General features: G+C 56.8%; 84 protein-coding genes and 7 tRNA genes (2 of these 91 running past the window's edge). 66 read left to right on the top strand and 25 right to left on the bottom strand.

Annotated features, from left to right (window positions below; translation table 11 throughout):
* Window positions 1-576: the 3' portion of a helix-turn-helix domain-containing protein gene (locus HWX74_RS08310; protein ID WP_176013097.1), read on the top strand. 555 nt of this gene lie to the left of the window's left edge; the window shows 576 of its 1131 coding nt (coding positions 556-1131); the start codon falls outside the window, past its left edge; its stop codon occupies window positions 574-576.
* A gap of 125 nt (window positions 577-701) precedes the next feature.
* On the opposite strand, the gene HWX74_RS08315 is transcribed toward HWX74_RS08310, so the two are convergent.
* From HWX74_RS08315 to HWX74_RS08340, 6 genes are all read right to left on the bottom strand, one after another.
* Entirely contained in the window at window positions 702-3002 is a 2301-nt protein-coding gene (locus tag HWX74_RS08315; protein ID WP_176013098.1) for a DUF4091 domain-containing protein, read from the bottom strand.
* 30 nt (window positions 3003-3032) lie between these two features.
* A complete protein-coding gene (locus HWX74_RS08320) occupies window positions 3033-3773 on the bottom strand; it encodes a type II secretion system protein (protein ID WP_176013099.1) in 741 nt (246 codons plus the stop codon).
* 252 nt (window positions 3774-4025) lie between these two features.
* Window positions 4026-6350, bottom strand: a complete 2325-nt coding sequence (locus HWX74_RS08325) for a DUF4838 domain-containing protein (RefSeq protein ID WP_176013100.1) — start codon at window positions 6348-6350, stop codon at window positions 4026-4028.
* Window positions 6351-6362: 12 nt separating this feature from the next.
* Complete coding sequence (locus HWX74_RS08330) at window positions 6363-7049, bottom strand: type II secretion system protein (protein WP_176013101.1); 687 nt, start codon at window positions 7047-7049, stop codon at window positions 6363-6365.
* A 79-nt stretch (window positions 7050-7128) separates the two neighbouring features.
* Window positions 7129-8472 carry a GntR family transcriptional regulator gene (locus tag HWX74_RS08335; protein WP_176013102.1) on the bottom strand — a complete coding sequence of 448 codons (1344 nt, stop codon included), beginning with the start codon at window positions 8470-8472 and terminating at the stop codon, window positions 7129-7131.
* A gap of 231 nt (window positions 8473-8703) precedes the next feature.
* A tRNA-Arg gene (locus HWX74_RS08340) sits at window positions 8704-8780 on the bottom strand.
* A gap of 207 nt (window positions 8781-8987) precedes the next feature.
* On the opposite strand from HWX74_RS08340, the gene HWX74_RS08345 reads away from it, so the two are divergent.
* The 6 genes from HWX74_RS08345 to HWX74_RS08370 all read left to right on the top strand — a co-directional run bounded on the left by HWX74_RS08345 (window position 8988) and on the right by HWX74_RS08370 (window position 17973).
* On the top strand, window positions 8988-9296 hold the full coding sequence (locus HWX74_RS08345) for a hypothetical protein (protein WP_176013103.1): 309 nt from the start codon (window positions 8988-8990) through the stop codon (window positions 9294-9296).
* Window positions 9297-9437: 141 nt separating this feature from the next.
* The gene (locus tag HWX74_RS08350; RefSeq protein WP_176013104.1) at window positions 9438-11111 is read left to right on the top strand and encodes a glutamine--tRNA ligase/YqeY domain fusion protein; all 1674 of its coding nucleotides are present in this window, start codon (window positions 9438-9440) and stop codon (window positions 11109-11111) included.
* Between the two features lie 102 nt (window positions 11112-11213).
* The gene (locus HWX74_RS08355; RefSeq protein WP_176013105.1) at window positions 11214-13352 is read left to right on the top strand and encodes a glutamine synthetase III; all 2139 of its coding nucleotides are present in this window, start codon (window positions 11214-11216) and stop codon (window positions 13350-13352) included.
* Between the two features lie 270 nt (window positions 13353-13622).
* Entirely contained in the window at window positions 13623-14909 is a 1287-nt protein-coding gene (locus HWX74_RS08360) for an ATP-dependent 6-phosphofructokinase (RefSeq protein WP_176013106.1), read from the top strand.
* 203 nt (window positions 14910-15112) lie between these two features.
* A complete protein-coding gene (locus tag HWX74_RS08365; RefSeq protein WP_176013107.1) occupies window positions 15113-15895 on the top strand; it encodes an IclR family transcriptional regulator in 783 nt (260 codons plus the stop codon).
* 29 nt (window positions 15896-15924) lie between these two features.
* A complete protein-coding gene (locus HWX74_RS08370; RefSeq protein WP_176013108.1) occupies window positions 15925-17973 on the top strand; it encodes a pyruvate formate lyase family protein in 2049 nt (682 codons plus the stop codon).
* Between the two features lie 126 nt (window positions 17974-18099).
* Here HWX74_RS08370 and HWX74_RS08375 read toward each other — a convergent pair whose 3' ends face one another.
* Both HWX74_RS08375 and HWX74_RS08380 read right to left on the bottom strand, forming a co-directional pair.
* The gene (locus tag HWX74_RS08375; protein ID WP_176013109.1) at window positions 18100-20544 is read right to left on the bottom strand and encodes a DUF4091 domain-containing protein; all 2445 of its coding nucleotides are present in this window, start codon (window positions 20542-20544) and stop codon (window positions 18100-18102) included.
* Window positions 20545-20697: 153 nt separating this feature from the next.
* A complete protein-coding gene (locus HWX74_RS08380) occupies window positions 20698-21408 on the bottom strand; it encodes a prepilin-type N-terminal cleavage/methylation domain-containing protein (protein ID WP_176013110.1) in 711 nt (236 codons plus the stop codon).
* Window positions 21409-21458: 50 nt separating this feature from the next.
* Between HWX74_RS08380 and HWX74_RS08385 the strand changes: the two genes are divergently transcribed.
* Window positions 21459-21839 carry a hypothetical protein gene (locus HWX74_RS08385; RefSeq protein WP_176013111.1) on the top strand — a complete coding sequence of 127 codons (381 nt, stop codon included), beginning with the start codon at window positions 21459-21461 and terminating at the stop codon, window positions 21837-21839.
* Here the strand turns inward: HWX74_RS08385 and HWX74_RS08390 are convergent.
* The 3 genes from HWX74_RS08390 to HWX74_RS08400 are packed head-to-tail and all read right to left on the bottom strand — an operon-like array spanning window position 21834 to window position 25248.
* Window positions 21834-23504: a hypothetical protein gene (locus HWX74_RS08390; RefSeq protein WP_176013112.1), complete on the bottom strand. Its 1671-nt coding sequence runs from the start codon at window positions 23502-23504 to the stop codon at window positions 21834-21836. The genes HWX74_RS08385 and HWX74_RS08390 overlap by 6 nt on opposite strands.
* A 23-nt stretch (window positions 23505-23527) precedes the next feature.
* The gene (locus HWX74_RS08395; RefSeq protein WP_176013113.1) at window positions 23528-24232 is read right to left on the bottom strand and encodes a prepilin-type N-terminal cleavage/methylation domain-containing protein; all 705 of its coding nucleotides are present in this window, start codon (window positions 24230-24232) and stop codon (window positions 23528-23530) included.
* 11 nt (window positions 24233-24243) lie between these two features.
* Entirely contained in the window at window positions 24244-25248 is a 1005-nt protein-coding gene (locus HWX74_RS08400) for a LacI family DNA-binding transcriptional regulator (protein ID WP_176013114.1), read from the bottom strand.
* 320 nt (window positions 25249-25568) lie between these two features.
* Between HWX74_RS08400 and HWX74_RS08405 the strand changes: the two genes are divergently transcribed.
* Window positions 25569-27881: a hypothetical protein gene (locus HWX74_RS08405; RefSeq protein WP_176013115.1), complete on the top strand. Its 2313-nt coding sequence runs from the start codon at window positions 25569-25571 to the stop codon at window positions 27879-27881.
* A gap of 578 nt (window positions 27882-28459) precedes the next feature.
* A complete protein-coding gene (locus HWX74_RS08410) occupies window positions 28460-29770 on the top strand; it encodes an MFS transporter (RefSeq protein ID WP_176013116.1) in 1311 nt (436 codons plus the stop codon).
* 13 nt (window positions 29771-29783) lie between these two features.
* Here HWX74_RS08410 and HWX74_RS08415 read toward each other — a convergent pair whose 3' ends face one another.
* The 7 genes from HWX74_RS08415 to HWX74_RS08445 form a co-directional block, all read right to left on the bottom strand.
* Window positions 29784-30317, bottom strand: coding sequence for a ParB/RepB/Spo0J family partition protein (locus tag HWX74_RS08415; RefSeq protein WP_176013117.1), 534 nt, complete (start codon window positions 30315-30317; stop codon window positions 29784-29786).
* Entirely contained in the window at window positions 30302-31483 is a 1182-nt protein-coding gene (locus HWX74_RS08420; RefSeq protein ID WP_217704895.1) for a phosphoadenosine phosphosulfate reductase, read from the bottom strand. The genes HWX74_RS08415 and HWX74_RS08420 overlap by 16 nt, the downstream gene beginning before the upstream one ends.
* Window positions 31484-31895: 412 nt before the next feature.
* A complete protein-coding gene (locus tag HWX74_RS08425) occupies window positions 31896-32720 on the bottom strand; it encodes a DNA-formamidopyrimidine glycosylase family protein (RefSeq protein WP_176013119.1) in 825 nt (274 codons plus the stop codon).
* Window positions 32721-32902: 182 nt separating this feature from the next.
* The gene (locus HWX74_RS08430; protein WP_176013120.1) at window positions 32903-35479 is read right to left on the bottom strand and encodes a DUF4091 domain-containing protein; all 2577 of its coding nucleotides are present in this window, start codon (window positions 35477-35479) and stop codon (window positions 32903-32905) included.
* Complete coding sequence (locus HWX74_RS08435; protein WP_176013121.1) at window positions 35476-37911, bottom strand: DUF4091 domain-containing protein; 2436 nt, start codon at window positions 37909-37911, stop codon at window positions 35476-35478. Before HWX74_RS08435 ends, HWX74_RS08430 begins: the two co-directional genes overlap by 4 nt.
* 98 nt (window positions 37912-38009) lie before the next feature.
* On the bottom strand, window positions 38010-38789 hold the full coding sequence (locus HWX74_RS08440; RefSeq protein ID WP_176013122.1) for a type II secretion system protein: 780 nt from the start codon (window positions 38787-38789) through the stop codon (window positions 38010-38012).
* Window positions 38790-38882: 93 nt separating this feature from the next.
* Window positions 38883-39950, bottom strand: coding sequence for a LacI family DNA-binding transcriptional regulator (locus HWX74_RS08445; RefSeq protein WP_176013123.1), 1068 nt, complete (start codon window positions 39948-39950; stop codon window positions 38883-38885).
* 393 nt (window positions 39951-40343) lie between these two features.
* On the opposite strand from HWX74_RS08445, the gene HWX74_RS08450 reads away from it, so the two are divergent.
* The 6 genes from HWX74_RS08450 to HWX74_RS08475 all read left to right on the top strand — a co-directional run bounded on the left by HWX74_RS08450 (window position 40344) and on the right by HWX74_RS08475 (window position 48432).
* The gene (locus tag HWX74_RS08450; protein WP_176013124.1) at window positions 40344-41570 is read left to right on the top strand and encodes an exo-beta-N-acetylmuramidase NamZ domain-containing protein; all 1227 of its coding nucleotides are present in this window, start codon (window positions 40344-40346) and stop codon (window positions 41568-41570) included.
* 300 nt (window positions 41571-41870) lie between these two features.
* Window positions 41871-42962, top strand: a complete 1092-nt coding sequence (locus HWX74_RS08455) for a substrate-binding domain-containing protein (RefSeq protein ID WP_176013125.1) — start codon at window positions 41871-41873, stop codon at window positions 42960-42962.
* A gap of 207 nt (window positions 42963-43169) precedes the next feature.
* Window positions 43170-43919, top strand: coding sequence for a type II secretion system protein (locus HWX74_RS08460; RefSeq protein WP_176013126.1), 750 nt, complete (start codon window positions 43170-43172; stop codon window positions 43917-43919).
* Between the two features lie 293 nt (window positions 43920-44212).
* Window positions 44213-45256 (top strand): LacI family DNA-binding transcriptional regulator, encoded by a 1044-nt coding sequence (locus tag HWX74_RS08465; protein WP_176013127.1) that lies wholly within the window; start codon window positions 44213-44215, stop codon window positions 45254-45256.
* 36 nt (window positions 45257-45292) lie between these two features.
* Complete coding sequence (locus HWX74_RS08470; RefSeq protein WP_176013128.1) at window positions 45293-45979, top strand: type II secretion system protein; 687 nt, start codon at window positions 45293-45295, stop codon at window positions 45977-45979.
* A gap of 5 nt (window positions 45980-45984) precedes the next feature.
* Window positions 45985-48432, top strand: coding sequence for a DUF4838 domain-containing protein (locus tag HWX74_RS08475; RefSeq protein WP_176013129.1), 2448 nt, complete (start codon window positions 45985-45987; stop codon window positions 48430-48432).
* Window positions 48433-48443: 11 nt separating this feature from the next.
* On the opposite strand, the gene HWX74_RS08480 is transcribed toward HWX74_RS08475, so the two are convergent.
* A complete protein-coding gene (locus HWX74_RS08480; RefSeq protein ID WP_176013130.1) occupies window positions 48444-49307 on the bottom strand; it encodes an AraC family transcriptional regulator in 864 nt (287 codons plus the stop codon).
* Between the two features lie 264 nt (window positions 49308-49571).
* Here HWX74_RS08480 and HWX74_RS08485 point away from each other — a divergent pair, with 264 nt between their 5' ends.
* From HWX74_RS08485 to HWX74_RS08495, 3 genes are all read left to right on the top strand, one after another.
* Window positions 49572-50231, top strand: coding sequence for a type II secretion system protein (locus tag HWX74_RS08485; RefSeq protein WP_176013131.1), 660 nt, complete (start codon window positions 49572-49574; stop codon window positions 50229-50231).
* 51 nt (window positions 50232-50282) lie between these two features.
* A complete protein-coding gene (locus tag HWX74_RS08490) occupies window positions 50283-52412 on the top strand; it encodes a DUF6259 domain-containing protein (protein WP_176013132.1) in 2130 nt (709 codons plus the stop codon).
* Window positions 52413-52629: 217 nt separating this feature from the next.
* Complete coding sequence (locus HWX74_RS08495) at window positions 52630-57153, top strand: glycoside hydrolase family 2 TIM barrel-domain containing protein (protein ID WP_176013133.1); 4524 nt, start codon at window positions 52630-52632, stop codon at window positions 57151-57153.
* Window positions 57154-57213: 60 nt separating this feature from the next.
* On the opposite strand, the gene HWX74_RS08500 is transcribed toward HWX74_RS08495, so the two are convergent.
* Complete coding sequence (locus HWX74_RS08500; RefSeq protein ID WP_176013134.1) at window positions 57214-58689, bottom strand: glycoside hydrolase family 5 protein; 1476 nt, start codon at window positions 58687-58689, stop codon at window positions 57214-57216.
* 409 nt (window positions 58690-59098) lie between these two features.
* On the opposite strand from HWX74_RS08500, the gene HWX74_RS08505 reads away from it, so the two are divergent.
* Window positions 59099-60262, top strand: a complete 1164-nt coding sequence (locus HWX74_RS08505) for a LacI family DNA-binding transcriptional regulator (protein WP_176013135.1) — start codon at window positions 59099-59101, stop codon at window positions 60260-60262.
* Between the two features lie 37 nt (window positions 60263-60299).
* A complete protein-coding gene (locus HWX74_RS08510) occupies window positions 60300-60527 on the top strand; it encodes a hypothetical protein (RefSeq protein WP_176013136.1) in 228 nt (75 codons plus the stop codon).
* 45 nt (window positions 60528-60572) lie between these two features.
* Here the strand turns inward: HWX74_RS08510 and HWX74_RS08515 are convergent, their stop codons facing one another.
* Window positions 60573-62576 carry a hypothetical protein gene (locus HWX74_RS08515; protein WP_176013137.1) on the bottom strand — a complete coding sequence of 668 codons (2004 nt, stop codon included), beginning with the start codon at window positions 62574-62576 and terminating at the stop codon, window positions 60573-60575.
* Between the two features lie 180 nt (window positions 62577-62756).
* On the opposite strand from HWX74_RS08515, the gene HWX74_RS08520 reads away from it, so the two are divergent.
* Together HWX74_RS08520 and HWX74_RS08525 are read left to right on the top strand one after the other, a co-directional pair.
* The gene (locus HWX74_RS08520) at window positions 62757-62957 is read left to right on the top strand and encodes a hypothetical protein (protein ID WP_176013138.1); all 201 of its coding nucleotides are present in this window, start codon (window positions 62757-62759) and stop codon (window positions 62955-62957) included.
* A 451-nt stretch (window positions 62958-63408) separates the two neighbouring features.
* On the top strand, window positions 63409-67146 hold the full coding sequence (locus HWX74_RS08525; protein ID WP_176013139.1) for a PAS domain-containing protein: 3738 nt from the start codon (window positions 63409-63411) through the stop codon (window positions 67144-67146).
* Between the two features lie 114 nt (window positions 67147-67260).
* Here HWX74_RS08525 and HWX74_RS08530 read toward each other — a convergent pair whose 3' ends face one another.
* Window positions 67261-68538 (bottom strand): sedoheptulokinase, encoded by a 1278-nt coding sequence (locus HWX74_RS08530; protein WP_176013140.1) that lies wholly within the window; start codon window positions 68536-68538, stop codon window positions 67261-67263.
* A gap of 159 nt (window positions 68539-68697) precedes the next feature.
* Window positions 68698-69588: a D-hexose-6-phosphate mutarotase gene (locus HWX74_RS08535; protein WP_176013141.1), complete on the bottom strand. Its 891-nt coding sequence runs from the start codon at window positions 69586-69588 to the stop codon at window positions 68698-68700.
* 215 nt (window positions 69589-69803) lie between these two features.
* Here HWX74_RS08535 and HWX74_RS08540 point away from each other — a divergent pair.
* The 7 genes from HWX74_RS08540 to HWX74_RS08570 all read left to right on the top strand — a co-directional run bounded on the left by HWX74_RS08540 (window position 69804) and on the right by HWX74_RS08570 (window position 75534).
* Window positions 69804-69880 (top strand) — tRNA-Asp (locus tag HWX74_RS08540).
* 36 nt (window positions 69881-69916) lie between these two features.
* Window positions 69917-69993 (top strand) — tRNA-Asp (locus HWX74_RS08545).
* Window positions 69994-70025: 32 nt separating this feature from the next.
* Window positions 70026-70102: transfer RNA gene (locus HWX74_RS08550), tRNA-Asp, on the top strand.
* Window positions 70103-70286: 184 nt separating this feature from the next.
* Complete coding sequence (locus HWX74_RS08555; RefSeq protein WP_217704896.1) at window positions 70287-71351, top strand: LacI family DNA-binding transcriptional regulator; 1065 nt, start codon at window positions 70287-70289, stop codon at window positions 71349-71351.
* A 122-nt stretch (window positions 71352-71473) separates the two neighbouring features.
* The gene (locus HWX74_RS08560) at window positions 71474-72139 is read left to right on the top strand and encodes a type II secretion system protein (RefSeq protein WP_217704897.1); all 666 of its coding nucleotides are present in this window, start codon (window positions 71474-71476) and stop codon (window positions 72137-72139) included.
* A 79-nt stretch (window positions 72140-72218) separates the two neighbouring features.
* Window positions 72219-74426: a beta-N-acetylglucosaminidase domain-containing protein gene (locus HWX74_RS08565; protein ID WP_176013144.1), complete on the top strand. Its 2208-nt coding sequence runs from the start codon at window positions 72219-72221 to the stop codon at window positions 74424-74426.
* An 82-nt stretch (window positions 74427-74508) separates the two neighbouring features.
* Window positions 74509-75534 carry a CorA family divalent cation transporter gene (locus tag HWX74_RS08570; RefSeq protein WP_176013145.1) on the top strand — a complete coding sequence of 342 codons (1026 nt, stop codon included), beginning with the start codon at window positions 74509-74511 and terminating at the stop codon, window positions 75532-75534.
* Window positions 75535-75745: 211 nt separating this feature from the next.
* On the opposite strand, the gene HWX74_RS08575 is transcribed toward HWX74_RS08570, so the two are convergent.
* Window positions 75746-76042 carry a hypothetical protein gene (locus tag HWX74_RS08575; RefSeq protein ID WP_176013146.1) on the bottom strand — a complete coding sequence of 99 codons (297 nt, stop codon included), beginning with the start codon at window positions 76040-76042 and terminating at the stop codon, window positions 75746-75748.
* 214 nt (window positions 76043-76256) lie between these two features.
* On the opposite strand from HWX74_RS08575, the gene HWX74_RS08580 reads away from it, so the two are divergent.
* The 23 genes from HWX74_RS08580 to rpsS all read left to right on the top strand — a co-directional run bounded on the left by HWX74_RS08580 (window position 76257) and on the right by rpsS (window position 96446).
* Window positions 76257-76919: a hypothetical protein gene (locus HWX74_RS08580; RefSeq protein WP_176013147.1), complete on the top strand. Its 663-nt coding sequence runs from the start codon at window positions 76257-76259 to the stop codon at window positions 76917-76919.
* Window positions 76920-77003: 84 nt separating this feature from the next.
* Window positions 77004-77088: transfer RNA gene (locus HWX74_RS08585), tRNA-Leu, on the top strand.
* A gap of 78 nt (window positions 77089-77166) precedes the next feature.
* A tRNA-Thr gene (locus HWX74_RS08590) sits at window positions 77167-77242 on the top strand.
* An 83-nt stretch (window positions 77243-77325) separates the two neighbouring features.
* Window positions 77326-78525 carry an elongation factor Tu gene (gene tuf, locus HWX74_RS08595; protein ID WP_176013148.1) on the top strand — a complete coding sequence of 400 codons (1200 nt, stop codon included), beginning with the start codon at window positions 77326-77328 and terminating at the stop codon, window positions 78523-78525.
* 80 nt (window positions 78526-78605) lie between these two features.
* The gene (gene rpmG, locus HWX74_RS08600; protein ID WP_176013149.1) at window positions 78606-78755 is read left to right on the top strand and encodes a 50S ribosomal protein L33; all 150 of its coding nucleotides are present in this window, start codon (window positions 78606-78608) and stop codon (window positions 78753-78755) included.
* Between the two features lie 24 nt (window positions 78756-78779).
* Window positions 78780-78856: transfer RNA gene (locus HWX74_RS08605), tRNA-Trp, on the top strand.
* A gap of 32 nt (window positions 78857-78888) precedes the next feature.
* Window positions 78889-79086, top strand: a complete 198-nt coding sequence (gene secE, locus HWX74_RS08610) for a preprotein translocase subunit SecE (RefSeq protein ID WP_176013150.1) — start codon at window positions 78889-78891, stop codon at window positions 79084-79086.
* 11 nt (window positions 79087-79097) lie between these two features.
* Entirely contained in the window at window positions 79098-79664 is a 567-nt protein-coding gene (gene nusG / locus HWX74_RS08615) for a transcription termination/antitermination protein NusG (RefSeq protein ID WP_176013151.1), read from the top strand.
* Window positions 79665-79766: 102 nt separating this feature from the next.
* Window positions 79767-80195, top strand: coding sequence for a 50S ribosomal protein L11 (gene rplK, locus HWX74_RS08620; RefSeq protein WP_176013152.1), 429 nt, complete (start codon window positions 79767-79769; stop codon window positions 80193-80195).
* On the top strand, window positions 80188-80889 hold the full coding sequence (gene rplA / locus HWX74_RS08625; protein ID WP_176013153.1) for a 50S ribosomal protein L1: 702 nt from the start codon (window positions 80188-80190) through the stop codon (window positions 80887-80889). The genes rplK and rplA overlap by 8 nt, the downstream gene beginning before the upstream one ends.
* Window positions 80886-81404, top strand: a complete 519-nt coding sequence (gene rplJ, locus HWX74_RS08630; RefSeq protein ID WP_176013154.1) for a 50S ribosomal protein L10 — start codon at window positions 80886-80888, stop codon at window positions 81402-81404. Before rplA ends, rplJ begins: the two co-directional genes overlap by 4 nt.
* 74 nt (window positions 81405-81478) lie before the next feature.
* Entirely contained in the window at window positions 81479-81847 is a 369-nt protein-coding gene (gene rplL, locus HWX74_RS08635) for a 50S ribosomal protein L7/L12 (protein WP_176014567.1), read from the top strand.
* Window positions 81848-81995: 148 nt separating this feature from the next.
* The gene (rpoB, locus tag HWX74_RS08640) at window positions 81996-85820 is read left to right on the top strand and encodes a DNA-directed RNA polymerase subunit beta (protein WP_176013155.1); all 3825 of its coding nucleotides are present in this window, start codon (window positions 81996-81998) and stop codon (window positions 85818-85820) included.
* 47 nt (window positions 85821-85867) lie between these two features.
* Window positions 85868-90076 carry a DNA-directed RNA polymerase subunit beta' gene (gene rpoC / locus HWX74_RS08645; protein WP_368506822.1) on the top strand — a complete coding sequence of 1403 codons (4209 nt, stop codon included), beginning with the start codon at window positions 85868-85870 and terminating at the stop codon, window positions 90074-90076.
* 176 nt (window positions 90077-90252) lie between these two features.
* Window positions 90253-90654 (top strand): 30S ribosomal protein S12, encoded by a 402-nt coding sequence (rpsL, locus tag HWX74_RS08650; protein ID WP_176013157.1) that lies wholly within the window; start codon window positions 90253-90255, stop codon window positions 90652-90654.
* 97 nt (window positions 90655-90751) lie between these two features.
* The gene (gene rpsG, locus HWX74_RS08655; protein WP_176013158.1) at window positions 90752-91222 is read left to right on the top strand and encodes a 30S ribosomal protein S7; all 471 of its coding nucleotides are present in this window, start codon (window positions 90752-90754) and stop codon (window positions 91220-91222) included.
* An 11-nt stretch (window positions 91223-91233) separates the two neighbouring features.
* Window positions 91234-93351, top strand: coding sequence for an elongation factor G (gene fusA, locus HWX74_RS08660; RefSeq protein WP_176013159.1), 2118 nt, complete (start codon window positions 91234-91236; stop codon window positions 93349-93351).
* 3 nt (window positions 93352-93354) lie between these two features.
* Window positions 93355-93678, top strand: coding sequence for a 30S ribosomal protein S10 (gene rpsJ, locus HWX74_RS08665; protein ID WP_176013160.1), 324 nt, complete (start codon window positions 93355-93357; stop codon window positions 93676-93678).
* Between the two features lie 71 nt (window positions 93679-93749).
* Window positions 93750-94391 (top strand): 50S ribosomal protein L3, encoded by a 642-nt coding sequence (gene rplC, locus HWX74_RS08670; RefSeq protein WP_176013161.1) that lies wholly within the window; start codon window positions 93750-93752, stop codon window positions 94389-94391.
* Window positions 94392-94402: 11 nt separating this feature from the next.
* A complete protein-coding gene (gene rplD, locus HWX74_RS08675; protein WP_176013162.1) occupies window positions 94403-95035 on the top strand; it encodes a 50S ribosomal protein L4 in 633 nt (210 codons plus the stop codon).
* Between the two features lie 12 nt (window positions 95036-95047).
* Window positions 95048-95329, top strand: a complete 282-nt coding sequence (rplW, locus tag HWX74_RS08680; RefSeq protein ID WP_217704899.1) for a 50S ribosomal protein L23 — start codon at window positions 95048-95050, stop codon at window positions 95327-95329.
* A gap of 20 nt (window positions 95330-95349) precedes the next feature.
* Window positions 95350-96177, top strand: a complete 828-nt coding sequence (gene rplB, locus HWX74_RS08685) for a 50S ribosomal protein L2 (RefSeq protein WP_176013164.1) — start codon at window positions 95350-95352, stop codon at window positions 96175-96177.
* Window positions 96177-96446 (top strand): 30S ribosomal protein S19, encoded by a 270-nt coding sequence (rpsS, locus tag HWX74_RS08690; protein WP_176013165.1) that lies wholly within the window; start codon window positions 96177-96179, stop codon window positions 96444-96446. The genes rplB and rpsS overlap by 1 nt, the downstream gene beginning before the upstream one ends.
* A gap of 122 nt (window positions 96447-96568) precedes the next feature.
* Here the strand turns inward: rpsS and HWX74_RS08695 are convergent, their stop codons facing one another.
* Window positions 96569-97573: a hypothetical protein gene (locus tag HWX74_RS08695; protein WP_176013166.1), complete on the bottom strand. Its 1005-nt coding sequence runs from the start codon at window positions 97571-97573 to the stop codon at window positions 96569-96571.
* A gap of 311 nt (window positions 97574-97884) precedes the next feature.
* On the opposite strand from HWX74_RS08695, the gene HWX74_RS08700 reads away from it, so the two are divergent.
* The 13 genes from HWX74_RS08700 to HWX74_RS08760 form a co-directional block, all read left to right on the top strand.
* Complete coding sequence (locus HWX74_RS08700; RefSeq protein WP_176013167.1) at window positions 97885-98916, top strand: GntR family transcriptional regulator; 1032 nt, start codon at window positions 97885-97887, stop codon at window positions 98914-98916.
* Window positions 98917-99022: 106 nt separating this feature from the next.
* Entirely contained in the window at window positions 99023-101791 is a 2769-nt protein-coding gene (locus HWX74_RS08705; RefSeq protein ID WP_176013168.1) for a hypothetical protein, read from the top strand.
* Window positions 101792-101822: 31 nt separating this feature from the next.
* Window positions 101823-102563, top strand: coding sequence for a prepilin-type N-terminal cleavage/methylation domain-containing protein (locus HWX74_RS08710; protein ID WP_176013169.1), 741 nt, complete (start codon window positions 101823-101825; stop codon window positions 102561-102563).
* Between the two features lie 107 nt (window positions 102564-102670).
* Window positions 102671-104428, top strand: coding sequence for a sodium/solute symporter (locus HWX74_RS08715; protein WP_176013170.1), 1758 nt, complete (start codon window positions 102671-102673; stop codon window positions 104426-104428).
* Between the two features lie 460 nt (window positions 104429-104888).
* A complete protein-coding gene (locus tag HWX74_RS08720; protein WP_176014518.1) occupies window positions 104889-105905 on the top strand; it encodes an IS110 family transposase in 1017 nt (338 codons plus the stop codon).
* Window positions 105906-105954: 49 nt separating this feature from the next.
* Window positions 105955-106959 (top strand): dihydrodipicolinate synthase family protein, encoded by a 1005-nt coding sequence (locus tag HWX74_RS08725; RefSeq protein WP_176014568.1) that lies wholly within the window; start codon window positions 105955-105957, stop codon window positions 106957-106959.
* Between the two features lie 283 nt (window positions 106960-107242).
* A complete protein-coding gene (locus HWX74_RS08730; RefSeq protein WP_176013171.1) occupies window positions 107243-107506 on the top strand; it encodes a TM1266 family iron-only hydrogenase system putative regulator in 264 nt (87 codons plus the stop codon).
* 8 nt (window positions 107507-107514) lie between these two features.
* Window positions 107515-108933, top strand: a complete 1419-nt coding sequence (gene hydG / locus HWX74_RS08735) for a [FeFe] hydrogenase H-cluster radical SAM maturase HydG (protein WP_176013172.1) — start codon at window positions 107515-107517, stop codon at window positions 108931-108933.
* Between the two features lie 404 nt (window positions 108934-109337).
* Window positions 109338-110423 (top strand): LacI family DNA-binding transcriptional regulator, encoded by a 1086-nt coding sequence (locus tag HWX74_RS08740; RefSeq protein ID WP_176013173.1) that lies wholly within the window; start codon window positions 109338-109340, stop codon window positions 110421-110423.
* A 40-nt stretch (window positions 110424-110463) separates the two neighbouring features.
* Complete coding sequence (locus HWX74_RS08745) at window positions 110464-113223, top strand: glycoside hydrolase family 20 zincin-like fold domain-containing protein (RefSeq protein ID WP_176013174.1); 2760 nt, start codon at window positions 110464-110466, stop codon at window positions 113221-113223.
* Between the two features lie 122 nt (window positions 113224-113345).
* Window positions 113346-114062, top strand: coding sequence for a type II secretion system protein (locus HWX74_RS08750; protein WP_176013175.1), 717 nt, complete (start codon window positions 113346-113348; stop codon window positions 114060-114062).
* A gap of 41 nt (window positions 114063-114103) precedes the next feature.
* Complete coding sequence (locus HWX74_RS19995; protein ID WP_217704901.1) at window positions 114104-114838, top strand: type II secretion system protein; 735 nt, start codon at window positions 114104-114106, stop codon at window positions 114836-114838.
* Between the two features lie 72 nt (window positions 114839-114910).
* Window positions 114911-115343: the beginning of a beta-N-acetylglucosaminidase domain-containing protein gene (locus tag HWX74_RS08760; RefSeq protein WP_176013176.1), read on the top strand. Its footprint extends 1775 nt past the window's final position; only the first 433 of its 2208 coding nucleotides appear in the window; it begins with the start codon at window positions 114911-114913; the stop codon falls past the right edge of the window.

Below are 115343 nucleotides of genomic sequence, written 5' to 3' on the forward strand. Positions count from 1 at the left end.
GCGATCAAGGATTGCGGCCTGAAAATTCCGAACGACATCGCGCTGCTCAGCAACGGCGACGAACCGGATATTACGCTGCATACCGAGCCGCCGACTTCGGCGATCGCCGGCGAGCTGTATGAAATCGGCGTTCTGATGGCCAAAGCGCTCGACGACCTCATCGCCGGCCGCCCCGTTCCCAATCCGTTGCCGCAGCCGACCAACATGACCATCATCACCCGGCAGAGCACCGACATCCTTTCGATAGCCGATCCCCGTCTTTACCGGGCGATCAACTACCTGCGCCAGAATCATGCCAGTTCGATCAGCATCGTCGACGCCGCCGACGCCGCCGGTATTTCGCTGTCCCAGTTGAAGCTGCTGATGCGGCGGGAACTGCAGCTTTCGCCCGGTAAATTCCTCAAGGACCTGCGCTTGAGCCATGCCCGGGAATTGCTGTTGAAAACCGATCAGCCGCTCGAGCCGATCGCCCGGCAATGCGGCTACAGCAGCGCCGCCGCGTTGATCCAGGCGTTCAAGCAAGCTTACGGCCATTCCCCCGGCAGCGAACGCTTCCGGCAGGGTAACCGGCCATAATTGCCCGCCGGGCTTGACGTAAGCGCCGGAAATACCGGCGCCGGTTCAGATACAGCTTCGCTCCGGTGGAGCCGGAGCGACCGGCAGTGTCCGCCCGCCGGGTACGCTCCGGGACGTTAAGTTTTTTATTTGCTCAACCATTCCAGCAGCCGGCGATGTTGTTCAAGCAGCGCCCGGTCGCCGGTCTCATTGTACCGGTCGGGTTCATAAATAATTTCCTCCGCTTCCAGCAAATTCCGAATTTCCGGTTCCCGGCTGTCGGCATACCGCTTCGCCAGCAGTGAAAGCAGTTCGTAATCCTCGAAGCCGTCCCGCACCAGTTCCGCCCGCAATGACGGGTAGGGCAGCGATTTGCCGTCCGGCGCCGGATAGAACATCGAACCGTCGCCGTTGCCGTTCGGAAATGTTTCGGTGTCTTCCCACGGATTGACCCGCCAGTAATCCAGCCCCCAGTACAAATAACCCTGCGAACCGTATTTGAACAGCCACCAGCCGAGCGCCCGGTGCCCGGTGCCGTAGAAATCAATCTTCCAACTGTCCGGATAACGGGTTCCGACAGTACCGATACAGGTATATTGCCAATACTGTTTGCCGTTCCGCCGGCACTCTTCCCCGAATTCGGCGTCGAAAATATTGGCGTGCGGCACGAAAATATCGATGTCGTCGCGATAGGCTTGTTCATTGTCGTGGCACGAGGTCAGCAGGATGTTCAGATTGGTGCCCTGGCGGTGAATCCAGCGGCAGACCTCCTTGATCCTGTCGGCATCGGCCGGCGCCGGCTCGTCGAAGATATACATGTAGAAATCATTCTCCCAGCCTTTTTCGGCCAGATGCCGGCTGGTCAACTGTAATTTCTGCGCTTCGATTTCCGGCTCTTTCAATTCCGGCATCGCCGTAATCCAGCCCGGATAATAACCGAGGAAGGTGTTCTTGCCGGCGGCGCGCCAGGTTTCGACCGCCCGGTCCCAGCCGCTCCAGTCGGCGCTGACTTTGCCGTTTTCATCGACCGTGAACACCGAATCCCACGGCAGCACGATGCTGGAGCCGAACTCTTCGGCATCGAAACGGTATTCCAGGTTCTGCCGCAGAAAAGCCAACTCCATCTCCTTCGTCCAATTCGCGCCGTAATAACGCGGATCGCGTCCCTCGTTGCGATAGATCCAGCAGGTTTTCAAGCGGCCATTTTTCGGCACCGTCACCGGATAGACCTTCAACGCCACCGGCAGCGTTTCAGTGCGGCCGCCGCATTCGACGCTCACCGTGCCGCGATAATCGCCCGGCTCGGCCGTTTCCGGCACCCGGACGGTCAGCAACAGCGCCTGATTGGCAAAAGCCGCCAGTCGGAACGGCTCGTTCGGGCATAACGGGTCCGGGTAACGTCCTTTTTCGCCGAAACCGTTCGGCGCCGGCGTCGGCTTGCTCACCGGCACATAGCCGAGCAAGTAGAGTTTCGGTTCGATCTCGTTGCCGGTTTCGTCTCGCAACGCCGAAACGGCAACCTTGATTCCGTCAAGGGCCTCGCCGCCGGCGGCGACCAGCAACTGCAGCGATTCGCCTTCGCCACGCGCCGCATCCAGTTGCAGCGCCGGCAGAATCATCGTTTCGGCCGGAAATTGATCCTGGCGCAGTTTCAACGTCGACGGCAGCGCGCTGACGCTGCACTCCTGCGGACGGGCGGCAAAAAACTGCGCGGCCGCCGCCAGCGAAGCGAGATTGATCGGCGCGACGGTATCGAACCACTCCTGCTGGGCAGAACGACGGTCCGGCGCTTCGAGCAGTTGGCGCCAGTCGGCCAATTGCGCCAGTCTGGCCTTGCGAAAGGCCGAATCCGGCTGTTTTTTCAATTCCGTCTCCGCCGCCGCCACCTGTTCAGCCGCCGCGTCGCATTTCCGGCGCCAGTCGGCTGCCGTATAGGGATCGTCGGTCAACACCAAATTGCTCAAAACCACCCGCCGCTCCTCCGGCGGCCGGGTCAGCCAGAGATTCCAACTGGCCATCCGTTCGACCGCCAGGCCGCTCTTCTTCAGGTCGGCAATCTTGACCAGACAGAGCGTCTCCTCTCCGGCCGGCAGCGGGAATTGGGCGATGTATTGCCGTTGTTCGGCATCATCCAGCCGCAGCGAAATTGTGAATGCCGCCGATTCATTGAACAACCGGAACGCCAGGTATTGCTCCTTGCTCCAGTCGGTCGTTGCCAGGCCGTCGCCGGCATTGAGGACGGCCGCCGGCCACTCTTCCTGCCCCTGCCGCCACTTGGGATAGGTCAACCGCCAGCCATTTTCGGTTTTTTCCGGTTTTACCTCCCGGAAAGTCCAGCCGGTCGTTTCCGGTTCCACCTGGAAATCACTCAAAGCAACCGGTTCCGCCGCCATCAGCAAACAAGGCGAAATCACGCCCAGCGCCAATCCCAACAATCGTTTCTTCATCCGTTTTCTCCCAGCTTGAAAACCTTTTGTTCAAAAAACCAGCGCGCCGCCCGGACTGCCGCTGCGCGGCAGCCAGGCGCGTTCCTCATCCGCCTGGCCGCTGTTCAACTGTTCGGCATGGCCGTCCGCTTTCAAAACGTTCAGCCGGCTGCCGTGCCGCAAATACAGCGGATACCAGCCGCCGTCGGCAATCGTTGGCATAATACCACCATTTGCAGTACACATCAACCCCTGATCGGAATGAAATCCGTCAATTATTTCCGCAACGGCCGGCGTATCGCCGATCATATTCAGGCCGGAAGCGCCGCCGTTGGCGAATTCGGCGAATTTATGGGTTTTTTGAAACCACGGATTGTCGTCCCCCATCCGGTAGCCGAATGAATCGATATTCAAACCGTAAGTGGCATTCTGGGCCAGATAATGCTGACCGTTGGCAATTTCACCGGTTTCCTTCTCTTTTTCGAAGCAATCTTTCGGCGCCAGCGGACACTGCAAGGCTTCCGGCGAGGTGACGTAATCGTCCCGCAGCGTCTTCAACCACGGTATCCAGGCGTTGCCGGTGATCGGGTAGACCGCCAGCGCCCAATCCTGATGGTCGTCGGCATACATGAAACAGCCCAGGCCGATCTGCTTCAAATTGGCAACGCACTTGATGCTCTGGGCCGCCGCTTTCGCTTTGCTCAGCGCCGGCAGCAGCATGCTGGCGAGAATGGCGATGATCGCGATTACGACCAGCAATTCAATCAATGTAAAATTTCTGCGGCGTTTCATGGTTCCCTCCTGTGGTTAGAAATGAAAATGGATCACCAAAAGATATCTAACCTATATTTAGCAAATTTTTGCTTTTTTGTCAATAGGGAACCGCTGAAAAACACTTTTTTTTTGCGAAAAAAAACCGGCAGTCGCATCACTGCCGGTCGTCGCGGTAAAGAATGAAATGGACGATCCGGATGCCGGCGGAATGCGGATTGATTGCACCGGCATTGCCGCCTGGCCGCCGACCGTCTCGGATAGCCAGCCAATTCAATTGCTCTTTTTTGCATCGCGTTCTTCTTCTCTGACCAGAACGATTTGATCGACCAGAATCGACTCCAATTGCGGGTTGACCGCCGCCGCAAAATAAAAGTATTCGCCGCCTTGAAACACAAACTCGCCGATCTCCCGATAAACGTAGTCGTCCCCGGCCAGCTCGGCGACAGTACAGGTGATCGCCTTTCCCTGTCGGCCGGCCGGATCATACAGGCCGAATGTCACCGCCTCCGCCGTTTCATCCGCACCCGGGCGGGCGACAACGCGCAGGCCGGCATACGCCCGGCAGCGGTAAGGTACCGGAGAACGGATCGGCTGCTGCAGAAACCAGCCGTTGTTTCGCGCCAGCATCCGGACCACGCGGCCGGTCACACTCTCCGGATCGTTGATGACGAACAACTCCAGGTCCTTCGCGCCGAGCGTCCCCTCGGCCGACGGTAAGAAAAACAGCGATTCCGGAGGACATTGCCGAAAGGCGGCCGGAATGCGTTCCGGCAGAACTTCGTCCTCCGGGGCATAAGAGAGCTTGAGGTTTCGTTCCAATTGACTGAATGGTTCATGTTCACTGAAATTGTAAGTTCCGAATTGATGGGCAGAATGCAGCGTTTCTTTCAATAATACGGCCGGATCAATCTCCGGAGAGTCCGCCGTCCGCATCGCCGGATCGTTTATCTCCGGTCGCAGCAGCAATGCGAACTGGACGGGAAGAGCCGCCAATTCCACCCGTTTTTCATAAGGCGCCATCCCGGCCACCTGTTTCCGTGCCTGCCGCATCAGCAGATACGCCTTGAATAAAGTCGGAAAACTAAGCCATTTGTCAGTATTGTCCATCGTAAACGTCAAAGGCGGCGGCGGTTCCGAAGCCAGCTCCGTTTCCAGCAAGGACCAGTATTCCAATAAATTCGGCGCGGCCGGACCATAATACCCTTCGATGAATTCCCGGCGCAAAGTTTCGACCGACAGATCCGGATTCCACAGTAATTTACTGCAGATCCAGATACGCATTTCGACAAAATCGCCGAGTCGCAGAGAACCGTTATCCGCATTTAAGAAAATCAGTTTCGCCTGATGATCCCGTAGAAAACGCAGATCTTCATCAATATAACGCAAATTCGGATAAGGCAGCAAGAAATTATAAAAATTGGCGACATAAAGCCAGCCGGCCAATTGTGCGGCATTTGCCGACCAGGCTTTCACGTCGGCCCGGAACGAAGCGTTATAAGGAGATGACGAATTGATTGGACGGGCCGCACTGGTATCCGGCGTCGAAGAGGCGCAAAGTCGGATAACCACATTATCGGCCGGTCTGACCTGTTCCGGTGCCGCGCGTGTCCAGTCGTAAGCCAGCGTTTCGATCAAAATATCCGGATAAACAGCCTTGATTTTTGCTGCAATTTCATTGACAAAATCTAACAATACCTCCGAACCTCGGCCGGCGGCGGCCGAAAGCGCTTTCTCACAGGTTGCGCAGCAGCACTGGCCGCCGCCGTCATCCTGGCTGATCGCCACAATTTTGGCATTTGGATTGTCGCCAATCCAGGCAATTGCCTTTTGGGCGAATTCTCGCCGCATTTCCGGATTGGTTAAACAAAGCTGGGAATTGTCTTTGCGGCGGCGGCCGTCGATTTCAGCAAACCACTCCGGATGACTGTCGAAATATTCTTCCGGCGGCAAAATGACATCGAAGGTATGGCAGAATCCGAGAATTGTCTCATGCCCGCCGTATTCCTCCGGAATTTCCAGCCAGTGCCCGTTCAACTTCCGCCGGGCAGCAAATACTGGATCGTTCAGACAATAACTTCCTTCTCGAACGATGAAAGGCGGTGCATAGCGGATCGCCAACCGCTCCGGCATTTCCAGGATGGAATGGGATGGACAATCCGTCACCGTTTCAGTCCAGAAGCGGACTCCGAAGACATCTTCCAACAATGTATAAACGGCATAAAGCGTACCACGGGGCCGAGCCCCGGACAGGAATAAATCATCGCCCTGCCGCCTCAATATCATTTCATCCGGCTTCAATTCCCGGAAATCGATATTGAGCGCATGCCCGATCCAAACGGATTGTCCGACATAAATGGCATGGCCGTCAAACCGTTCCTGCCGGATGATCGGCAACTCCGCACCGGACAACCGCCGGATGAAAGTCTGTAATTCGACCGCCGCCGTCATTTCAGCCGCAATGGCGTCCGGCGCCACGACAATCATGTAGTCACTGAACCCATTCTGGGCCAGAACGGAAGCTGGCCCGGCCCCGGCGGCAAGCGTCACGCTAATCAACACCCAGCTCATCCATAATTTTTGAATGATTCGCTTCATGGTCCCACCGTCTTACCAGAGTGGATTCGGCCAATCGAAAAATCCATAGTCCCGATTCAGCACGGTATCGTCCAATGGCCGCAAATCGACCGTGGCGGCATGGCCGTCGACAAAAGAGTTATTGGTTTTCCGGGAATGCCATAATTTCGTTGTGGTGTCGATTGCCGCATCGCGTAATGATGTATTGGCGACATCAAACAGGAAACGATTGGCCCAGCCTCCTTTGCCATCCATCAGCGTCACCATCGTGGCCGGAGAAGGACAGGCCGACAGTTTGCGCGGCCGGACATTCTGGTCGCCGCTGGTCTGATAGACGTACATATTGCCGAGTCGGTAATTGTACATGTAGCTGATTCCCCCTTTGCGTTCGGCGTCGGCTCCGGCATCTTCCCCGCAGATGAACATCCGCCCATTTTTCGTCCAGTCGATATTCCACGGCGTTCCTGTCACATACTCGAAAAATTGAACCACATAGAGATCGTTGACGCCGTCATTCACCCCCAGGGCCAACGGCATATAATCATCGCTGTCTTCCGAATACAGAAACATGCCCAGTGAAATTTGCTTGTGGTTGCTGATGCAGTGTACCTGCTTGGCCATTTTTTTCGCCCGTGCCAATGCCGGCAGCAACATACTGGCGAGAATAGCTATGATTGCAATTACGACCAGCAATTCAATCAATGTAAATTTTTTTCTCATTTTTAAATTTTCCTTTCACTGTAAGTAATTAACGGGAACCGAATTTTTTCTCTTAAGTTTTCACAAAAACAATTCTTTGTTATGTCGGCAGCCAGATGCTCTTCATCTTCTCGTCCATGCACTGGGCGATGTCGTCGAGCGCTTCACCGTAAAATTTATAACGTTCGAACAACGTCGACAGCGCCGAAGTCAATTCCGGCGACAACAGCTTGATTGAAATGGTCCGGTCGCCTTTTTCCGGGAAAAATTCGAGATAATCCTCCCGGGTCACCCACGGATGGTCGGCCGGCTTCATATCGCGCCGCACCGACACGCAGCCGGTGCAATCGGCCAGGCATTTCTGCAGCGGCTTGGAAACCAGAACCTTGATAAATTCCCAAATCCGCCGCTGTTCATCCTCGGTCACCCCGGGATACATGAAGGTCCGCAGCGAAAACAACCGGTGCTGGCAGATTTTCCGGCCGTCGAGCCGGTTGGCGACGATCCGCAACTCCTCCGGTTTCAGTTTGAATTTGCCCCCCATCTGTCGGCTGATCCAGGTTCCCATCATCAGGCAGACACCTTCTTCGCCGCGGAAAAAACCGCAACTGGTATCCGGCAGCAGCGTGTGGCTGCCCATGATGTGCAATCCCCGCCTGCCTGCGTCGGTATTGAAAAATGGCAGCCGCAGCAGCTCCTCCCGGCTGCGCCGCTCATTGATCACCAGCGGCAGAATCCGGGAAAAAGCGAACTGAAAATTCCACAACGCATGGATTTGCCAATGCTCGCTGGCCGGGCAGCAGCCGAATTTCCGGCACTGTTCGAGGTATTGGTCCCACCAGCGCAAATCAGTGAATTCCAGCTCCCGGTCGAAATCGATCCGCTTCATGAATTGCGGATTGATTGCCGGCTGGTAGAGAAAGGTGTAATAGGGAATCCGGACGGAACGAAACCCGAGGTCATATTCATTGAGTTGTTCGATGGTCTCGCCATAGTCGGCAAAATTGGCATAATCCATCAAATTGCCCGGAAAAGTATTCCAGTCATCCTGGGCGATGACGGCGAAACGCTTTTCCGCCGACAACACCGGTTCGGCGAAATTTTCCAGCACGAAATCGCGCAGATTGACCTCCAGGTAAAGCTGCCGCTTTTCCAGCTCGCGGTTCAGCTCCTCCTGGAATTGCCGCAGCGGATAGAAACTGCCGCAGTCCATGAAAAAATCGACCGCCAGCCGGGAGCGCCCCTTCAGGAAGGCGCCGTTGCCGTGCACAATCTCGATGACGCCTTCCCGTTCCAGATTTTTCAACGCCTTCTGCGTACTGGCATAACTGCCGTCGCAAATCTGGCAGAACTGCGGCACCGAAGGCAGCCGGTCGCCCGGCTTCAAGGCGCCGCTGTTCTGAGCGTCCTGGATGTATTTGCGGATTCGTTCACCGATCGTCATGGCTGCTCCCAGTATTATTATCTAGATATCTAGATATCATCGTTATTGAAATAGTTTAGCAAAAAATCGGCAAAAAGTCAATAGCTGTCCGAAAAAAAATCGAAAAAAAATCGAAATGCCGGACCGATTCTCCGTCCGGACCGGCGGAAACGCTGCCGCAGGGATTTTCGAACGGTTGCAGAGAAGTCCCGCTTCCTCTTTAATTTCGAAAGTTCGACGAAGGATCAAGGTTGGTACCCCGGGCGGGAGTCGAACCCACGACCACCTGATTAGAAGTCAGGTGCTCTATCCATCTGAGCTACCGGGGCACTCGGGCAAGGCTACAATATGACACATTTTCCGGAAAATACAATTTTCAAATCCATTTTTCCGGCCGGGTGCCGCCGGATTCCGCCGGACACAAAACGGACACTATTTCAACCGGCCGGCCGGAAGCGATTTGTGTTCCGCGAAAAGTTGAAGTATATTATTGGAATTCAATTGCAATAAAAAAGCATGAAAGTGGGTTTTCCGCTATGGATATTTCGATTTTCGAGACGGTGATGATGGTTTGTTTCGGCTTCAGCTGGCCGTTCGCCATCCTGAAAACCATCCGGACCAAAAATCCGGCCGGTAAAAGTCTCGGTTTCAGCGTGCTGGTGCTGATCGGCTATTTTGCCGGGATTCTTTACAAGTACCTCGGCCGCTTCGATTATGTTTTTTTCCTCTACGTCATCAACTTCCTGATGGTCGGCACCGATCTGGTGTTGACCCTTTATTATGCCAGAATGCTCCAGATCCGACAACTTACGGTCGCCCGCGCAGTTGCCGCCGGCGACCGTTAATTCCGTGTGTTTCCTCTGGCTGTTCACCGGCGGTTCCGGGAAGGGTGCCCGGCATGCCACGGTTGAAAAAAAGTGAAAACAGCGTTATCTTAGTTGACGATATTGACTTAACTGTAATTTAGGCTTGGAGAATTTATCATCATGAGCGACAATGCGGCACCGGCGACCAATTTCATCCGGGAAATGGTCGTCAAGGATCTGGAAAATAACAAACACGGCGGCCGGGTCGAAACCCGCTTTCCGCCGGAACCCAACGGCTATTTGCATATCGGCCATGCCAAAGCCATCTGCCTGGATTTCGGCATCGCGGCGGAATTCGGCGGCGCCTGCCATCTGCGCATGGACGACACCAATCCGACCAAGGAGGATATGGAGTATGTCGAAGCGATCAAGAACGACATCCACTGGCTGGGGTTCGATTGGGGGGAGCACCTCTATTTCGCTTCCGATTATTTTGAAAAGATGTACGAATGCGCCGTCGAGCTGATCAAGCGCCGGCTGGCCTATGTTTGCGACCTGACGCCGGAAGAGTGGGAAAAATACCGCGGCAACCTCTATGAACCGGGCCTCGAATCGCCTGGACGCAGCCGGTCGGTCGAAGAAAATCTCGATCTCTTCGCCCGGATGCGGGCCGGCGAATTTGCCGACGGCGAAAAGGTGCTGCGGGCCAGAATCGACATGGCCTCTCCGAATATCCATATGCGCGACCCGGTCATTTACCGGATCCGCCGCGCCCACCATTTCCGCCAGGGCGACCAATGGTGCATTTACCCGATGTACGATTTCGCCCATTGCCTGGAGGACGCCATCGAACAGGTCACCCATTCGCTCTGCACGCTGGAATTTGAGATCCACCGGCCGCTTTACGACTGGGTGCTGGAAGCGCTGGAGTGGCCGGACCGGCCGGAACAGACGGAATTCGCCCGGCTCAATTTGACTTATACGGTGATGAGCAAGCGCAAGCTGCTGCAGTTGGTCAAAGAACATCACGTCGACAACTGGGACGATCCGCGGATGCCGACGCTGTCCGGCCTGCGGCGGCGCGGCTATACGCCGGAAGCGATCCGGAAATTCTGCGAAATGATCGGCATTACCAAATTCAACAGCGTCACCGATGTCGCGTTGCTGGAATATTGCGTCCGCGAGGATTTGAACAAACGCTCCGGCCGCTATCTGGCGGTGATGGAGCCGCTGAAAGTGACGCTGGAAAATTATCCGGCCGGTAAAATCGAATATCTGGAGGCGGTCAACAATCCGGAGGACCCGGAGGCCGGCACCCGCCAGGTACCGTTCGGACGCGAATTGTACATCGACCGGGCCGATTTTATGGAAGAGCCGCCGAAAGGGTTCTTCCGGCTGGCGCCCGGCAAGGAAGTCCGGCTCCGCTACGGCTATTTCATCAAATGCAACGAGGTGGTCAAAGATGCCGATGGCAGAATTATCGAGTTGAAATGCACTTATGATCCGGAAACCCGCGGCGGCAACGCGCCGGACGGCCGGAAAGTCAAAGGCACCATCCACTGGGTGGCGGCGGCGGCCGCCCGGAAAGCCGAAGTCCGGTTGTATGACCGTTTGTTCAACGTCGAAAATCCCGGCGCCGACGGTGTCGACTTTTTGACCCAGCTCAATCCGGATTCCAAGCGGGTGGCCGAGTGCCTGATTGAACCGGCGCTGGCCGCCTGCCCGGTCGGCAGCCATGTGCAGTTCGAGCGGCAGGCCTATTTCTACGTCGATCCGGACAGTACGGCGGACAGGATGGTGTTCAACCGGACAGTGACGCTCAAAGATTCCTGGGCCAGGCAGAACAAGCGGTAATCCGGCGACGGCCGGATTGGTGAATTTAAACAGGATTACAAAGATAGAAAGTTGTCATTCCCCGGCCGAACGGCCGGAGGTGACCGGAGGCAAACACCCAGCATGACTAGCTCAGCCAGAAAGCGTGCGGTCTGGTCGATCGCATCCCAACCGTTCACGGTTCCGGAGTTGGTGAAAGAAGATTTGATCAAGGAAGTTTACGGCAAGGATGTTTTTTCCCTGTCGGTCATGAAAGAATATCTGCCGAAACACTCCTTCCTGAAACTCCAGCATACCATCAAAGACGGCATGGCGCTCGACCCGGCCATCGCCGACGACGTCGCCAACGCGATGAAGCAGTGGGCGCTCAAGCAGGGAGCTTCGCACTATACGCACTGGTTCCTGCCGCTGACCGGTTCCACCGCCGAAAAACACGATTCCTTCGTCGAACCGGACGGCCAGGGCGGCATCGTCATGAATTTTTCCGGCAAAAACCTGATCGTCGGCGAACCGGACGCTTCGAGTTTTCCGTCCGGCGGTTTGCGTTCCACCTTCGAAGCGCGCGGTTATACCGCCTGGGACCCGACCAGTCCGGCTTTTATCAAGCGCGGCCGCAACGGCGCGACGCTGTGCATTCCGACGGCGTTCTGTTCCTATACCGGAGAGGCGCTGGACAAAAAAACGCCGCTGCTGCGTTCCATTCAGGCGGTCGGCAGACAAATCTCCCGGATTCTGCATTGCTTCGGCGAATCGGTCGACGCCAAACCGGAGGTGACGCTCGGCACTGAGCAGGAGTATTTCCTGATCGACAAGCGGCTGTACAGTTGCCGGCCGGATCTGGTGCAGTGCGGCCGGACTCTGTTCGGCGCGCCGCCGCCGAAACACCAGCAGCTCGACGACCATTATTTCGGTGCGATCAAACCGCGGGTGCTGGCTTTCATGACGGAAGTCGACCTGGCGTTGTGGCGGCTCGGCATCCCGGCCAAGACCCGCCACAACGAAGCGGCACCGGCCCAGTTCGAAGTCGCCTCAATGCACGAGGAGCTCAATCTGGCGGTCGACCACAATATGCTGACGATGGAAATTCTGCAGTTGATCGCCGACCGGCACGGCTTTGTCTGTTTGCTGCATGAAAAACCGTTCGCCGGCATCAACGGCTCCGGCAAGCACAACAATTATTCGATCGGCGCCGGCCGGCTGAATTTCCTTAACCCGGGCAGCAATCCGCATGAGAACGCCATCTTCCTGACGACGCTGTGCGCCATCATTCAGGCGGTCGACCGGCACGGCGACCTGTTGCGGGCGGCGACCGCCGGCGTCGGCAACGATTACCGGCTCGGCGCCAGTGAAGCGCCGCCGCCGATCATTTCGATCTTCCTCGGCGAGCAGTTGACCGACGTCATCGAACAGATCGAGCACGGCGGCGCCACTTCGTCGAAGAAAGGCGATTTCATGCGCATCGGCGTCGACGCGCTGCCGCCGCTGCCGCGCGACACCACCGACCGCAACCGGACCAGCCCGTTCGCCTATACCGGCAACAAATTCGAATTCCGGGCCCCCGGTTCCAGCCACTCCTGCGCCGGTTCCAATATCGTGCTCAATCTGATCGTCGCCGAAGCGCTGGACGAAATCGCCACCACGCTGGAAACCGCCCCCCCGACCGAGTTCCATGATGTGCTGCAGAAAAAGCTGCAGTCGATCATCAAAACCCACAAACGGATCATTTTCAACGGCGACAATTACCATCGCGACTGGATTTCAGAGGCGGAAAAACGCAGTTTGCCGCATTACCGGACGACGCCGGAAGCGCTGGCGCGCTTCATCACGCCGGAAAACATCGCCTTGTTCGAAAAATATCAAGTCTTGTCCAGAGCCGAACTGCTCTCCCGCTACGAAGTTTTCATGGATGACTTCCGGACCCGGACCAAAATCGACGGGGAGTTGGCCTTGAGCCTGGCCCGGACCATCATTTTCCCGGCGGTCAGCAAGCAACTGGGCCGTTACGGCCACGATGCCGGCGCACTGCAGCGGGCCGGGCTGACGGCCGAGGTCCAGCAGGAGATGATGACCCGGATCAACCGGGAATTTCAGGAAGCCAGCCAGGCGGCCAACGCGCTGGAACAAATATTGATCGATTTCGACGCGCAACAGGTCATCATGGCGCTGCAGCGCCTGCGCCGCAGCGTCGACAAGCTGGAAAAGCTGATCGACGACGACTTGTGGGCGCTGCCGAAATATCGCGAGATGCTGTTTCTCTATTGAAATCGCCATATCGTTTTCTGCCGCCATTCCGGCGTCTGCCGTCCGGGATGGCGGTTGTCCTTTTCATTTTCAAACGAATCGTTCCGCCGCCGGGATGCAAGCGATTGTGGCCGGTCGGTTCCGTTTTGATTTCCTTTCCGTTCGAACCGGACGCCGTACCGGGAATTGATATTTTTTTATCCAATCCGCCGCTGGAAAAAGGGGAAATTTATGATAAATTACAGGAATGATTTTGTACTGGGATCCCAGACCTGGAGGTTGTAAAGGATTATGGACTACCGTGAATTTACTGTCGAACAACTCGGAGACGCGAAAATCACCTCGCCGATCCGCAAAGCCAATTTCATTTCCGACAATGCCCGGATCGTTCACGCGGCAGAATCTTCCGAAATAACCGAACTGGTCAAAAGCGGCGCTCCGCTGCCGTCCTTCGAGCTGGCCGGACCGCGGGAGAAAATTTTCCACGATCCATCCTGGTGCAAGGCGGCGATTCTGACTGCCGGCGGCCTCTGTCCGGGGTTGAACAATGTCATCAAAGGGTTGACCCGGACGCTGAAGCTGCAATACAATGTGCCGATGGTTTACGGCATCAAATACGGCTACCGCGGCCTGATTCCGAGCTTTCACCTCCAGCCGGAAATTCTGACCGAAGACAGCGTCGACGACATCCATGAGAGCGGCGGTTCGGTGCTCGGTTCCAGCCGCGGCCGCCAGGATGAAGATGAGATGGTCGACACGCTGGTGCGGATGAATATCAACATGCTGTTCTGTATCGGCGGCGACGGTACCTTGCGCTGCGCACACGACGTCGCCAACGTCATCAAGCGGCGCAAGCTCTCGATCAGCGTCGTCTGCATCCCCAAAACGATCGACAACGACGTCTGCTTTATCGACAAGTCCTTCGGGTTCGAAACCGCCGTCTATGCGACCAACTCGGTGATCACCGCCGCCAACAACGAAGCGAAGGGCGCTTACAACGGCATCGGGCTGATCAAAGTGATGGGACGCGACAGCGGCTTTATCGCCGCTTATGCGACGCTGGCCAACTCCCACGTCAACTACTGCCTGGTGCCGGAAACGCCGATCATCCTCGACGGCAACGGCCGTGACGCGCTGCTGCCGCATCTGGAACACCGGCTGGCCAAGAAGCACCACGCGGTCATCATCGTCGCCGAAGGGGCCGGACAGGATCTTTTCCTCAAAACCGATCAGCGGACCGACGCTTCCGGCAACATCCTGCATGACGACATCGGCTTGCTGCTGAAAGACCGGATTTGCGAATATTTCAAGCAGCGCGACATCGAATTGAATTTGAAATACTTCGATCCGAGCTACATGATCCGTTCGCTCGCCGCCAACGGCACCGATGCGGTGTTCTGTTCAATGCTGGCCCAGAACGCGGTCCACGCCGCGATGGCCGGCAAAACCGACATCGTCATCGGCCACTGGCACGACCACTTTACGCACGTGCCGATCGCTCTGGCTTCCAAACAGCGCAAAAAAATCGACCTCAAAAGCCAGTTGTGGAACAACGTCAAGTCTTCCACCTGTTACTGACCGGCCGAAAATCAACCGATCTTGCCGATACCGCTTCAAAACCGAAGCGGTATTTTTTTATCTCCAGCCTCCGGACGGGGTGGCGGGAAGCGATCCTGTTTTTTTTTGACAGATTTTACTCCGGAGTTCTTGACAAGGCAAAATCGCTCTGTATAATATATATATTCTGATAAAATAAATATATTTCAAATAAGAGGAAATTTATGTCATCCCACGCTCCGGCAGTGAAATCGGCTCTGATCATTCTGGAATATATGAGCGACGTGCAGCGACCGCTGTCAATTGCGGAGCTCAGTCGGGAAACCGGCATCAACAAAAATATGATTTCCAGAATATTAAGTGAATTGATCGAACAGCGGTGGGTCAGCCGTGACGAGGAAGCCGCGACTTTCCGGATTACCCTGCAGCCCTTTCAGATTTTCAGCCGGATTCTGTCCGGCATGACCCTTCATACGCTGGCCATCCCCGTCATCAAAGCGATCTGGCAGCAAACCAAAGAGAGCACTCAGTTGGCCATTTTGAAGGACAACCGGGCATTCTATATTCAACAACTGGATTCGACCCGGATGGTCCGGGTCGCCAGCGCCGTCGGCGGCAATTATCCGCTGCACTGCACGGCGCCGGGCAAAGTATTGCTGGCCTGGGCGGCGGAAGATGACCGGCATGAGCTCCTCAGCGGGGAACTTGTCGCTTACACGGCCAATACCATAACCGCACCGGCGGCACTGCGCCGCGAACTGGAAACGGTCCGCCGGCAGGGTTATGCGCTGGACCGGGAGGAATTCAGCCGCGGAATTGTCTGCTGCGCCGCTCCGGTTTTCGATTATACCGGTTCGCTGCAGGGGGCGGTCGGCATTTCATCTTCCACGGTTTACGGTTCGGCGGCCGAACTGTTCGAGCGGTTCGGCCAACTGGTAATCAACGGCGCCAATCAAATTTCCAGCCAGCTCGGCTGGCAGGACAGGAACAATCATTTCTCCCAATGATCCTCCGGATCAAACCAAAGGAGTCAGCGATGAATCATCGTCTTGAACAAATCGTCAAACGTTTCCAGCAGCGCCCGGCCGCCTGGGAAATTGCCGACAAACAACAATTGAACGGTATCTTTCAACGGATTGCCGCCAAAAGCCGCACCGCTCCGCCCGTCGTTAAAATGGCGGATTACCTGGGAGCTGCCGCCCGGGAACTGCCGGTCCGCATCCAGGAATACGAATTGATTGTCGGCAGCGATATCTATGAAATCGACTGCTGCTGCGAGTACGGTTTTTTCCCCAACGGCGGTCATTATTCGGCCGATTACCGGCTGCCTCTGCAAGTCGGCCTCGGCGGTATGATCGCCCGGATCGACGCCATTGAACCGTCCACGCCTGAAACCGCAACCAACCGAAAAGCCATGCTGCACGCCTGGCGGAGTCTGTCGCTCCTGATTGAACGCTACGCGGACGAAGCGGCAAATCTGGCAGAACAGGAGAACTGCCGGGACCGGCAAGTCGAATTGCGGCAGATTGCCGAAAATTGCCGGCGGCTTATCCTCGATAAACCGGAAACATTTCATCAAGCTCTGCAATTGACTTACTTCATCCAAATTTTCCTGCATCTGGAAGGGTTGGGCAGCAACAGCATGTCGTTCGGCCGGCTGGACCAGTTCCTGTATCCATTCTATCGCCGGGACCGGCAGTGCGGCCGCCTGACCGTGGAGCAGGCCGAGGAGCTGTGGATGTGTTTTGCGGAAAAAGTTTCTTATTGCGACTGCTCGCAGAACCTGGTTCTGGGCGGTTACGACACCAATGGCCGGGAGGCCGGCAACGAACTGAGCTGCCTGATCATGCGGGCGCAGGCGGCAGTAAAGATGCGTCAGCCGTCGCTTTCGCTGCGGGTCACGCCGCAAACCGGCGACGAGGCCTGGGCGGCGGCCTTGACTCTGGCGGCCGGCGGCTTCGGCATGCCGTCATTTTTCAATGATCCGGTAGTCATCAAGGCTCTGGAAAATACCGGAGCGGAAAAAACGGATGCCTGCCATTATGCCATCATCGGCTGTTATGAAGCGAACGTGCAAGGCTGCACCTATGGGCAGACGACCGCGCTCGAACTCTCCCTGCCGGCTGTTCTGCTGGATTTCCTGAAAGAGCGGCAAGCCCGGCAATTTGATGATTTCGACACTTTTCTGGCGGCGTGGAAACAATTCTTTATCGAGCGTTATGAACAGCATTATCTGCCCGGCTACCAGCTTATCCGGGAACGCTACGCCACTCAATCGGCCTCGCCGTTCCTGGCCGGAATCCTGGCCGACTGCGGCCACTCCGGCCGGCTGCCGGAACATTACGGCGCCAAGTACAACTGGTTCGGCCTGAACATCCTCGGCTTCGGAACGCTGGCCGACAGCTTCTACGTCATCAAAAAGCTGGTGTTCGACACCGGCGCTTTTGAACTAGCCGAGCTGATTGAACAGGTCAGACTGAATTTCCCCGACGAGTCATTCTATCAGCGCTGCCGCAACTTGCCCGGCAAATACGGCACCGGCAACCCGGAAAGCGATGAACTGGCCCGCGGTCTGTCCGGCTTTATCGCTCAGGTCGTTTTGCCGCGAAAACTGAACCATGATGTTCAGCTCAGTCCCTCCCTGTTCCGTTTCCTGAGCGACGTCTATGCCGCGGAGATCCCGGCAACGCCGGACGGCCGCCGGCTGGGTGAAAGGGTTTCGTACGGTGCGGCTCCGACCGAATCGGCCGGCGCGACTCCTACGTCACTGCTGAGGTCGGCCGCCAACTTACGGACGGACCTGTATGCCAACGGCACTCCGATTTCGCTGACCTTTCCGCCGGAACTTCTGGCCGACGCAACCGGCCGCCGGCAAACCCGGTCGCTGATTGAAGCTTTTTTCGCGCAGGGCGGGTTCCATCTGCAATTGAGCCTGCAGGACGCGGATATTCTGCGCGAAGCCCGGGCTTGCCCGGAGCAGCACCGGGATTTACTGATCCGGATCAGCGGACACAGCAATTATTTCGTCGTGCTTGACGATACGCTGCAGCAGGCACTGATTGAACGGGCTGCGCTCGGCCGGTAACATTCACACCGCAAAACTCCGGGGCCTTTCAAGCCCCGGAGTTCCGACCGGTTACGACAGACGGTAAAAGTCCGTTCCGGCCGGATCCTGGCAACGGATCCGGATCGAATCGCGGGACGGCAGATGTCAGCGGGAATTGCCGTAACGGGCCAGCAGTTCGCCGATCTGCCGCCGCCGCCGCAGTATTTCCCGGCTGTCGCGGGTATATTCGGTATCCGAGCGGATGAAATCCCAATCGGGAGCCAGCAACTTCTCCGCCTGTTCGAGATCGCCGTCCGCCATCTTCACCGCGCCGGCTTTCGCTTGGGCGACCAGCGATTCCAGCAGTTGCAGATATTCATAATCTTCGAGTCCGTCGCGGAGGAATTTAAGCCGCAGCGACGGCACCGCGCCGCCCGGCACCGGATAGAGCAGCATGCCGTCGCCGTTGAAATCGGCCCAGCTTTTGCCGTTCATATTGGTATACGGCCCGCCCCGGAGCGGTTCCGGCCACGGATGGTTTTCCAATATTTCAGTAGTGCCGTCCGCCCCGGTCCGGGTCTGGTTGGTCCGCCAGAAGGTCAACTGGTAGTAGAGCAGGCCGTCGCTGTGGAATTGGCGCGCCATGAAGCCGGGCAGCAGCCGGGTGCCGGTCGCCGGACATTCGATCATGAAATTGGCGCTCGGCGGCACCGGGAAGCAGCAGACGTAGTACCAGATTTCCCGGCCGCGCTGCCGGGCGGCTTCCGCTTCCGCCGTCGTATCCAGGTAGACCGGCGTCAGCGGCACCCAGATGTCGATCAACTCGTCCAACCGGCTGTCCGGCCCGAAGGAGTGGTCGTAGGCGGTGGTCATCGTCCGCAGTTTCGGATATTCGGCCCGGATTGCCCCGAATACGTCGTGCATCAGCGCGAAGCCTTCCGGCGAAACCTCGTCGAAGCCGTAGATATAAACGTTGTCCCACCAGTCGTTGCGCTCGACGGCCGGCAGGATTTTCCGCAGTTTGGGCAGAGCGTCCAGGCCGTGGACGTAGAGCAGATTGACCATCGTATTGCGGTTGTCCAGCCGCTCCTGCAATTCCCGTTCGGTCGGCACCGTATTGCGGTACAGATTGTCGGTCGGGACGCGATGGGCGGCAATGATCGCTTCGCAGTTTTCGACGGCCAGCCGGATTTGCTCGGCGTTGCCGTCCAGTTCCGGCCGGTCGCCGGCCACATATTCCAGATACGCCTGATAGTCTTCCGGCGTCGCTTCCGGCGCCACCAGCGAATAAACGAAGTCGCCGTAACTGATCTCGTTGAACGCCAGCGGGAAGGAGTTCTTCTCCGGCAGGACGAACGGCCAGACTTCGATGGTCAGCGGGATTTGCAGCGGTTCGGCCAGCTGGTCGGCGGTGACGGTGATGATGCCGTCATAGAGGCCGGGCGGCTGGTCGGCCGGGGCGCGGACATCCAGCCAGACCGGCTGCCAGCGCTGTTTTTTGACCTCGAATTGCGGCAGGTAGTCGAGAAAGATATCCGGCGTCCAGCCGGTGTATTCCACCGGATAACACGGCTGGACCGTGTTGACGAAGCCGACCGGCGCAATGGCGATATTTCCGGCGTCCAGCACCGTGCCGTCGGCCTGCCGGAAGCTGTCCGCCCGTACCGATACGTTGGTCCAGTCTTCCTGCGGCATCAGGCAGAGTTGAATGCCTTCGGTCTCATTGGCGGCCAGGCTGAGCCGCCCCGGCGTCTTGCCGTCCAGGCCCTGTTCGGGGAACACCCGGGTGATGCCGTCCGCCCAGGCGGTCAATACGCCATCCGGCGAAGCGGCCAGTTCCGCCTGCGCGGCGATCAGGCCGCGCAGCCGTTCCAACTGCGGCAGCAATGACTGCAGCGCCACCTGCGCGGTATAACGCGGCGACGGCGCCCCGGCCTGTTTGAAGTCCGCCAGCGCCTCGGCATAGGCGGTTTCCACCGCTTCCCGGCGCTGCTGCAGTCCGGCGTCCGGACTGGCCGGCTGCCGGAGTGATTTTTCATAAGGGGTTTGCCATTCCGCCGCGGTTTTCAGGCGCTCCAGGTGCAATGGACCGTGCAGCGTCAGGTCGGCGAAACCGTATTGGCGCGGTTCTTTCGGGTCGGTCAGGAAGAAATGAAGCTCTTCGACCGGCAGCTCGGTGGTCAGGCGCCGATTGACCGGCAATGTCACGGTATTCCAGCCGGGGGATAATTTCAATGGCAGGTATGAACGGCTGCCGCCCTGGTTCAGGACGCACAATTGCAGGGTGTTGTCTTCGGTTGCCGCTGGGTTGTAAATTTTTACCGTCAGGCGGTCGTACAGAATCCAATTCTTCTCCGGCAGCGCTTCCCCGCGCAGAATCAGCGCCGGCCAGCGCTCTTCCCCGGCCTCGTAATCGACCAGGAAGCCGGCCGGCGCCTGATCGTCGTCCGCTGCCATCAATTCGCCCTTCGCCGCCCGCAGCGAAAGTTTTTCAATTGCGCCCGGCGACCGGAAATCATTGAGCACCAACGGATCTTCCGCCTGCAAAGCTCGCAGGGACACTGGCCCGGCAATCATCGTCAGCAACACCGCCAACCACCATCGTTTCATAATCTTCTCCCATGTTTCATGAAAATTACCGTCGGAAACGAGTCCGACTGTATTGTATTGCCAATTCGGACGAAAGCAAGAACGATCTCTTGCGATGTCCGAATTGGCATTTAGAATTCTGAAAAGGCATTCTGCCCGTTTATCCGGCTCCGGTCAATTGGTGTATTCCCTGACGACGCCGTCGACCACCAGCGTTGTGAAGTCGAGGTCGCGGAATTGTCCGACAGTCCGGGCTTCGGCGTGGCCGTCGGCGAAAGCGATATTGCCGGTACTGCCGTGATTGAGGCTGGCTGCCGCATTTTCCGATGCGGCAAGGGGATAGCAGTTGAAGTGTCCTCTGCCCTGCTCCGTCCCGGAAGCGATGAGGGTATCGATGAAGAGGGGAATTTCGGTCGGTTGTTTCATCTGGGAAAGAGCGTAAAAGGCGTACCACCAATTTGGATTGCCGAAAGAAGCGAAATTACCCCACTGTTCCTTGTGATCGTCATAGAAGGTCAAATTGTCTTTCAGGTTGAGAACTCCATAGGTCCGGTAAGGCGCCATCCCGTCATTCTGATAATCGAGTTGCTTGACCGACGGACAGAAAAATATCGCCGAGTCGACATATTGATTCTCGTAAAGTGCTTTGTTCCAGGTCAATTCAAGTTTTCCATCGTAGAAATAGGCCAGCATGACGTCCTGGCTGTCGTTGGCATAGAGCTGGACGCCGAGCATGTTCTGCTTCAAATTGTTGACGCAGGTGATGCTCAACGCCTTCTGTTTGGCCTTGCCCAAGGCCGGCAACAGCATGCTGGCAAGAATCGCAATGATCGCGATTACGACCAGTAATTCTATCAATGTAAAATTAAGAATCTTCTTTTTCATTTTTGTTTCCGTTCCTTTTTTGACGGTTTGAATTTCTTTCTCCGGGAAAATTGATCGATCAGTTCTTTGCTAGAGGAATAATAGCAAATTTTGAAGCCGAAGTCAACCCTTTCGAGATTTTATTCGGAAATTTTTTTCATCCTGCTTGTTCTACATTGCAACAAACCGTCTATCTCCCGGTGAAAATACGACGCTTTGCCAAGCGCTCTTCTTCCGGTGCAAAAACTCTGACGGCGCCGGGATATCCCGGCGCCGTCAGAGCGATCACCTCGGAAAAAGCGTTTCGGCTGATACCCGGAGGCGGAACAACGCCAAGTCTTCCACTCTTCCTCCCGTTACTGGCCGGCCGAAAGTCGCCGCTTCAACCGTTCCGGCAATCCGGAACGGTTTTCCTGCGCCTGGCGTTTCTGTACGACGGCCCGATGTTATAATTCGTCGACGGCCAGTTCATCAAAATCAGTGAAATCCCGTTCGTCAACGGCACCGGAGGTGCCGAAAAGCGGCAGCAGCTTGACGCTGCACGGCGGCACTTCGAGTGCCGCTTCGAAATGCAGCAGTCCGTCGTCGCTTCTTTCCGGTGCAATATAAAGCATCGAGCTGTCATCGTTGAATTTGCCGGCAGCGTCTTTCCAGCGGATCAGCAATGTCGCGTTTCCCTGCCCGTGGACTCTGGCTTTGCCGCGCACCAGATAACGCTTTCCGCTGGCGACCGGTACTTCCTGCAGCAGGCATCCGTCGGCAACACCGGCCAGCCGCATGGCGGCGGAGCCGTTCACCGTGCCATCGGCAACCACGGTGTAATCGCCATGGGATCGACCTTCCTGCTGCCAAAACCCCCAGTTTGATTTCGCCTTTTCCGGGGAGTCTGCAGCAAAATCTCCGCCGATCAGCAGATTTTTCAACGCAGAATGTTCCGGCGGCGCCGCCGGCACCGGCTCCATGACTTCACGAATGGTACGGGTCACGCCGGGGACGCTCTCTTCCCAGCGATTGCCGAAACCGTTCCGGTGCACCAATTCTTCCTGCCACGGTTCGAAATCGCAATCCCACCAGCGGCACTGTTCGCCCCAGGTCCAGTGGTATTCGTCGGAGACGGCGGCGGCATTGTGCAAGGCCCGGCGGAAAACCTCCAGCCGATTGGTTTCTGGTGCCGGCAGATACCACATCGATTCCGGCGGATGAACAAAGAAGGCATCCAGATAAATCGCCGGGGCCAACTGGGTTTGCCGACGATACTTCTCTCGATTCCTTTCGTCGATCAAAGCCGGCGCCAAACTTTTGACATCATAGAGCAGGCGGAAGAATTGTTCGGGTGTTGTCGCCCGGTAGCCGCCGTTTTCGTGGCCGTCGACCAGTTTCGCTTCCGGCGGCAGCACGTCGTAAACCCCATTGATGAAGGGAATGATCAACGCCTTTTGCAAATGTTCTTCCGGTTGGTCCGCATAGGCGCATCCCAAATTCATCGAAATCCAGAAAAACGACAGGATGGTGATGGCCGGATATTCGTGAAAAATCGCCTCGCCCCACTGCCTTCCCCGCCGCCGCGCCTGTTGCAGCGTCGCTTCGTAACTGTACGGCGAGCCGGGCGAATAGGAAAAAAGCGGCGTGTTGTATTGCTCCGGGTCGAAACAGATACCCTTCATGCCGGTCTCCCTGGCGATTTTCGCCATGATGGCGAAATTGTTGCAGACTGCCGACCAGGCCGCGTCATCGAACCAGTCGGCGACTCCCGGGCAAACGGTCGTCATCAGAAAATTATCGGTAAAACGTTTGAATGGAACTTGTTTGAGCGCTTCAATCTGTTCCCGGAAATATTCGTACCGCCACGGCACGGCGGAAAAAATGGTGTAGGGCTGACAATGAAATTCCCGGCCGTTTTCGGTCACGGTTGCTTCAAGTTTGATCCGGATGCCGTCGTACGGGGCGTCGGCTTCCATTTCACGGATATTATCACGCAGGAACTCCACCGAAGGCGTCGTCCAACTGCATTCAATCAATTTTTTACGGAGGCGCGGCAAAGAGAGCGCATCTCCGCTCCACAGGACGGCCGGAATGGCCAGTGTCACGATCAATGATAAAAACAGTTTGAAATTCATCGGTTGTTTCTCCTGCCGGTCGATCAGATTTCCGGGGCGATTTCGAAAGTTCCATCATCAATGTCGCCGACATGCCCATCGGCAAACAACGCATTCATCTTCCGGTTGTGCGCGCCGTAATTGCCGACGGAAAGTTTACCGGTATTCAACGCGTACATTTCACCGTCCACCCAGACCGCATCCGGCCTGGTCGCCGAGAAAAACCCCCAATTGTCGCCGGCCACGGCGGTGCCGGCCGGATTGTTGAGGTTGGAGAGTTTGGCGATACAATGTTCTTCCTGGCCTTTGACCAGAAGAACATTTTCACCGGCCGGCGTGCCGAGGAAAGGGTTATAACCGTAACTCAGCGTCAGCCTGGCATACCACCAGGCATCCTTATGCTGGCTGTCGCTACCGCAGAGGAAAAGATTTTTGGCGCCGCCCGGATTGTTGTCGGTGACCCGGGCCAATTCCTTCAGCAGGATGTCGGTCCAGCCGACCAGATCGCACGGCTGGTTGTTGTCGAACAGGCGATAACCGTTGGTAAAGCCGGCGAGCAATTGATCGTTGTTGTCATCGGCGTAAAAATGCCAGCCGAGCCCGATCTGCTTTAAATTGGATTTGCATTTGATCATCTGGGCGGCGGCTTTGGCTTTCCCCAGCGCCGGAAGCAACATGGAAGTAAGAATTGCTATAATAGCAATTACGACGAGCAACTCTATCAATGTGAATTTATGCGGTCCTGTCATTTTTTTCTCCTTCAATGATTGGGGGTTGTTTGACGAGGAAAATATTCGGTTTGAAAAACTTCATGAATTTTTTCCCGGGAAGGGTGCTCAATCGAACCGGTCAAAAGCTCGACTGCCCGGGCGTGGAACTTCGCGCTGTCCAGCCCGATGGTGGAAATGAAATCGTAACTCGGATCGTTATCATAACCGACGATTGCCACTTCATCCGGCACCGGAATGCCGCGGTACTGCAATTCCCGGTACAACCAGTTCGCCACCACATCATTGGAGCAGATGACCGCATCAAAACAGCCGGGCCGGCAGGATTCCAGCCAGCGCCGCAAATCATAATAATCGCCGACGAGGTGAATCCGTTTCGCCTCATAGACACCGGCCAGTTCCAATTCCTCACGGAGAAGCGGCAATGACGGATTGGCCGCAACACCGCAATAAGCGATCCGGGAGCGCCCTGAGGCCAGTAAACTCCGGACCGCGCACCGGATTCCCGTTCGCCGCTGCAGCCCCAACAGCGGCACATCGCGGCGTTCGACCTCGATGTAATGGCCGAAGAACAAATACGGCAAATTGATCTTTTCCAACAGTTCATTGAAGTCATTCCCATGATAACCATAGAAAATGATACCGTCGGTCAAATTCGGATTGACAATTTCGCGACACTGCGTTTTGAGATCGGTACCCGGCCAGGCATATTCCAGCTTCATGGCAAAACCGCGTTCACGGATCGCGCAGGAAATTTGCTGCAGCGACTCCGCCCCGAGGAACGGCGGATGGAATTCCATCCCGAACCCGCCCTCGCGCAGCAAAGGATAAGCCACCACCGTGATAACCTGTGTACGCCGGCTTTTCAGCCAGCGGGCCGAATAATTCGGCCGGTAAGCCATTTCACCGGCGCAAGCCAGAATCCGCTGCCGGGTTTTTTCCGAGACACGACAGTTGCTTTTGCCGTTCAATACCGCCGATACGGCTTGATGCGATACGCCGGCCCGCAAGGCTATGTCTTTGATCGTTACCGCCATCTTTCCGCCGATTTCTCTCTCTTTCTTTTGATTGCACCTGCTACCAATTGTTTTTAGTATAGCAAATTTTTTGTTTTTTGTCAAGAGGCAAAGCCGGAAAATCGAAAATAAATCGATGATTTCCGCCGATTCCGCCGATTGCCCTTCCGTCGGCAGGGCCGCCGGAGCGGAAAGACAGCCGCGATGACCGCGTATTGCCTCCCCGGTTGAATTTCATGCCGATCAGTGGAAAAACGGTTTGCAAATCGTTTCGGTGCGGCTATTATTGTTCCAGAGCTTCCTGAGTTTGAAACCGAACAATAAGATAAAGGGTTGTATCAATGGCCAGAGCATGCATCCAGAAGCACAACGGGGAACCCAGCATCATCGTCGACGGCAAACCGTATCCGCCGATGGCGATGACCGTCAGCATGAAAAAGCCGGACTATCTGCGGCACCTGGGGGAATCCGGCATTAAAATTTATTTCCTGATGTGCAACACCGATTGGCTGGAGCCCGGCGGAGAATTTACCGACGAAAGCGGCAACCGCAGCAGTGCTCCCAGCGGTACGGAACGATTCTGCCGTCAGGCCGAAACGCTGTTGGCGGCGGTTCCGGACGCTTATATCATCGTCCGCATCGGCCTGCATCCGCCGCTGGACTGGATCGAACGCCACCGGGACGACCTCATGCAATACAACGACGGTTCCTTGAAACCCACCATCGTCGCCAGCGAAGTGCACAAACAGCACTTGCCGGGCATGTACAGCCTGTGTTCCGATGCCTGGCGGCAGGACGGCGCTGAGGCGCTGCAGGAATTTTTCGATACCATCGACCGGACGCCGTATGCCGGGCGGGTCATCGGCTATTTTCTGGCGGCCGGCGGCACTTCCGAGTGGTATCCGTGCAATCCGCTGACCGATTATGCCAATCATTTGTACGGCGATTTCAGTCCGGCGTTCCGCCGGGAATACGAGCGGATCTTGCGGGAAAAATACGGCACCGAAGAAGCTTTGCGCCGCGCCTGGCGAAAACCGGACGCCACCTTTGCCGCGCCGATCATTCCGCCGCTGGAAGAGCGGGTCCACACCCGGATCGACGACAAAATCCTGGACGCCATGCTGAACTTCGAGAGCGCCGAACGGACGATCGGTAAAAAAATTGAACTGAATCCGGCCGACCAGACCAATATCGGCGTATTTCTCAATGCCGACCGTTTTCAGCATGTCGCCGATTTCTACCACGCCTGGCATCGGGGCGTCGCCAACACCATCATTCACTTTGCCCGGGTCGTCCGCCGTCGTTATGCCGATACCAAACTGGTCGGCGCCTTTTACGGTTCCTACGGCTGTACCGATTATTATGATTTGGCCACGGCGGAAGCCACGCTGCCGATTCTGGACAGCGGACTGCTGGATTTCCTGGCGGCGCCGGGCGTTTACAACAACCGCGAACCCGGCGGCTACGTCGCCCAGCGGGAAATGCAGGATTCCTTCCGGCTGCGCAATCAGATTTACGTCGTCGAAGAGGACAGCCGGACCCACTTGGAAAATGACTTCTACCGCGACTCGATGGGCCTGTACGATATCGCCGACACCATCCATACGCTGAAACGGGATTTCGCCCGCAACCTTTGCGAGGACATCTACGCCTGGTGGTTCGACCAGCACCCGGACGGCGGCCGTTACGAGCATCCGGATATCTACGCACTGTTCAAACGCCAGCAGGAAATCGCCGCTTACGCCTACAGCATTCCGCGCGAGAAACACAATGAAATCGCCTTGATTTTCGATCAGGAAAGTTTGCATTACGTCTCGCAGAACACCAGTTCGCTGATGCTGGATCTTTACCGGACTTCCGACCTGGCCCGCATCGGCGCTCCGGTGGATTACTATTTTCATGACGACCTGGCCCGGCCGGACATGCCGGATTACAAGCTGTACGTTATGATCAACACCTTCGTGCTCACCGATGCCGAGCGGCAGGCAATCACCGCCAAACTGACCAGAAACAACGCGGTGGCGGTCTGGCTGTATGCGCCCGGATTCATCAATCCGGATGCTGAGCAGCGCATCGGCAACGCCAATATCGAAGAACTCATCGGCATGAAAATCAAGCGGATCGACCGGACCTGCTCACCGCGATTCAAAATCACCGATCCGGCTCATCCGGCCTTGTCGCTGGCCGATCCGGATCGCCGGTACGGTTACATCGACCGCGATGTGCACAGCAACGTCTGGCTGGGCAATGTGCTGCCGCCGCCCTACATGTATCCGGGTTTTCTGATCGATGATCCGGAAGTGGAAGCGCTCGGACGCTATCTTAATTTCGACGGTGTCGCATTGGGTCTGAAGGTCCAGCCGGCCGGTTGGACCAGCATCTATTGCGCGCCGCAAATTCTGCGCAGCGAATTGCTGGCCGGTTTCGCCCGCTACGCCGGTTGTCACCTGTACACTCATACGGACGATTGTTTATACGCCAACGATAACTTTGTCACTATCCACGCGAAAACCACCGGGAAGCGCACGTTGTATTTCCCTTGGCCGTGCAATCCCTATGAAGTGTATGAAAAACGGTTTTACGGGCACAACATTACCGAACTCGAGGTGGATATGCGACTTGGCGAAACGCTGATGTTTCTCCTGAAAAAATAAGAAAGCAACCGCTCCGGCTCCATCAGAGCGGAGCGCCCCTTTCGTTTAAGCCTATGGCGATACATCATCAAAAAAGAGGGATTCCGTCCGGAAACCGGAATCCCTTCCCTTTTTTTGACGACGAACCGGCATCAGGACCGTTTTCAATTACTCCTTCGACACCCACTAGTTTTTGAACCAGATCACATAGAGTTCCATCTTTCAGGGCCTGAAAACGACTGACCTGAATATTGCATGAAATCGGAAAAAAAGACGGGCAATCTATCGATTAACACGTTATATTGTAATCGCTTACAAAACAGTATAACGTGGAAGGTTGCCCTTGACAAAATGTAGTATTTCCAATTCGGTCTTTCAAGGGTCGAACCGCAAAAAATCGAAGTTGAATTCTTTTGACAACCGGCAATCAAGAAAAGTCAAACACTCTACGCTTGATATGCTTCGGCAAAGAGTGTTTGCACCGGAATTTTTACTTTATTGTAACCGCAAATGATGTGGTTCCGGCTGGCAATAAAGGGGCCCGGCGGTTATAGTATAAGGTCGGTGGAACAACCAGAACAGGCCGGAAGGGGATTGGCATGATTTTCGATGAACCGTTGTCGCCGGAACGACAGGCTTCGTCGCGTCGCAATTTCAACATTTTCAATCTGATCAACGGCCTCTCCTATATGTGCCTGGGCGAGACGGTCATCATCCTGCTGGCGGTCCGGCTGCACTGTCCGGATTCTTTCATCGCCGCGCTGGGCGCCATGCTCTATTTCGGCTACCTGCTGCTGCCGCTCGGCAAAATCACCACCGCCCGCGTCGGCGCGGCGTCGAGCCAGGCTTTGTTCTGGGTGTTGCGCAACGTCGCCGCGCTGCTGGTGGCGGCCTCCGCGGTCATCTCGCTGTATTGGAGCCAGCCGTTCGGCATGGCGGTGCTGTTGACCGGCGCTTTCCTGTTTTACGGCTTCCGGGCCGCCGGCGTCGTCATGTCGCAGCCGTTGTACGGCGACATTACCACCAATGAAAATCGTGCCGCCTTCCTGGCGGCGACCGGCGGCTTGTTCTATTGCTCCTGCCTGATCGCTTTGACGATCATCAGCTTGCTGTTGCACGTCAGCCAGAGTCTCTGGACCTTGACCGGCATCATCGTCGTCGGCGCGACGCTGGGGTTCTCCTCGTCGCGCTTCATCCGCAAAGTCGACGAGACCAGCCATATCCGCCGGTCGGCCGCCAAACCGATTCGCGGCGAATTGCTGATGGCCTTCCGCAATCCGGTGCTGCGGCGACAGATCATGGCCGGATTCGCCATCAATCTCGGCGTCATCATGCTGGTGCCGGTTTCGATGCTGACGCTGAAACGCGGCTACGGCGTCAGCGACACCGAGGCGCTGCTCTACGCGCTGGTTCAATTCGCCGCTTCGGCGCTGATGTCCTTTCTGGCCGGCCGGGTCGCCGAAAGGATCGGGCCGCGCCATACGATTCTGGCGGCTTACGCTCTGCTGCTGGGAGTTGCCGTGCTGTGGCTGTGCGCGCCGGCGTCGTTTCATTGGTATTATATGATTCTGCCGTTTCTGCTGGCCGGCGGTGCCACCGTCAGCATGAGCAATTCGATGATTCACTATTTCCTGCAGACCGTGCCGGTGGAGAACCGGGTCGGCTCGTCGATGTTCATCGCCGTCATCAACGGCTCCGGCGCCGGATTGGCCGGCATGCTGTTGGCCGGATCCCTGTTGAGAAATACCGTCGAAAGCGGTATTTCGTTCGGCGGCTTGGCCGGCTACCGGCTCTATTTCCTGGGAGCCGTCCTGGTGTTGTCGCCCGGTTTGTGGATCATCCGCCGCCTGAAACCGTTGCCGCTGGAGAAACGCCGTATCCTCAAAAGCTGGAGTTCAACCGCCGATTGACCGGTCGCGCCCGCTAGCGCCAGGCGGTGGAAAATTCCCGGTCCTTGTAGGCTTCGGCCAGGCCGCCGATCTGGGAGAGCCGCAGCACTTCGTCGGCGTCCATGCCGAGGTTTTTGCTGATTTTCGCGTCACTCCAATTGCGCCGCTTCAATTCCAGGACGATCTGGCTCATCTCCAGGACCTGATGTTTTCCGCGGGCCCGGTTGTGACGGATCGTCGAGGCGATCCGGTTGCTGCGTTCGTTCTCGTGGCGGTTGATCACCACGGCCGGCAAATGCGGCAGACCTTTCTGACGGCCGATCAGATAGCGGTGGAAACCGTCGACCACTTCGAAAATGCCGTCTTTGCGCAGCCAGACGACGATCGGTTGCGTGTAACCGTCCTCTTCGATCGACAGCCGCAGCAGTTTCATTTCCGGCGGCGCCACCGTGTTGGGATTGTAATCGTTGGCTTCAATGAGTCCGATCGGAATCCAATAGACTTTGGCAATCGGCTGCTTGGCGGCCCAATCCGGGACGGCTTCAAATTCCTTCAGATCAATTTCCATTGTTCGCGCCTTCGTTTCATAAGGTTACAGTAATTCTGGTAACTGGCCGTTTTGGTCGGGGCAAAGCAGAGCATTTTACACCAGTAGTCGTTTTTCAACAGACATTTGCAGAGACGCCGCCAACTGGGGACGTCGGCGGCACCGGAATCGCCTTCCTGTTCATCCGGAATGCCGTTCGGATAATCTCCCTTGGTTTGCCACCAGTGCAAATAGACGGCGAATTTGTTTTTATAATGCTCGGCGGTGGCCGGCGGCATCGAACTGAGCAGTTGCAGCGCGAACTCCTTCCAGGTGCGCGAATCCGGCTTGGTGATATGATGGTTGCCGAGGATCAGGCCACGCTCCTTGGCATACTGGGAACCGAAATTGGCGCCGTTGACCCGGGCGACCATCCGTCCCCAGGTATCCGGTTCGATCACCTGAAAGAGATTCAGCGCCTGGCGCTGTTCGTTGCCGAACGGTTCGCAGATCCGCATCCGGTGCAGCGGCACGCCGGCCTGGTAAAAGCGGTCGTACAATTCATTGTAACATTTGCCGAATTTGCCGCAGTAGGTCCAGATATCCTCGGTCCGCCAGTCGTAAAGCGGGTAAATGTTGTAAACGTACCGGCTGCAGCGGGTGGTCCAGCGGCGGCGGCGGAACATCTGCTTGCAGGAGTTGTTCAGCGTCATCCAGCGGTTCAGCGATTCGCTGGTCCGGATGCCGACCATGCAGGCGGTCATCATCTTGCGGGCGTACCATTCGCCGAATTCCGGCACGAACTCCTCGAACGTCATGTTCTTCTGGTAGAACGGAAAGTAATGTCCGTCCCGGATGGCGAACTCCGGCTTGGAGCGAATCCACTGTTTGCCCTCTTCCCAGGCGACCCATTCCGGTTCAAAGACGCTGACCGCATTGACGGTCCGCAATGGAACGCAGCACCAGTACAGATCAATGACGTCCCGGTACAGGTCGATCATTTGTTCGACGTGGCGGATGGTCAGCGCATACTGGCATTCCCAGTCGATGAACAGCAGCCCGAACTTCTTCCGGTAACGGCGCGCCGCTTCGGCGCAGAGATGGAGCATTACCGAACTGTCTTTGCCGCCGGAAAAGGAGACGTAGACCCGGGGAAAGGTCTCGAAGATCAGGGCGATGCGCATTCTGGCGGCATCATAGACGTTCATTCCGAGAAATCTCTTGCGTCCCCTCATGTGAAAACCGGCCTCGCATTCATACAGTAGTTCGATGTTTTGACGATCATGATTTTTGAGAAAACCATTAATGGAAAGTTCTCTGAAATATGAATAAGTATAATACCGAATTGAATTATTGTCAACTCGATGGTAAAAAACATTGGCCGAATAAGCTGGTTTCCTTTATTAAAAAGTAAAATATTATGGATAAAAAATAAAAATTTCTTTAATGTATGGAAAGAGCGTCAATTTTTTGCCGATTTTGTTATCACTGAAATAATTTGATTATTGCAGCGATCGCCGGCAGTTAAATTTGTGATAAATTCTGAATGCCGGACCAGAATAATGAAATGGTATAAACCAGGCTTGCTCCGGCATTCGGGTCAAACGGCCGGAAGTGGAGTTACAGCGGCTGGCAGGCGGCACAGAAATAGACATTGCCGCCGAGCAAGGCCTGGCGGGTAATCGGACCGCCGCAGATTGGACAGGGACGGTTCCGTGTGTTGGCCGAGAGCAGCGTCCGATAGCCTCCCGGTCGGCCGAAGAGATCCTTTTCGGTGTCGCGGCCGCCGGCGGCCGCCATTGCGGTCAGCGTCCGTTTGACGCTGTGGAAGAGCGCCCGGCGCCGCGGCTGCGACAGTGCCGCCAGTTCGCTTTTCGGGTGGATGCGGGCATTGAACAGAATATCCTGCAACACACCGTTGCCGAGTCCGGGAATGCGTTGTTCGGTGGCCAGCACGGCTTTGATCTTGAGCTTCGGCCGGCATTGGTCCAGCAGGCCCATGAAATAGGATTCGCTGAACCGGTCGGTGAGCGGCGAGGGTTTTTCCAGGGCGACCCGGTAATAATCGTTGGGAATCCCGCCTTTCGGAAAGAGCGTCAGAAAGCCGTACATCTGAATGGTGCCGGCCAGGGCGCTGCCATCCTCGAAATGAATCAGCAACTGGTGTGTGGCCGGCGGACGTTCTCCGGCCGGAAGCCAGCGCAAATTCACGCCGTCGGAGAAGGCCAGCGCGTAATCTCCGGCGGTGAACTCCAGTTGCCCGCCGAGGCCGCGGGCGCCGGAAAAATGCCTGCCGACCAGGTGCCGGCGGTACTCTTCCGGTTCGGCCGAGTAAAACGCGAAGCGGTGCGGCGAAGCGCCGATTTCCACCGTCGCAATCTTTCGGTTGCCAAGCGTTTCATTCAATTGCCGGGCCCGCGCTTCCGCTTCCGGTAATTCCAGCATTTTCCCCTCCTTCCGATCATTTTTCCGGTTCTCTTAATTATAGCGATGCAGCGGTTTCCTGTCAAGTGCCGGGAAAATAAAACCGCCGGCGCCGGGACAATCCGGCGCCGGCATAGCAGAAAAGAAGATTTTACGCCATGGGCAAATTGTTTTATTATATCATTTGCCCTCGGCGTGTTTTTTTATTGCTGCGCGGCCTTCCACTCATTGAGCAGTTCGGCGATCTGGCGGCGGTAAGCCAGCAGCCGGTCGCCGGAATTGTCGAATTCCCGCAGATTTTTGACCACTGCGGCCGGCACGGTCAACGCCTGTTCGGCCCGTTCCAGCCAGCCGGCCGGCACATTTTGCGCGCCATTGCGCGCCTGGCCGGCGGCTTCCCGCAGCAGCCAGAGGTATTCATAATCCTCCAGGCCGTCGCGGATCGCCTTCAGGCGCAGCGTCGGCACCGGTCCGTCGGCACCGGGATAAACCAGTTCGCCGTCGCCGCTGTAGACGTTCAGCGAAGCGCCGTTGAAGTCGGTCAGCGGGCCGGTGGTCATATAGCGGGCCATCGTCGTGCCGCAGCGTTTCGGGGTGCCGTCCGGGGCGGTGGCGTCCCAGTGGTCGCGCCACAGCATCATCGCGTAATAAAGAAAGCCCTCGACATCATATTTCCACGGCATGGCTCCCATCACCAGCCGGGCCTGGGCGGTCGGGTATTCGACGAACCAGTTGGGATACGGCGCCTTCGGGTTGCAGCAGATGTACCACCAGATTTTCTTGCCGCGCTGCCGGGCCGCCTGAATGTTCGCCTGATTGGTTTCGAAGTGCGGCAGCAGCGGGCACCAGATATCGATCGAGGTCAATTCGTTGCCGTCACCGCCGTAAGTCGGGTCATAAGCGGTCGTCGAGATGGGCAAATCGGGATATTTCGCCTTGATTTCATCGGTGATTTCCTTCAATGCCGGGAAATAACGCGGCTGAGATTCGTCGAAACCGTAAACTTCGGCCATGTCGCGCAGTCCGGCCGCTTCCAGCTTTTTCAAAATGGCGTCGAGATCGTCGAAAAATTTCTGTTTGGATTCCGGCGTCAGGCGGCCGGTTTCCGGATCGAACTGGCCGCTGTAGTTGAGAACCGAAAAACGGTCGATGCCGTTGGCCTTCAGCTTTTTCAGCCATTCGAGCCGCGGCGGGAACGGCGAATAAATGTTGTCCAGCGCCATACGGTGTTCGAGCATCAGGTCGATGGTCTTTTCGTAGGCGACGGCGGCCCGGTAAGCCGGGGTGCCTTCCTGCAAATCTTCCAGCGAACATTGATCGGCACAGTACTGCAGGAACCGCTCCCGCTCCTCCGGCGTTTGAAAATAAGGACCGAAAAACTCGAAACCGGCCGAAAAGGCGGTCGGCAGATGATGTTTGACCGGAATGGCAAAGTCGTACACCGTCACCTCGAACGGAATTTCGATCGGTTTCATGCCGTCGGCAGTCAAGGTCAGATTGCCGCGGTAGAGGCCGGCCGGCTGGTCGGCCGCGGTCCGGACGTCAACCAGAATTGGCTGCCAGGTCTCTTCCGGCAGCTCGAAGCCGTCGAGAAAGGTGCAGATCGGGTCGGGATACCAGCCGGTGAACGGCACGTCGTAATAGGGCCGGATGGTGTTGACGTAACCGACCGGGGCGATATTCAACTGTTCCGGCGCGATGACGGCGCCATCGGCGCTGCGCAGCGGGGCGGCGTTCAGCTTGACGTTGCGGAGCGGCCGGCGGCTGCGAACCACCACCTGGACGCCTTCTCCTTCGTTGGCGGCGAGTTCCAGCTTGACCGTGCCGCCGATTTCACCGGCGAACGGCTGCTCGTCATGGCGAAACACCTTGACGCTGCCGTGGGTCCAGCCGTAATGCCAGGCGCCCCAGATTTCCTGGCCGACCGCTGCGTTGAACAGTACCACCGGGAAGCGTTTTTCCATATCTTCCAACCGTTCCCGGGCCAGGCCGGCGGCGCGCCGCCAGTTGCGGGATTCCGCCTCATCGGCCCAGCCGCCGCGCGCTTTCGCCTGTTCCAGTTGTTCCCGCAGCCGGGCGACATCGCCCAGCAATCGGGTGACGCCGGGCTGCAGGGCTTCGGCGGCCGGACCGGCGGCGGTCATTCTGGCCTGGAATGCTTCGAGGTCGGCCAGCAGCTCCGTCAGCAGCACCTGGGGATCGGCGGTTTCCAGCCGGACATCGGCCAACTGGAAGCGGGTCGGCTTCTGGGTTTCATTGGCGATCCGGAAAATCTGCACGTCGCGGAGATTCCGGGTGGCGTCCCTGACCGGAATCCGCAGGGTGGAGCGTCCCGGCTCCATGAACAATTGCCACGACCAGTCCCAGCCGGGCGCGTCGGTTTCCTGCGACCAGGCGATGGCGCCGCCGGCCGCCCACGGCGTCGTCGCCAGCATGTAAAACGGCTGGACCGCGTCGTCGGGGTTGTAGACTTCCATGCACAAATAATCGTAATCGCTCCAATCCTTCAACGGCAGCGTGTCGCCGGTGAGCATGATGAACGGCTGGGTGGCGCCGCCCGGCCAGAGCACTTCGGCGCACCCCGGCTGGCCGAGCCTGCCGTCGGGAACGAAACTGATTTCGGCCGGCGCCGCTTCGGTATTCACCGCCCAGCGGGCGATCGCCTCCGGGGATCTCAGGTCATTGAGGACGAATTGCTTCACCAGCGGTTCCGCGCCGGCGGCGGTCATCGTGGTGACGGCAGCGGCGACAGCGGCCGCACATTTGCAGGAAATGCTCATTCTCGGGTTCCCTCCTTCATCAGGGTTTCCACCAATTTACGCCGTACAGCGTAAATTTGCCAGGGGTTTTTGGTATATTCTTCGATACCGGTGACCACTTCCCGGCAAAGCTCCCCGGCGGCCGCTTGCCCGAACGCTTTTTCATAAAGTTTCAGGTACTCGTAATCCTCCAGACCGTCACGGAAGTTGTAGAAGCGCAGCGAGTCGATCGGTCCGTCCGGGCCCGGATAGCTCAGGCGGCCGTCACCGTGAATCCACGGCGAATAGTTGTTATACATGCTCCAGTTGACGAACTGGCCGGCGGCCGGATCGACGAACGGTTCGCCCTTGTGCGGCCACCAGAGGTTGACGCCCCAGTAGAGCAAGCCGTCCAGCCGCTGCTGGTAGGCCATCCACGGCAGGATGCGTGAATCGATCAACGGATTGTGGGTGTTGAACTGGGGGTACTGGTCGGCCATCGATGCCATGACGTAAGCCCACACCTGGTGGCCCTGCGACCGCAGCGCCTCGGCTTCCGCCAGGTCGTAACGCGGCAGAAAGACCACCAGGTCGTCGAGAAAGATATCCTTCATCGCCTCGTCGGTCCGCGGGATGCGCAGCGTCGAAATGATCGGAATTTCCGGGAACAATTCTTTGGCAATTTGAAAATAGGCGCGCACCATCGGCAGTTTGCTCAGCGCCACTTCGTCGAAGCCGATGAAATAGCAGTATTCGAGCAAGCCGTCCTGCTTCATCCGCTCAACCAGCGGCCCGACGTCGGCCTGCAGTTTCCGGCGGTATTCGGCCAGCTCCGCTTCGGTCGGCATCTTCATTTTTTCCGGCTGCCAGACATAACCGATGTAGGGAGCATTCAGGTCGCGCAGGCAGATCGCTTCCAGCCGGTCTTGATAGGGAGCGACATCGAAATCGTAGTCGATCAGATGTTCATCCCAGAAACTGACCGGACTGACCCGGTGGGCCATCGTGAACTGGTCGCTGTGGCGGTAGATGGTCGGAAAATCTTTCTCATCATACAATTGACGCAGGTGATCGCTGTCCCAGTAGCGGGTATGGTTGGTGAAGCTGGTCGGCAGAGAGCCGCGCTTCGGCAGCGCGAAAGGCAGGGCTTCCACCGCGACATCGATGTTCTGCGGCGCCATGCCGTCGGCAGCCAGCGTTACCGTGCCGCGATAAACGCCGGGTTGGACGCCTTCAGGCAGATGGCAGCTGATCCAGAGACTCTGAGCGAAATCGGCCGGAATATTGCTCGCTTCAACCGGCAGCAGCGCGTCCGGCGTCCAGTCCGGAATTGATTCCGGCAACCCCGGATAGCGCAGTTGATCGGTGGCGAAAAAGTAGCCGACTTCAAACCATTCCCAAGCCCCGGCTGGCAGAACGGCGCCGTCGGCCGCGGTGAATTCGCCGAAGGAGAGGGTAGCGTTCGACACCGGCCGGTCGGCGAGAGCCAGAAGCTGAAAGGCTTCGTATTCATCCTGCGCCAGCATCAACTCGGCGTGACGCAACCGGTCGGACCGGCGCGGCAGGGCGCTCGGATAGAGGCGTTCCATGCTGTTTTCGGTCCACAACAGCAATTCCGCCGCCGGTTTGTCCGGCTGCAGCGTCACTTCCCGGCTCTCCTCCCAGCTTTTCCGGTTGGAAAGGTTGGACGCCCGGAGGGTGACGGTCAGTTGCCGGCCGGTCGGCAGGCCGGTGAAGGAACTGCGCAGCGGCATCTGTTCGCCGGAACGTTCCTCCAGCACTTTGCCGTCGGCGTCGCGAACGCTCAATTGCCAGCGATCAGCCTGCTGGGCATAGGCACGCACCGCCAGCGTACCGCTGCCGAGGTAATCGCCGGCGACGTTGAAATATTCGAATTCCGGCTCCAGCAGTTCGAATTTGACGTCGTCGAAAGCGACTTCGCCGGTTTCATTCTGCAGCAGGATATAGAGTTTGAACGATTTGACCTCGCGCGGGATATGGACTGTCTTGGTAAAGGTCGTCCATTCGGCGATGGCTTCCCGGCGCGGCAACTGCATCTCCATCTCATGGAAGCTGGTCCCGTCGGCCAGAACGGCGTCAACCCGCAGCGCATAGTAATAAGGAAAACTGGTGCCGATTTTGACGCCGTTGTTTTTGGTCCGGCAGGAGAAGCGCCAGACGCCTTTTTCCGGTTCGGTCAGCACCACTTCCTGCATGGCGCCGAACGTGCCGTCGGCGGCCGGATTGGCGAGGAACAGATATTCGTTGCCGTCGGCTTCCCGGCGGACTTCGAAACCGTCACCCCACGGCGTCCAGCCTTCCGCCCGGTGGTCCATCGCCGAATTGACGATGAAGTTCCGGCCCGGCCGGGGATCCGGCTGCCAGAAGCCGACGGCCTCCTGATGAAAAGCATTTTCCGCTGCGGTCCGGACCGCCAGCAGCGCCAGCGCCGCAATCAACCAGTGTCTGAGCATTGATTTTTTTTCCGTAAAATTAAGAATTGTCACGACAAAATAGTTCCCGGCGAACCAATCTGCCCGTCGGGAACGGTGAAAGACGGATGGCCCCGCGATTACCTGAACGAGCCGTCGGTATTGCGGTCTCTCCAGCAGTTGTCGGCGCCGCCGTCCGGATTCCAGGTGTTGATCAGCATCTGGGTCCCGGAGACGTCGTGGACGCTGCCGTCGACCCGGCAGCCGTTGAACTTGATCGCGCCGACGCTGCTGCCGCGGCTGTGCCGCATCGGCACCCGGCCGGCATCGACGGTGCTGTACCAGTTGTTATAGTTGTTGAACAGGCTGTACAGGTCCTGTTCATAGGCGACATCGGCGTGGTTCGGCGAATCGGCGATGATCGTCGCGCCCGACGGATTGGAAACGCTGGTTACCTTGGTGCCGTATCCATAGGGCTTTTCGGCCATCCAGCCGTTGCCGCCGAAGTCGAGCGATACCCAGCCGTAGCAGACGACGTTTTCGACGCCCTGGGCGACCAGGCTGCCTTCAGCTGGACAGACCAATACCGGCGGCGCTTCATTGGCGTCCCAGATGTTGATCCAGCCTTCCTGGGCGGCGGTGTCATTGTAGAATTTGCCGCCCATATAGCGGCAGAGATCGGAAAACCAGAACTTCATGTCGCCGCTCGGCAAATTCCACAAACATCCCGGCGGCAGGCTTTCATCGTTGTCGCCGGTATACATCGCCAGCCCGAGGCCGAGCTGTTTCAAATTGCCCTTGCATTTGACGTTCATCGCCGCCGCTTTGGCCTTGCCGAGCGCCGGCAGCAGCATGCTGGCGAGAATGGCGATGATCGCAATCACGACCAGCAGTTCGATCAATGTGAAACTTCTTTTCATGTTACACTTCCTTTCTTCGATGTTTTTGGGTTTTTATGCTATCTTGTATGAAAACTTTTACCCGCCAATGTTCCTGGTTTTTCCGAAAAATAATCAAGCCGGTTCCTGAAATTCTGCCCGTTTCCGGCCGAAACAACCGGCCGGGCGGCTTGCGTTCAACCGGGTCGACAACCCCGGTTCGAAAGCGATCGGCAATTTGGTGACCTCCTCCGTTTCTTTGCCGTTCAATAAGTTGAGTACCTTCTGAACGGCCAGCAGCCCGAGCCTGGCCTTCGGCAGATGGGCGCGGGACAGGGTGGGGTAGACAAACAATTGCTCTCCTCCGATGCCGGCGATGGCGATATCATCCGGCACCCGCAGGCCGGCCAACTGAAATTCCATCATGGCATGAATGGCGAAATAGTCGTTGATGGCCATGACTGCCTCCGGCCGCTTCGGCAAGGCGACGATCTGCCGGGCGGCGGCGGCTCCGGCTTTGTTGCTCCAGGCATAATCCTGGAAAATCGGAATGTCCAACTTCTGTTGCCACAAATCCCGGAAGCGGTCGCAGAAGCCGGCCACCCGCAAGCGGTGGCGCTCCACGTCGTCAGAGGTGTCGATGATGGCGACCTGCCGGTAGCCGCAGGTGAAAAAATGCTCGGCCGCCACGACGCCAGCCTGGTATTCGTCGAAAATGACGCAATAACCGCCGGCCGGACACCGGTCTTCCAGCGTTACCAGCAGCGGCGCCGCCTCCTTCAGCAGCTCCAGATAATCCGGCTCCGTGATAAAGCCGTAAGTCAGAACGCCCTCCGCCAGGCCGCTGGTGATCATCGCCGGCAGTTCCCGGCGATCGATTTCCCGCTGGGTCACCCCGGCTATCAGCACCTGATAACCGGCACCGAGGAAAGTGGTATTGATGCCGGCCACCAGACCGGGTGGAAAATCCGCCTCGTCGCCGTGGCGGCGCATCAGGATGCCGACCACCCCGGTTTTGCCGGTCCGCACCGCCTGCGCGAGCAGATTGGGCCGGTATTTCATCCGGCGGGCGGTGTCCCGGACCATTTGCCGGGTCGCTTCGTTGTAGCGTTTGTCGTCGTATTGCAGAATTCTGGAAACCGCCGACGGCGAGACGCCGCAGGCATCCGCTATGTTTTTCAGGGTAATGCCTTTTGTTCCCATTTCATCCTCCGGAATGCAAGTTGGCGACAAATTAATAAAAACGATTTTATTCTTTTTTGAATTATAGCAAATTTTTGAACATTTGTCAACCTCCCCCGGAGGTTGATGGAATAATTTTTCAGATTTTTTTACAATCGATTTTATAAATGTTTCAGACGGCGCAATGCCGTGCTTGCAAAGTGTATTACGGTAAATTATAGTTACAGGCATAAGTCCGGAATATCCGCTGAATGTCATTGGAGGGGAAAGATACGGTGATGGATCGGCGATGGTTTGCCGCCGGTTTATGCGGGGATCGAACCCTTCGAGACGGCTGAGGCGGGAAATCGTCGGTTTTGCCTTGATATCGTCATGGCGGCTGATTATATTTGGAACGGAAAGAAAACAAACAATATGAAAAAAATTGTTACGGTAGTGATTCTTATGACTGCATTGATCTCTGGACTGGCGGCGGCGGATGCCGGGTTCAAACCGTCGGTGGAAATTTTTCTGGAAAAACATCTGGATGCAATCCGGGGCAAGCGGGTTGGTTTGATCACCAATCCGACCGGCGTCGATTCGAGGCTGCGCTCCACCGCCGATCTGCTCCATGCCGCCGAAGGCGTCGAACTGGCGGCGCTGTTCGGCCCGGAACACGGCATTCGCGGCAATACCGAGGGCGGCCGGGCCATTGACAACCAAATTGACGAGCGCACCGGCATTCCGGTCTATTCGCTCTATTCCGGCGACGGCAAAGGGCCTGCCGAGGAAGTGCTCAAGGATCTCGACGTTTTGATCTATCACATTCAGGACGTCGGCAGCCGCTGCTACACCTATGTCTGGAGCATGGCGATCTGCATGCGGGCGGCGGCGCGGCAGGATAAGGAGTTCATCGTCCTCGATGTCCCCAATCCGCTGCTGCCGCTCGGCCTCGACGGTCCGGGCGTCGACGCCGGCTGTACCTCGTTCGTCGGCCTCTATGATGTGCCGTTCGTCTACGGCCTGACGACCGGCGAACTGGCGCGTTATCTGAATGAGGAGGAAAATATCCACTGCCGCTTGACGGTCATCCCGATGGAAGGGTACACCCGGCAGATGACCTTCGAAGAGACCGGCTTGATCTGGGTGCCGACTTCGCCGAACATCCCGTCGGTCGAAGCGGCGGTCTGTTACCCGATCACCTGCCCGTTCGGCGAATTCGGCGCGGTCAACACCGGCATCGGCTGGACGCTGCCGTTCCAGGTGGTCGGCACACCCTATTTGCCGGCCGACGACATGGCGGATTACCTGAATGCCCGGAATTTCGCCGGGATCGTCTTCCGGCCGATTCATTACCGGCCGACCAACGGTTTTTTCGCCCAGCAGGACCTGCATGGCGTTCAATTGCACGTCACCGACATGCGCCGGCTGCGGCCGCAGGAAATTTCCTATGCGATCATGTCTTATATTTTCAGCCGGCCGGAATTTGCCTGGCCGGCAGCGGAGCGGATGCGTTTCTTCGCCAACATCACCGGCTCTCCCAAATTCCAGCAGCAGTTTTCCGACCGGGTTCCCTACCGGACGATGGTCGAAGCCTGGCAGCAGCCGCTGCGGGATTTTCAGGAAAAAGCCCGGGCTTACTATTTATATCCGGAGCGCTGACCGGAACGGAAGCCGACCATTGGTTCGGGACGCTGCACCGGCGTTGCGGTTCGCTGGTCCGGCTGGAATGCGGCGGCGGAGCGCTGCCGGATTGGAGATACGGCATACTTCTGCCGGCTGTTCCGGGAACAGTTCCGGATGACATCGACCGACTTCCGGCGCCGGCCGGTCGATGATTGAGTTGCCTTGCCGCGGATTTTTGAAAAATTGAGCTGTTTTTTTGAGTTGATTCGCTTTCTTTCGACTGGAAATGTTCTATAATATAAAGGAAAATCAATCGTTTCATCCAGAGGAATGCCCATGACAACCGAAGGCCGCCGGGCGGAAAAACATCGTAAGGCGACGGAATATGTTTCCCGGCAACTGAAACAACTCAATCCCGGTGAGGCGCTGCCGCCGATGCGGACGATGATGCGGGAAAGCGGCGTCGGCCGCAATGTGCTCGAACGCGCGATTCGCGAGCTGGCCGCCGAACAGCAGTTGACGGTCAAGGCCCGTTCCGGGGTTTACCGCTCTTCGGCGGCGCCGGCGGCCAACGATATGGTGGTGGACCTGGTCGCCTGCTCCGAGCTGGGGTATCTGGACGATCCGACCCTGTTCGTCGGCGACCTGGTCAATTGTCTGCTGGCGGAGGGAACCGTGCGCAATTTCAGCATCCGCATTCAGCGGGTCAACTATCACGCGCCGGTCAGCGCTTACCAGCAGTTGATCGAACGGCAGAATATCCGCAACGCCATCCTGCTGCTGCCGCATCACAATGACATTCCGAAAGTGTTTGAGCTGGCGCAGGTCAATCATATCGTGCTGCTGCCGCGTTACTATCCGACCGCGGGCGCGGCGGTCGTCGATCCGCTCGGCGCCGTGACGCTTCAAATGGAGTATCTGATCCGGCACGGCCACACCCGAATCGGTCTGATTCATACCGTCGACGCCGGATTCACCTCCTATGTCGACAGTTGCCGGCGCGAGGAATATTACCGCGCCATGGCGGAACACGGTTTCCGGGTCCGGCCGGAGTGGGTGCAGCATTATTCCTATGACGAGGAGGTGATTTTCGAGCGCCTGAATGTGATGTTCCGCTCGGCGGAACAACCGACGGCGCTGGTGATTTCCGATCATTTCGCCGTGCCGGTCTATCATTTTTTTGCGCTGCAGGGCCTTGGGATCGGCAGGGATGTTTCATTGATTTCGCTCGGCGGCTTCAACCGCAGCCGACTTCACCCGAAATTGACCACGCTGGTCTATTCCCGGCGGGACATCGCCCGGCTGGCCTGGGATTTCTTTGCCCGGGTGCGCGACGACCGGCATTTCCAGGCGATCGATTCGGTCGGATTTTATCTGGAGGAAGGGGATTCCGTAGTCGACGTTTTTGGCAAAACAACTCAAAATTGACAAAACAACTCAATTGTATGTTTTTTGCGCCTGCCATAGCATTTTTTATGGAAAATTTTTGATTGAAGGGTTGATTTTTCCAATTTTTTTTCCTATACTATAAGAAAGAACAAAATGGGTTATGTGAAAAACAGCATAGTTTTATTTTGAGTTGTTTTTTGAATGGTCAATGTCATGCCCGAATCAGGAAAGCCGAAAGGAGAACAAATGAAAAGAAAGATTTTTACATTGATTGAACTGCTGGTCGTTATTGCGATCATCGCTATTTTAGCCAGCATGCTGCTGCCGGCGTTGGCCAAGGCCAAAGGAGCGGCCAATACGGTCAAATGCAAAAGCAATCTCAAACAGGCCGGTTTGATTTTTGTCTTTTATGCCAATGATTTCGACGATTATGAAATGCCGGCGGCCGTTTCCGAGCCGGGCAAAGCGCTGAATGTCTGGAGCGATGGTTTCGTCTGGCCGGCTTTCATGATCAAGTTTTACGGCGCGGACGAGAGTTTGATGGAATGTCCGTCAGCGGCGGTCACGGCGGGCAGGTGGGCGGGGATCGACAACCATATCGACGCGGCGCCGATGTGGGGCGCCGCGCCGGAGCTGGGGAACTGGAGTTTTGTCGGGATCGACGAAAACGGCGGAACCCAGGCGCCGAAACGGTGCGGTTACATCGTTTCCGGGCAGGTCCATATCGATCCGGGTTATACGGACGTTTATGGAACGAAAGCGGTAAAGAACACCCATGACAGCACTTACGGTCCGTCCGATACGGTTGCCGCCGGCGACGGTTCGGTCGCCTGGATGACGCCGTACTGGGGCAACGCCCATATGGACCGGCTGCTGAAAGCCGCCGTCCGGCATGGCAAGCCCAATACCCTCTATGTCGACGGCCATGTGGCCGATACCAAAGACCGCCAGAAATTCTACGACGATTTCCGTTACATGGCTTTGATTTTCCCGTAAGTTGCCGGCGGGAGCCGGAGCTGAACGCCGGATGGAGCGGCGACGGTTCCGGAGTTTTCCGGCGCGTCCTTCAGGGAGCCGCCTTGCGTTTACGGACAAGGCGGCTCCGCTGTTTTTGGGATGCTTCGTCAAAAAATTATTAAAACAGAGGTAATTTTCAGGATGGGCTTTGAAAAAATGGAACGACCCTTCCTGAAAAAAATTTTCATTTTTTTCGGCAGACCTATTGACAAATGTTGCGGCTTTTGCTATAATAGTTAGTGGAACGATTCACCAAACGGAGTCAACAAGATATGGCAGTCACCTTGAAAGATGTCGCGCGGCATGCGAATGTCGGAGTGAGCGCAGCTTCGTATGTTCTCAGCGGCAGCGGATTGAACAAGGTGAGCGAGGCGACGCGGGCGCGGATTTTTGCCGCGGCGACCAAGTTGGGGTATCGGGTCAATCACGCCGGCCGCATGCTGCACGGCGGCCGGTCGCGGACCATCGGCGTAGTGGAATGCGTGCGTTCGGTGCCGCTTTTTGCCGAATTGATGCAGTTGGTCTGCAACGAACTGGCGATGCTGGGGTACCGCACCTTTTACCAGGTGACCGATGCCTGGAAGGAGGAATTGTTGGGAGAATTTGTCTCCCGCGGCGTCGATGGAATCATCATCGCCGATTACGGCTTTGACTTGAAATTGCCGATGGCGGACGCTGGAACTCCGATGGTGGTTTTCAGCGGCGGTGCGGCGGATATCCGGATCGATCTGGAATATGGCGCCTGGCTGGCGGTGCGTCATCTGATCGAGCATGGCCATACCCGGATCGGTTATCTTTATCCCGACACCGGCAGGAGCGACGCCAAACTGGCCGGCTGGCGGCGCGCTCTGGCCGAAGCCGGCATTGACGCGCGTGACGAGTGGTTGATCAAGGTCTTTCCGACGCCGCGATGGCGTGAGGCGATCGACCGGGCGGTGGACCGGGAAAAGGTCACGGCGATTGGCGCCAGTTGTGACGATTATGCGGTCAAGCTGATGAAGTATCTGACATCGCGCGGCTTGCGGGTGCCCGAGGATATCGCGGTCTTCGGCTACGACGGCATGCGTTATGTCGAGGATCTGGCCGTGCCGCTCTCCACGGTGGTGCAGCCGGTGGAGCGTGTGGCCTTCTCCATGTGCCACATGATGATGAAGAAACTGGACCGGGAAACTCCGGTCGTTCCCGAAGTGCTGCTGCCGGCGCTCCACTTGGGACGCAGTTGCGGCTGCCGGCCGCAAAGTACGCTCTCGATCGACTGGTCGAGCACTTCGATCAATCTTCTGGAGCCTGCGGCGGCCGAAGGAGAAAAGTCATAAACAAAATCATCCCATAATTTACAGGAAAGGATAAGAATGATGAAAAAATTTACACTTATAGAATTGTTGGTAGTAATAGCTATCATAGCAATTCTCGCCAGCATGTTGCTGCCGGCACTGGCCAAAGCGCGCGCTGCCGCGCAGGGTGTCAAGTGCAAGAACAATTTGAAGCAGATCGGGTTGATGTGGTTTTTCTATGCCGATGACAACGCCGACTGCCTGCTGCCGCCTTATGTGGCCAATTCCCGGATTCCCTGGGCGCCGTGGCACGAAGAGCTGATCGACCAGTACAGCGGCACTCAGTATGCGACGACAGTGCATTCGCCGACCGTCTTTGCCTGCGGTTCGGATGGAGGGCACGAGGCGTGGTATTACACCCGGCTGCCGATGAGCTACGGTTATAACCCTTACCTGGGGTACAGCGGCAATATCGGTGACTCCTACCTGCCTGCCGGCCGGGACCGGTCGCTGGTGACGCAGGCGGCATTGGCAAATCATTCGCCTGCCGAGATCATGGTCGCGGGTGATACCTGGCAGTACTGGTGGCGGCATAATGCCACGGAGAGCTTCTTCTTTGGCGTTTTGATGATTCAGGATGAAATTTCGGCGGGCAAAATCGGCAGCAACGATTACGCCGCTCACGCCGGCGGCATGAACGTAACCTGGGGCGACGGCCACGTCGCGGACCAGAAAGATCAGAACTACCAACTGGACAACTGGTGAGCCGGATGAGACTGATCAGTTTATGGTTGGTATGGATTGTCGGAATGGCGGCGTCGGCGGCGGAATTGTCTTTGGAGTGGCATCCGTCCGTGCCGGAAGTCCGGATGGAGAAGGCCGGCGAGGCGGTGGCGGTTGAGCTGCCCGGCAGCGGCGCCGCCGGCAGTCTGGCCGGAACCCCGCAAAAAGGCGTCCGATTGGATGACTTCCGCTATTTGACATTGCAGATGCGCAGCACCGACGGCGGCAGTCACCGGATTGTCCTGTGGCTGAAGCGGCGGTTGAACGGCGAAGAGAATGCTTTCGCGACCCATCTGGCGGTGGGGCCGGAGTGGCGGGAGTACCGGCTGGCGCTGAACCGGGGCAATGAATTGCCGCAGGACGGCTGTTTCGGCTACTGGCGCGACCGGCCGGGCCGGGAACCCGACCTGGCCAAGGGGGGAGAGCTCGCGGCTGTAAAGCTCTTTTCCGATGTTCCGGCCGGAATCGAATTCCAGCCTCCGGTGTTGACCGCGGCGGAAGCGCCGCTTTCGGAAGAACTGCGGCGTTTGAAGGGCCGAGTGGAAAACCATCCGCTGGAAGCCCCGTTTCGCTTCCGGGAGACGCAGCCGGAGGTGTCGATCGTTCTGGCGCGCGGAGGACAAAGCGAGTGGTCGATCGCGATTGGAGAAGGGGCGGACGAGACGGTGTGTTTTGCCGCCGCCGAACTGGCGAAGTACCTGCAGCAGGTCACCGGTGCGACGTTTCCGGTGGTCGAGCGGACGGCGGGGAAGGCGATCGTGCTTTCAGCCGATCTGCAGGGCCGGAAGGATGGGTTCCGCAGCCGGGGCGCGAGGGAGGAGATTGAAATTGTCGGAGATTCGCCCCGGGGCTTGCTCTACGGAGTTTACGACTTTCTGGAAAAGGCGGCGGGGGTACGCTGGTTCGCCCCCTTTGACTACGGCGAAGTAGTACCGTCGCGGTCTGAACTGACGCTGCCGGGTTTCCTGGATGAATCGGCGCCGGCCATGGAAATGCGGCGCAGTCACTATTGCAGTTGGTGGGGACGGGAGGACTTCCGGACCCATGGAATGGCGATGGCCGATTGGGCGGTGAAAAATCGCTTCAATATCGCTTTGGAACGTTTTGAAACCGATCAGCCGGATGGTGTGGAGAAGTTCTACCGGCAGCGCGGCGGCTATCTCAGGATGCAGTGGGTTCCGGGCCACAACTTCCATCTGCTGATACCGCCGGCGGTCTACGGTGACAGCCATCCGGAATATTTCGCTTTCAACCGCGCTACGGGCCAATGGCAGGTGGAGGAGTCGCAGTTGTGCGTCAGCAACCCGGAAGTGCAGCGGTTGTTGGCGGAGAAGGCCGGGGAGTATTTTTCAGCCAATCCGCAGGAAAAGTTCTTTCCGCTTTTTCAGGAGGATGGCTATGCGCTGTGGTGCCAGTGCCCGGCATGTGAGGCGATCGCGCCGACCCCCGCCGGAAAGTTTTCGGAGAGTTCCGACCGCAACATCTATCTGGCCAACCGGGTCTGTCGTTTGATCCAGGAAAAATGGCCTGACAAAGGGGTGATTACTTTTGCCTACAGTTTTTCGGCCCGGCCGCCGCGCCGGGAGGTCCCGGCTCCTGGCGTACGGGTGCTCTACTGTTATTATACCGACGGTTTTCCCGAAAAAGAGCCGTGGAGTACGAAGTGCGCTCCCGAACTGCTGGAATGGAGCCGCCTGACCCGGGGCAATCTGGCGATCTACACCTATCATTATCTGCATACCGGGCTGCAGATGGCCGAACCCGAAGCATTGGCTGCCGCTTTTCGTTTCTTCTCACAATTGGAGGTGAAGGGATCGGTTCAGGAGTCGGCGGAATGTTGGGGGGCGCCGGATGCCTATCTCATTTATTTGGGAGGACGCCTGGCCTGGAATCCCTGGATCGACGAAGCGGCGTTGCGGAAAGATTATTTCGCCGGCCTTTACGGCCCGGCGGGAGCGAGCATGCAGCGTTATTTTGAAACCCTGGTGCCGGCCATGCGTTTTGTCCCCGGTGAACAGACCTACATCGGGTGGAGCTTTTTTCCGGCCATCCCGGATGAGGCGCTGGCCGTCATGGATGCCGCCTTGAGCCGGGCGGAGCAAGAGGCGGGCGGCGATGCGCGGGCGGCGCGGGCGGTAGCGGTGCAGCGGGAATATTTCGTTTTGCTACAGCGGGTGACAGCGGCGGCCAGGTTGCTGGAGGAGTATTACCGCGAACCGGATGAGTCCGGGCTTTCCGCGATCGATGCCGCGTTGGCGGCGATGACCGGGGCGGCGCGGCCGCTCTGGGACAAACACGCCTTGAGTCACTACGGCGAAGAACAATTGCTGGGACATTGGGGGGATTATCTGCACCGGATTTATCCCGAACTGTCCGCCCGGCCCGGGAATGCCGGGGCGGAAAAGGAAATGACCGGGATTCCGGCGCCGGAATGACTCCGGAACTCTCATTCCCGCTTTCGTTGTTGCCGGTAGAATTCCGGTGCAATTCCGCTGAGCTGTTTGAAACGGCGGCTGAAATGGCAGGTGTCCTGATAGCCTAACTGTCTGGCGATTTGTTCCAGTTTCAGATCCGACGCCTGGAGCATTTGCTGCGCCAGGCGGATTTTACGGTGGTCGATATATTGTTTCGGCAGCAGACCGGTGGTTTCCCGGAACAACGCACGCAGGCGGGTTATCGGAATGTGAACGAAGGTCGCCATCTCCTGCAGACTCCACCATTGCTGCGGCGTGGAGTCGATTTCCCGCAGCAGCTCCTGCAGCCGCTCCGTTTCCGGCCGGTCATTCGAAGGGTTCTCGCTGTTCCGGCGGTGGAACTGCAGCAGCAGTTCCTGCAGCCGGACGCAGGCGGACAAATAATCGTCCACGGAGGCGCTTTGCGCCAGTTTGATGATCGGCTGCAGATGACGGGTTTCTCCGAGCGGCAGGATGCCGCTGCGCAGCAGCCCCTGTTCGAACAGATAATCGGCGGAAGAGCCGAAAAAGCAGATCGTGTCTTCGTAATACGGTTCGGAATTACTGCCGCCGTAATAATGCACGAAACCGGGCGCAATCAAAATGCCTTCCCCGGGACGGAGTTCCCGCTTCGGAGCGTTCGGCGTTTGATAATAGCCCCGGCCGTGATACATATGCGACAGCGCGTAAAATTCAAAATAACGGTAATTGCAATTCGGATTTTTCGTGCCGTTGCCGAAACTGGTCATCGCGATGTTCAAGCCGAAAGAATAGCGTCGCGAGCGATACATGGCCGGCAGCGTATGGATGTCACAGACAAAAGCCTGTGTCGCCGTCGGTGCGGCTGTTTTAATCATGATAATCTCTCCGGAATTCCCTGCTGAATTGAAAACAAACCGTTTCTACCATACTGGCAACGATATGAAATAGCAATATGGTATTGGTAAATAAAAAAATTATCCATGAAAAAATTGCTTTTCTGGCAATTTAACGTTCTTTTATCCATAGCATTTTACTTTTTATCCATTTACTTCTCATCATAAATTTACTATACTATTGATAGTGGAAATTTCGCTGATATCGAATGGAAACCAAAAACCTTTCAAGAACTGGAGGAAAAAATGGAAAAGAAATTTACATTGATTGAATTGCTTGTTGTGATTGCTATCATTGCGATTCTTGCCAGCATGTTGCTGCCGGCTTTGAGCCAGGCCAAAAGCAGGGCCCAGCGCACGGTTTGCATCAATAATTTAAAGCAACTCGGCCTGGGATTGACATTATACGCCGACGACAACGATGATTATCTGCCCTACAGTTACAGCTACGGGACAATTCAGTATAATTTCAGAAATAAGGTCAACGAATATATCAACAGTTATCGTTCTTTTTTCTGTCCGATGTCATTTTCTTATGAACCGAATCTGGTTTGGATCGGTGCGGATTATGACCGTTTGTGGAACGAAACCGCCCTGATCGGCTATTTCTATTTCGGTTTTCAAGTTACCCCGGACGGCAACTATGCCGATTTGGTAAACCAGCAACGTCAGATCAAATTGACGGAGAATAAAACCTTCTGGGGGCAGAGCGGATGGTTCGGACGTTCCCGCGACAACGTGATCGTCAGCGACTATCATATTTCCTATCCGGAAGGGAAGTATCGCCAGATGCATGACCGGCAGTATCCGAGCCGGCTGGCATCGTCCAGTGGCAGCAACGTGCTTTGTCTGGACAACTCCGTTCACATGGAACCGATATTGAAAGATAATCCCAATTACTTTTGAGAAGAGATTGGCACGAATGTTTCAGTTGAACTTCAAACGAAGGAACCGTAGATGAGAAAAATAGTGTCAATTGCGGGATTGATTGGTATCGCGATTGCGGCGGCGCCGCCGGTTGCCCTGGCGGAAATCATTTTCAGCAACGATAAATTGACTCTGGCTTTCGCCGACCCGGAGCAGGGCATGGGGTTGTTGCGGGTGGAGAACAAACCGGCCGGAACCGTCTTCCTGAATACCGCCGAAACCGGGCCGCTGTTATGGCAATATTGTTTCAGCCGTCCCGGCCGCAACGATGAACCGCTCGCCTGGGTTTCCAACCGGGAGGCCGGAAGCTGCCGGTTCCGGCAGGAGGGAGAACGTTTGATTCTGAACTGGGACGATGTTCCGGTTCTGGACGTGCCGGCGGTTTTTTCGGTTGAACTGACATTGGAATGGCAACCCGACGGCAGCGTGGAACTGCGGATTCGTCCAACGCTGCATACCGAAGAGTTCACTTTCAAGGAACAGCTTTTCCCCAGCCGCGGCAGCGCTTTGGATGCGGCGGAGGAAAGAATGCTGTTTCCGCGTGGAAATCTCGGCAGCCGTTATACCGACGAACCGATCGTCGGCCTCTATCCGGGCTGCGAGTCGCAACTGCAATTCGCCGGATTTTTCAAGAAAAATCAGCCCGGCGGCCTTTATTTCGGTTTCCATGACCCGACTGCTTCGCGGAAGTTTTTCAGTCTGAATCCGCAATATGGCTTCGATGTCGTCACTTATGCCGAGGATGCCACTGTGCCGGGACAGTCGCGCTTTCCGGAATTTCCGGTTGCCGTGGCGGCGACGGACACTCCCTGGACGGCGACTGCGCGGTATCGCGACTGGGCTTTGCGGCAGAGATGGACGGCCAAGGGAAAATTGGCCGGGCGGACCGACATTCCTGCTGCTGCCCGCCAAATCGATCTCTGGTTCAATATGTTCGGGGAACCTGCGGCGGTTCGGATGAATTTCCTGGCAGAACCGGCGGTTGGCCGGGACAACGTGGCGATCCATTGGTACAACTGGAATGTTCATCCTTTCGATACCCATTACCCGGACTTTTTCCCGGCCCGGCAAGAGTTCTCCGAAACAGTCGCCGAGATCCAGCGGAATGGCCATTGGGTGGTGCCGTACATCAACGGGCGGCTGTGGGATACTGCACTGCCGGATTTCGAGGACAACGGCCGGGCCGGCGTGGCCATGCGGCCGGACGGATCGTTGACGATCGAAGATTACGGCAGCGGCGCCACGCTGGCGGCGATGTGTCCGACTTCGCCGGCTTATCGCCGCAAACTCATGGCTGCCTTCGAAACTTTGGTGGAACAATATGGGGTTCACGGCGTGTATATCGACCAGATCGGCGCGGCGGCACCGGTGCTTTGTTACAATCCGGCCCACGGCCATCCGCTCGGCGGCGGCGGCTGGTGGCAGGAGGCCTACCGGCAGATGTTGCAGCCGATTGCCGAACGGTATGGCGACCGGGTGTTGATTGCGACGGAAAATGGAGCGGAGCCGTATATCGATACGATCAGCAGCTTTCTGTTGTGGATGGCGGTTTATCCGGATGATTTTCCGTCGCTGCCGGCCGTTTATGGGCAATACGCCTGGTATTTTTGTTCTCCGGCGACCGAACTGGATTCCGATGAATCGTTCGCCGCTTTGATGAGCCGTTCACTGCTGTGGGGAATTCAACCCGGCTGGCTGCCATGGCTGCACGGTTCCGGCAAACGGGACGGGTTCCATGAGAAACGCCGGGCCTATATCGATCAAATCGTCGCCTTGCGGAAACATGGACGCGCTTACCTGCAGGATGGCGAACTGGTGGATGAAATTGTATTTGCCGAACCAATCGGCAAAGTACCGGTGGAATTCAAGCGCAATGCTCAATACGGCGGCACCAGCTTTCCCGGCGAATATCCGGCCTGTTACGGCGCATTGTGGCGGCGGGCGGACGGTGCCGGTTTGGCGGCGGCGGTGGCCAATGTTTCCGGGCAGACAATCGGCAATCGTTTCGTACTGCCGGTTGCGGAATACGCTCTGGAGGCCGGTAAACTGAAACTCAGCCGGTTGAATGCCGACGGCAGCCGCAGCGACTGGCCGATGACCGATGGAACGGTGGAATTTCAGTTGGCGCCGTTTGAGCTGGCTGTTTTCGTGCTGGAGTGAACCGGAGGACGAAAGCTCTCGCCCGGGTCGAATGACGGAGCCGGGGAGAGCATATTTTTTGTTGAAAAAATGAAATCGGAATGTTGACTTTTCACAGATTCCCAATTACTTTGTCATAAAGTTCTCGGCCGCCGGGGCGGCGGTGGAATCATTTTTTTTGAGAAGTTGCTAATTCGTATTAACTGGAACAATGCGGTTGCTCTGAAAAGGATACGCGATGAAAACAATCGGATTTCTGTCGTTGATGTTGCCGTTGGCGCTGGCTGCCGCGGTCGAGCCGGGTGAAGTGTTCGGCTTGAAGGATTATATCGTTCAGGCCCGGAGCGCCGCCGGAACAGCCGACCGGGGGTATCTGACTTTTGACTCGATTGCCTCGCCGTGGTCGAGTCAAGTCAGGCTGAATGATGCCTGGAGCACGTTGCGGGACAGTCATTTCGAAAACGGTTATCTCTATTTGTATGTCGACGGCAACTGGTGGTATCCCGGCGTTGCCTTTTATGCCGAACCGGAAACGGATAAAGTGCTGTTCTACCTGGAGCCGCTCAAGGATGCCGGGCATGACCAGATTGCGGCGTTGGCGTTTACGGTGCCGGCTTCGGGGTATTATGAATTCGGTCCGACTCCGGATGCCCAGTCGCAATGGCCGGAAGAGACCCGGAATTTCAAATTGATTGCCGATGACGCCGCCAAAGGCAACGAGGCGCAGCAGACCGGGGTCAGAATTACGGTCGACGACGTGAAAATCTGGCCGGCCGACCAGGAATATGCGGTGGTGAAAACCGGTTCGAATGTCGCCGTCCCGGAACTTGAAAACCTCGCGTTGACTGCCGGCCAGGTGCTGCGGGTGGAAGCGCGCGGCCTGACGGTCACCCGGCCGGAATTTCCGTGGGCGCAGAAAATTTCCGCTTCCGGGCAGATGACTTTCCGGCGGCCGCTGGAGCCGGAACGCCTGGCCGCCGGATTTGACGGCCGGGAGTGGAAGACGCTGTCGAAATTCGAAGTCAACCGCGAACCGGTGCATACTACCTACATGCCGTACGATACGCTGGAGCAGGCGAAAAAAGCCGACCGGTACAACCCGGCCAACCGCCGATATCTGAATCTCAACGGCACCTGGAAATTCCAACTGGCCGGCAAGCCGTCCGAGCGGCCGGACGGCGGCAAAATCGTCGACGCCGCTGCCTGGGATACCATCGAAGTGCCGGGCAATTGGCAGGTCGGCGAAAACCGGAAATTCGGGGACAAGCCGATTTTCACCAATTGGGATTACGCCTGGAGCGGAGTGGAAAAAAACAACTTTCCGGAGCCGCCGGAAAATTTCAATCCGGTCGGCACTTACTTCCGGACTTTCGAATTGCCGGCCGGCTGGACGGATCAGGAGGTTTTCCTGTCGTTTCAGGGCGTGGAAGCGGCGTTTTACGTCTGGCTGAACGGACAGCCGGTCGGCTACAGCGAAAACAGTTTCGGCGTTGCCGAATTCAACGTCGGAAAATACCTGCGGCCCGGCCGCAATACTTTGACGGTCCAGGTGTTCCGTTTTGCCGACGGCAGCTATTTCGAGGATTACGATTTCGTCCGGGTCAGCGGCATCTACCGGGATGTTTTTCTGTATGCCGTTCCGAAAGTGCATATGCGCGACTTCAAGGTTGCGACGAAATTCGACGCCGATTTCATCGACGCGACTCTGCGGCTTCGGGTCGATGTCGCAAACAATGCCGACGCGCCGGCGGCCCGGACCGTGGAAGCGCTGCTGTTCGATGCCGGCGGCGAGCTGGCGGTTGCCGGAAGCTCGTCCGTGTCGCCGGCGCCCGGCGATGAAGCGGCGGCGGAATTCGCCGTGCCGGTGAAGGCGCCGCGCCAATGGTCGGCCGAAGACCCTTATCTGTATACGCTGGTGTTGAACTTGAAGGACGGGGATGAGGTCACCGAAATCCTGAGCAAAAAAATCGGTTTCCGCGAAGTTTACCTCGATCCGGCCGACCGCATCGTCAAAATCAACGGCAGACGCCTCTATCTCAAAGGGGTCAACCGCCATGAATTCGGACTCGACGGCCGGGTGATGAGCGAGGAATTGATGCGTCACGATCTTGAAATCATGAAAACCCACAACATCAATGCGGTCCGCACTTCGCATTACACCAACAATCCGCGCTGGTATGAACTCTGCAGTGAATACGGCATTTACGTTATGGACGAAAATCCGTTGGAAACGCACGCCTATGCCGGGCTGGTGCCGGGCGGCCGCAGCGATTGCCTGCCGGTGATTCTCGACCGGATGAATACGACCATCGAACGGGATAAAAATGAGACCAGCGTGGTCTTCTGGTCGATGGGCAACGAAACCGGGCCGGGCAGCGTTTTCCGCGATTTGTTCGATTTCTGCAAGTCGAAGGACGACCGGATCGTTCATTTCGAAGCCGATATGAGGTACAGTGAACTTTTTGCGTCGATGTATTCATCGCCGGAATGGGTTGAAAACCGGGCGAACAATCAGGAAAAACCGGTCATTATCTGCGAATATGCCCATGCGATGGGCAACAGCGAAGGCGGCCTGGGCAATTGGACCGATGTTTTCGAACGGAATGTCCATGCCCAGGGCGGTTTCATCTGGGATTTCAACAATCAGGGCCTGGTGGAAAAAGTGCCGCGCGACACCTGTCGCGCCGTATTCGACCGCAAGCATCCGGAGCTCAAAGGTAAATTGTCGCCGGACGCCGTCGTCACCGCCGGCCCGGAGCCCGGCCGCCAGGCGGTTTCCGGCCCGGTCATATTTGCACAGAATTACCAGCTGGACATCACCGGCAGGCAATTGACCCTCGAAGTGGAGGCGCTGCCGCAGCAGGGTGACAACGATCAGGTGCTGGTCGGCAAAGGCGATTCCCAGTATGCCTTGAAATATTACAACAACGGCCAGATCGAATTTTATATCTACGGCGACGACCATACCTGGCATCCGTTGCGTTATACGATGCCGGAGCCGGAGCGGAATTTCTTCGGCCGGTGGCATCAGTTTGTCGCCTCTTATGACGGCCAGTGGCTGAAACTGTATCTCGACGGCCAGTTGGTCGCTTCGCAGGAGGAGACGCATGCGATTGGGTCCAACAATTTCCCGGTTGGCGTGAACGTCAATACGCAGTACCCGGATCGGACCGGCAGCGCCGCAGTCGGCAAGGTCGGAATTTACAAGCGGGCGTTTACCCCGGAAGAGTTGAAAAAGATCGGGATCGAAGACGACGCGGTGGCATTGTGGCTGGAGATGAACGATGTCCGGGAAGTGTGCGATGCGAAGAGCGAGTCCGAAACCTTCATCGCCTACGGCGGCGATTGGGGCGAAAAGTTGCACAACGAAAACGGCTGCGACGATGGTCTGCTGGCGGCCGACCATTCATTGCAGCCGGAAATGACGGAAGTCAGAAAACAGTATCAGGATATCAAATTCAAAAACTTCGATCCGGTCAAACGGACGGTGGAACTGCATAACAATTTCCTGTTCACCAATGTCGACGCTTATGATTGCGGCTGGCTGTTGAAGGAGGACGATCGGGTGATTCAAAGCGGTTCGATAGCCGCCGCCGACCTGGATCTGCCGCCGACCGGCACGATCGGCAACTCGAAAACCATCGTCGTTCCGTTTGCCGTGCCGGAGACGCCGGCGCCGGGAGCGGAATATTGGCTGGAACTCCGTTGTAGGCTGAAGGAAGACACCCTCTGGGCGAAAACCGGCCATGTCGTCGCTTCCGAGCAGTTCAAAGTCGAGCTGCCCGGCGCCGATTTCCCGGCGATTGCGCTGGAGTCGCTGCCGGAGTTCACGGCGGTAGAGGAGGAGGGCGGCATCATTACCGTTACGGCGCCGGATGTCGTCGTCGAGTTCGACCGGAACCGGGGAACCTTGAGCCGTTACGCGTATCGTGGCACCGAATTGCTCCATGCCGGCCCGCGGCCGAATTTCTGGCGGGCGCCGATCGACAACGAAACCTACCTCAATTCCGGCCTGATGCCATTGATTACGCCGTGGTACGATGCGGCGGAGCGGTTCCGGGTCGATGACGTTCGGCTGACGAAAGCGCCGAAGCAGGTGACCATCACGGTTGACGGAACAATCCCGGAACCGGCGGCGGCGAAGATAGCCATCGAATATGTCATATCTTCCAACGGCGACGTCAGGGTTGCCCAGACATTTGAGCCGCAGCCCGGTGAAACCCGTATTCCCGAGGTGGGGATGCTGCTGCAGTTGCCGGCCGGATTCGAAACGGTGGAGTGGTATGGACGCGGGCCGGAGGAGAATTACAGCGACCGCCATGCCGGTTGCGATGTCGGCGTTTACCGCAGCACGGTCGCCGAGCAGTATTTCAATTATTCCAGGCCGCAGGAGACCGGCAACAAAACCGATGTGCGCTATATGGCGGTGGCGAATCAGGCCGGCGTCGGCCTGATGGCGATCGCCGAAGGTGCTCCGCTGGAAGCGGGCGTCCTGCATTATACGCCGAAGGATTTGACCAATGTCCGTCATCTTTACGAAGTGGCGCAGCGGCCGGAAACGGTGTGGCGCTTGAACCGGAAGCAGACCGGTCTCGGTACCGGTTTGGGCGATTCCATTTTTCAGGAGAAGCACCGCGCCCATACGATTCTGCCCGGGGCGACATACCGGTATGCCTATTTACTCCGGCCTTTCGACCGCGATATAGACAAGATGGCGTTGAGCAAGAAACGTCTGGCGAACGATTTTCCGGCAGATCGATGAATATTCCTCCGGCTTCCGTATGGTACCAAATCATACGGAAGTCTGGAAGATGAGCGCCGGCTATCTATTTTTTTGAAAACCGCGCAACAGGGCTTGTTTGCGCGGGTTATCCGAGGAAGGGACCAGACTGCCGGGGGCTTCTCCGGCATGTTCCACACTCCAGCCTTCCCATTCCCGGAAGGCGTGGTAACTCCAGTCCCATCGATATTCCTCGAAAATGTCGATACAGTCGGCGAGATACTGTTCCGCACCGGGCGCCCAGACCGCCGCGGAAAATTCTCCGACATAAATTTGGGCGCCATGCCGCAACTGGAAATCCCGTACCGGCTGGAGAATTTTTCGCAACGCCTCCCGGTCATAATGCCGTCCGCCGATTTCGCCCGGATAGGTTTGTGCTTCTCCCGGTCCGAAAACGCCCTGATGGGTGAATTCCAGCGGAACGTACATATGCACCTGATAAATGATATCGGTCAGTTCGCTGGCCGGAAGATAGTGGAACGCTTCCGGACTGTCCCATTGATTGGCGGCGAAGATGATCGGCGTATCGGGATCGATTTGGCGGATCGCCCGGGCGGCGCGCTCCTGTAGCTGCCAGTAGTTTTCTGCGCTCCGGGCGCTTTGCATCGGTTCGTTGATGAGATCGTAGCCGTAAATCTGAGCGTTGCCGTTGAAACGGCGGGCGATTCTTTCCCAGCATTGGACGTAGAAATCGGCGTAGTCCGGTTCGTAAAACATCGCCATATCGCCATTTTTCCGCCGTCCGCCCGGCGGTGAATGCAGATCCACGGCGACGGCAATGTGATACTTTTTCGCCCATTGCAGCACCTGGGCCAAATGGTCGAGCCGACCGTCGAGCCAGCGGCTGTACTCTTCGAGATCACGGTCGGTATTGGTTTCTCCCCAGTTGCGGACGATTTGAAAACGCAGCAAATTCCCGCCCCAGCCGGCCAGGTCGGCGACCGTCGTCTCGGTAAAATCGCCCGACGGCGACATCACGCCCCGTCGCGCCGGCCGGGCGGCGACCGCCGGACGGTATTGCGCGGCAATATCGCTGCCGCGCGAAAACAGCGGGGCGATTTTCAGCGAGTCGATGGCAAATTCCGCCGTGCCGGCACAATCCTGCAGTCCGATCCACAGTTCGCCGGATTCGGCTTCTTCCGGCACCAGCACCATGAAAGACAGCTCCCGCCAGTCGAAAGACCCGTAAAGATTGCCGGGATTGTACCAGAAATCCCGGCCGTTGGAATCACGGAAATGCAGCATGAACTTGACGCCATTCCACGCCTCCGCGGGCCGGGAAACATTTTCCGCCCGCGCCCGGATGGAAAACGTGACGGGCATTTGCCGCCAGGGCCGCAGATCGACGGTTTGTCTGGCGCCGACGCAGCCGCGTTCGCCGGATTCGGCCGGAACGGTTACCCGGACGATTTTTTCGGGCAGCAGCCGGGAACAATCATCCAGCTTCCACTCTTCCGCTCCGGCGGCAAACGTCAGAAGCAGCCAGCCAATCAGAAAAAGATATTTCATGATCATCATTTTCCATTGCTCCGGATCCGGAGCGATAATTCCTTGGGGCCCTGATTGCTCTCTGAATGAAAAATAACTGTATTATTTTAATATTCAATGCCGTGTGCAAAGATTTTTTTATAAAGAATCGCTACCGCCCCGGGGGCGTAGCCGGATGCGGCTCGGCGGACGGATTCCGCTGGTTGCGCATGTCCAATGAGCGAAGCTGACGATAAGAAACGCCGGTACTTCCGGCGCTTTCCAACAGGCCATCGGCCGGTCAGCGGCTGTTCCAGCGGTTCGACCGGATTTCAGCCGTCCGGGCCGGGAATGACAGCGGTGAATTTTTTGCGGTGATTTCCGGTCGGAAATTTGAAAAAGGCGGCATCTTATTGTATGATTTTACCGTTGTTGAAAACAGTGTAAGGAAAATACGACGATGGCCAAAAGATGGGGTAAACAGGCTCTGACCATTCGCCAGCTTGCGAAATTGTGCGGCTGCTCCCCGGCGACGGTTTCCCGGGTGCTCAACCATTCGCTGGCGGATTCGCACGCCACACCGGAAATGTATGAAAAAATACATGACGCCGCCCGGCAGAACGGTTACCGGCCGAATTATCAGTTCCTGGCGCTTCGTTCCGGGCGTTCCCGCTGCATCGGGCTGCTGATCGGCAGCGATATGGCGATGCACGGCTCCCATATTCTGGAGGGCGTTCTCGAGGTGCTGAATCCGGTGGACAAACATGTCGACATCCAGACTGGCCTCAATGACCGGCAACGCGAGGCGCGGGCCTTCGACAGTTTGCTTTACCGCGGCTGCGACGGGATTATTCATTGGCCGGCCGGCCAGGCTGCCGCCCCGGATTTCGGGCATTTGAAGGAAATTCTCAGCCATCACCAGCGCATTCCGCCGCTGTTGTCGATCGGCGGGGACAATGGTGTCGCCGACTATCGCTTGCTGTTGCCGGCCGCGCGACTGGGGACGGCTGCCGCCGAGCGCCAGCTGGAAAAAGGCTGCCGGAAATTCGGCATCCTGGAACCGCTGCTGATGAGTTCGTTCCATTACGATGCCTCCGAGGCCTACCGGAATTGCCTGGCCGATCACGGCATTCCGGCCGGTGACATCGTCGATATCAGGATTGCCCATCAGAATCAACCGGAGCAATTGGAAGCGTTTCGCCACATTGAGGGGCTTTGGAGTTCTTATTTTATGCTGATCCATTCGTATCTGCAACTGCTCGGCCAGATTGTGCCGCTCCGGCGGCTCCACGTCGACGGGACGATGTCGCTGGAATCATTTTCCCTGTATCGCTGGCTGAACCATACGTCCCAAACCTGTACGGAGGTGAAACGGGAATTGTGCGCGCCGTTTGCCAGTGCGCAACTGGATTTTTTCAGCTTTTTCGAATTCGGTCAATTGGCTGCACAGCGCATGATTTCTTTGATTTTCGCTCCCGCCGCATTGCCGGCCGCCGGCGTGGAGTGGCTGCCGCTGCATGCGGAATTTGCCGCCGAGGATGAAATCAATCGCCTCGGTCCGCTTCTTTCGGCGGAAACTGGAATGAATTCCGGCCGGCCGAAGGAGCGGACTGATACCGATTAAGGGGAGCGCCGCCTATGGATATGGTGTCGCCAAAGCGATGTTTTATTGCGGCTTGAAAGGCTACCTGCTGATAGACCAACCTGGAATCATCCTGGGTTGCAAAGTAGCTCCGGCAAATATTGATGAACGTGAAATGTTCCTCCAACAACAAAGATCTGCGGCACCGCATGTGCTTGGAGACAAAGGGTATCTTTGTAATGATGCAATGCGCGGGGAGTTCAGGTTAGCCGGTATGGCACTTCCTATTGCACAGATCTTCTCATGAAAAAAATTTGCACACGGCGTCACATTCAATTTTTTCTTCAATATATCAAACTTGGCTTTCACAGTAAAGAGCGGTCCATGGTGCCATTGCCGGTAATGTAAAAATATGATAGCCATGATCAGTGCCTGTCGCTTTTAATGTCCATTCTTGCCCCTCCTGATTGCCGGCAATCAGGACACTGGATTCACTCTTCAGCAGGAGACGGCCATCTTGCAGCGGGTCCTGCGACATATTCCAGACCAGAACATTGCCGGGTCGTATCCAGAGGGCCGCTCTGTGGTAACTGGCTAAATATCCGGGTAACTCCTCTTGGGAAAGCCAACGGAAAAGCTGCTTGACCCGGTCTGACTGGCTGCGGTAGAACAGCGTCCTCCAGGGATAATAGCCTTCGACCGCAATCCTGCCGCCGAGGGAGTTGAGGTATACTCCAGACAGGCACTTGCCGAGTTCCAGCCCGCAATAATCGACGCAACGGCTCAATATCTGAGCATCACTGCAGGGTTCCAGTGAAAATGCCGGCTGATACCAAAAAGATTGTCTGGCATTACGTCGTTTGCCGATTGCCTCCCCGTTCAACGGGTGACTTGAAAACTCTTCAATAGCATCTTCCTCAATAATTTCCCGGACAGTAAAACCTGTGAAACTGCCATAGCCGCGCAAATTCAGCGCCTGCAGCGCAAAACCGTCAAGGTAAGCTCCTTTTCTTAACATGGAAAGGATTTCTTCATCACTCATTGATTCCACTGTTTGCCCGGTAACGGCATAGAGGCAAGCCTCCTCTGCTGTATATGCAGCGGGCAAACCGATTTTCTGCAGTTCACTGTTCAGAAAACTTGGCTCATCATTCCCCTGAAGTGTCAGCCACTTGCCGTCATGTCCACGATGACTGAGATGAATCATTCTGCCGACACCATCAAATATTCCCTGCGGAGAAATACGTTGATTGCCGTGTACAATGCGATTTAAAAAGTTGCGATTGCCGTTCAACGCCCGAATCAAAGACCGGTTGACATCAAAATCGTCCCATTCAAGCTCTCCGAAGACATTATAAGCTACACCGGTGGCGCCGGCGGCACAATAAATCTGTGGTTCAAGTGCGGTCATGAAATTGCTTTTATTGAGCCGTTGATAGTTGAAACTCTCCACTTCCGCCTGAATGACTTCAACAGACTTTGGGAGCATGGCGGCTTCCCGTCCAATGCTGTTGGCTTTATCCAGCATCTCATCTGGACAGCAATCAAAGTAAAAGCCTCCTCCGGGGCGCCACCAGACCGGGCAATGCCCCGAGCCGGCCAAAGCGGCTGCATGGCCGGCAAAATCAAGGCCGCAAATCGGCTGATAGCCGTCCATTTGCCCCAGAATGATTGACGGATCGACTGCATGGACAACACGTTCGATATATCCTGCAATGTCCGCTATGACATGCGCATTCCACTCCAGCAGTGCGGCGCGGCGTTTACGTTTTTCTGCAACATCATGGCATTCAAAGAAGTCAGGCAGGTTTGCCAGTTCTCCATGGTATCCGATGAATGCGCTTAACCTGGAAAAACAGGAAGGGCAGAAACATCCGAAGTCATAAACCTTTCCATGGTTGGACAGGCGCAGATCATCATCAATCCATATGAAATCCGGATGGCATTCCGCTGCAAGCGTATAGCACTCCTTGATATAATTTTCCCGCCAGACGGGATCAGCGGGGCAAAAATTACCGGGACAGGGTACACCGGAACTGTATGTCATCAGTTGGCCGCCGGAAGCCGCATGGCGGACGTTTTCATAAGTATGCCCCAGAGTGCATAAGTGATTAATTCCCGCTTTCCAGCCACGTTCATGCATAGCGGCAATCCGTCGTTTCAAAATCGCAAAGCGTGAACGCATGATGTCCATAGGGGGAGGCGTATGATTGTTATTGGAAAAAAATGCAAATTCATCGGCCATACGAGTCGCGTCCATTCTCTGAAGCAACTCATTGAAATCCTCGTCTTTTTCCCAAAGTTGAACCGTCAACCGATAGGATACGTGTGCGCAAACCATGATGTTTTTCCTCATTGTTTTTCCTTGCAGACGATTACAATTACGATTTTACGCCGTGTGCAAGTTTTTTTTTGAATGAGAATTGAGCATAAGCAGGTTTGGGTTTAAATTTGAATAACAACAAACAAATTTAAACGAATCCCAAACACGTTCACAGGAGACTATATCACAGAAGTATGCTGTTTGGTAGACGACATGTTGAAAAAAAGCGAAAAAATCTTGAGAAGCCGTAGCCCGCATCCGAAATTATCGGATGCGGAAGTAATCGCCATGGAGATCGTCGGCGAATCGATAGGCATAGACGAAGACAACGCGATTCGCCGTTATTTTCGAGATCATTGGCATCCTCTTGAAAGGCTGCCTGCTGATAGATCAACCTGGAATCATCCTGAATAGCAAAGTAGCTCCGGCAGATATTGATGAACCTGAAATGTTCCTCTGCTTTCTCAACCATGTCAAGGGAAATCCAATCCTACAGTTCGGGCAGATTTTCTCATGAAAAAATTTGCACACGGCGTGAATAAACAAATATCGACATTATTTTGATTGTATTTGCCGCCGGAATAGATTATATTATTTCATGTTCGGCGGGACCGGCGTGACCTGGAGAGGGAACCGGTCCGGTTGGTGAATTGGTTTGCAGGAGGAAGGGTGCGAACGTATTACATCGGTAATACTCGAAAAGCAACTTTTCCGGCCGACGACAATTTCGTGGAACTAGTTTCATCACTCCTGCCGACTTGCTGTTTCCGGTTTGAATTTTCCCGTTGCATTGGCCGCCGGAGAGCGGTCGCTCCCATCTGGTCCGCCGTCATTTTTGCCGTCGATAGCTTTGAGGGGTGACCGCATGGTCGGACGAATCCTTCGAATTATCTTCATCTATCTGGGGTTGCTGTTCGGCGAGGCGTTGACGGCCGGGGTCGAATCGGACCGGACTGCCGTCCGCCGCCTTCTGACGATCGATTGTTTTTCCTGGCGCGACGACTGGAATGTTTCGCTCCGACAGGGGTTCCAACAGGCGATGGCGGATGCGGAATTTCCGGTTGATTGCGACCATTTCCAATTGCTGTTCCGGGACGACCGCCAGCCGGTCAACCTGACGGAATTGCAAAAGCGGCTGCGGAGTGTTCAATATGATTTGATTCTGATCGAGGACAAGCCGGTTGCCGACCTTTTTCTGAACGGCTTGCTGCCGGTGGCCGGGGACGTGCCGGTACTGGTGTTGGAATACGACGGAACAATGGTTGGCGCCGGCCGGCCGAACCCGGTCCAATTGGCCGGCATCGAAAACCCCTGTCTGCTGTACAGCAATATCGAGTTGGCGTTGCGGCTGTTGCCGGGCAACCGCAGAATCACGGTGATTGCGGATACGCCGCCCTCCGATTGGGAGAAGCTGCGCCGGGAATTCAACGCGGTGGAGTTGACCATCATTTCCGGAACCGCCTGCAACACGGAGGAAATGCTCGCCGCCGTCCGGACCCTGCCGGCGGATTCGGTGGTGATATTCCTGTCATGGGACCGGCACTGGAACCGGGACCCGGAACACGACGATGTAGCCTTCTGCCGGATCCGCAAGAGTTTTCCCGGCCTGATCCTGTGCCAGCGTGAAGTGTATTTGCCGCTCGGAGCCGCCGGAGGCTACCTTTATTCCGGTTTCCGGCAGGGGGAACAGGGCGGGATGCTCGGGCTGCGCCTGTTGCAGGGGGTGCCGCCGGCGGAACTGCCGGTGCGCCGGGCCGCCCCCTTCCTCGAACTGGATTATACCGCTTTGAAGCGCGCCGGAGTTGCCGGGACCCGGATCCCGGGATGCGCCGTGTTGCACAACGTTTCCCGTTTCGGTTGGAACTTTTACTGGAAATGGGCGGTTTTCGGCCTGTTGGCGGCGCTGGTTGGTCTGGGAGGATATGCCGTATGGCAGCGACGGCAGACCTGGCGGCAGATCGATATGATCTGCGCCCGTCTGCCGCAGCGGATTATGGTGATTGCCGAGGACGGCCGTATCCTTTTCCTGCATATTCTGGATTCTCCCGACTGGCTGTCGCGCCGGAAACTCGGACATCTCCGGCAACTGGAATCCGTGGTCGGCCAGGATATCCGTCTGATGGTGGAGCGTGTCTTTCAATCCGGAAAGCGGGAAGAGCGGCTGCTCCGGAGCGAGGAACAATGGCGGAACGTCGAATGTATTCGTTTGCCCGACCGCAACCCGTTCCGGTGCCGGGCGGTGTTGTGGATTTCCACGGATATCACCGAATTATACCGGACGCAGCAGGAATATGCGCAGTTGGCGGAGCGATCGAAAATGACGCTGCAGGCCATCGGCGATGGCGTCATCGTCACCGATCCGGAACGGCGGATCACGCTGATCAATCCGGTTGCCGCCCGGTTGACCGGCTACCCGGCGGCAGAGGCCCTGGGCAGAAAAATCGAGGAAGTATTCCATACCGTCGAGGTCGGCGGGCGGGAAACGGGTTCGCTGCTGGCCAGGGCTTTGGAAACCCGGGAGACGGCCCAAACGGCCGATTCTGTCGTCCTGGTGGACCGCAACGGCCTCTGCCGCCATATTGTCGACAATGCCGCGCCGATTTCAGCTGACGGCGGAACGCTGTCCGGCGGCGTGTTGGTTTTTCGCGATGTGACCGGTGAATATGAAAAACGCGAGAAACTCAAACAGAATGATCTTCTGCTGAAGAATGCCGGCAAAATTGCCCAGTTCTGCCATTTTTCCTGCAGTCTGGACGGAAAGCTGACCTCTTCCCCGATCGACGAAGAGTTCTGGCCGAGGGAAAATGGCCGGCCACTGGCGGCGGCGCGCTGGATTTGCCCGGCCGACCTGGCACGCCTGAAACAGAGTTGGCATGACCTCATTGAAGGGAAAGTGACGGAATTCGAGCTACTTTATTCGGCCGGCCGGGAGCTGCCGACGCGCCATTTCGAGATCTGGATGAAAAAAATTCGCAGTGAAATCAGCGGGCAAACGGAAATTTTCGGCGTTATTCAGGATATTACCCGCAGCCGCGAAAGCGAATTGGCCAGCCGGAACAGCCTGCAGCTGCTGGAAGCGATCATGGACAACCTGCCCGGTTATATTTTCGTCAAGCAGGTCGATGATGATTTCCGCTACCGGATGGCCAACCGCAAGTTCTGCGAAATCGTCGGCCGGCCGGCGGCGGAGATCATCGGGCGGACAGATGCGGAAATTTTCACCGCCGACCCGGAGGCCGCGGCGAAAATGAGAGAAGATGATTGGACGGCGGCAACCTCGGGGCATCCTTTGGAAATCCAGGAGAAAGTAACCAATCTCCACCGGGAATCCATCACGGTGCGGACCACCAAAAGCCTGTTGGTCCGTTTGGATGGCACCAGGCTGCTGGTCGGCATGGGAATCGACATCTCCGAACTGATCCGGCAGCAGGAGGCGTTGCGCCGGGCAATGGAACTTGCGCAGGTGGCCGAGCGTGCCAAAGGGCTTTTCATCGCCTCGGTCACGCACGAGCTGCGGACTCCATTGAATGCGATCATCGGTTTCAGCGAGCTGCTCAGGAAGGAGGCGTCAGCCGGGATGCCGGCGGAACAGAAGGAGTATCTGGAGGCTATCGCCTTCGCCGGAAATACGCTGTTGCGCCTGATCAACGATGTCCTGATGCTTTCCAGGCTCGAAACCGGACAGTTCGAGTTGAAGCCGGAAGCGGTCGATGTGGAAGCGCTGCTGCGCGAGGTTCATGCCGCGTTCCGGTTGCAGGCCGGGGAAAAAGGCCTGACGCTGGAATTGAATTGCACCGGCCTGCCGGGGCCGCTCTGCCTGGACTTGCAGCGCTTTCGGCAGATCATGTTGAATCTGGTTGGCAATGCGGTCAAATTCACTGTTGCCGGCGGGGTTCGGATTCGGGCCGGGTATACGGCGGAGGCCGGAGCCGGAGGCGGTACGCTGGCGGTCGAAGTTGCCGACACCGGGATTGGGATTCCGCCGGAGGAGGCCCAGACGATTTTCGAACCTTTCAGCCAGGCGGAAGGAACGCGCGGCCACCGGGTATACGAAGGTTCCGGCCTGGGGCTGGCCATCGCCAAGCGTCTGCTTGAGGCGATGAACGGCACGATCCGGATGGACAGCGTTCCCGGCCGGGGCAGTGTGTTCACGGTCATCCTCCGGAAAGTTCAATGCTGGAAGGAGCCGGTTCAACCCTCCGCCGTATCCGACAACCGCTGCCGGCTGGAGACGCTGCGTCTGCTGCTGGTTGACGATGTGCCGATGAACCTCAAAGTTCTGCAGGCTCTCTTGAAGAAATGGAATGTCCCGTGTCTTGTGGCGGATTCCGGCCGGCAGGCGCTGCGGTTGCTGGATCGGCATCCGGACATCAATCTGGTGCTTACCGATCTCTGGATGCCGGAGATGGATGGCAGGACCTTGGCGGAGCAACTTGCCGCCAATCCGCGAACCGCCCGGATTCCGGTGGTCGCCGTCACCGCGGATTCCCGGGCGGCGAACATTCCGGAACACATTTTTCAGGGCGTAATTTTAAAACCCGTCACGCCGGCGGCACTGGAGGCGCTTCTGAAGCGTTTCGTGCCGGCTTCTCCGGCCGGCTGATATTTTCCGTTGTTTTCGGAAAAATAGAAAACAGGCTTCGGATTCCGGACGGACCGGCTGCCCCCGGTGCCGGGCGGTTCGTTGATGATTTCCGGCATGGCGGATTCCCGAAGTTCATGAGATGGCGGCGCCGCAGGCGGCCTCCTCACTGGTGTCGGGCAGGATTATTTCCAGGTAGTGCAGGCGCTCCCGGATCAGTTCCTGCAGCAGAGGCGACCGCCTGACGGCATTGCCGTTGACCAGAAGCCGGCGGCGGCGCCGCAGCAAGAGTTCCGGGATGTTTTCGAGCAGTGAATCCAGCAGTCCGTTTCCCCAGGCGCGGCAGAGCGTTCGGAAATGAAAATTGTCCGGTCCGAGATTGGAGATGGAGCCGCGCCGTTCCGGCTGCCGGCGCTCGCCCAGCAAACTGGTGCAAACCTGCAACGGCGGTTCGGGTCCGGCCGGAACGCGGGCCGATATGGTTTCATAAATTACCCCGTCCGGCACGGTGACGGCAAAAGCGGCCAGAATTTCCCGGACGAACGCGGCCAGGACTTCGATCGCCTTGCCGCCGCAAAGCGGCGCGGCGACCGCCAGAAGCCGCTCATGCGGAAAGGGCCGCAGTTCCAGGGTGCTGCATTGTTCGAGTTCTTCGGGCTGCGGGATCAGCGCCAGTTGCGCGCCGGTGCCGATCGTCAGGTAGACGTCGGTTTGCCAGTTGCCGCCGGAACCGAGTAGCGCGGCGGGATTGTCGCCGATCGGCACTTTGACCGGAATGCCGGCCGGCAGGCCGAGCCGGACCGCCCAGGTCCGGCACAGATTGCCGGGTCTGAAACCGGACGGTACGATAACGGGCAGCAATTCCGGCCGGATGCCCAGCCGGGAGAGGGCGGCCCGGTCCCAGTCGCGGCGGTCCAGTTGCCACAGCCCCCAGGAAGCGGCATTGGTCGCTTCCGTCACCGGAACGGCGGCATCGGCCAGGAGAGCGGCGAAATAATCCGGCAGCGTGGCGGCATGCCGGTAACCGTCGCTCCAGCCGGGCACCGCCAGGGTGGCGAAGCCGTAACCGGCGGCGAGATCCCGGCAGCCGGGCAGTTGCCGGATGTGGTCAAGGGTGCCGGCAGAGGCCGCCAGCGTGCTCTGCCAGTTTTCAAATTTCGGCGGAAGCTGGCCGCCCCAGCAGAGGACGCCGTGCATCTGGCCGGTCAAGCCGATGATTTCCGCCCGCCGCCGTTCCGGTTCCGGGAGGCGGCGGATGGCGGCGATGGCGGCTTCCAGAATGGCCGCGATGGACTGGTTGCCGCTGCCGGCATGATGGGCCTGCGATTGGCTGGCGAGGCAAAGCCGCCGGTCGGTGTCGAACAAGACGGCCGCGCATTTGGTGGTGCCGAGGTCGATTCCCAGTGCGATCATGATGGTATCGTTCTCCGGTTTGTTGTGCGGATTTCCAAATTCTCCTGCTGAGCCGTGGGATTCCGGCGGCGGGGCGGCCGGAAGCGGCCCGGTTCGAAGGCATGAAAAAAGCTTTGATTTTCGGACATTTCAGCCGGCGGTCCTGTCGAATGGCCGGCTTCAGCGTTCTTCGCTGATGTCGAGCCCGAAGGTATGGGCGGCATACGGTTCCAGAATCCGGGCGTCGCTTTTGGCGTTGGCGGTCTCGACGCAGAGCATATTCAAATATTCCCGGTCGCCGAAATCGGCCATTTGAGCGGCTTTGGCCTGCCACGGGTTCCAGACGACGGTCGACATGCTGCCGTGCTTGGCCACGACGATGCGGCGGCGCCACAGTGCATCGACAATTTCGCAGTCTGCCGCGGTATTCAGGTAAACCCGGTCCACTTCCCGGTCGAACCGGATGCCGTCGGACTGCCGTTCCATCGTTCCGTTGACGCTGTCGAAATATTCCGCCCGGTTCAAGCCTTCCACCGTCACCAGGCTGATGTCGCCGACTGCGAAATAGCTGTGCAGCGCCGCGCTGAACGGCTGGGCGGCGGCCGTACGGTTGACCGTCCGCAATTCCAGCTTCAAGTGGCTGCCCACTTCCACGTTCAGCTCGAAATCGAAGATCCCCGGATAATTGCCGCAACAGCTGTCGGAGGCTGCCAGCGAAAGCGTCAGATAGTTGTCGCCATTTTCCCGCAAACCGGCCGCTTTGACCTGCCAGTGGCGAATGCGCGCCACGCCGTGGGACGGCAGCGTCCGGTCGGACGGATGAGCTCCGAACCACGGCGCGCAGACTGGAATGCCGCCGCGAATCGCTTTGCCTTCCTCGAAACGGCTGTAATCGCTGACCCACAGCACCGGTTTGCCGCCGGTCGGCTGGAATTGCAGCACCTGGGCGCCGTACAGGGAAATAGTCGCCGCCGCCTGCGGGTTTTCGATATGGGCGTTGATGAAATTGCCGTTGCCGGCGACAAACGTAAGACCATGTCCGCCGAAGCGGTTGTTCAGTTCCTGCAGCATGAATCAATCTCCTTGCTCAAAAGTGATGAATTTTCGTCGAGCGCTCTCCGTATCAATTTACATTGCTTTGGCCGGTTTGCCAAGAACCGCGGCGGCGTTTTTCATATGGGCGGGGCGAAATCACCCTCGAAACAGAGGGCGTTTTTCACGAATTTTTCGCTTTGCGATTTGCAAAAAGATAATTCCGTATTAATATATGCAAGGCTTGAAAATATGGGGGAGTAGCTCAATTGGTTAGAGTACCACCCTGTCACGGTGGATGTTGCGGGTTCGAGTCCCGTCTCTCTCGCCATCATTTTCAACGCCAGTCAAGATCGTGCAAAGAAGTGGGGGAGTAGCTCAATTGGTTAGAGTACCACCCTGTCACGGTGGATGTTGCGGGTTCGAGTCCCGTCTCTCTCGCCATTTTCTTTGTCGGATCGACCGCTTCAATTAGCGGGGGAGTAGCTCAATTGGTTAGAGTACCACCCTGTCACGGTGGATGTTGCGGGTTCGAGTCCCGTCTCTCTCGCCATCATCCGAATTGCCTGCCAAAGACTGACGGCGCTTGCCGCTGGGCCGGTAAAGAAACGCCGCAATTCTGGGGACCTTGCCGTTTGGGAATAAAAAAATCGGAAAAAAATCGGCCGGGGGATTGACTTTTCCACAGGAATTTTGTAAATATATATTATGAACTTCTAAAACGCTTAAGTAAAGACATGGAAAAGATGCCGATTGCTCTGAAAAAGAATAAAGTGACTCAGATTACCGATGTAGCCCGGCTGGCCGGAGTTTCCGCTTCCGCCGTTTCCGCCGCCTTGAATAACCGGCCGCAAATCAGCGCCGCGACCCGTGAACGAATCCTGAAAGTGGTCGAGAAATGTAATTACGTTCCACAGCGTTCGGCCCGGACTTTGTCGAGCCGGCGTTCTTTCCAGCTCGGCTTTTTGCTTTCCAGCAAGGTGACGCTCGGGCTGGCCAACAGCTATTACAGCCTGATGCTGGCCGGTGTCAGCGAAGTTTGCAAGCAGCATGATTATCATATGGTGGTGACGACGTATGATCTCAGTTCTCTAAACCGTTTTATTCGACCGGTTGGCGCCTGGCAGCGCAATGTCGACGGCATCATTCTGGCCGGGGATACCGACCTGGCGGTCATCCGGGAGCTGCAGGCGGCCGAAACGCCGTTTATCGTCATCGGCGGCGATTATCCGGCGGATGTGCTCTGCCTGCGGCTGGATGTCGCCGGTACGATTGAAGAAATCCTCCGCTATTTCTATTGCCTGAATCATCGCCGCATCCTGGTGCCTTATCATTACCGGGATACCCGGCGCATCTATGAACAGGTTCTGGCGATGCTGGCGGAAACCGGCCAATGTCCGGATTTGCAGGTGGAGCTGGAATTTTATGCGGGCGAGGACGAGTTCCGGGTCGGTGATGCTTTGGCGCTGCACTGGCTGCAGGAACCGGAGCGGTTTACCGCGCTGATTGCCAGCGATCAATTGGGCATCGGTTTTTTGCGGACGCTGCTGCGGCACGGCAAGTCGTGTCCGCAGGATATTTCGCTGGTCACGGCCGAGAGTTCGTTGAGCAGCAACAGTGTCGTGCCGATGACTGCGACCGATGACCGCTCCTATGAACTCGGGAAAATTGCGGCGGAAAATATCCTGGCGCTGCTGGAGAAACGCCGCACGCTGGCGGAAGTCCAGCAGGTCCTGGCCGACAATTTCCGGCCGGCGAAATTGATCCGGCGCGAGTCCTGCGGTCCGGCGCCGAATTACTAGACCGGAGCGAAGCGGCGGATAAGTTTCTTTGAACTAATAAAATTATTAAAAGTAATTGCATTTATTATAGTATTTTATTTCCCGATCGCACCGAAACAATGAAACGAAAGGAACGCAAGAAAATGAGAAAGAAGAAATTTACTTTGATTGAATTGCTGGTAGTGATTGCGATCATCGCCATTCTCGCCAGTATGCTGCTGCCGGCACTCGGCAAAGCCAAAGCCAGAGCGCAGAGCGTCAAATGCATCAGCAACCTGAAACAGCTCGGCGTCCTGTATGCGATGTACGCCGGAGACCACAACGATTCCACCTGCGCCTGGAACGGCCAGTCGGCTTCGGGACCCTTCGGTTGCAGCGCTTATCTGTGGTGGCTGGATATGGGGTGGTGGGACACCGGCAAATACGGCACCTGGGATGGCACTGTACTGAGCGGTATCTGGCAGTGTCCGGCCAACAGCCGCCAGTGGTGGAACGACAATTCCACAATGGAGAATCCCTACGGGATCAACTATGTGCACAATTATTTCCGCCTGAACCTGAAGATGTCCGCCATTCCCGAGCCGAGCGGCCGCGGTTTGCTGGCGGACTGTTCGCCGGAGGGCGCCGGTTGGATCGACTATTTTCCGAGCTGGTCGGACAGCGCCTGGTGTGTGGACGGCCAGATCACCTTTCAGGGCGCCGGGCTGGTCCATGAGAAAAAGACCAATATGCTGTTCGTCGACCTGCATGTCGACCCGATGTCGGCGATGCAGTTGCGGGACAGCGATTATAACAAGGAAGACAAATAAGGCCGGCCGGTCTTCGGGCGGTTGAGTGTGGGAGTTGGAAGTGAACAATATTTTCTTCGGGATTTTCAAGCGGAAGCGAATGATGACGATTCTGGCCGCCGGGCTGCTGGCCGGCTTATCGCTGCCGGCGGCCGATTTCAGCGGCCGGTTGACGCCGCTGCCGCAACGGATCGGGACGGCGTGGCGCTGTTATCCGGTGATTGCCGGTCAATATCGGATCGCGGTTCGGGACGGGGCGCCGGCCAATGTGCAAATCGGCGCCGAATTGCTTCGCGGGGCGCTGGAGCGGGTGGAACGCCCCGGCTCCGGCAAACCGTGGACGGTCGAAGCCGGCACCCTGGCGGAGCCGGCCATCCGGCGGTTGCTGCCCGATGCGGCGGACTGGAATGTCCGGCTGCCGAAGCACGGTTATCTGATCCGGCCGTTGGATGATTCGCGGCTGGTGGTGGCCGGCAAAGATGCGCGCGGCGCGTTTTACGGCTTGATGACATTGCGGCAGCTGGTGGGGCCGGAAGGATTGGCGGCGGCCGACATCATCGATTATCCGGTCTGGGCCGATCGTTACGTTGCCGATTACGGTCCGGCCCGTTATCGCGATTACCTGGAGTTGGCCGGCCGGAAAGTTTCCGGCTTCGCTTTTCAATGGCGGCTCGGGGAGTGGTGTGAATTTTCGCCCGACGCCGATAGCGGTCCGGAACCGCTGCGGAATGCTTTCGCCGACATTAGGCGCTGCGTCGATGAAGATTTGCTGGACTTCATGTTCCTGATCAATATTTATGCGGCGGAAGGCGGCGGTTCCCGGAAATATCCGTGGTTCAATTGCGCCAGCGAGGAGGATGTCACCGGATTGATTGACCGGCTCCGGTTTGTCGCCGCTTCCGGCGTCAGACACATCATGATTTGCACGGATGACTGGACGCCGTTGATCGATGGGCGTTATGTCTGTCCGAATGAAGATGAGCGTTCGGTGTTCGGCGATTCCGTCGGCAAAGCGCACGCCTGCCTGATGAATCGATTGGCCGAGGCGCTGCTGCCGGAATTTCCGGCGCTGGAATTGTCGCTGGTACCGCCGCCGTATTCGGTTCGCAACCATCGTATCGGCGATCCGAAAATCTCCCGGTATCTGAAGGATTTCCACGCCGTCGCCCGCCCGGAAATCATCGTCGTCTGGACCGGCGGGGAGGTCTGTTCCCGCCGGATTTCCAAAGCGGACTTCGACGAATATCAACAGTATATTCCGGGTCGGCGGCTGATTTTGTGGGACAACAGCGACTGTTTCGAGGATTTCATGCCGGGTTTCGCTTCGACGTTTTATCCCGGTTTCGATACCGACAGCCATGGGACATTGTACGTCAATGCGTTCACTTTCGGCGCTCCCTGGCATATGCCGTTTGTCTGCACGGTTAACGACTATGCCTGGAACCCGGTTCAATATGATTTGAAACGCTCCTACCGGGCGGCGACTCTGCAGCTTTATGGCGAAGAACGCAGCCGGATTATCTGGGATTTCCGCTCGAAAGTGTTGGAACTGCTGGAGGCGCAGGCTGCCGATGACGAAGCGGCGCAGCGGAGGCTGCTGCCGGAGGCTGAAGCGTTGCTGGCGGAATTTCCCCGGTATGATTTGAGTACGCACCGCCTGCCGGAGACGCTGGAACGGGTGAAGGAGTTGCTGGATGCCGAAGTTCCGCAAATACCGGTGCCGATCATCGAAACCGAAATCGGCGAATTGGCGGATATCCCGCCGGAATTCTGGCAGCGGTGCGCCGTCTTTGCTTTGCAGGACAACCGGGGCGGCGATGGGGACGCAATGCTGGGCAGTACGGTCAGAATGGGTTTTGCCGGCCGGAGTTTGCTGATTCAACTGGATTTGGCGCAGCCGGCCATGGCGGACCTTGCCGAGCCGCGAAACCTGCGACGGCATGACGACGGCATTTATTCCAACCCGGAATTGATTGAACTGTTCGTTCAGCCGGGCGCCGGCGGCTACGGACATCTGGCGTTCGACTGTTTCGGCTATTCCGCCGAAGAGAAGAATATGGAAGGCAACGACGGTTGGAATCCCGACTGGCGGCTGATGGTCGAACGTCGGGAAAATTCCTGGACGGCGGTGATCCGGATTCCGCTGGCGGAGCTGGAAAAGCTGGCGCCGGTCCGGCCGCAGCCCGGCGTCGTCTGGCGTTTCAATATCCTGCGTCAGCCTTACCGGGGTGCAACTCAGGGGTTTTCGCCGACCCGCAGCCACTCCTTCCACACGCCGGCATTGTTCGGCATCGCCAGGTTCCAATAGGGTCCTATTCCTTCGCCGGCATTGCATTTTTGCTTTTTGACGGTATACTATCTTCAAGATGGAAGAAAATAGCGGTGCTGCGATGGAAAAACAAGCGGCGATCGGCCGTCGGCCTTCACGGGCGCAAGTCGATGAAATTATAGAATTTTCCGGTGAGGATGTCCTTTCCCGGGAATGGCAGGGGGCGGAAACGCTGGCTGAGCCGGTCGCGGAAGGGGTCATTCAGTTGGTCCGGATCGGCTTTCGCACGTTTTACAGCCAGCAGAATCAATTCCTGCAGGGGTTGAAAATGCGGGAATCGACGATCATGCACCTGGCGGTGGCCAACCGGCGGTCGCTGTTCAAGGACAGCGACGATTATTTGGTTTTCACGCTGCGTTACCCGTTGTTCGATCGCAGCCGGAACTCCTTTATCATCAATTCCGCCTCGTTGTTGATTTTTCCCCGACGGATTGTGCTGATTGAGCCGAATACGCCGAGCAGCATTTTCGAGACGGTCATCGGCGAGCTGACCGAACCGGCCGGGGTGCCGGTGCGCCGGCGGAGCCTGGCCGGCATCGCGCTGCATTTGATCAACGCGGTCGTCGGCGTATATTCCTCTTCGCTGGAGGAGTTCGGCAATGTGCTGAATCACTTCGAAGAAGAGGTCATCGGCAGCAACGGCAGAAAAGTGCTGGCGATGATGGCGCTGGTGCGCCGCCAGAATATCTTCCTGCAGCAGACAATCCTGCCGTTGAAGGAGATGACCTTCGAACTGCAGCATGCCGATTCGACGCTGATTGATCCGGAACTGTACAGCTGCCTGCACAGCGTCAGCGAGCATATCCTCCAGATCATCGACAGCGCCGGGATGCTCAGTCAGATCAATGCCGGATTGATCGATATCTACTCCAGCGCTCAGGCCAACCGGATGAACGACATCATGCGGTTGTTGACGATTTTTTCGGTGCTGGCGATTCCGCTGACGGTAGTCTCCGGTTTTTATGGGATGAATTTTGTCCATATTCCGGGATTGCACCGGCAGTATGGCGTACTGTGGGCGCTGGGGGCGATGGTGGTCTGGATCATCGGATTGATCTGGTATTTCCGGCGAAAGAAACTGTTTTGATAAAGAGCAATGCTCCGGGGCAGCGATTTTCATTTTGCGGGATAAGGTCGATCGAAACTTGGAACAATGGCATTCACGACAGCAAGTTTTCGCAATTTCAACTTATCGCCGAAATTTTGTCGTATCCCGGCAACGGTCGTTGACCATCCGGTAGGCGTGCAAAAAAAAATGGAACCGTTGTTGAGGCGGTTCCATTTTTTTGCGGATTGCTCTACTCGCTCAACACCGGGCCGTCTTTGTAATCCGGCGCCGTCGCATCGGCCGGCGACAACTGCTGGACGTTCTGCAGGTCGGTCGGCTGGGTGATATTGACGTCGCCGGCTGGCGAAAACTGTTCGAAATCTTTTTTGAATTCGGCGTCGTCTTCATTTTTCGGCGCATCGGTGCGGATGACGGCCGGGGCCGGCTCATTGGGATCGTGCCAGTCGTCCGGGTTGCTATGGAGACAGCCGCTCACTCCGAACAGGAGCGTTCCGGCCGTCAGGAAACTGTAAAATATCGTTTTCATCGCATTCTCCTCCTTGCTGAAAAACAGATAATCTTCATTTCTGTGACTACTGAAAATAGAATGCGAAAAGTAAAAAATGCAAGCTGTCAAGCAGGAAAATTGACGGAAGAACCGAATTTTTTATAAAAAATATGCGTTGGTGCCGGAAAACCGTTTGCCAAATGCCGGATGAAATGTTATAGTGATCAATCGTGTTATAACCCGGAGTGGATTCATGGGCGGATACAACCGGTGGTCCGGTATTTTGCTGCTGGCTGGAGTGGCAATGTTGAGCGGCTGCGTCAGCCAACCGGCACCGGAGCTGGTTGAACCGGTACGGTTCCGGGCAGTTCCGGCCGAAGCGTCGTCGGGACGTTTCCTGTCCGAGTCGAATTTCATCGGGAAGTGGCAGGTGATGCTGCCGGTGACGGTTGCGGCGGCTTCGGATTTGACGGTGACCGGGACGAAAAATGCGGTTCATCGTTTCGAGTTGCCGGCCGATGGCGCTCCGGTGATCGCAAGTGCCGGCAAAGACGGCGGTGTCGACCTGGCGGATCGGCTGGCGGCGGCTGATGCGGCGTTGACCGCGTTGACGGGGGAATTGGTGGTGCCGGGGGCCAGGCCGATGGATGCGCTGCTCTATGTCGGCAGTTCCGGTGCGTTGAAGATTTATCTGAATGGCCGGTTGGTTTACGTCTATGACCAGTTGCCGAGGCGGGCGGTTCGGGACCAGGAACGCGTTGAAGTGCGGCTGCAGCCCGGCGTCAACGTTTTGAAGCTGATCAGCATGAGCGGCCGGGGCGAATGGAAGGTGTATTGCCGGCCGGCCGGCGCGGATGAAATGCCCTGGAAGTTTGCCGAAGAGAACACGAGAGCGGGCGAAATCAGTAAAAAATGACGCGGAATGCGGAATTTTTTTGAAAAGAGCGTTTGCAAAATGCCGGAGCGCCTTTATATTAAAGGCTTGTCTAAACGATAAAATGCTCGAATGGCGGAATTGGCAGACGCGCATGGTTGAGGGCCATGTGGAGCGATCCATGGGGGTTCAAGTCCCCCTTCGAGCACCATCTGTAGGGGTGCCCGAGGCGGCAGAGGTTGAACGGATGGCGCGGATAATTGACATGGTTTGGATGATTTCTCTGGTTGCCCACATAGCTCAGTCGGTAGAGCACGTCCTTGGTAAGGACGAGGTCTCCGGTTCAAGTCCGGATGTGGGCTCCATTGTTTATAGATAATTTATATAAAAGTAGAAAACAAGTTTCAACAAAACTCTAACGGTCAGCAATACCAGGAGGACTGAAAGAATGGCTAAAGAAAAATTCGAAAGAACAAAGCCGCACGTGAACATCGGCACGATCGGCCACGTGGACCACGGCAAGACGACGCTCACCGCGGCGATTACCATGGTTCTGAACAAGAAATACGGTTCCGGCATCATCAAGAAATATGATGAGATCGACAACGCGCCGGAAGAGCGCGAACGCGGCATCACGATCAATACTTCGCACGTCGAGTACGAGACGGCCAACCGCCATTATGCCCACGTCGACTGCCCGGGCCATGCTGACTATGTTAAGAACATGATCACCGGTGCGGCCCAGATGGACGGCGCCATCCTGGTGATCGCCGCGACCGACGGCCCGATGGCTCAGACTCGCGAGCACGTGCTGCTGGCCCGTCAGGTCGGTGTGCCGGCGCTGGTGGTTTTCATGAACAAAGTCGACCAGCTGGACGATCCGGAATTGCTCGAGCTGGTGGAAATGGAAATCCGCGAGCTGTTGAGCTCCTATGAATTTCCGGGCGATGATATTCCGATCATCAAGGGTTCCGCGCTGAAGGCGGTGGAAGCCGAAGGCAATCCGGACGATCCGGCCTGCGCCTGCATCCTCGAACTGATGGAAGCGGTCGACAGCTATATTCCGGAGCCGAAACGCGATATCGATCTGCCGTTCCTGATGCCGATCGAAGACGTGTTCTCGATCGAAGGCCGCGGTACCGTGGTGACCGGCCGTGTCGAACGCGGTGTGATCAAGGTCAACGACGAAGTTGAAATTATCGGAATCCGGCCGACGACCAAAACGACGGTTACCGGTATTGAAATGTTCCGCAAACTGTTGGAAGAAGGCCGCGCCGGCGACAACATCGGCTGCCTGCTCCGCGGGACGAAGAAAACCGACGTGGAGCGCGGTCAGGTGCTGGCGAAGCCGGGCTCGATCACGCCGCACACCAAGTTCAAGGCGGAAATCTACGTGCTGTCGAAGGAAGAAGGCGGCCGTCATACCCCGTTCTTCAACAACTATCGTCCGCAGTTCTATTTCCGTACGACTGACGTGACTGGTATCATCACGCTGCCGGAAGGCACCGAGATGGTAATGCCGGGTGACAACACTTCGATCATCGTCGAATTGATCGCCCCGATCGCGATGGAAAAATCCCTGCGCTTCGCGATCCGCGAAGGCGGTCGCACCGTCGCTTCCGGCCGTGTGTCGGACATCATCGAGTAAGAGAGCTTTTTCAAGCAGGTTTCCCGGCGTTCGCATGGAACGCCGGGATGCTTCTCAAGCTTTCCGGAAGGTAATTACAAATGAGAGAATTGGTCATTTTGGAGTGCACGGAATGCAAGCGTCGTAATTATACGACGAAAAAAGAAAAACGCAATACGCCGGAACGCCTGGAAAAGAAGAAGTATTGCAAATTTGACAAAAAGCATACCGTTCACAGAGAAACGCGTTGACGTTTTGAGTTGTTAAGTTTGTGCAGGAGTGTAGCTCAGTTGGCTAGAGCAGCGGTCTCCAAAACCGCAGGTCGTGAGTTCGAGCCTCACCGCTCCTGCCATTTATGGTATATACAATAAGGCAAGTGAAGTTATGAAAACAACCGTGATGGGGCGGGTGCGTCATTTTTTGGTGGAAACTGCCGGCGAATTAACCCGCTGCACTTGGCCGAGCAGAAGCGAATTGATGGAATCGACCATTCTGGTCATCTTTGTCACCATCGTGCTTGCTGCGTTTGTCGCTGCGGTTGATGCGATTTTTCGTTATTTCATGCATTTGATAACCGGCTAGGGGTGAGAGTCATGGACGAAAAGAGAAGCTTGGGCCAATGGTTTGTCGTGCAGACATTGTCGGGACAGGAAAACAAGGTTCGTGATTCGATTCAGCGTCAGGTACAGCTCGGCGATGCGGTCGGCGTTTATGAAGCCTATATTCCGACCGAGAAGGTGTCGGAAGTGCGCCAGGGCAAAAAGACGACTACCACCCGCAAACATTTCCCCGGTTATATTCTGGTGCGGATGGATTTGTACGATCCGCAAACCAACATCATCAATGAAGACGCCTGGTATTTCATTCGCAATGTCCAGGGCGTGATTGGGTTTATCGGCGGCGGCAACACGCCGATGCCATTGTCTGAAAGTGAAGTGAACGACCTCTTCCGGCAAACGCACGAGGAAGAGGCGATCAAGCCTAAAATTTCCTTTGAAATCGGCGAAACGGTTCGTATTTGCGACGGTGCGTTCGAGAATTTCGAAGGTGCGATTCAGGAAATCGACAATGAACGCGGCAAATTGAAGCTGATGGTGTCGATTTTCGGTCGATCCACTCCGGTCGAATTGGAGTTCTGGCAGGTCGATCGCGAACTTTAACCGAGCGCGGTCGAGACTTAGTTTATCATTTGGTAGGTAGTTCGTTCGTGGGAGGACCCCTGTCATTCCGCTACCACGGCGGGCTGTAAATTGGAGATCATTATGGCAAAGAAGATTACGGGATTGATCAGATTGCAGATCCCGGCGGGCGCCGCCAACCCGGCTCCGCCGATCGGTCCGGCCCTCGGTTCGGCCGGCTGCAATATCATGGAGTTCTGTAAGCAGTTCAATGCTGCCACTCAATCCCAGAGTGGGATGATCATCCCGGTGGTGATCACTGTTTATCAGGATCGCTCCTTCACCTTTATCTGCAAATCTCCGCCGGCTGCCGTCCTGCTGAAGAAGGCCGCCGGTCTGGCTTCCGCAGCGAAGACGCCCGGCAAGGAAAAAGTCGGCAAGGTTACGCGCGCCCAGATCAAAGAGATCGTGCAGATCAAGAAGGATGACATCAACGCCCGGGATGAAGAAGCCGCAATGCGGATCATCGAAGGGACGGCGCGCAGCATGGGAATCGAGGTGGTCGATGCGTAAAAGTAAATTGTATGTTGCGCAGAGCGCCTGTTTCGACCGCGAACAGAAGTACAGCATTGCTGAAGCAGTGAAGCTGCTCAAGTCGATGCCGCACACCAAGTTCGATGAAACCGTCGATGTGGCGTTCAAGCTCGGTATCGATCCGAAGAAATCCGACCAGAACGTCCGTGGCGCGGTGCCGCTTCCGAACGGTACCGGCAAAGCGGTGAAAGTGGCGGTGGTCGCGGACGGCGCGCAGGCGGACGACGCGAAAGCGGCGGGTGCCGATTTCGTCGGTTACGAAGATTTGGTGGAAAAGATCAAAGGCGGTTGGCTGGATTTCGATATCCTGATCGCCACGCCGGAAGCGATGAAGCTGGTGCGTCCGCTGGGCCGTCAGCTCGGTCCGCGCGGCTTGATGCCGAATCCGAAAACCGGTACGGTGACCGATGCCACCGGTGCGGCGGTCAAGGAAGCCAAGGGCGGCCGGGTGGAATTCCGGGCCGATCGCGGCGGTTGCGTGCATGTGTTGATCGGCAAGCTTTCTTTTGAGCTGGAGGCGTTGACCGGCAACTTCGATGCGGTGGTGGATGCGTTGGTGAAAGCCAAACCGGCGACAGCCAAAGGCGCTTATCTGGTAAGCTGCACGGTGTCGTCGACGATGAGCCCCGGTGTCAAAGTGAACGTCAAAGATCTTGTGAGGCAAAGCAAATGAGAAGTGAAAAAAGCCATTTGGTAAATTATATCGGCGGGCTGCTCACTGGCTCGGATTATATTTACTTTGTCTCTTATCAGGGATTGCAGGTCAAGCAGTTTTCGCAGTTGCGCAATCAGCTTGCCGGCCTCGGCGCCGAGTGCCATGTATTGAAAAATACACTGATCCGGAAAGCGGCTGAATTGTCCTCTCTGGAGGCGTTGGCCAAGAGCGAACTGACCGATTCGACCGCGGTGATCTGCGGCAAGGGCGATCCGAGCGCGGTAGCCAAGGCGGTCATCGAATTCGGCAAGACGAATGAAGCGCTTGCCGCCAAAGGTGGTTATTTCGAAGGCGCTTTGTTGTCGGTTGCCGATTTCGACGCGATTGCTTCTCTGCCGCCGAAAGAAGTTTTGCAGGCACAGTTGCTCGGCGTTCTGCAAGCGCCGTCCAGGAACCTCGTCTCCTTGCTCAACGCGAAGGCGGCGTCGATTCTCAATGTGCTTAATGCATACAAAGAAAAACTTGACAATTAATTATTTGCAACAAAAATAACCTAATGGAGGCATATAAGATGTCGGAAGATGCTAAAGTTGAAGTTTCGCAAGAAATGGAACAGTTTATCTCTTATGTTGAGAACATGACCGTTCTCGAACTCTCGAAGCTGGTCAAGGCTTTGGAAGATCGTCTCGGTGTCAGCGCTGCCGCTCCGGTTGCCGTTGCCGCCGCCGCTCCGGCCGCTGCCGCTGCCGCTCCGGTTGAGGAAAAGACTGAATTCGACGTCATTCTGAAGAGCTTCGGCGAACAGAAAGTCGGCGTCATCAAGGAAGTCCGCGCTATCACCGGTCTGGGGCTGAAAGAAGCCAAGGATCTGGTCGAAGGTGCTCCGAAAGCGGTGAAGGAAGGCGTCAGCAAGGAAGAAGCTGACAAGTTCAAAGCTCAGCTCGAAGCTGCCGGCGCAACCGTGGAAGTGAAATAACTTTCTGCGAATTTGACGGCGGGAATCGGGACAAACCGTTCCTGCCGTTCTTTTGTGTTTATAAGCGTAAGCTTTTTTCAAGCCGGAGGGGGAGGCTTTCACCGTATCTCCCTGGTTGCACTTGTCGGATTTAATTTAATGGTGGGTTATGACAGATCGCATTAATTTTGGAAGATTACAGGATGTTTTGGCTGTGCCTGACCTGATCGGGCTCCAGATCAATTCTTATCGAGACTTCCTGCAGAAAGATACGCCGCCGGCGGAGCGGGCCAATCAGGGATTGCAGGAGGTGTTCAACGAGATATTCCCGATCGAGAGCTTTGACAAGCAAATGTCGATCGAGTTTGTTTCGTATACGCTTGGCGAAGCGAAAAGCGACGTTGTCGACTGCATCAAAGACGGTAATGTTTTCAGTGCACCTTTGTATGTGGATTTTCTGGTCAAACACAACAACATGGAAATTCCCGAACGGGTCTATATGGGTGAAATGCCGATGATGACCAGTCGCGGCACTTTTGTGATCAACGGGGCTGAACGCGTGATTATCAGTCAGTTGCATCGTTCTCCGGGAATTTGTTTTGAGAAGACCCGCCATACCAGCGGCCGGACGCTTTACTCCTATCGGATCATTCCGGACCGCGGTTCCTGGATGGAAGTTCAATTCGATATCAACGATTACATCTATATTTATCTGGACCGCCGCCGCCGCCGCCGCAAGTTCCTGATTACCACTTTCCTGCGGGCGATCGGCTATGAGACGAACAAGGATATTCTCTCCGGTATTTACGAGGTGAAGACGCATTCGGTGGCTTCGTTGCTGAAGATGCCGGATTTGACGAACTATTTCACCGTCGACGATATTACCAATGCCGATGATGTCGTCATCCTGGAAGAGCTCGTTCAGATCAACGAAACCCACCTGCAGATGCTGCAGGAGGCCGGGATCCGGGAGATCGAACTGGCCCATGCGCCGGACGGCGACCATTATCTGATCGGCTGTCTGCGCCACGACCTGGCCCGGACCAGCGAAGAGGCGTTGAAGGAAATTTACCGCCGCATGCGGCCCGGCGATCCGCCGGATGTCAAGAATGCCAAGCAGTTGATCAAACGACTGTTCTTCGACATCAAGCGTTATGACCTGGGAATGGTCGGCCGGTTTAAAATCAATGAGCGCCTGGGGCTGGACATTCCGTTGACCGCCCGGACGCTGATGCCGCAGGACCTGATGGCGGCGACCAAATACCTGATTCACCTGCGCCATTCCGGCGGGACGGTGGACGACATCGACCACCTCGGCAGCCGCCGGGTGCGGACGGTCGGCGAATTGCTGCAGAACCACTGCCGGGTCGGGCTGCTGCGGACCGAACGGCTGATTCGCGAACGGATGACTTTGATCAACGGCGAAGAGTCCAACCTGATGCCGAGCAAGCTGATCAATCCGAAAGCGTTCGGCAGTGTGGTGCGCGACTTTTTCGCCCGCAACCAGTTGTCGCAGTTCATGGATCAGACCAACCCGTTGAGCGAATTGACCAACAAGCGGCGTTTGAGCGCGTTGGGTCCGGGCGGTTTGAGCCGTGACCGGGCCGGTTTTGAAGTGCGCGACGTGCATTCCAGCCATTACGGCCGGATTTGTCCGATCGAAACGCCGGAAGGTCCGAACATCGGCCTGATTTCGTCGATGTCGCTGTACGCGGTGATCAACAATTACGGATTTCTGGAAACCCCGTACCGCCGGGTGGAAAACGGCAAGGTGACCAATAAGATCGATTTCCTGACGGCGGACAAGGAGGAACAGTTCGTCATCGCGCAGGCCAATGCGCTGCTCGATGACGACGGGCATTTCGTCCGTCCGAACGTCATGAGCCGTTTCCAGGGCGAGTCCAGCGAGCATCCGCGTGAAGAGGTGCAGTACATGGACGTGTCGCCGAAACAGTTGGTCAGTGCGGCGGCCGGCATCATCCCGTTCCTGGAGCATGACGATGCGAACCGCGCTCTGATGGGCTCGAACATGCAGCGTCAGGCGGTGCCGTTGCTGGTGCCGGAGTCGCCGCTGGTCGGCACCGGTCTGGAAGAGCGCATCGCCCGCGATTCCCGGGCGGTGGAAGTTGCCACCGTCGACGGGTTCATCGGCGAAGTGTCCTCTTCGCGCATCGTCATCACCAAAGACGGCAAATCGCTGGAGGAGACGCTCTATCCGGAACAGGCCCGGGAATACCGTTTGAACAAATTCCTGCGCAGCAACGCCGGCACCTGCATCAACCAGCGGCCGATCGTCAAACCGGGCCAGGCGGTCAAGGCCGGCGACGTCATCGCCGACGGCACTTCGACGCAGGGCGGTGAACTGGCGCTGGGAAAAAACGTGCTGGTGGCGTTCATGCCGTGGTGCGGCTACAATTTTGAAGACGCGATTGTCGTCTGTGAAAAGCTGGTGAAGGAAGACACTTACACGAGTATTCACGTCGATGAATTTGAAATTACCAGCCGGGAGACCAAACTCGGACCGGAAGAGATCACCCGCGACATCCCGAATGTCAGCGAGGAGGCGTTGCGCAACCTCGGCTTGAACGGCGTGGTCATCGAAGGCGCCGAAGTGAAGCCCGGCGACATTCTGGTCGGCAAAATCACCCCGAAGAGTGAAACCGAGCTGGCGCCGGAAGAGCGGCTGCTGCGGGCGATTTTCGGGGAGAAGGCGGCCGATGTCAAGGATTCCAGCCTGGTGGTCCCGAGCGGCAAGGGCGGTATCGTCATGGATGTGCGGATCGAATATGCCAAGGATCCGAACCGCCAGAGCATGACCAAGACCGAAGTGCGGCGTCAGACCAAGCAGGTCAAAGACAATTACCGCCAGAGTTATACCGATCTGGTCGAGGATCTGACCGAACGGCTTTCCGATATCATGCTCGGCCAGAAGCTGCCGTATCCGATTCTTGACAAATCGGCCGGCAAGGAAAATGCCGTGCTGATCAGCTCGAACCGCAAGGTGACGCGCAGTTCCATCATGAAGCTGGCGAACAAATACAACAGTTGGGAGATGGAAGAGTGCCCGTTGCGGCAGTCGATCAACGAGATCATCGCCTTGTTCGTGCCGCAGTTCGAGGAACTCGACTCGATGCGTTCGGAATCGATGAACAGCCTGGAAGCCGGCGAAGGCGTCGATCCGGGGACGATCAAACGGGTGAAGGTCTATGTCGGCTGCAAGCGCAAACTGCAGGTCGGCGACAAGATGGCCGGCCGCCACGGCAACAAAGGTATCGTTTCGAAGATCGTGCCGATCGAGGATATGCCGTTCCTGGATGACGGCACGCCGGTCGACATCGTTTTGAATCCGCTCGGCGTGCCGAGCCGCATGAATGTCGGCCAGGTGCTGGAAACGCATCTCGGCTGGGCGGCCAAGATGCTGGGAATCAAAGTGGCGACGCCGGTGTTCGACGGGGTGCATGAATCGAAGATCGTCGAACTGATGCAGGAGGCCAACGACCGGATCCAGAAGGAAGAGAAGCACAACTTCCATTGGGGATTCAATCAGAATGGCGAGGGCGAATGGGAATATGACGGCAAGGTCAATTTGCATGACGGCCGGACCGGCGACCTTTTCGACCAGCGGGTGATGGTCGGGCAGATTTACATGCTGAAGCTCGACCACCTGGTGGCGAACAAAATCCATGCGCGCGCTGTCGGTCCCTATTCACTGGTGACGCAGCAGCCGCTGGGCGGTAAGGCGCAGCACGGCGGTCAGCGTTTCGGCGAAATGGAAGTCTGGGCGCTGGAAGCCTACGGCGCGGCTTACAATTTGCAGGAAATGCTGACGGTGAAGAGCGATGACGTGACCGGGCGGGCCCGGATCTATGAGTCGATCGTCAAAGGACACAATGTTCTGGAAGCGGGGCGGCCGGAATCGTTTAACGTGTTGTTGAAGGAAATGCAGAGCCTTGGTCTGGATATCAGAACCATCCAGAAAGTCCAGGCCAATTAATTGGAGGTGGCGCTTTGATAGATAATACTTACGCATATAGAGAACTTCTGGGCAAGACCGGCAGTTCGTCTTTTGGAGCGGTGTCGATTAATGTCGCCTCGCCGGACGTGATTCGTTCGTGGAGTTACGGCGAAGTGAAGAATCCGGAGACAATCAACTACCGCAGTTTCAAACCGGAAAAGGGCGGGTTGTTCTGCGAACGCATCTTCGGACCGACGCGCGACTGGGAGTGCAATTGCGGCAAATACAAGCGCGTGAAGCACAAGGGAATCGTCTGCGACCGCTGCGGCGTCGAAGTGACGCAGTCCAAAGTGCGCCGGGAGCGGATGGGCCATATCGAACTGGCGGTGCCGGTGTCGCATATCTGGTTTTTCAAATGTATGCCCAGCCGCATTGGCCTGATGCTGGACATGACCGCGAAATCGCTGGAGCGGGTCATCTATTATGAAGCCTGGGTCGTCACCGATCCGGGCAACACGCCGCTGGAGCTCGGCCAGGTGATGGACGAGTTGGAATATCGCCAGGCGCGCGATGTTTACGGCGACGGGTTCGACGCCGATATGGGTGCGCCGGCGGTGAAAACGCTGTTGGAAAAGATCGATTTGCCGGCGCTGCGGGCGCAGCTGGAAGTCTCGCTCGAAGGCGTCAAGAACAAAGCGATCCGCAAAAAGCTGTCGAAGCGTCTGCGGCTGGTCGAGGGGTTCATCAACAGCAACTCCCGGCCGGAATGGATGATTTTCACCGTTTTGCCGGTCATTCCGCCGGATCTGCGGCCGTTGGTGCCGCTGGAAGGCGGCCGGTTCGCCACGTCCGACTTGAACGATCTTTATCGCCGGGTGATCAACCGCAACAACCGGTTGAAGAATCTGCTGCAGTTGCGGACGCCGGAAGTGATCATCCGCAACGAGAAGCGCATGCTGCAGGAAGCGGTCGATGCGTTGCTCGACAACGGCCGTCACGGCCGGGCGGTGACCGGCGCCGGCAACCGTTCGCTGAAATCTTTGAGCGATATGCTGAAAGGCAAGCAGGGCCGTTTCCGTCAGAACCTGCTGGGAAAACGGGTCGACTATTCCGGCCGTTCGGTCATCGTCGTCGGTCCGGAATTGAAGATCTGGCAGTGCGGCCTGCCGAAAAAGATGGCGCTGATCCTGTTTGAACCGTTCATCATCCGTCATCTGAAGGGGCGCGGTTATGCGCACACCGTGCGCGGCGCCAAGAAGATGATCGAACGCGGCGAGCCGGTGGTCTGGGATATCCTCGAAGAGGTGACCAAGGGGCATCCGGTGATGCTGAACCGGGCGCCGACGCTGCACCGTTTGAGTATCCAGGCGTTCGATCCGGTGTTGATCGAAGGGTCGGCGCTGCGTCTGCATCCGTTGGTCTGTACGGCTTACAACGCCGACTTCGACGGCGACCAGATGGCGGTCCACGTGCCGCTGTCCAACGAGGCGCAGATGGAAACCAAGCTGTTGATGCTGGCGCCGAACAACATCTTCTCGCCGGCGAACGGCAAGCCGATCGCCTCGCCGACGCAGGATATCACGCTGGGGTCGTATTACATGACCTATGAGCCGCGCAACAAAGAGAAGGCCAAGCTGTACAAGGACTACTTCGAAGTGTTGTACGCGATGAGCTGCGGTTATCTGAAGATCCACGATGCGGTCCGCATTCCGAATCCGGATTACGGCAGGGAGACGATTTACGGCGACAAGGAGAGCAAATTCATCCTGACCTCGCCGGGCCGGTGCCTGTTCAACGAAATCTGGGACAAGCGGCTCGGCTTCTTCAATCAGATCGCCAAGAAAAAAGAACTGGGCAAGCTGATCAGCAACTCCTACAAAATCGCCGGCCATGCCGCGACGGTGCAGTTGCTGGACGATTTGAAGAATCTCGGCTATAAGCACGCGACGCTGGCCGGGCTGTCGATTTCCATCACCGATTTGAAGGTGCCGGAGAGCAAGGACGACCTGATCAATACGGCCCGCGAGCAGATCGACAACGTCGTCGAGCAGTACAACAACGGTGCGCTGACCGAAGGCGAACGTCACAACAAGGTGATCGATATCTGGACGCAGACCAGTAACAATGTGGCCAATGAACTGTTTGCCAAGCTGGAAGCCGAATCGCGCCGCGGTGAAATCAACCCGGTCTATGCGATGCTCGACTCCGGGGCGCGCGGCAGCCGCGATCAGATCCGCCAGTTGGGCGGCATGCGCGGCCTGATGGCCAAACCGTCCGGCGACATCATCGAGCGGCCGATCATCTCCAACTTCCGGGAAGGGCTGTCGGTGCTGGAATATTTCATCAGCACGCACGGCGCCCGCAAGGGGTTGGCGGATACGGCGCTGAAAACGGCCGACTCCGGTTATATGACCCGCAAACTGGTCGATGTCGCCCAGGATATCATCTGCCGCGAGGAGGATTGCGGCACGGTGAAGGGCATCTGGGTGAGTGCGATCGTCGAGGGCGACGAAGTGATCCTGCCGCTGCGCGACCGCATTCTCGGCCGCTTCAGTGCGATGGATATTCGCGATCCGGCGTTCAGCGACGGCCGCTTGATCATCGCGGCCAATGAGGAATTCACGCCGGAAGTGGCTGATATCATCGAGGCGCGCGGCATTCAGAAAGTGTTGATCCGTTCGACACTGACCTGCGAAACGGCGCACGGTGTCTGCATCAAGTGCTATGGCCGCAACCTGGCCAGCGACCGCTGTGCAAAGCTGGGCGACGCGCTCGGCATCATTGCGGCACAGTCGATCGGCGAGCCCGGCACGCAGTTGACGATGCGGACCTTCCACATCGGCGGTACGGCGTCGAGCGTTTACAAGCAGCCGGTGTTGACGGCCCGCAACCCGGGCAAGATCAAAATGATGAACGTCCGTACCGTCAAGAACCAGAAGGGCGAGGTCGTCGTCGTCAATAAGAACGGTTATATCGTCGTTTACGACGAAGAGGCGGCCAAAGCGTCGGAAAAGCAGGCGCGGGAACGGGCCAAAGCCGAAGCCGAAGCGATCGGCACGTTCTACAACAAGGATTACGATTACTGGGCCGATGCGTTGCGCGATGCCGAAGTCGACCGCTACGAGCTGGAAGCCGGTGCCGTGCTGGAGAAGCCGGACGGCGCGATGGTGGAAGCCAATGAGCAGTTCGCTCACTGGGATCCGTACCACGTGCCGATCATCATCGAAGCGGCCGGCGTGGTGGAGCTGCACGACCTGGTCGAAGGGGTGACGCTCAACCGGCAGAAACGTGGCGGTACCGAAGAGATCACCGTGATGGAGCACCGCGAGGACCTGCATCCGCAGATTGTCGTCAAGAGCAAGGATGGTGAGTTCCTGGCCAACTACCCGCTGCCGGCCGGCGCCTTCCTGATGACCAAGGAAGGGGCGAAGGTCGGCTCCGGCATGATGGTCGCCCGGGTGCCGCGGCAGAGTTCGAAGAACAAGGACATCACCGGCGGTCTGCCGCGTATTGCCGAATTGTTCGAGGCGCGTATTCCGAAAGATATTGCCGAGATCGCCCGTATCGACGGCTATGTCGAAGTGGACCGGATGAACCGCGGCCGGCGGCAGTTGCTGATCAAGGACCCGGAGTCCGGCATCACCGAAGAGCACAACAACATTCCGGCCAACAAGCACCTGACGGTCAGCCGTGGCGACTATGTCCGCAAAGGGCAGAAGTTGACCGAGGGATCGGTCGTGCCGCACGCCCTGCTGGAGGTTTGCGGTCCGCAGGAGTTGCAGCGTTATCTGGTCGATGAAATCCAACTGGTGTATCGTGCCCAGGGGGTGGAAATCAACGACAAGCACATTGAGATCATCATCCGGCAGATGATGCAGAAAGTCCGCATTACCGATTCCGGCGATACCGATTATCTGGTCGGCGAGCCGATCGACCGGGTCAATTTCGAGCAGGCCAACCGGGAGGTGCTGTCGCGCGGCGGGCGTCCGGCTTCGGCCGAACCGATTCTGCTGGGGATCACCAAAGCGTCGCTGGAAACCGAGAGCTTCATTTCGGCGGCGTCGTTCCAGGATACCACCCGGATTCTGACCGAGGCGGCGACGCTCGGCAAGGTCGACACGCTGAACGGTTTCAAGGAAAACGTCATCACCGGCCATCTGATTCCGGCCGGTACCGGTACGGAAAAATTGCAGTCGCTCCGGTTGCGTTATCTCGGCAAGGAAATCGAGCCGGAGTTGCCGGAGATCGAGGAAGAAGAGACCGTCGTGCTGGCGGATGTTTCGGAATCGGTTTGAATGAGTCCGGGTGCCCGCCGTGGAATTTGAGGCGGGCACCCGGTTTTTTTTGTAAAAAAATGGCGAAAGGCGGAAAAATAGTTTGCAATGCGCTTAAAAAGTATTATTTTAAAAGCCTTTGATATGTATTTAAATTTCATAACTATAGATTAATTAGAACGAACGGGTAGAGAAAGATGCCAACTATCAACCAATTGGTCCGTTTCGGACGGCAGAACAAAGTGAAAAAGAGCAAGTCGCGTGCTTTGAGCGCTTGTCCGCAGCGGCGCGGCGTATGCTTGCAGGTGACCACCAGAACCCCGAAAAAGCCGAACTCCGCTTTGCGGAAAATTGCCAGAGTGCGTCTGACCAACGGTCAGGAAATTACCGCCTATATCGGCGGAGAAGGTCATAATTTACAGGAGCACTCCGTCGTGCTGGTCAAGGGCGGCCGTGTGCGTGACCTGCCGGGCGTGCGTTATCATATCGTCCGGGGTGCGTTGGACAGCCTCGGCGTCAACAACCGCAAACAGGGACGTTCGAAATACGGTGCCAAGCGCGCCAAAGCCGGCGCGGCGCCGGCCAAGGGCAAGAAATAACCTGGCGTTTCCGGTCTGATTGTCGGCATTGGCCGGCAAAGGTTCGTTGAAAACTAAATACAGCAAGTTTTATTTTAAGGATAAACAGGTAGCACTTATGAGAAGACGCATTGTAGTCAAGCGGGATTTGACCCGTGATGTCAAGTATGACAGTGAGTTGATCGCGCGTTTGATCAACACGATTATGAATCGCGGCAAGAAATCGACTGCCCAGCGCATTGTTTACGGCGCTCTGGATCTGATTCAGCAGCGCAAGCCGGATATGGAATCGATCGAAGTATTCCATCAGGCGCTGGAAAATGTCAAGCCGAAGCTGGAAGTGAAGAGCCGCCGCGTCGGTGGCGCGACTTACCAGGTGCCGGTGGAAGTCAGCAATGAGCGTCAGGTCGCTCTGGCGATGCGTTGGATCACCGGTTTCGCTCGCGGCCGCAAGGGAAAATCGATGACGGAATCCCTGGCCGGCGAATTGCTGGACGCCTTTGAAAATACCGGATCGTCCATCAAGAAAAAGGATGATACCTTTAAGATGGCGCAGGCCAACAAAGCCTTTGCGCATTACAGATGGTAATGGGCCGGATTATGAGCGACAACAAACAAGAAAAAATCTTTCATGAAGCCCCGGGCCGCAAGGTTTCGTTGCGCGATGTGCGCAACATTGGCATCATGGCTCACATCGATGCCGGTAAAACCACCGTTTCCGAGCGTATTCTTTACTATTGCGGCGTCAATTACAAGTTGGGCGAAGTCCACGAAGGCACCGCCACGATGGACTGGATGGAGCAGGAGCAGGAACGCGGCATTACCATCACTTCGGCCGCCACTACCTGTATGTGGAAAAATCACCGTATCAATTTGATCGATACCCCCGGACACGTCGACTTCACGGCTGAAGTGGAGCGTTCGCTGCGGGTGCTGGACGGTGCGGTTGCTGTATTTTGTTCCGTTGGTAAAGTGCAGCCGCAGACCGAGACGGTCTGGCGGCAGGCCCAGAAATATCACGTTCCGATTATCGCGCTGGTCAACAAGATGGACCGCACCGGAGCCGATTTCTACGGTGCGATCGAAGAGATGAAATTCAAGCTGCACGCCAACGCGGTTCCGATTTATCTGCCGATCGGCAAGGAAGCCGATTTTGCCGGTTGTATTGACGTCGTCAACAACAAGGCGGTTTATTTCGACGGCGACGAAAACGGCGCCAAAATGCGCGTCGAAGAAGTGCCGGCCGAATATGCCGAAAAACGCGAAGAAGCCTTTCGCAATCTGGTCGAATGCGTTGCCGAAGTCGACGAAGAGGTCATGGAGCTCTTCCTGGCCGATGAAATGCCGTCGGTTGAAGTGTTGGTGCCGGCCATCCGCCGGGCGACGCTGGCTGCTTCCATCGTTCCGGTCTGCTGTGCTTCCGCCTTCAAGAAAAAAGGCGTGCAGTGCGTGCTGGATGCGGTGGTCGATTATCTGCCGAGTCCGGTCGACATCTGGGATATCCACGGTTCCAACCCGGCGACCGGCGAACCGATGTCCCGCCACGTCGGCGACATGCAGCCGTTTGCCGCGCTGGTCTTCAAGATTATGAATGACCCGTTCGTCGGCAAATTGAGCTTTTTCCGGATTTACTCCGGTGTCGCGCAGCGCGGTATGACCGTGTTGAATCCGCGTACCGGCAAACGGGAGCGCCTCGGCCGTCTGTTGCAGATGCATGCCAACAGCCGCGAGGAGCGCGATGAAATTTATTCCGGCGATATCGCTGCCGCAGTCGGTTTGAAGAATGTCACCACCGGCGACACGATTTGTCTGGAGGATGATCCGATCGTCCTCGAGGCGATGTCTTTCCCGGAGCCGGTTATTTCGGTGGCGGTTGAGCCGAAATCCTCCGGCGACCGCGACAAATTGTACAAGGCGCTCGGTGCCTTGTCGGATGAAGATCCGACCTTTACGATGCGCAGCGACGAAGAGACCGGCCAGACGATCATCTCCGGTATGGGGGAATTGCATCTTGAAATCATCCTGGACCGCCTGGTCCGGGAGTTCAAAGTCGAATGCAATACCGGTGCGCCGCAGGTGGCTTACCGTGAAGCGTTGGAAAAACCGGCCGACGCCGACTGCAAATTTGTCCGCCAGTCCGGCGGCCGCGGCCAGTACGGTCATGTCATCATGGACATCACCCCGATGCCGGCCGGTCATGGCATCACCATCGAGAACAAAGTGGTTGGCGGCAGAATTCCGAAAGAGTACATCAAGCCGATCGAAAACGGCATCCGCGAAGCGGCGGCCGGCGGCGTGATGGTCGGTTATCCGTTGATCGATTTCCACGTCAATATTCTGGACGGCTCTTATCATCCGGTCGACTCTTCGGAAATGGCCTTTAAGATTGCCGGTTCGATGGCGTTGAAAGAAGCGGCCCGCAAGGCCGGAATGATGCTGTTGGAGCCGATTATGAAAGTCGAAGTCACTTCGCCGGACGAGAATATGGGCGATCTGATTGGCGACGTGACCAGCCGTCGTGGCATTATCGTTGAGATGAACTCATCGGCACAGGGCGGTTTCACCAAGATTCTGGCGCACATTCCGCTGTCGGAACTCTTCGGCTATGCCACCGCGATTCGTTCACTCTCCCGCGGCCGCGCTTCCTATTCGATGGAGCCGAGCCATTTTGAACGAGTACCAAAATCAATTCAAGATAAAATAATGGAGAAGAAGTGAGCTATGTCTAGCGGTAAGTCTCAAAAGATCAGAATCCGTTTGCAGGCCTATGAACATCGGATTCTCGATCAGTCGGTGGCGGAAATTTTGAATACCGCCAAGCGTACCGGTTCGATGGTGGCGGGACCGATTCCGCTGCCGACGCGGATTGAACGTTTTACGGTCAACCGTTCTCCGCATGTCGACAAGAAATCGATGGAGCAGTTTGAGATCCGGACGCACAAGCGGATGATGGATATCATCAATCCGACGGCAAAGACGGTCGATGAACTCAAGAAATTGAATTTGCCGGCCGGTGTGGATATTTCCGTAAAAATCGGCGTCTGACCTCGGAGTCGGACGCAGCAGTGATACCAATGCCCCCGACCGATTGGGAGTAAGTATCGAAAGGAGTCTGTATGAAAAATTTAATCGGTAAGAAAATCGGGATGACGCAAGTCTATGATGAACAGGGCCGGATTGTGCCGGTCACTGTGATTCAGGCCGGACCCTGTGTCGTCGTCGATGTGAAGACCCGGGAGCGCGACGGTTACAGTGCGGTCCAGCTCGGGTTCGGTTCCCGCAAGGCCAAGAACGTCAGCAAAGCGGTTCTGGGGCATTGCGCCAAAGCGAATTACAAGGAATTCGGTCCGTCGTTCCTGCGTGAGTTCCGCACGGCGGAAGATGCGGCACTGGCGATCGGCAGTGAACTCAAAGCCGACGTGTTCGCCAAGGACGAATACCTGGATGTCACCGGCACCATCAAGGGCCGCGGTTTCCAGGGCGTCGTCAAGCGGTATCGCTTCGGCGGCGGTCGTGCCAGCCACGGCGGCGCCTGGACCCGGCGTACCGGTTCGATCGGTCAGTGCGAATTTCCGGGACGGGTGGACCGCGGCAAGAAGATGCCGGGCCACATGGGCAATGCGCGCCGTACGATTCAGAATCTGCAGATCGTCCGGGTGATGCCGGAGGACAATGTGCTGCTGGTCCGGGGTGCGGTTCCGGGCTGCAACGGCGGCCTGTTGCTTCTTCGGAACGCAATCAAGAAGCAGAGCAAGTAGGATAGGTGAAGATGATGACGAAAGTATTGGATATACTTGATTGCAAGGGTGCCCGCGTCGGTGAATATACTCTTCCGGAATGTGCTCTGGAGCTCGAAAAGGGCGAGCAGGCGGTGCATGATTGCGTCGTGGCGTTCCTGGCCGGCCAGCGGGCCGGTACGGCTTGCACCAAGACGCGCGGTGAAGTGCGTGGCGGCGGCGCCAAGCCGTTCCGTCAGAAGGGCATGGGCCGGGCGCGTGCCGGTTCAAGCCGCAATCCGGTCTGGACGGGCGGCGGTGTGGCTTTCGGGCCGACTCCGCGCGATTTCAGCAAGAAGGTCAACAAAAAAGTGACTAAGCTGGCGTTGAAACGGGCTTTTTCCGAACGGGTGGCCGAAGAACGGGTCGTCGTGCTGGACAAGTTCGATTTGCCGGATCACAAGACCAGAAATGCGCAGGCCGTTCTGAACAATTTGAAGCTGAACGACGATTCGGTGCTGTTGACGGTTCCGGAATATGAGGAAAGCGTCTATTGCGCGACCCACAATCTGCCGTATGTGCTGCTGCGCAAGGCGGCGAGCGTCAATGTTTATGAACTGCTGCGTTTCAAGACGCTGGTGTTCACCAAGGATGCGTTGGATGCTTTCCTGGCGCGTTTGGGATAAGGAGTTATGACAATGAAAAGTGCTTTTGATATTGTAATCGCTCCGTTGATTACCGAGAAGAACAACGATTTGGCCGCTCAGGGCAAATATGTCTTCAAGGTCAGTCCGAAGGCGGAGAAGATCGAGATCGGCCGCGCGGTTGAACAGTTGTTCAACGTCAAAGTCAAGTCGGTCAACATCATGAATTATCTGGGAAAGACGAAACGCACCCCGCGCACGTACAAGCTGGGACGCCGTCCGGATTGGAAAAAAGCTGTTGTGACTCTGTCCGAAGGCAGCATTGAAATCGTTTAAGGCGCGAAAGAGGTATATAAATGGCTGTAAAAAGTTATAATCCGACTTCTCCGAGCCGGCGGAACATGATGGTTTCGGATTTTGCCGAAATCACGGTTTCGGCCCCGGAGAAGAGTCTGGTGAAAGGAAAGTCCGCGACCGGCGGCCGCAATAACTACGGTCGGATTACCACCCGTTTTCGCGGTGCCGGCAACAAACGCCGTTACCGGATGGTGGATTTCTTCCGCGCCAAGGAAGGGGTTCCGGCCAAGGTCAAGACGGTGGAATACGATCCGAACCGCAACTGCAACGTCGCGTTGATCTGCTATGCGGACGGCGAGAAGAGCTATATTCTGGCGCCGGCCGGCATCAAAATCGGTCAGGTGATCATGAATGGCCCGAAGGCTGAAATCAAACCGGGCAATTCGATGCGGATCAAGGATATGCCGGTCGGCATTCAGATCCACAACATCGAGATTCTGCCGAACCGCGGCGCCAAGCTGGCCCGTTCGGCCGGCCAGTCGGCGACGTTGCGCGGCAAGGAAGCCGATTATGCGCAGCTTAAATTGGCTTCCGGCGAAGTCCGTTTGATCAATGTCGAATGCCGGGCCACCATCGGCGAAGTCGGCAACGGCGACTTCATGAATGTCAAGATGGGCAAAGCCGGCAAGAAGCGTTATCAGGGCAAGCGCCCGCACGTTCGCGGTGTGGCGATGAACCCGGTCGACCATCCGATGGGCGGCGGTGAAGGCCGTTCGTCCGGCGGCGGTCATCCGGTGTCGCCGTGGGGCCAGCTCGCCAAGGGCAAGCGGACCCGTCATCCGAAGAAGTACTCGAATAAGTTCATCGTCGAACGGAGGAAGAAGTAATGGCTAGATCGATTAAAAAAGGTCCTTTTGTTGACGGTTATTTGATCGACAAGGTCGAGAAGATGAATAAGAGCGGCAAAAAGGCCGCCATTCAGACTTGGTCGCGTCGTTCGATGATCATTCCGGATTTTGTCGGGCACACTTTCAATGTCCACAACGGGAAATCGTTTATTCCGGTGTTCGTCACTGAAAACATGGTCGGTCACAAGCTCGGTGAATTTGCGCTGACCCGCAATTTCCGTGACCACGGTGTGGTTTCCGGTAAATAAGCATTCGGTCAGATTGCTGCAGAGAGCGTTTGTTGAAAAACAAACGCTCTTTTTTGTGGCCGGGGCGCCGGGGAAGTGCGCCTGATTGCGGCGGAGCCGGAGCGCCCGGGGCCTCTCCGCATTCAGGTCCGGCAGGCGCGTTCCAATTGGTCGCAGGATTCCAGCAGTATTTCGCTGTTCTTCTCCTCGGTGCTGAACCACGGTGCGGTCATGAAACCGAGCAGGTGTTCCGGAGTGATGCGGCGGCGGCAGAACGGCACCAACCGCTCGACATTGTGCGGCGTCGCCCAGGTGCTGCCGGCCGGCACCTGATCGAAACCCAGTTGATCCAGTCTGGCGAATGTATCGAGGATATGGCGGCGGTATTGCAATTCTCTATCATCGGTGTCGGCCGGAATGTCGAAGTCTCCCCAGTAATACCAGTTGTTTTGAACCACGTCGCGGGAGACGTTGCGGCTGAATTCGGCATCGTCGCAATACCAGAGTTTGTCCGACCACATCCACGGCCGGGCGCCGGCTTTGCGAACTTCGTCGAAATAAAAATTGAGGTCGTTCCACCAGAGTTGGCCGCTCCGGACAGTGAGGTATTCGTAATCGCGCTGGCACTCGCAGCCTTCCTCGTCCATACCGAGGTGAAAATGTGCCGGTCCTCCGAAAAGTTCGGCGCATTCGGCGATGAGGTCACGGCAGACCCGGTAATATTCCGGTGTCGAAAGCATCCTGGAATATTGCCGCAGCCAGGCATCATGGCAACTGGAAAAATTGAGTTTGGGGACCAATGTCAAGCCGAGATCGCGGCAGCGGGCGATTTCCTCTTTCAATTTGAGCGGCGTCCAGGCGCCCGGCACGGCGATTTCGGGATGACTGCGGAAAACCACGCCGTCACCGATGTCGAGCACCACCGTATTGCCGCCGGAACGGGCGAAATAAGCGAGGAATTTCTCCCACATCGACTGATCGAACTGGAGGTAATCGCGCCAGGCGCGGTCATTCATATAAACGGGTATCCGTTTCCACTGTTCAGGCATTATTTGCCGATGCTCTTCACCGGTCATTGCTTTGAATTTTTCCGGATAACAGTCTTCCCACATATTCATCGACAGGTGGATCAGAAAGGAACGGATCATGATCGGCCTCCATTTTGTTGGTTTGACGTTTTAAAGTAACCTTGCCGCAAATTTTTTACTACGCCGATTCCATGGAAAATTGATACTTTCTTGATCAATATTTGAAAACAGACGGCACCAAGCCTTTGCCGGTTTGAGCCTTCGGGCCAGGAAGGGTTTTGAATGATTAAAACTATATGTTTATATAGAAATATTTTTGCTTAATTTTTTATTTTAACCTATTGATTTATTTAAATTATTTTGCTATAATATATGCAAAGATATATAATTTAATAACGAAAAGGCAAGTCGGAATGTTATCGGAGCGCGTTTTGAAATATCAGGAACTGGAAGGCTATATGTTGCAGGAGCTTTCCTGCGGACGTTTTGCACTGGAAGACCGCTTCTTTTCCGAATTGGACATCGCCCGGCAGTTTGAAGTGAACCATGTGACCGCCCGCAAGGCATTCGATGCATTGGTGCGCAAGGGATATATCGTCCGGCGGCGCGGTGCCGGCACCTTCGTTAAGCGCCTGCCGGAGTGCCCGCAGCAGTTACGGATGCTGAAGCGTTGCGTGATCGGTATCGCCACCGGGCGCAGCGATGTCGACAACAGTTTGAAATTGGGACGCATGCTGATCCGGCTGCATCGGACGATTGAGGCGGCCGGTTATCTGTCGATGCTGGTCGGCGAGGATTTGACGCCGCTGGAAGAGGCCGGAGCTTGTGGCCTGATCGTGCTGGACCGGGTTGACGACGGTTTTTTACGCCGGTTGCTGCAGGGCGGTATTCCGGTGGTCGGCGTTTATCCGGACAGTGGCTTGCTGGCCGGTCTGTCGTTCAATTATTCGGAAGCGGCGGAACGGATCGTCGCGTTGTTCAAGGAGCGGAAATTGCGCCATCTGGCGTTGGTCGGCGAGGGGGACGATGCATTGACGGTGCGGAATATGTTCGAGAAACCGCTGACGGTGGCGGCGCAGCGGCAGGATCTGGCATTCTCGATTGCGGTACCGCCGGTTGGTTCGGTAGTATCGCAACTGGAAAGTCTGCTCGATGCGAAGTGTCCGCCCGACGCTTTGTTTGTCGCCAATGCCTGGAGTCTCGGTTCAATTGCGCCGGTGCTGGCGCAGCGCCGGCTGGCGGTCGGCCGCGATATTTCGATTCTGGTGCATGGTTCGAATGCGCTGTTGATTCCGGGAACGCCGGCCTATGCGTTGATCGACTGGGATATGGACCATGTGGTCGAGCAGGCGGTGGCAATGCTCCAATCGTTGATTCGCAATCCACAGCAGACACCGGCACCGGCGTCGGTCAATTACGGTGCGATTCTCGAACGGGGATCAATCGTGCCGGCCGGCGAATGAACTTTGTCAAAAAAATCAAGGGGTGAATGAGATTTGAATTAATCAGATTATTGACCATTATTAATATTATCTGACTATATAATAAAGCTGGAATGGAAAATCAACGATGAAATGGTGGACGATATTGGCTGGTCCGCTGCTGGGAATTGGAATTTTGACGGCGGCGGAATTGTCCGATGAGGAGTGGGCGGAACTGCGGCGGGCGGCGATCGAGCGGGAACGGCGGGTGATCGTCAACAACGATGGCTGCGACGCGACCGAATTTCCGGAAAAATTGCCGGCGAACCGGGAGAATTTCTACCGGCAGATGCTGGATTACGCCAAAGGCTGTGAAATCGATACGATTACCTATTGTCCGTTTGCGGTCGGCCATACGTTGATCACCCGAAGCCTGGTGACGGAAATGCATCTGGGTTCGAGCGGCGGTCCGGGCGCGCGCAACATTGCCGGTGAAATTTTGAGCTGGGGGACTGACGCGCTGCAGTTGGCGGTCGAATTCTGTCGGGCCAACCGGTTGGAAATTTTTGTTTCGATGCGGGTCAACGATTGCCATGATCAATGGTATTCGCATTGGCTGCCGGGCTATAAGCGGAATCATCCGGAACTGCTGTGCGGCACGCCGGAAGCGCCGCCGCCGTATGGCGCCTGGACGGCATTCGATTTTGCGCGGACGCCGGTTCGGGAACGCTTCGGCAACATTATTGAGGAATTGCTGAGCCGCTATGATGTCGACGGTTTGGAGTTGGATTTTTTCCGCTTTCCGACTTTCTTTAAATCGGTGGCCTGGGGTGGCATTGCTTCGGATGAAGAACGGGCGGCCTTCACGGAACTGATGCGCCGTATCCGGCGCGATGCCGACCGGATCGGCCGGGCGCGCGGCAAATATCAGCTCATCGCTATCCGGGTCCCGGATTCGGTCGGTTTGTGCCGTGAGATGGGATTGGATCTCGAACGGTGGCTGGCGGATGGATTGGTCGATATCCTGATTCCGGCGGCGGACTGGGGGCGTTTTTCTCCGCTGCGAGAATCGGTGGAGCTGGCCGGAAAATACCGGGTGAAATGTTATCCGTCGGTGGATACTTCCTGGGTGAAGAGCCGGGACGATTTCAATCGCAATACCATTGCCGCTTACACGGCACAGTCCGCCGCAGCACTGGCTGCCGGCGCGGATGGGGTCTATTATTTCAATATGTTCTATGTTCCGCAATATTTTCCGTCGATGCGCCGTGAATGGCGGGAGCTTGCCCTGCTGCCCAAGACCTACTTCGTCCGCTATCAGGACAATTCCAGCTTTGCGGTCAATGAGGAGCAATATTGCCGGATTGCGCGGTTGACCGGGCAGAGTTCGCTGCTTTGTTCGACCGAACCGTTGGAGCTGCTGCTGGAGCTGGGGGATGATTACAGCGAGCCGGCCGTAGCGGCGGAGCGCCCGGAGCTGGCACTGCTGATCGCCGCTGAAGCAGTGGCGGAAGCACAATTGCAGGCCAGCCTCAACGGTCATGAATTGACGCTGATCAAACGATCGGATGACGGCGTTTATGCGTTTCGAGTGGAGCCGCAGTTTTGTCGGCCCGGCGAGAATATGGTTGCCCTTTCGCTGGCTTCGGCGGTTTCGAACGTTGCTGAAACCATCATGAGCGGCCGGGAACGGTTGACCGGGGCCAGACAGCCGCCCTGGCGCCGGCTGTTTGCCGCTCATGATTTCGCCAATGCCGAAACGATCGTCGACGGGGCGCTCCGGTTGGTCGATTCCGGCGATGGCGCCCAGGAGATTGCCAATTTGCTCTATCCGTTGCCCGAAGGCGGCGACCTGGCGCTGAAATTCTCTTTCCAGATGAAGTTGGAGTCGTCGACTGCACCGGACGCGGTGGCGGTCCGGCTGGCCGATGGCCGGCAGGTGGCGCTGGTGACCTTTGAGCCGGAGACGATCGGCTTGAAATTTGTCGGTAAGCAGGTGCCGTTCCGGACCGACGACCGTTTCCATGCGTATGAATTGGAAATGCGTGCCGGCCGGGTTCGGTTGACGGTGGACGGGACAATATTGTTCGATGAAGTTCTAAACATGCCGGTCGAGGCGGAAACCGGCCGGCTGCGGGGCAATACACTATCAATTCCGCAGATGAATGAGCGCAGTCTGTTGTTCGGATCGTTATCGGGACCGGGGACCGGTGCGGCGCTCTGGAAGGATATGGTGCTTGAGAAAAATGCCCTGATGATTTGGGATTGCTGTCTGCAATTGAAATTTCGCGGCCGGCCGGATGCTGCCCTGGAAGAATTGGCCGTCGCGGATTGGCCGGTCCAGTTCGAGTTCGCGTCCCGGGATGGCGTCATTCCATCGGTTGCCGGCTTGTCGCACAATTATCAGGACGGTTTTTTAACGGTGGAGTCGGACGGCTTCGTGCTGAACCATGAGAATCCGGACAATCCGTGGCAGTATATCGAATACCGAGATGCCGATTTGCTGGAGGAGACGCATGGCATTCTGGCAGTCGAATGGCAGTTGGAGGTGCTGGATGGAAAGCCGGACACGGACAGTTTTCAAATGGTGATTCGGCCGCAAGGTCCGGAGGAATCGGTTTGGGATATGGTGTTCCGCTTTCATACCGGCGCGGTGGAAACGCCGTGGGGAACCTTTCCAACGGCAGGCGATGACTCACCGCTGCTTTGCCGGGCCCTGCTCAACCTGGAAAGCGGCATGGGAATGCTGCTGATCGACGGCAGGGTAATTGGTGAAGGAACGCTGGAAGCGGTCAACGCGAAACGAACCTTTTTCTGGGGGGACGGTTCGGAGCGGACCGCCGGCGTGGCGAAACTGGGCTGGGTGCGGGCAATGCGTATGACACAAGCGGAATTCTCCGTTTCGGATCTCAAATAACATTTAGCTACCAAACGAAAGGAATTGACCAATGAGAAGAACAGGCTTGACGACGGAACAGAGTTTTACATTGATTGAATTGCTGGTCGTGATCGCCATCATCGCCATCCTGGCCAGCATGTTGCTGCCGGCGCTGGGCAAAGCCAAGGCTGCGGCAGTGAACATCAAATGCGTTTCCAATCTAAAACAGAATATCTTAAAAATGATGATGTACAGCAACGATTACAATGAAAAAATGCCGATCTACATCCAGCATCGTGACGATGACGGCAACTGGCGTTATACTTGGGCCGATGTGATGTATACCCAAGGCTATAACAGTGATAGTCCGGGGGAAGCCAGTTGCCCGTTGCTGGCGGAAGAGCCAGATCCGAACGGCTATCTGGAACGCATCTATGGAGTCTATAGCTGGCCAGATGCTCAGATGGTGTACAATCGGACCAGCGGCATTGAAACGGTGACTGCCGACCGGTTGACCCGGGTTCTGAACACGATGATATCGGACAATCCTTCGGCGACGAGTGTAATGGCCGATTCCCGTACGCAGGCCGGCCATCAAAAATTTGCGATCAGCCGCGCTTTGGGGGACGATTACCATGACGCCCGGCACAACGGCAAAATCAATTTCGCGTTTCTGGATGGTCACGCCGGAGGGATGACTCCGGAGGAGTTTGTCGACCTTTGCCGCGACAATCTCCAAATTTACAATACGACTTCAGGCGGTATTTTTATCTTCAACCGGAACGGGATTGACCAGCTATTTACGTTTTAAAGACGGTTGGGCAGATGCCATATCGTTTACGGAATGGTATCTGTTCCTGAAAAAAAGAGAGAAAATTGGTTGTCAGGAAGTTTTTTTGAGCGGGAAAAAAGGAAACGATGGATTTCATAATCATTGGAGCATACCTGATTGCGGTGCTGTGGATCGGGTTTTATTTCAGCAAGGGAGAGAACACTTCCGAGAACTATCTGCTGGGCGGCCGGAACATGCCGTTTCTGGCGATCGGCATCTCCTGCATGATGTCGCTGCTGAGTTCGAAATCGCTGGTCATGGTGCCCGGAGAAATCTACAACAACGGCTTGACGCTGTTCATCCTGACGCCGCTGGTGCTTTTGCCGCTGTCGATTCCGTGTTATCTGCTGTTCACGAAATTCTATTTCAAGCTCGGCAGCTACACGCCGTACGAATATTTGGAGTACCGTTACGATTCGACGGTACGGGTGGTGGTGGCGGTTTCCGCTTTTTACGGCCGGGTGCTGTATGTCGGCATGGTGCTCTATGCGACGTCGAAGATTTTCGAAGGCGCTTACGGCTGGCCGGCCTGGGTGACCATTGCCCTGGTCGGGGTGTTCGGCGTAATTTATACGGTGATGGGCGGCATGAAGGCCGTCGTGTGGTCCGACTTGCTGCAATTTTTCGTCTTGTTCGGCGGTTTCGCCGTGATCGTCTGGGTGTTGTGCCGGAGCATCGACGGCGGCCCGCTGGAAGCGGTGCTGTGCACGTTTCGGGAAGGGCACGGGCTGCCGCAATTTTCCGATCCGTCGTTCTATTCGCTGTCGCCGTATGTCCGGCTGCTGTTCTTCCTGATGTTGTGGAACGCGGTGATAGAGCCGCTGACCAGCGCCTGCAGCGATCAGATCAATATCCAGCGGCTGCTGAGCACCCGGAACTGGCGGGAGGGATTCAAATCGCAGATCACCTCTACGGTGCTCGGCATTGCGTCGGTGTTGATTTTGTGGTTCATCGGCATGGCGCTGTTCACCTACTATCGCCAGAATCCCGACCCGGCGCTGGCGAACCTGGGCGGCGACGCGGTGTTCTTCCACTTCGTCGCGACCAAATTGCCGACGCCGCTGCCCGGCTTGTTCATGGCGGCGATGCTGGCGGCGATCATGAGCACGCTGGACTCCGGCATCAACTCGATGGCGACGGTGTGGCTGAAGGAGTTCCACCAGCGTTTCATCAACAGGCATCTGACGCCGCGGCAGGAGGTCACGGTGTCGCGCTGCGCGACCTTCGTGATCGGTTTGTTCGCCATCCTGCTCGGGTTGGCGCTGGACGTTTCCGGCCGCTGGCTGGAACAGTCGTTGGTCGAGGTGGGAACGATTTTCGGCCTGATCGGCGCGGTGGTGCTGCCGGCGTTTCTGTTCGCAGTGCTGTCCGACCGGGCAAACGCGAAACTGATCTGGGGCTTCACTTTCTTCAACTTCGGCGAAACGCTGTCCGGCAATCTGTGGTACATTCTTTCCCGGCGGGCGGAGGCGCTCTGGCAGCCGGGAATGCCGCTCGGCTGGGCGGGCAAACTGGATTTCATCCATGTGCTGATTCCGCTGGCGGCCGGTGCGCTGCTGCTGGTTCCGTACCTGGTGAAACGGCGCCGGCAACTGCGTTCATCTAAAATATGCGCGCTGCTGGGCATGATCGTATTGGGCTGGTCGTTCGGGATGCTGATCTGGTATGGCTACAGCCAGTTGCTGATCACGGATCTGCCGCGTTCGAGAAGTTTCGCCTTCGGGCTGCCGCTGAGTTTCATCGGCGCCTTTATCCTGCTCTGGTTCTGCCCGCGGCAGCCGAAGGAGAAATGGCAGGGCTTGACGCTGGCGACGCTGGGCGAGAAGATCATCGCCCGGCAATGATGACAAAAGCAAGTTTGCCGAAATATGAACAAAACCTTTTCTCCCGGCATGGGTACGGCGGTGCCGAATGGAATGCCGGAGGAGGCCCCCCGAAAAGGGAACCTGCAGAAGTATTGCTTTGACAGGACCTTGTCAGACATTTGTGGCTGAAGGAAAGCCGCTTGGGGGAAAATCAGAAGGAGATGGTATGATAAATAACTGACGTTCGCGGAATCAGCTTTCTGCGTGTAATTTATGGCGATTAACTTACACGTTTGGAAGCGGACAGGTTGCAGACTGAATGTTTCAATGAGGCGCATCAGAAACGATGACGACCCCGGAAAGGAGATTAGTCAGATCTGTAAACCAGAGCGCCACCGTAGAGAGCGACTGATTAATCGACTACTCTGTATGGGAGGATGGTGAGGCCGTGACAGCAGTTCCGCTTCGATTCGTGAAAAACGAATGGAGGCAGAGAATGATGACAAGTTTTGTTGGAGTGGATTTGCACCGGAACAATTTTACTTATTGCATCCGGGTAAATGGGGAAGAACGGAAAATCGGCAAGTGTGAGATTACCGAACTGAAGGGCTTTGCCGCAATGCTCGGTCCGAACACGGCGATGGCGGTGGAGGCGACCGGAAATACGTTCATGTTTTGCAGCTCGCTGAAAGCTCATGTCGGGCGACTGGTGGTGGTGAATCCATCACAGTTCAAAGTCATCAGCATGTCCACCAAAAAGACGGACAAACATGACGCAAAAGTGTTGGCGGAGTTCCTGGAAAAGGATATGCTTCCGGAGGTAAGAGTGAAAGACGATTTGCAGGCGAAAATTTCAAGTCTGACGCAGACCAGGGAAAAACTGGTTCAGTTGCGTACCGTATTGAAAAACAAAGTCAACAATCTGTTAGCAGCTAACTTCATCGTGCTGAAACGGGAAGAACTGTCCACGGAGAAAGGGCTTTTGAAAGCATTGAGTTATCACTTCGACCCGATCACCGACACGGAAATGCTGGTGGTTGTCGAACAGATTCGCAGTCTGAACAAAAGCATTGAAAAACTGGATAAGGCGATTGAGGATCACGGCAGCAAGATGGACGGCTTCGACAACCTGAAATCCATCAAGGGAATCGGCTCGAAAGGTGCGGCGATCCTGTTGGCAACCATCGGCAATATCGCTGATTTCCGATCGGCAAAGCAGTTGGCCGCTTATATCGGAATCGTCCCCAGAGTGAGCAATTCAAATGACACGGTTTGCCACGGAAGAATCACGAAGAGCGGCAGCAAGATCGCCAGAACCGCTTTGGTGCAATGCGCTTTGATCGCCAAACGCTACAGCCCGTATCTCAATGCCTTTCATGAATCGGTAAAAAGTCGGCGGGGAGGTGCGAAAGCCAATATCGCCTTGGCTCGCAAATTCCTCGATATCGTGTATAGAACATTAAAAAACAATTGGATGTTTGAGAATTTTACTCAATTCAAGCTCGTAAAAAATTGAGTTTTTCTCGACATCGAAGTGGAAATTTATCATGGGAGATGATATGGAAATTCAGAAATTGTCCGGCTTGATTGCGGCGGTCCATACGCCGTTTGCACCGGATGGAAAACTCAATACGAAAGCGATTGCCCAACAGGCCGAGTTGCTGGTCGCCGGCGGCGTCCAAGGCGTCTATATTTCCGGGACGACCGGCGAGGGGATTTCATGTACGGTGGCGGAACGGCTCCGGGTGATGGACACCTGGCAGGCGGTCTCGGCGGGGCGGTTGAAACTGATCGTCCATACCGGCGCGCTGGCGCTCGGTGATGTCGAGACGCTGGCCGGCCATGCCGATTCGCTCGGCGTTTTCGCCACCAGTGTAGTGCCGGCCAGTTATTTCCGGCCGGCGACGGTAGCCGACTTGGTCGAATACTGCCGGGTGGCGGCGTCGATGGCACCGCATTGCGGTTTTTATTATTACCATACGACAATGTCCGGGATCACGTTGCCGATGGCCGAATTCCTGCATCAGGCGGCCGGGGTGATTCCGAATCTGGCCGGGCTGAAGTTCAACAGTCCGGATTTGTACGAATTTCAGATTTGCCGCCGGCTCCTGAATGGCAAGTATGATATCGTCTACGGAGTCGACGAATTTTTCGCCGGCGCGCTGGCGCTGGGGGCGGAAGCGTTCATCGGCAGCACCTACAATTATGCCGCGCCGTTGTATCTGGCGATCTGGCGGGATTTTGCCGCCGGTCGTCAGCACGAGGTATTGGCCGGCATGGACCGGGTCTGCCGCATTGTCGAGCTGCTGGTCCGTTACGGTGGCGTGGCGGCCGGCAAGGCGATGATGGGCGCGTACGGTATCGATCTCGGCGGGGTACGGTTGCCGCTGCGGTCGTTGGAACCGGCTGTCCGCCGGGCGATTGCCGCTGAATTCCGGACGATCGCCGGCGAGGAGTTTCTGGTCGGGATGAAAGATGATGGACGCATACGGTATCGATCTCGGCGGGGTGCGGTTGCCGCTGAATTCCGGACGATCGCCGGCGAGGAGTTTCTGGTCGGGATGAAATAAGAAAATCGTTGGAGGGGACAATCGCGGTGGTAGATTTTACCGGAAAAGCCGCGGAAGGAACTTGCAGATTAAAAATTTGTCATTACATTAATGTAACGCTCTGATTCCAAGGAACGGTTGTTCCGCGGAGGAAGGCGGAGGAATATTCAACAGGAATCGTTCTGAACGCACCTGGGAGAACTCCCGCGTGGTAAGGCGGTCCGCAGGCACAGTGTGATTTCGCTGTCCCGACGCACCTTATCTTTCGGTGCGTCGGGATTTTTTTATCCGGAGAAAAAGGAAGATGGCGGAAACTCGAATTGCTCTGGTCGGTATTGTCGTCGAAGATATGGAGGCGACGGAGAAGATCAACCGGATTTTGCACGAATACAGCGGATTCATCGTCGGGCGGATGGGAATACCCTACCGGCCGCAGCGCGTCTGCATCATCAGCGTCGTCGTCGATGCGCCCAACGATGTCATCAGCTCCTTATCGGGCAAGCTCGGCATGATCGACGGCATCAGCGTAAAAACGGTCTATTCCAAACAAGCGCAGCAACAACAGTGAGGTTTACCATGTATGATCCCAAATCGAAAAATGCCGTCGAGTTCATCGACGATACGGAAATTCTCGAATCGATCGCCTATGCGCAGGCCAACAAAAACAACCGCGCCTTGATCGACTCGATCCTGGAAAAGGCGCGCAGTTGCAGGGGATTGTCGCACCGGGAAGCCGCCGTGCTGCTGGAGTGCGAGCTGCCGGATGAAAATGAGAAAATGTTCCAGTTGGCGATGGAGCTCAAGCAGAAGCTGTACGGCAACCGGATCGTCATGTTTGCGCCGTTGTACCTTTCCAATTACTGCGTCAACGGCTGTACGTATTGTCCGTACCATTACAAGAACCGGCATATCGTCCGCAAGAAGCTGACGCAGGAAGAGATTGCCCGCGAAGTGATCGCCCTGCAGGATATGGGACACAAGCGGCTGGCGCTGGAAACCGGCGAAGATCCGGTGAACAATCCGATCGAATATGTGCTTGAGAGCATCGGGACGATTTACGGCATCAAGCATAAGAACGGCGCCATCCGCCGGGTGAATGTCAACATCGCCGCGACGACGGTGGAGAATTATGCCAAGCTCAAGGCTGCCGGCATCGGCACTTACATCCTGTTTCAGGAGACTTACAATAAAAAGAGCTACGAAGAGTTGCACCCGACCGGGCCGAAGCACAATTACGCCTACCATACCGAGGCGATGGACCGGGCGATGGCCGGCGGCATCGACGATGTCGGCATCGGCGTGCTCTTCGGACTGAACATGTACCGTTACGACTTCATCGGCCTGCTGATGCACGCCGAACACCTGGAGGCGGCGATGGGAGTCGGGCCGCATACGATCAGCGTGCCGCGCATCCGTTCGGCCGACGACATCAATCCGGAAGCTTTCTCCAACGCCATCAACGACGATATTTTTGCCAAAATCGTCGCGGTGCTGCGCATTGCGGTTCCCTATACCGGTTTGATCATCTCGACCCGGGAAACGCAGCAGGCGCGGGAACGGGTGCTGAAGCTCGGGGTTTCGCAGATCAGCGGCGGTTCCCGGACCAGCGTCGGCGGTTATGCCGAAGAGGAGGCGCCGGAGGATAATTCCGCCCAGTTCGACGTCAGCGACACCCGGACGCTCGATGAAGTGGTCAACTGGCTGTTGACGCTGGGATATATTCCCAGTTTCTGCACCGCTTGCTATCGGGAAGGGCGCACCGGCGACCGTTTCATGCAGTTGGTCAAATCCGGCCAGATCGCCAATTGCTGCCAGCCCAACGCGTTGATGACGCTCAAGGAATATCTGGAGGACTACGCGTCGCCGGATACGGTGAGCAAAGGCGAAAAAGTCATTGCCGACGAGGTCAAGCGGATTCCGAATGAAAAGGTGAGGGCGATTGCCCTGGAGCATCTGCAGGAATTGCACGACGGCAAACGCGACTTCCGATTCTAAAAAAATAGTCGGCCTCCCCGGCCGTGTCAGGCTGTCACCCGGCGGCGGAGCGCCGGTCGCTCCGGCTTCGCCGCGGTGAAGCCGTTCCCCGGCCGGCGCCGGAAATCGGGGTGTCTTTCGAACTTCAAGCGGATCGGTTTCCGGCATTTTTTTTAGCTTTTCCAGCCTCCGGTTCTTTGCCCGGCAATCCTTGCCGGAGCCGTCGCCCCTTCAGGTGGCGGCAACCGCCAAACGTTTCGCGTTGCAAGCGAAATCGCATCAAAAACAGTAAAAAAATAAAAAAATTACCGCTTTTTTTCAAAAGGGTATTGACTTACCGACAAAAATTTGCTAGTATTCCTACAGTGAGTTAACCGATTTACAAAAGAATTTTTTTTATTGTATCCAGGAAAGTTATTCGGATTATGAACGTTACAACGGCTTCCGCTTCCGGCAAGCTCTGCATCGCCGACATCGCCCGTCTGAGCGGTGTTTCCACCGCAGCGGTTTCCGCAGTGCTGAACAACCGTCCGAAGGTCAGCGCCGCCACCCGGGCCCGGGTGCTCGACGTCATGCAGAAGCATCACTATACGCCGCATTCCGCCGCCCGGGCTTTGTCCGGCAAACGGACTTATCAGATCGGTTTTCTGCTTTCCTGCAAGGTGACGCTCGGGTTGGCCAACAATTATTATGCCACGATGCTCTCCGGCGTTCATGACGTCTGCCGCAAACGCAAATACAATGTGCTCATTTCAACCTATGACATGAGCAGCATCACCGCATTCACGATGCCGACCCCGATCCGGCAGTACAATCTCGACGGGCTGGTCGTCACCGGCATGGCCGAGCTGCAGAATCTGCGGGAAATCCAGCAGACCGGGCTGCCGTTCATCACCGTCGGCGGCGATTACCCGGACGATATTCTCTGCGTCAAGAACGACATGCTGGACGTCAATACCCGGATTTTGTCTTTTTTCTATACATTGGGGCACCGCCGGATTGTCACGCCGGTTTTCTATCCGGTGACGGAACAGCTTTACCGGGAAGCGCTGCGGCGTCTGCACGATATCAACGGCTGGCATGATCTCGAGGTCGAATTCAGTTATTACGACCGGGATGACTTCATCTGCGGCGCCCTGCTGGCGGACCGCTGGCTGGCCTGCCGACCCGAGGAGCGTTTTACCGCCCTGGCCGCCAACGACCAGTTCTGCGCCGGTTTTCTCGGCAAGGCGATTGCCGGCGGCGCGCACTGTCCGGAAGAGATCAGCGTGCTGGCCACTGAAACGCCGTTGAGCCGCTATGGCATCATTCCGATGACCAGTTGCGACGAACACATCTTCCTGCTCGGCCAGCAAGGCGCCATGCACCTGCTGGACCTGATCGAAGGCAAGCGGAGTTTCGAAGAGGTCGAGTCGTATTTGAAATTGTTTCGCAACAGCGTTGAAATCATCGTCCGCAATTCGACGGCGCCGGTCAGTCTGCCGGCGGGAGCGGGGACAGAAGTCCGATGACGGCACTGGTATGATAAAATCGCAGGAAAGGGTAAGGATTTTGAAAAGAAACTGGCTTGGAATGACGGCACTATTGCTGGCCGGCTGCTGCAGCGTCGTCGGCGGGGAGTATTCCGCCAAACTCGACAACAACGGGGTGGCGATCCGCCATGTGACGGACCTGTCGCTGTTTTCGCGTTTTATCGTCGTCGAACCGCCGTGGGGCGAGAAATACTTCTTCACCGTCTGGTCGCCGACCGCCGTGGAACGCACCGAACTGCCGGACGGCGCTTACCGGTTGACGATGACCCAGTCCCAACCGGATGACCGCTTCCGCCTGAACGAATATTCGGCCGAAGTGCATGACGACCGGGTGATCGTCCGGCTGGATGGCGAATTGCTGCAGGACATTCCGGCGACGACCGAATATTCGATGATGATGGTACCGGAACTGTTGAGCCGCGACGCCGCCTATGCCGGCCGGAAAGCCGACGGCACGGCGGTCGCCGGCAGAATCGATCCGAACTGGAAAAACTGGGCGGACACGCTGGCGACCGAGCTGGTCGAATTGAAATTGACCAGCCCGCTCGGCACCCTGACCGTCACGGTCGACCGGGGCATGTCGTTCAACCTGGTCGACCGCCGCGGTTTCGGTTTCGATGTCGGCACCGCAACTTCAACGCCGGGTTTGTGGATCGGCAATGAATTGCCGATTCAATATGCTAAGCCGATTCAGCAGCAGTTAACCGTCACGTTCCAACTGGCGGACGAGGTCTGTCTGGCCGAGCCGCTGCCGCGTCTGCCCAACCAGGCCGCCGCCCCCGCCGAACCGGCAGTGCTGCTGCCTTATCGATCGGAACTGCCGCTGCTGCCGCAGCCGCACCAGCAGCAGAACACCGGCAAACCTTACCGTCCGGCCGCCGGCGACGCCCTGTATCTGGCCGCAACCGGCCTGGAACCGGCGGCATACGACAAATTGTCCCGGGCGGCGCAACGTATTTTGAACGATGAAATGCAGTTGCACCTTCAAGTGGCTTCCATCTCTTCGTCCGGCGGCATCACCATTCAAATCACCGATACTCCGGTGGATGGCCTGACCGCGCCGGAGCAGGCGGAAGGCTACGCGCTGCGGGTTGAGCCGGACGGCGTCCTGATCGTTTCGCGCAGCGACCGTGGAGCGTTCTACGCCCTGCAGACCCTGCGGCAGCGCTATGACGGCGCCGGGTTCGCCGGCGGCGAAATCGTCGATTACCCGGATCTGGACTGGCGCGGCGTGCTGATCATGGTCGACGAACATTCGCCGGAAGTGCACGGCGAATTGATCCGCAAGGTCCTGGCGCCGATGAAATACAACCAGTTGTACATCGAATGCGAATTTGCTGCCTGGGACGCCACGGAAGCGGTTCGCCAGCCCTGGGCGATCAGTAAGGACGAATTGCGGAAGTTGATCGCCCTGGCCGAGGACAACTACCTGGAAGTCATCCCGCTGTTCCAGACGCTCGGGCACTGCGAATGGCTGTTCAAGAACGGCCGGAACCTGGAGATGGCCGAAAATCCGGCCGATCCCTACGCTTACAACCCCTCGCATCCCGGCGTTTATCCGCTGATGACCGCCGCGCTGGACGAGGTGCTCGAAGTTTTCAACCGGCCGAAATACCTGCACATCGGCCACGACGAAGTCGGCCAGGAGTACAGCTATCCGACCCGGCCGGAAAATATCGCCAAAGGCGGCGCCCAGGTGATCCTCGACGACGTGATGTTCTACTACGATTATTGCCGGAAGAACAACCTGCGGATGATGATGTGGCAGGATATGTTCGCCGCCAGCACCAACTCCAGAGACAGCGCCGGCGACAACGGTTACTTCGGGCTGGGCGATCGCCGGGACGAACTGCCCAGGGATATCATCTTCGCTTTCTGGAATTACGGCACCAACATCAATGAGAACAACCTGCGCAAGCTGCGGCAGGAAGGCTTCGATGTCGTCGGATGCACCTGGTTCGAACCGGATAACATCGCCATGCTGACCTCGATGTGCCGTGACGCCGGCGCGCTCGGCATGATGATGACCACCTCGGCAGGCTATCACGGCTTCGACCGCCTCCTGGAGGACAATTTCCAACCGGTCGCCGCCTATGTTCTGCAGGGGACCTGGGCGTGGAACTGTTCGGCGGAAGCCAACCGGTTCTCGCCCGGCCGGGTGCTCGATGAAATCCTCAATCCCGACGCCGGCAATGCCGCCGCTTCCGGTATCACTTTCGATCTAAGCGAAGTCGCCAACCTGGATTTGAGCGCTGAGAATCAACCGTTCCTGCTCGACCCGCTGCTCGGCTTCGACCGGCTGCCGGAACGCGACTTCTCGCACTGCGACGTCAAGTTCCGGTTGCCCGAACGGGACGGCAGGCCGCTGGCCGTCGCGCTGCAGTCGCGCTGCAATCCAAAATTTCCGGACCGGGTCGACGGCATCCAACTGAACTGCCGCGCCAGTCAGTTGTTCTTCCTCCACTCCTGCCGCGATCTCGGCAGGGAAATCGCACCGGGCGCCGTCATCGCCGAATATGTCATCCATTACTCGGACGGTTCGGAAGCGGTCATGCCGGTGCGTTACCGGCAGGAAATCGCTTTGCCGCATGAAGATCACACCCGGGCTCTGCCGTTCCGCCACTGCGTCGACTGGCGGGACGACGACGGCGGGACGGTGAACCTGTGGTACGCCTCCTGGCGGAATCCCCATCCGGAAAAGCTGATTGTTTCACTCGACGTGCGGGCGGTCCCGGAACGCTACCCGTTCTATCTCTTCGCGCTCAGCGCCGCGGAATAGTTTCCCGAATCCGGACGGTTTCTGCCGCCGCAGTGCCGTCCATAACCAGGAGGATAAAGCAAAATTCAACCGGTTTGACGTCCTAAAACATTTTCAACCACAACCCATAAAGGAAAAAAAAGATGAGACAAAAAAAATTTACATTAATTGAACTGCTGGTAGTTATCGCTATCATAGCTATTCTTGCCAGCATGCTGCTGCCGGCACTCGGCCGGGCCCAGGACAAAGCGCAGGCAATCGTCTGCAAAAGCAATCACAAACAGCTCGGTCTGGTATTCACGATGTACGCGATGGACTACGATGATTACGGTCCCTGCATGCAGTGGGGGGACGGCCGGATGATTTACGTCGGTCTGGCCGACGACTACGGTGCCAGTCACGAAGTATTTTTCTGCCCTGCCGCCGAATGCGGCTGGAACAACGATTACGGTGTCAGTTCCTGGCAGCAGGTCGGCCTCGGACTGAACGTCTGCACCTGGGGCAGCGGCAAGTGGGCCAATTACCGGTCCAAGCAGTCGAAATTGAGCGATATCGCCAACCGGGGTTCTTCGATGCACGTCCTGTTCGCCGACGCCCGGGTCGCCAACGGCGGCGCCATCTATGTCGACGTCATCGAACAGGATGCTTCCAACGGTGTCCCTTTCGATGTCAACGACAGCGCCGGCGTCTACGATTGCCCGCTCAAAGCCCGGCATGACAAACGGTTCAATTTCGCCGCGCTCGACGGCAGCGCCCAGAGTCTGACGGTGCAGGAAGCCAGCGGCGATGTCAAAAAATATTTCCGGCCGACTCAGGCCTTCAGCACCGATGGCCAGGACGGCCACTGGATCACCGAATAACTCCTTATCATCAACCGTATTATCGACAAGGAAATGAAATCATGAGAAAAAAATTTACATTGATTGAACTGTTGGTGGTGATCGCGATCATCGCCATTCTCGCCAGCATGCTGCTGCCGGCACTCGGCAAAGCCAAAGGCAAAGCCCAGCAGATCAAATGCGTCGGCAATTTCAAGCAGCTCGGCCTGGCCGCGGCGATGTATTCCGGCGACAACGGCAACTACGCGCTGCCGCTGGTCTGGGGCGGCGGCTGGGGCGGGCCGTGCGACTGGACGATCGGCTTGAAGTATTTCTACGGAATCGATGAAAATATTTACATGTGTCCGTCGGAAAGTTCGACCCGGTGGGATGAGGTTACCTGCCTCGGCGACGACGGCTTGCCGACCGGCCACGGGACGCAGTGGCAGGAGAGTGTCAGCACCGCCCACAACTATCAGACCTTCGGCTACGTCAATACCAACTGGGCGCCGGTGAAGATGTCGACTGTCCGGGAGAAAGGCGGTTCCCAGACGGTGATGTTCGCCGAATCGCTGCCGCAGAATGGCGGCGGTTATTCCGGCTGTATGTTTGGCGCCCAGGTGGTCTGGGACGGTTGCAACCAGCAGGAAGTCTTTCACGGTGACGCGTTGAATGCCCGGCACGGCAATGTCCTGAACGTCTGCGCCATGGACGGCAGCGTCCAGAGCCTGGACCAGAAAAAAGCGGCCGGCGATTACAAAACCTATTTCCGGCCGACCCGTGACGCCGGCAACCGGTCGCAATGGGTGCTTGACTGAGTCTGGTTCGGCCAGGCGACCCGGCAGAGCCGCCTGGCCGAACCTTTCCTTTGAACTACGGGAGAAAGAAATATGTTGCATAAGCTGCTGGCAATCCTGTTGCTGTTCCTGCTGGTTCCGGCCAGTTTCGGTGAAAATTACGAAAATCGCTTGACGCCGCGGCCGCAGCGGCTGGAAGGTGCCTGGCGCTGTTTTCCGCTGGGAGACGCCAATTGGCAGATCGTGCTGGCCGGCCCGGAACATGAACTGCTGAAGCTGGGGAAGGAAACGCTGCAAAACGCTTTGATCGCCGCTGCGAATCCGGCGGTGAAAGATGCTGCCCGATTTACCATCCGCTGCGGCGTGCTGGACGATGCCGGGATCGAAGCGGAGCTGACCGGCGAAGATCTGGTGGCCTGGAAATTCCGACTGCCGCCGCAGGGATACCTGATCCGGGTGAAAGACGGCGGCATCGTCGTGGCCGGACGGGACCGCCGGGGGGCCTATTACGGCTTGATGTCACTGG

It is taken from the genome of Victivallis sp. Marseille-Q1083 (genome assembly GCF_903645315.1).
In the GTDB taxonomy this organism is placed as follows: domain Bacteria; phylum Verrucomicrobiota; class Lentisphaeria; order Victivallales; family Victivallaceae; genus UMGS1518.

Bases quoted from the DNA above. Each gene is read 5' to 3' on its own strand.
- HWX74_RS08315 (WP_176013098.1), bottom strand. From the start codon at position 3,002: ATGAAGAAACGATTGTTGGGATTGGCGCTGGGCGTGATTTCGCCTTGT.
- HWX74_RS08320 (WP_176013099.1), bottom strand. From the start codon at position 3,773: ATGAAACGCCGCAGAAATTTTACATTGATTGAATTGCTGGTCGTAATC.
- HWX74_RS08325 (WP_176013100.1), bottom strand. From the start codon at position 6,350: ATGAAGCGAATCATTCAAAAATTATGGATGAGCTGGGTGTTGATTAGC.
- HWX74_RS08330 (WP_176013101.1), bottom strand. From the start codon at position 7,049: ATGAGAAAAAAATTTACATTGATTGAATTGCTGGTCGTAATTGCAATC.
- HWX74_RS08335 (WP_176013102.1), bottom strand. From the start codon at position 8,472: ATGACGATCGGTGAACGAATCCGCAAATACATCCAGGACGCTCAGAAC.
- HWX74_RS08345 (WP_176013103.1), top strand. From the start codon at position 8,988: ATGGATATTTCGATTTTCGAGACGGTGATGATGGTTTGTTTCGGCTTC.
- HWX74_RS08350 (WP_176013104.1), top strand. From the start codon at position 9,438: ATGAGCGACAATGCGGCACCGGCGACCAATTTCATCCGGGAAATGGTC.
- HWX74_RS08355 (WP_176013105.1), top strand. From the start codon at position 11,214: ATGACTAGCTCAGCCAGAAAGCGTGCGGTCTGGTCGATCGCATCCCAA.
- HWX74_RS08360 (WP_176013106.1), top strand. From the start codon at position 13,623: ATGGACTACCGTGAATTTACTGTCGAACAACTCGGAGACGCGAAAATC.
- HWX74_RS08365 (WP_176013107.1), top strand. From the start codon at position 15,113: ATGTCATCCCACGCTCCGGCAGTGAAATCGGCTCTGATCATTCTGGAA.
- HWX74_RS08370 (WP_176013108.1), top strand. From the start codon at position 15,925: ATGAATCATCGTCTTGAACAAATCGTCAAACGTTTCCAGCAGCGCCCG.
- HWX74_RS08375 (WP_176013109.1), bottom strand. From the start codon at position 20,544: ATGAAACGATGGTGGTTGGCGGTGTTGCTGACGATGATTGCCGGGCCA.
- HWX74_RS08380 (WP_176013110.1), bottom strand. From the start codon at position 21,408: ATGAAAAAGAAGATTCTTAATTTTACATTGATAGAATTACTGGTCGTA.
- HWX74_RS08390 (WP_176013112.1), bottom strand. From the start codon at position 23,504: ATGAATTTCAAACTGTTTTTATCATTGATCGTGACACTGGCCATTCCG.
- HWX74_RS08395 (WP_176013113.1), bottom strand. From the start codon at position 24,232: ATGACAGGACCGCATAAATTCACATTGATAGAGTTGCTCGTCGTAATT.
- HWX74_RS08400 (WP_176013114.1), bottom strand. From the start codon at position 25,248: ATGGCGGTAACGATCAAAGACATAGCCTTGCGGGCCGGCGTATCGCAT.
- HWX74_RS08405 (WP_176013115.1), top strand. From the start codon at position 25,569: ATGGCCAGAGCATGCATCCAGAAGCACAACGGGGAACCCAGCATCATC.
- HWX74_RS08410 (WP_176013116.1), top strand. From the start codon at position 28,460: ATGATTTTCGATGAACCGTTGTCGCCGGAACGACAGGCTTCGTCGCGT.
- HWX74_RS08415 (WP_176013117.1), bottom strand. From the start codon at position 30,317: ATGGAAATTGATCTGAAGGAATTTGAAGCCGTCCCGGATTGGGCCGCC.
- HWX74_RS08420 (WP_217704895.1), bottom strand. From the start codon at position 31,483: ATGAACGTCTATGATGCCGCCAGAATGCGCATCGCCCTGATCTTCGAG.
- HWX74_RS08425 (WP_176013119.1), bottom strand. From the start codon at position 32,720: ATGCTGGAATTACCGGAAGCGGAAGCGCGGGCCCGGCAATTGAATGAA.
- HWX74_RS08430 (WP_176013120.1), bottom strand. From the start codon at position 35,479: ATGAGCATTTCCTGCAAATGTGCGGCCGCTGTCGCCGCTGCCGTCACC.
- HWX74_RS08435 (WP_176013121.1), bottom strand. From the start codon at position 37,911: ATGCTCAGACACTGGTTGATTGCGGCGCTGGCGCTGCTGGCGGTCCGG.
- HWX74_RS08440 (WP_176013122.1), bottom strand. From the start codon at position 38,789: ATGAAAAGAAGTTTCACATTGATCGAACTGCTGGTCGTGATTGCGATC.
- HWX74_RS08445 (WP_176013123.1), bottom strand. From the start codon at position 39,950: ATGGGAACAAAAGGCATTACCCTGAAAAACATAGCGGATGCCTGCGGC.
- HWX74_RS08450 (WP_176013124.1), top strand. From the start codon at position 40,344: ATGAAAAAAATTGTTACGGTAGTGATTCTTATGACTGCATTGATCTCT.
- HWX74_RS08455 (WP_176013125.1), top strand. From the start codon at position 41,871: ATGACAACCGAAGGCCGCCGGGCGGAAAAACATCGTAAGGCGACGGAA.
- HWX74_RS08460 (WP_176013126.1), top strand. From the start codon at position 43,170: ATGAAAAGAAAGATTTTTACATTGATTGAACTGCTGGTCGTTATTGCG.
- HWX74_RS08465 (WP_176013127.1), top strand. From the start codon at position 44,213: ATGGCAGTCACCTTGAAAGATGTCGCGCGGCATGCGAATGTCGGAGTG.
- HWX74_RS08470 (WP_176013128.1), top strand. From the start codon at position 45,293: ATGATGAAAAAATTTACACTTATAGAATTGTTGGTAGTAATAGCTATC.
- HWX74_RS08475 (WP_176013129.1), top strand. From the start codon at position 45,985: ATGAGACTGATCAGTTTATGGTTGGTATGGATTGTCGGAATGGCGGCG.
- HWX74_RS08480 (WP_176013130.1), bottom strand. From the start codon at position 49,307: ATGATTAAAACAGCCGCACCGACGGCGACACAGGCTTTTGTCTGTGAC.
- HWX74_RS08485 (WP_176013131.1), top strand. From the start codon at position 49,572: ATGGAAAAGAAATTTACATTGATTGAATTGCTTGTTGTGATTGCTATC.
- HWX74_RS08490 (WP_176013132.1), top strand. From the start codon at position 50,283: ATGAGAAAAATAGTGTCAATTGCGGGATTGATTGGTATCGCGATTGCG.
- HWX74_RS08495 (WP_176013133.1), top strand. From the start codon at position 52,630: ATGAAAACAATCGGATTTCTGTCGTTGATGTTGCCGTTGGCGCTGGCT.
- HWX74_RS08500 (WP_176013134.1), bottom strand. From the start codon at position 58,689: ATGATGATCATGAAATATCTTTTTCTGATTGGCTGGCTGCTTCTGACG.
- HWX74_RS08505 (WP_176013135.1), top strand. From the start codon at position 59,099: ATGGCCAAAAGATGGGGTAAACAGGCTCTGACCATTCGCCAGCTTGCG.
- HWX74_RS08510 (WP_176013136.1), top strand. From the start codon at position 60,300: ATGTTTTATTGCGGCTTGAAAGGCTACCTGCTGATAGACCAACCTGGA.
- HWX74_RS08515 (WP_176013137.1), bottom strand. From the start codon at position 62,576: ATGAGGAAAAACATCATGGTTTGCGCACACGTATCCTATCGGTTGACG.
- HWX74_RS08520 (WP_176013138.1), top strand. From the start codon at position 62,757: ATGTTGAAAAAAAGCGAAAAAATCTTGAGAAGCCGTAGCCCGCATCCG.
- HWX74_RS08525 (WP_176013139.1), top strand. From the start codon at position 63,409: ATGGTCGGACGAATCCTTCGAATTATCTTCATCTATCTGGGGTTGCTG.
- HWX74_RS08530 (WP_176013140.1), bottom strand. From the start codon at position 68,538: ATGATCGCACTGGGAATCGACCTCGGCACCACCAAATGCGCGGCCGTC.
- HWX74_RS08535 (WP_176013141.1), bottom strand. From the start codon at position 69,588: ATGCTGCAGGAACTGAACAACCGCTTCGGCGGACATGGTCTTACGTTT.
- HWX74_RS08555 (WP_217704896.1), top strand. From the start codon at position 70,287: ATGGAAAAGATGCCGATTGCTCTGAAAAAGAATAAAGTGACTCAGATT.
- HWX74_RS08560 (WP_217704897.1), top strand. From the start codon at position 71,474: ATGAGAAAGAAGAAATTTACTTTGATTGAATTGCTGGTAGTGATTGCG.
- HWX74_RS08565 (WP_176013144.1), top strand. From the start codon at position 72,219: ATGATGACGATTCTGGCCGCCGGGCTGCTGGCCGGCTTATCGCTGCCG.
- HWX74_RS08570 (WP_176013145.1), top strand. From the start codon at position 74,509: ATGGAAAAACAAGCGGCGATCGGCCGTCGGCCTTCACGGGCGCAAGTC.
- HWX74_RS08575 (WP_176013146.1), bottom strand. From the start codon at position 76,042: ATGAAAACGATATTTTACAGTTTCCTGACGGCCGGAACGCTCCTGTTC.
- HWX74_RS08580 (WP_176013147.1), top strand. From the start codon at position 76,257: ATGGGCGGATACAACCGGTGGTCCGGTATTTTGCTGCTGGCTGGAGTG.
- tuf (WP_176013148.1), top strand. From the start codon at position 77,326: ATGGCTAAAGAAAAATTCGAAAGAACAAAGCCGCACGTGAACATCGGC.
- rpmG (WP_176013149.1), top strand. From the start codon at position 78,606: ATGAGAGAATTGGTCATTTTGGAGTGCACGGAATGCAAGCGTCGTAAT.
- secE (WP_176013150.1), top strand. From the start codon at position 78,889: ATGAAAACAACCGTGATGGGGCGGGTGCGTCATTTTTTGGTGGAAACT.
- nusG (WP_176013151.1), top strand. From the start codon at position 79,098: ATGGACGAAAAGAGAAGCTTGGGCCAATGGTTTGTCGTGCAGACATTG.
- rplK (WP_176013152.1), top strand. From the start codon at position 79,767: ATGGCAAAGAAGATTACGGGATTGATCAGATTGCAGATCCCGGCGGGC.
- rplA (WP_176013153.1), top strand. From the start codon at position 80,188: ATGCGTAAAAGTAAATTGTATGTTGCGCAGAGCGCCTGTTTCGACCGC.
- rplJ (WP_176013154.1), top strand. From the start codon at position 80,886: ATGAGAAGTGAAAAAAGCCATTTGGTAAATTATATCGGCGGGCTGCTC.
- rplL (WP_176014567.1), top strand. From the start codon at position 81,479: ATGGAACAGTTTATCTCTTATGTTGAGAACATGACCGTTCTCGAACTC.
- rpoB (WP_176013155.1), top strand. From the start codon at position 81,996: ATGACAGATCGCATTAATTTTGGAAGATTACAGGATGTTTTGGCTGTG.
- rpsL (WP_176013157.1), top strand. From the start codon at position 90,253: ATGCCAACTATCAACCAATTGGTCCGTTTCGGACGGCAGAACAAAGTG.
- rpsG (WP_176013158.1), top strand. From the start codon at position 90,752: ATGAGAAGACGCATTGTAGTCAAGCGGGATTTGACCCGTGATGTCAAG.
- fusA (WP_176013159.1), top strand. From the start codon at position 91,234: ATGAGCGACAACAAACAAGAAAAAATCTTTCATGAAGCCCCGGGCCGC.
- rpsJ (WP_176013160.1), top strand. From the start codon at position 93,355: ATGTCTAGCGGTAAGTCTCAAAAGATCAGAATCCGTTTGCAGGCCTAT.
- rplC (WP_176013161.1), top strand. From the start codon at position 93,750: ATGAAAAATTTAATCGGTAAGAAAATCGGGATGACGCAAGTCTATGAT.
- rplD (WP_176013162.1), top strand. From the start codon at position 94,403: ATGATGACGAAAGTATTGGATATACTTGATTGCAAGGGTGCCCGCGTC.
- rplW (WP_217704899.1), top strand. From the start codon at position 95,048: ATGAAAAGTGCTTTTGATATTGTAATCGCTCCGTTGATTACCGAGAAG.
- rplB (WP_176013164.1), top strand. From the start codon at position 95,350: ATGGCTGTAAAAAGTTATAATCCGACTTCTCCGAGCCGGCGGAACATG.
- rpsS (WP_176013165.1), top strand. From the start codon at position 96,177: ATGGCTAGATCGATTAAAAAAGGTCCTTTTGTTGACGGTTATTTGATC.
- HWX74_RS08695 (WP_176013166.1), bottom strand. From the start codon at position 97,573: ATGATCCGTTCCTTTCTGATCCACCTGTCGATGAATATGTGGGAAGAC.
- HWX74_RS08705 (WP_176013168.1), top strand. From the start codon at position 99,023: ATGAAATGGTGGACGATATTGGCTGGTCCGCTGCTGGGAATTGGAATT.
- HWX74_RS08710 (WP_176013169.1), top strand. From the start codon at position 101,823: ATGAGAAGAACAGGCTTGACGACGGAACAGAGTTTTACATTGATTGAA.
- HWX74_RS08715 (WP_176013170.1), top strand. From the start codon at position 102,671: ATGGATTTCATAATCATTGGAGCATACCTGATTGCGGTGCTGTGGATC.
- HWX74_RS08720 (WP_176014518.1), top strand. From the start codon at position 104,889: ATGACAAGTTTTGTTGGAGTGGATTTGCACCGGAACAATTTTACTTAT.
- HWX74_RS08730 (WP_176013171.1), top strand. From the start codon at position 107,243: ATGGCGGAAACTCGAATTGCTCTGGTCGGTATTGTCGTCGAAGATATG.
- hydG (WP_176013172.1), top strand. From the start codon at position 107,515: ATGTATGATCCCAAATCGAAAAATGCCGTCGAGTTCATCGACGATACG.
- HWX74_RS08740 (WP_176013173.1), top strand. From the start codon at position 109,338: ATGAACGTTACAACGGCTTCCGCTTCCGGCAAGCTCTGCATCGCCGAC.
- HWX74_RS08750 (WP_176013175.1), top strand. From the start codon at position 113,346: ATGAGACAAAAAAAATTTACATTAATTGAACTGCTGGTAGTTATCGCT.
- HWX74_RS19995 (WP_217704901.1), top strand. From the start codon at position 114,104: ATGAGAAAAAAATTTACATTGATTGAACTGTTGGTGGTGATCGCGATC.